The 112,833-nt window shown below is 63.2% G+C and carries 103 protein-coding genes, 10 tRNA genes and 1 riboswitch (2 of these 114 cut by a window edge); of the genes, 75 read left to right on the plus strand and 38 right to left on the minus strand.

The window, feature by feature from the left end; genetic code table 11:
- Together BI347_RS08705 and BI347_RS08710 are read right to left on the minus strand one after the other, a co-directional pair.
- A protein-coding gene (locus tag BI347_RS08705; RefSeq protein ID WP_071111993.1) for an ABC transporter permease crosses the window boundary here: on the minus strand, positions 1-463 show its 5' end (the start). The gene continues 1,277 nt to the left of window position 1, outside the view; 463 of the gene's 1,740 nt are visible here — the first part of the coding sequence; it begins with the start codon at positions 461-463; the stop codon falls past the left edge of the window.
- Positions 464-824: 361 nt separating this feature from the next.
- Positions 825-2,870: an alkaline phosphatase D family protein gene (locus tag BI347_RS08710; RefSeq protein WP_071115722.1), complete on the minus strand. Its 2,046-nt coding sequence runs from the start codon at positions 2,868-2,870 to the stop codon at positions 825-827.
- Positions 2,871-3,141: 271 nt separating this feature from the next.
- Here BI347_RS08710 and secA point away from each other — a divergent pair, with 271 nt between their 5' ends.
- Positions 3,142-5,853 carry a preprotein translocase subunit SecA gene (secA, locus tag BI347_RS08715; protein ID WP_071111995.1) on the plus strand — a complete coding sequence of 904 codons (2,712 nt, stop codon included), beginning with the start codon at positions 3,142-3,144 and terminating at the stop codon, positions 5,851-5,853.
- Between the two features lie 212 nt (positions 5,854-6,065).
- Here secA and BI347_RS08720 read toward each other — a convergent pair whose 3' ends face one another.
- Positions 6,066-7,217 carry an MraY family glycosyltransferase gene (locus BI347_RS08720; protein WP_071111996.1) on the minus strand — a complete coding sequence of 384 codons (1,152 nt, stop codon included), beginning with the start codon at positions 7,215-7,217 and terminating at the stop codon, positions 6,066-6,068.
- Positions 7,218-8,255: 1,038 nt separating this feature from the next.
- A complete protein-coding gene (locus BI347_RS08725) occupies positions 8,256-8,735 on the minus strand; it encodes a TlpA family protein disulfide reductase (RefSeq protein ID WP_239690850.1) in 480 nt (159 codons plus the stop codon).
- 119 nt (positions 8,736-8,854) lie between these two features.
- Here BI347_RS08725 and BI347_RS08730 point away from each other — a divergent pair, with 119 nt between their 5' ends.
- From BI347_RS08730 to BI347_RS08750, 5 genes are all read left to right on the plus strand, one after another.
- Positions 8,855-9,799, plus strand: a complete 945-nt coding sequence (locus tag BI347_RS08730) for a carbohydrate kinase family protein (RefSeq protein WP_071115723.1) — start codon at positions 8,855-8,857, stop codon at positions 9,797-9,799.
- A 561-nt stretch (positions 9,800-10,360) separates the two neighbouring features.
- Positions 10,361-11,644: a glutamate--cysteine ligase gene (gene gshA, locus BI347_RS08735; RefSeq protein ID WP_071114193.1), complete on the plus strand. Its 1,284-nt coding sequence runs from the start codon at positions 10,361-10,363 to the stop codon at positions 11,642-11,644.
- A 138-nt stretch (positions 11,645-11,782) separates the two neighbouring features.
- The gene (locus tag BI347_RS08740) at positions 11,783-12,265 is read left to right on the plus strand and encodes a hypothetical protein (protein ID WP_071114194.1); all 483 of its coding nucleotides are present in this window, start codon (positions 11,783-11,785) and stop codon (positions 12,263-12,265) included.
- 52 nt (positions 12,266-12,317) lie between these two features.
- Complete coding sequence (gene gshB, locus BI347_RS08745) at positions 12,318-13,262, plus strand: glutathione synthase (RefSeq protein WP_071115724.1); 945 nt, start codon at positions 12,318-12,320, stop codon at positions 13,260-13,262.
- Positions 13,263-13,362: 100 nt separating this feature from the next.
- Entirely contained in the window at positions 13,363-13,743 is a 381-nt protein-coding gene (locus BI347_RS08750; protein WP_071115725.1) for a diacylglycerol kinase, read from the plus strand.
- 106 nt (positions 13,744-13,849) lie between these two features.
- On the opposite strand, the gene BI347_RS08755 is transcribed toward BI347_RS08750, so the two are convergent.
- Positions 13,850-14,227 (minus strand): hypothetical protein, encoded by a 378-nt coding sequence (locus BI347_RS08755; RefSeq protein ID WP_071114197.1) that lies wholly within the window; start codon positions 14,225-14,227, stop codon positions 13,850-13,852.
- Between the two features lie 752 nt (positions 14,228-14,979).
- Here BI347_RS08755 and BI347_RS23515 point away from each other — a divergent pair.
- A complete protein-coding gene (locus tag BI347_RS23515; protein ID WP_139167072.1) occupies positions 14,980-16,263 on the plus strand; it encodes a hypothetical protein in 1,284 nt (427 codons plus the stop codon).
- Positions 16,264-16,384: 121 nt separating this feature from the next.
- Here BI347_RS23515 and topA read toward each other — a convergent pair whose 3' ends face one another.
- From topA to BI347_RS08780, 4 genes are all read right to left on the minus strand, one after another.
- A complete protein-coding gene (gene topA / locus BI347_RS08765) occupies positions 16,385-18,688 on the minus strand; it encodes a type I DNA topoisomerase (RefSeq protein ID WP_071115726.1) in 2,304 nt (767 codons plus the stop codon).
- Between the two features lie 148 nt (positions 18,689-18,836).
- Complete coding sequence (locus BI347_RS08770; RefSeq protein ID WP_071114200.1) at positions 18,837-19,295, minus strand: Smg family protein; 459 nt, start codon at positions 19,293-19,295, stop codon at positions 18,837-18,839.
- A 30-nt stretch (positions 19,296-19,325) separates the two neighbouring features.
- Entirely contained in the window at positions 19,326-20,405 is a 1,080-nt protein-coding gene (gene dprA / locus BI347_RS08775; RefSeq protein ID WP_071115727.1) for a DNA-processing protein DprA, read from the minus strand.
- Positions 20,402-21,439: a LysM peptidoglycan-binding domain-containing protein gene (locus BI347_RS08780; RefSeq protein ID WP_071115728.1), complete on the minus strand. Its 1,038-nt coding sequence runs from the start codon at positions 21,437-21,439 to the stop codon at positions 20,402-20,404. The genes dprA and BI347_RS08780 overlap by 4 nt, the downstream gene beginning before the upstream one ends.
- Before the next feature lie 125 nt (positions 21,440-21,564).
- Between BI347_RS08780 and def the strand changes: the two genes are divergently transcribed.
- The 8 genes from def to BI347_RS08820 all read left to right on the plus strand — a co-directional run bounded on the left by def (position 21,565) and on the right by BI347_RS08820 (position 30,062).
- Positions 21,565-22,068, plus strand: a complete 504-nt coding sequence (def, locus tag BI347_RS08785) for a peptide deformylase (RefSeq protein ID WP_071114203.1) — start codon at positions 21,565-21,567, stop codon at positions 22,066-22,068.
- A 72-nt stretch (positions 22,069-22,140) separates the two neighbouring features.
- The gene (gene fmt / locus BI347_RS08790; RefSeq protein WP_071115729.1) at positions 22,141-23,064 is read left to right on the plus strand and encodes a methionyl-tRNA formyltransferase; all 924 of its coding nucleotides are present in this window, start codon (positions 22,141-22,143) and stop codon (positions 23,062-23,064) included.
- Positions 23,065-23,106: 42 nt separating this feature from the next.
- On the plus strand, positions 23,107-23,964 hold the full coding sequence (gene htpX, locus BI347_RS08795) for a zinc metalloprotease HtpX (protein WP_071114205.1): 858 nt from the start codon (positions 23,107-23,109) through the stop codon (positions 23,962-23,964).
- Positions 23,965-24,035: 71 nt separating this feature from the next.
- Positions 24,036-25,286: a 16S rRNA (cytosine(967)-C(5))-methyltransferase RsmB gene (gene rsmB / locus BI347_RS08800; protein ID WP_071116381.1), complete on the plus strand. Its 1,251-nt coding sequence runs from the start codon at positions 24,036-24,038 to the stop codon at positions 25,284-25,286.
- A complete protein-coding gene (locus BI347_RS08805) occupies positions 25,273-25,845 on the plus strand; it encodes a DUF4390 domain-containing protein (protein ID WP_239690851.1) in 573 nt (190 codons plus the stop codon). Before rsmB ends, BI347_RS08805 begins: the two co-directional genes overlap by 14 nt.
- A complete protein-coding gene (locus BI347_RS08810) occupies positions 25,845-27,956 on the plus strand; it encodes a sensor histidine kinase (RefSeq protein WP_071114207.1) in 2,112 nt (703 codons plus the stop codon). The genes BI347_RS08805 and BI347_RS08810 overlap by 1 nt, the downstream gene beginning before the upstream one ends.
- Positions 27,956-29,224, plus strand: coding sequence for a sigma-54-dependent transcriptional regulator (locus BI347_RS08815; protein ID WP_043571914.1), 1,269 nt, complete (start codon positions 27,956-27,958; stop codon positions 29,222-29,224). The genes BI347_RS08810 and BI347_RS08815 overlap by 1 nt, the downstream gene beginning before the upstream one ends.
- A gap of 79 nt (positions 29,225-29,303) precedes the next feature.
- A complete protein-coding gene (locus BI347_RS08820; protein ID WP_071114208.1) occupies positions 29,304-30,062 on the plus strand; it encodes a HesA/MoeB/ThiF family protein in 759 nt (252 codons plus the stop codon).
- 104 nt (positions 30,063-30,166) lie between these two features.
- Here the strand turns inward: BI347_RS08820 and BI347_RS08825 are convergent, their stop codons facing one another.
- From BI347_RS08825 to BI347_RS08845, 5 genes are all read right to left on the minus strand, one after another.
- On the minus strand, positions 30,167-30,652 hold the full coding sequence (locus tag BI347_RS08825; protein ID WP_071114209.1) for a TlpA family protein disulfide reductase: 486 nt from the start codon (positions 30,650-30,652) through the stop codon (positions 30,167-30,169).
- 27 nt (positions 30,653-30,679) lie between these two features.
- Positions 30,680-31,093, minus strand: a complete 414-nt coding sequence (locus BI347_RS08830) for an acyl-CoA thioesterase (protein ID WP_071114210.1) — start codon at positions 31,091-31,093, stop codon at positions 30,680-30,682.
- A 28-nt stretch (positions 31,094-31,121) separates the two neighbouring features.
- Positions 31,122-31,499, minus strand: a complete 378-nt coding sequence (locus BI347_RS08835) for a VacJ (RefSeq protein WP_071114211.1) — start codon at positions 31,497-31,499, stop codon at positions 31,122-31,124.
- 13 nt (positions 31,500-31,512) lie between these two features.
- On the minus strand, positions 31,513-32,352 hold the full coding sequence (locus BI347_RS08840; protein WP_071115730.1) for an energy transducer TonB: 840 nt from the start codon (positions 32,350-32,352) through the stop codon (positions 31,513-31,515).
- Between the two features lie 96 nt (positions 32,353-32,448).
- Positions 32,449-32,913, minus strand: a complete 465-nt coding sequence (locus tag BI347_RS08845; protein ID WP_071114213.1) for a Dps family protein — start codon at positions 32,911-32,913, stop codon at positions 32,449-32,451.
- A 77-nt stretch (positions 32,914-32,990) separates the two neighbouring features.
- On the opposite strand from BI347_RS08845, the gene BI347_RS08850 reads away from it, so the two are divergent.
- Complete coding sequence (locus tag BI347_RS08850) at positions 32,991-33,287, plus strand: DUF167 domain-containing protein (protein ID WP_071114214.1); 297 nt, start codon at positions 32,991-32,993, stop codon at positions 33,285-33,287.
- On the opposite strand, the gene BI347_RS08855 is transcribed toward BI347_RS08850, so the two are convergent.
- Positions 33,281-33,730, minus strand: a complete 450-nt coding sequence (locus tag BI347_RS08855) for an FxsA family protein (protein ID WP_071114215.1) — start codon at positions 33,728-33,730, stop codon at positions 33,281-33,283. The genes BI347_RS08850 and BI347_RS08855 overlap by 7 nt on opposite strands.
- 1 nt (position 33,731) lies before the next feature.
- On the opposite strand from BI347_RS08855, the gene cutA reads away from it, so the two are divergent.
- The 11 genes from cutA (at position 33,732) to BI347_RS08910 (ending at position 41,183) form a co-directional block, all read left to right on the plus strand.
- Complete coding sequence (gene cutA, locus BI347_RS08860) at positions 33,732-34,079, plus strand: divalent-cation tolerance protein CutA (protein WP_338032376.1); 348 nt, start codon at positions 33,732-33,734, stop codon at positions 34,077-34,079.
- A gap of 125 nt (positions 34,080-34,204) precedes the next feature.
- Positions 34,205-34,280, plus strand: a tRNA-Lys gene (locus BI347_RS08865).
- 31 nt (positions 34,281-34,311) lie between these two features.
- Positions 34,312-34,387, plus strand: a tRNA-Lys gene (locus tag BI347_RS08870).
- 25 nt (positions 34,388-34,412) lie between these two features.
- Positions 34,413-34,488: transfer RNA gene (locus tag BI347_RS08875), tRNA-Lys, on the plus strand.
- A 36-nt stretch (positions 34,489-34,524) separates the two neighbouring features.
- Positions 34,525-34,600, plus strand: a tRNA-Lys gene (locus BI347_RS08880).
- Between the two features lie 36 nt (positions 34,601-34,636).
- A tRNA-Lys gene (locus tag BI347_RS08885) sits at positions 34,637-34,712 on the plus strand.
- A gap of 133 nt (positions 34,713-34,845) precedes the next feature.
- On the plus strand, positions 34,846-35,340 hold the full coding sequence (locus BI347_RS08890) for a sigma-70 family RNA polymerase sigma factor (protein WP_071116382.1): 495 nt from the start codon (positions 34,846-34,848) through the stop codon (positions 35,338-35,340).
- Positions 35,337-36,320 carry a FecR family protein gene (locus tag BI347_RS08895; RefSeq protein WP_071114216.1) on the plus strand — a complete coding sequence of 328 codons (984 nt, stop codon included), beginning with the start codon at positions 35,337-35,339 and terminating at the stop codon, positions 36,318-36,320. Before BI347_RS08890 ends, BI347_RS08895 begins: the two co-directional genes overlap by 4 nt.
- 109 nt (positions 36,321-36,429) lie before the next feature.
- Positions 36,430-39,360 carry a TonB-dependent receptor gene (locus BI347_RS08900; RefSeq protein ID WP_071115731.1) on the plus strand — a complete coding sequence of 977 codons (2,931 nt, stop codon included), beginning with the start codon at positions 36,430-36,432 and terminating at the stop codon, positions 39,358-39,360.
- A gap of 138 nt (positions 39,361-39,498) precedes the next feature.
- Positions 39,499-40,080 carry a biliverdin-producing heme oxygenase gene (locus BI347_RS08905; protein WP_071115732.1) on the plus strand — a complete coding sequence of 194 codons (582 nt, stop codon included), beginning with the start codon at positions 39,499-39,501 and terminating at the stop codon, positions 40,078-40,080.
- Positions 40,077-41,183 (plus strand): TonB family protein, encoded by a 1,107-nt coding sequence (locus BI347_RS08910; RefSeq protein ID WP_071115733.1) that lies wholly within the window; start codon positions 40,077-40,079, stop codon positions 41,181-41,183. Before BI347_RS08905 ends, BI347_RS08910 begins: the two co-directional genes overlap by 4 nt.
- A gap of 1 nt (position 41,184) precedes the next feature.
- Here BI347_RS08910 and kdpA read toward each other — a convergent pair whose 3' ends face one another.
- Positions 41,185-42,993 carry a potassium-transporting ATPase subunit KdpA gene (gene kdpA, locus BI347_RS08915; protein ID WP_071115734.1) on the minus strand — a complete coding sequence of 603 codons (1,809 nt, stop codon included), beginning with the start codon at positions 42,991-42,993 and terminating at the stop codon, positions 41,185-41,187.
- 187 nt (positions 42,994-43,180) lie between these two features.
- Here kdpA and BI347_RS08920 point away from each other — a divergent pair, with 187 nt between their 5' ends.
- The gene (locus BI347_RS08920; protein WP_071114229.1) at positions 43,181-43,510 is read left to right on the plus strand and encodes a hypothetical protein; all 330 of its coding nucleotides are present in this window, start codon (positions 43,181-43,183) and stop codon (positions 43,508-43,510) included.
- Positions 43,511-43,515: 5 nt separating this feature from the next.
- Here BI347_RS08920 and BI347_RS08925 read toward each other — a convergent pair whose 3' ends face one another.
- Positions 43,516-44,112 carry a DUF4124 domain-containing protein gene (locus tag BI347_RS08925; protein WP_071115735.1) on the minus strand — a complete coding sequence of 199 codons (597 nt, stop codon included), beginning with the start codon at positions 44,110-44,112 and terminating at the stop codon, positions 43,516-43,518.
- Positions 44,112-44,756, minus strand: coding sequence for an orotate phosphoribosyltransferase (gene pyrE / locus BI347_RS08930; protein WP_071115736.1), 645 nt, complete (start codon positions 44,754-44,756; stop codon positions 44,112-44,114). Before pyrE ends, BI347_RS08925 begins: the two co-directional genes overlap by 1 nt.
- A 76-nt stretch (positions 44,757-44,832) precedes the next feature.
- Here pyrE and BI347_RS08935 point away from each other — a divergent pair, with 76 nt between their 5' ends.
- Entirely contained in the window at positions 44,833-45,609 is a 777-nt protein-coding gene (locus BI347_RS08935) for an exodeoxyribonuclease III (RefSeq protein ID WP_071114232.1), read from the plus strand.
- Entirely contained in the window at positions 45,609-46,205 is a 597-nt protein-coding gene (locus tag BI347_RS08940; protein ID WP_071115737.1) for an alpha/beta hydrolase, read from the plus strand. The genes BI347_RS08935 and BI347_RS08940 overlap by 1 nt, the downstream gene beginning before the upstream one ends.
- Before the next feature lie 81 nt (positions 46,206-46,286).
- On the opposite strand, the gene BI347_RS08945 is transcribed toward BI347_RS08940, so the two are convergent.
- Entirely contained in the window at positions 46,287-47,126 is an 840-nt protein-coding gene (locus BI347_RS08945) for a sulfurtransferase (protein WP_071115738.1), read from the minus strand.
- Between the two features lie 179 nt (positions 47,127-47,305).
- Between BI347_RS08945 and BI347_RS08950 the strand changes: the two genes are divergently transcribed.
- Positions 47,306-48,955: a methyl-accepting chemotaxis protein gene (locus BI347_RS08950; RefSeq protein WP_071114235.1), complete on the plus strand. Its 1,650-nt coding sequence runs from the start codon at positions 47,306-47,308 to the stop codon at positions 48,953-48,955.
- A gap of 7 nt (positions 48,956-48,962) precedes the next feature.
- Here BI347_RS08950 and BI347_RS08955 read toward each other — a convergent pair whose 3' ends face one another.
- Positions 48,963-49,361: an HIT family protein gene (locus BI347_RS08955; RefSeq protein WP_071114236.1), complete on the minus strand. Its 399-nt coding sequence runs from the start codon at positions 49,359-49,361 to the stop codon at positions 48,963-48,965.
- A gap of 150 nt (positions 49,362-49,511) precedes the next feature.
- Here BI347_RS08955 and paeA point away from each other — a divergent pair, with 150 nt between their 5' ends.
- From paeA to BI347_RS08970, 3 genes are all read left to right on the plus strand, one after another.
- Positions 49,512-50,828 (plus strand): polyamine export protein PaeA, encoded by a 1,317-nt coding sequence (gene paeA, locus BI347_RS08960; RefSeq protein ID WP_204378024.1) that lies wholly within the window; start codon positions 49,512-49,514, stop codon positions 50,826-50,828.
- Positions 50,829-50,957: 129 nt separating this feature from the next.
- Positions 50,958-51,197, plus strand: a complete 240-nt coding sequence (locus BI347_RS24365; protein WP_071114406.1) for a hypothetical protein — start codon at positions 50,958-50,960, stop codon at positions 51,195-51,197.
- 277 nt (positions 51,198-51,474) lie between these two features.
- Positions 51,475-53,103 (plus strand): glycosyl hydrolase family 18 protein, encoded by a 1,629-nt coding sequence (locus BI347_RS08970; RefSeq protein ID WP_071114237.1) that lies wholly within the window; start codon positions 51,475-51,477, stop codon positions 53,101-53,103.
- 61 nt (positions 53,104-53,164) lie between these two features.
- Here the strand turns inward: BI347_RS08970 and BI347_RS08975 are convergent, their stop codons facing one another.
- The 5 genes from BI347_RS08975 to BI347_RS08995 form a co-directional block, all read right to left on the minus strand.
- Positions 53,165-53,689 carry a cysteine hydrolase family protein gene (locus BI347_RS08975; protein ID WP_071115739.1) on the minus strand — a complete coding sequence of 175 codons (525 nt, stop codon included), beginning with the start codon at positions 53,687-53,689 and terminating at the stop codon, positions 53,165-53,167.
- Between the two features lie 56 nt (positions 53,690-53,745).
- Positions 53,746-54,717 carry a D-2-hydroxyacid dehydrogenase family protein gene (locus BI347_RS08980; RefSeq protein WP_071115740.1) on the minus strand — a complete coding sequence of 324 codons (972 nt, stop codon included), beginning with the start codon at positions 54,715-54,717 and terminating at the stop codon, positions 53,746-53,748.
- Positions 54,718-54,757: 40 nt separating this feature from the next.
- Positions 54,758-56,245 (minus strand): sensor domain-containing diguanylate cyclase, encoded by a 1,488-nt coding sequence (locus BI347_RS08985; protein WP_071114240.1) that lies wholly within the window; start codon positions 56,243-56,245, stop codon positions 54,758-54,760.
- 85 nt (positions 56,246-56,330) lie between these two features.
- Positions 56,331-57,437, minus strand: a complete 1,107-nt coding sequence (gene dnaN, locus BI347_RS08990) for a DNA polymerase III subunit beta (protein ID WP_071114241.1) — start codon at positions 57,435-57,437, stop codon at positions 56,331-56,333.
- Between the two features lie 238 nt (positions 57,438-57,675).
- Positions 57,676-61,527 (minus strand): DUF3683 domain-containing protein, encoded by a 3,852-nt coding sequence (locus BI347_RS08995; RefSeq protein WP_071115741.1) that lies wholly within the window; start codon positions 61,525-61,527, stop codon positions 57,676-57,678.
- Positions 61,528-61,849: 322 nt separating this feature from the next.
- On the opposite strand from BI347_RS08995, the gene BI347_RS09000 reads away from it, so the two are divergent.
- The 3 genes from BI347_RS09000 to BI347_RS09010 are packed head-to-tail and all read left to right on the plus strand — an operon-like array spanning position 61,850 to position 63,798.
- Positions 61,850-62,446: a LemA family protein gene (locus BI347_RS09000; RefSeq protein ID WP_420837165.1), complete on the plus strand. Its 597-nt coding sequence runs from the start codon at positions 61,850-61,852 to the stop codon at positions 62,444-62,446.
- 1 nt (position 62,447) lies between these two features.
- Complete coding sequence (locus tag BI347_RS09005) at positions 62,448-63,293, plus strand: TPM domain-containing protein (protein WP_071114244.1); 846 nt, start codon at positions 62,448-62,450, stop codon at positions 63,291-63,293.
- A 1-nt stretch (position 63,294) separates the two neighbouring features.
- Positions 63,295-63,798: a TPM domain-containing protein gene (locus tag BI347_RS09010; protein WP_071114245.1), complete on the plus strand. Its 504-nt coding sequence runs from the start codon at positions 63,295-63,297 to the stop codon at positions 63,796-63,798.
- Between the two features lie 15 nt (positions 63,799-63,813).
- On the opposite strand, the gene pdxA is transcribed toward BI347_RS09010, so the two are convergent.
- From pdxA to BI347_RS09025, 3 genes are read right to left on the minus strand one after another with little or no spacing between them, the layout of a single operon-like run.
- A complete protein-coding gene (pdxA, locus tag BI347_RS09015) occupies positions 63,814-64,806 on the minus strand; it encodes a 4-hydroxythreonine-4-phosphate dehydrogenase PdxA (RefSeq protein ID WP_071115743.1) in 993 nt (330 codons plus the stop codon).
- Positions 64,803-66,092: a peptidylprolyl isomerase gene (locus BI347_RS09020; protein WP_193431045.1), complete on the minus strand. Its 1,290-nt coding sequence runs from the start codon at positions 66,090-66,092 to the stop codon at positions 64,803-64,805. The genes pdxA and BI347_RS09020 overlap by 4 nt, the downstream gene beginning before the upstream one ends.
- Before the next feature lie 9 nt (positions 66,093-66,101).
- A complete protein-coding gene (locus BI347_RS09025; RefSeq protein WP_071115745.1) occupies positions 66,102-68,366 on the minus strand; it encodes an LPS-assembly protein LptD in 2,265 nt (754 codons plus the stop codon).
- Between the two features lie 76 nt (positions 68,367-68,442).
- Here BI347_RS09025 and amgK point away from each other — a divergent pair, with 76 nt between their 5' ends.
- From amgK to BI347_RS09055, 6 genes are all read left to right on the plus strand, one after another.
- A complete protein-coding gene (amgK, locus tag BI347_RS09030) occupies positions 68,443-69,477 on the plus strand; it encodes an N-acetylmuramate/N-acetylglucosamine kinase AmgK (RefSeq protein ID WP_071115746.1) in 1,035 nt (344 codons plus the stop codon).
- Positions 69,477-69,680: a hypothetical protein gene (locus BI347_RS09035; protein WP_071114250.1), complete on the plus strand. Its 204-nt coding sequence runs from the start codon at positions 69,477-69,479 to the stop codon at positions 69,678-69,680. The genes amgK and BI347_RS09035 overlap by 1 nt, the downstream gene beginning before the upstream one ends.
- 11 nt (positions 69,681-69,691) lie before the next feature.
- Positions 69,692-70,390: an N-acetylmuramate alpha-1-phosphate uridylyltransferase MurU gene (murU, locus tag BI347_RS09040; RefSeq protein WP_071116383.1), complete on the plus strand. Its 699-nt coding sequence runs from the start codon at positions 69,692-69,694 to the stop codon at positions 70,388-70,390.
- Complete coding sequence (gene ruvC / locus BI347_RS09045) at positions 70,387-70,917, plus strand: crossover junction endodeoxyribonuclease RuvC (protein ID WP_071115747.1); 531 nt, start codon at positions 70,387-70,389, stop codon at positions 70,915-70,917. Before murU ends, ruvC begins: the two co-directional genes overlap by 4 nt.
- Before the next feature lie 38 nt (positions 70,918-70,955).
- Positions 70,956-71,549 carry a Holliday junction branch migration protein RuvA gene (gene ruvA / locus BI347_RS09050; protein WP_071115748.1) on the plus strand — a complete coding sequence of 198 codons (594 nt, stop codon included), beginning with the start codon at positions 70,956-70,958 and terminating at the stop codon, positions 71,547-71,549.
- A 108-nt stretch (positions 71,550-71,657) separates the two neighbouring features.
- Positions 71,658-72,434, plus strand: a complete 777-nt coding sequence (locus BI347_RS09055; protein ID WP_071114253.1) for a substrate-binding periplasmic protein — start codon at positions 71,658-71,660, stop codon at positions 72,432-72,434.
- A gap of 30 nt (positions 72,435-72,464) precedes the next feature.
- Here BI347_RS09055 and BI347_RS09060 read toward each other — a convergent pair whose 3' ends face one another.
- Both BI347_RS09060 and ribB read right to left on the minus strand, forming a co-directional pair.
- Complete coding sequence (locus BI347_RS09060; RefSeq protein ID WP_071114254.1) at positions 72,465-73,139, minus strand: riboflavin synthase subunit alpha; 675 nt, start codon at positions 73,137-73,139, stop codon at positions 72,465-72,467.
- An 11-nt stretch (positions 73,140-73,150) separates the two neighbouring features.
- Entirely contained in the window at positions 73,151-73,783 is a 633-nt protein-coding gene (gene ribB, locus BI347_RS09065) for a 3,4-dihydroxy-2-butanone-4-phosphate synthase (RefSeq protein ID WP_071114408.1), read from the minus strand.
- Between the two features lie 129 nt (positions 73,784-73,912).
- A riboswitch (FMN riboswitch) is annotated at positions 73,913-74,059 on the minus strand.
- A gap of 84 nt (positions 74,060-74,143) precedes the next feature.
- Between ribB and ruvB the strand changes: the two genes are divergently transcribed.
- The 3 genes from ruvB to BI347_RS09080 all read left to right on the plus strand — a co-directional run bounded on the left by ruvB (position 74,144) and on the right by BI347_RS09080 (position 76,267).
- The gene (gene ruvB, locus BI347_RS09070; protein ID WP_071114255.1) at positions 74,144-75,178 is read left to right on the plus strand and encodes a Holliday junction branch migration DNA helicase RuvB; all 1,035 of its coding nucleotides are present in this window, start codon (positions 74,144-74,146) and stop codon (positions 75,176-75,178) included.
- Positions 75,179-75,261: 83 nt separating this feature from the next.
- Positions 75,262-75,684, plus strand: a complete 423-nt coding sequence (locus BI347_RS09075; protein WP_071114256.1) for a hypothetical protein — start codon at positions 75,262-75,264, stop codon at positions 75,682-75,684.
- A 4-nt stretch (positions 75,685-75,688) separates the two neighbouring features.
- The gene (locus BI347_RS09080) at positions 75,689-76,267 is read left to right on the plus strand and encodes a nucleotidyltransferase family protein (RefSeq protein WP_239690852.1); all 579 of its coding nucleotides are present in this window, start codon (positions 75,689-75,691) and stop codon (positions 76,265-76,267) included.
- Between the two features lie 198 nt (positions 76,268-76,465).
- Here the strand turns inward: BI347_RS09080 and BI347_RS09085 are convergent, their stop codons facing one another.
- The 4 genes from BI347_RS09085 to BI347_RS09100 all read right to left on the minus strand — a co-directional run bounded on the left by BI347_RS09085 (position 76,466) and on the right by BI347_RS09100 (position 81,786).
- Positions 76,466-77,539: an ABC transporter substrate-binding protein gene (locus BI347_RS09085; protein ID WP_071114257.1), complete on the minus strand. Its 1,074-nt coding sequence runs from the start codon at positions 77,537-77,539 to the stop codon at positions 76,466-76,468.
- A gap of 107 nt (positions 77,540-77,646) precedes the next feature.
- On the minus strand, positions 77,647-78,765 hold the full coding sequence (gene proB, locus BI347_RS09090) for a glutamate 5-kinase (protein WP_071114258.1): 1,119 nt from the start codon (positions 78,763-78,765) through the stop codon (positions 77,647-77,649).
- 75 nt (positions 78,766-78,840) lie between these two features.
- Positions 78,841-80,373, minus strand: coding sequence for a hypothetical protein (locus BI347_RS09095; protein WP_083338778.1), 1,533 nt, complete (start codon positions 80,371-80,373; stop codon positions 78,841-78,843).
- A gap of 63 nt (positions 80,374-80,436) precedes the next feature.
- On the minus strand, positions 80,437-81,786 hold the full coding sequence (locus tag BI347_RS09100) for an adenosylmethionine--8-amino-7-oxononanoate transaminase (protein ID WP_071114259.1): 1,350 nt from the start codon (positions 81,784-81,786) through the stop codon (positions 80,437-80,439).
- A 270-nt stretch (positions 81,787-82,056) separates the two neighbouring features.
- Here BI347_RS09100 and BI347_RS09105 point away from each other — a divergent pair, with 270 nt between their 5' ends.
- The 4 genes from BI347_RS09105 to BI347_RS09120 all read left to right on the plus strand — a co-directional run bounded on the left by BI347_RS09105 (position 82,057) and on the right by BI347_RS09120 (position 86,947).
- Positions 82,057-82,533 carry a pilin gene (locus tag BI347_RS09105; RefSeq protein WP_071114260.1) on the plus strand — a complete coding sequence of 159 codons (477 nt, stop codon included), beginning with the start codon at positions 82,057-82,059 and terminating at the stop codon, positions 82,531-82,533.
- A gap of 93 nt (positions 82,534-82,626) precedes the next feature.
- Positions 82,627-83,097 carry a pilin gene (locus BI347_RS09110; RefSeq protein WP_071114261.1) on the plus strand — a complete coding sequence of 157 codons (471 nt, stop codon included), beginning with the start codon at positions 82,627-82,629 and terminating at the stop codon, positions 83,095-83,097.
- Between the two features lie 103 nt (positions 83,098-83,200).
- Complete coding sequence (locus tag BI347_RS09115) at positions 83,201-85,063, plus strand: PglL family O-oligosaccharyltransferase (RefSeq protein ID WP_071115749.1); 1,863 nt, start codon at positions 83,201-83,203, stop codon at positions 85,061-85,063.
- A gap of 93 nt (positions 85,064-85,156) precedes the next feature.
- Entirely contained in the window at positions 85,157-86,947 is a 1,791-nt protein-coding gene (locus BI347_RS09120) for a PglL family O-oligosaccharyltransferase (RefSeq protein ID WP_071115750.1), read from the plus strand.
- An 82-nt stretch (positions 86,948-87,029) separates the two neighbouring features.
- Here the strand turns inward: BI347_RS09120 and rpoH are convergent, their stop codons facing one another.
- The 4 genes from rpoH to ftsY form a co-directional block, all read right to left on the minus strand.
- Positions 87,030-87,893, minus strand: a complete 864-nt coding sequence (gene rpoH / locus BI347_RS09125; protein WP_071114264.1) for an RNA polymerase sigma factor RpoH — start codon at positions 87,891-87,893, stop codon at positions 87,030-87,032.
- Positions 87,894-88,020: 127 nt separating this feature from the next.
- Positions 88,021-88,929 (minus strand): permease-like cell division protein FtsX, encoded by a 909-nt coding sequence (ftsX, locus tag BI347_RS09130; protein WP_071115751.1) that lies wholly within the window; start codon positions 88,927-88,929, stop codon positions 88,021-88,023.
- Positions 88,926-89,579 carry a cell division ATP-binding protein FtsE gene (gene ftsE / locus BI347_RS09135; protein WP_071114266.1) on the minus strand — a complete coding sequence of 218 codons (654 nt, stop codon included), beginning with the start codon at positions 89,577-89,579 and terminating at the stop codon, positions 88,926-88,928. The genes ftsX and ftsE overlap by 4 nt, the downstream gene beginning before the upstream one ends.
- Positions 89,580-89,642: 63 nt before the next feature.
- Positions 89,643-90,788: a signal recognition particle-docking protein FtsY gene (gene ftsY, locus BI347_RS09140; protein WP_071115752.1), complete on the minus strand. Its 1,146-nt coding sequence runs from the start codon at positions 90,786-90,788 to the stop codon at positions 89,643-89,645.
- Between the two features lie 236 nt (positions 90,789-91,024).
- On the opposite strand from ftsY, the gene rsmD reads away from it, so the two are divergent.
- From rsmD to rplB, 25 genes are all read left to right on the plus strand, one after another.
- The gene (gene rsmD / locus BI347_RS09145; protein WP_071115753.1) at positions 91,025-91,588 is read left to right on the plus strand and encodes a 16S rRNA (guanine(966)-N(2))-methyltransferase RsmD; all 564 of its coding nucleotides are present in this window, start codon (positions 91,025-91,027) and stop codon (positions 91,586-91,588) included.
- A gap of 108 nt (positions 91,589-91,696) precedes the next feature.
- Complete coding sequence (locus BI347_RS09150) at positions 91,697-91,948, plus strand: YfhL family 4Fe-4S dicluster ferredoxin (protein WP_071114269.1); 252 nt, start codon at positions 91,697-91,699, stop codon at positions 91,946-91,948.
- Positions 91,949-92,085: 137 nt separating this feature from the next.
- Positions 92,086-92,171 (plus strand) — tRNA-Tyr (locus tag BI347_RS09155).
- Positions 92,172-92,220: 49 nt separating this feature from the next.
- A tRNA-Gly gene (locus BI347_RS09160) sits at positions 92,221-92,294 on the plus strand.
- Positions 92,295-92,318: 24 nt separating this feature from the next.
- Positions 92,319-92,393: transfer RNA gene (locus BI347_RS09165), tRNA-Thr, on the plus strand.
- 37 nt (positions 92,394-92,430) lie between these two features.
- Complete coding sequence (gene tuf, locus BI347_RS09170) at positions 92,431-93,621, plus strand: elongation factor Tu (RefSeq protein WP_071114270.1); 1,191 nt, start codon at positions 92,431-92,433, stop codon at positions 93,619-93,621.
- Between the two features lie 11 nt (positions 93,622-93,632).
- Positions 93,633-93,708 (plus strand) — tRNA-Trp (locus tag BI347_RS09175).
- A 64-nt stretch (positions 93,709-93,772) separates the two neighbouring features.
- Positions 93,773-94,129 (plus strand): preprotein translocase subunit SecE, encoded by a 357-nt coding sequence (gene secE / locus BI347_RS09180; protein WP_071114271.1) that lies wholly within the window; start codon positions 93,773-93,775, stop codon positions 94,127-94,129.
- The gene (nusG, locus tag BI347_RS09185; RefSeq protein WP_071114272.1) at positions 94,129-94,662 is read left to right on the plus strand and encodes a transcription termination/antitermination protein NusG; all 534 of its coding nucleotides are present in this window, start codon (positions 94,129-94,131) and stop codon (positions 94,660-94,662) included. The genes secE and nusG overlap by 1 nt, the downstream gene beginning before the upstream one ends.
- A 103-nt stretch (positions 94,663-94,765) precedes the next feature.
- The gene (rplK, locus tag BI347_RS09190) at positions 94,766-95,197 is read left to right on the plus strand and encodes a 50S ribosomal protein L11 (RefSeq protein ID WP_043575242.1); all 432 of its coding nucleotides are present in this window, start codon (positions 94,766-94,768) and stop codon (positions 95,195-95,197) included.
- On the plus strand, positions 95,198-95,893 hold the full coding sequence (gene rplA, locus BI347_RS09195) for a 50S ribosomal protein L1 (RefSeq protein ID WP_071115754.1): 696 nt from the start codon (positions 95,198-95,200) through the stop codon (positions 95,891-95,893).
- Positions 95,894-96,071: 178 nt separating this feature from the next.
- A tRNA-Thr gene (locus tag BI347_RS09200) sits at positions 96,072-96,146 on the plus strand.
- Between the two features lie 87 nt (positions 96,147-96,233).
- A complete protein-coding gene (gene rplJ, locus BI347_RS09205; RefSeq protein WP_071114274.1) occupies positions 96,234-96,731 on the plus strand; it encodes a 50S ribosomal protein L10 in 498 nt (165 codons plus the stop codon).
- Between the two features lie 36 nt (positions 96,732-96,767).
- On the plus strand, positions 96,768-97,136 hold the full coding sequence (gene rplL, locus BI347_RS09210) for a 50S ribosomal protein L7/L12 (protein ID WP_071114275.1): 369 nt from the start codon (positions 96,768-96,770) through the stop codon (positions 97,134-97,136).
- Positions 97,137-97,290: 154 nt separating this feature from the next.
- The gene (gene rpoB, locus BI347_RS09215; protein ID WP_071114276.1) at positions 97,291-101,466 is read left to right on the plus strand and encodes a DNA-directed RNA polymerase subunit beta; all 4,176 of its coding nucleotides are present in this window, start codon (positions 97,291-97,293) and stop codon (positions 101,464-101,466) included.
- A 56-nt stretch (positions 101,467-101,522) separates the two neighbouring features.
- The gene (gene rpoC / locus BI347_RS09220; protein ID WP_071114277.1) at positions 101,523-105,719 is read left to right on the plus strand and encodes a DNA-directed RNA polymerase subunit beta'; all 4,197 of its coding nucleotides are present in this window, start codon (positions 101,523-101,525) and stop codon (positions 105,717-105,719) included.
- 165 nt (positions 105,720-105,884) lie between these two features.
- A complete protein-coding gene (gene rpsL, locus BI347_RS09225) occupies positions 105,885-106,256 on the plus strand; it encodes a 30S ribosomal protein S12 (protein WP_011137738.1) in 372 nt (123 codons plus the stop codon).
- 110 nt (positions 106,257-106,366) lie between these two features.
- Entirely contained in the window at positions 106,367-106,837 is a 471-nt protein-coding gene (gene rpsG / locus BI347_RS09230) for a 30S ribosomal protein S7 (RefSeq protein WP_071114278.1), read from the plus strand.
- A 28-nt stretch (positions 106,838-106,865) separates the two neighbouring features.
- Entirely contained in the window at positions 106,866-108,965 is a 2,100-nt protein-coding gene (gene fusA, locus BI347_RS09235) for an elongation factor G (RefSeq protein ID WP_071114279.1), read from the plus strand.
- A gap of 81 nt (positions 108,966-109,046) precedes the next feature.
- Positions 109,047-110,237, plus strand: coding sequence for an elongation factor Tu (gene tuf / locus BI347_RS09240; RefSeq protein ID WP_071114270.1), 1,191 nt, complete (start codon positions 109,047-109,049; stop codon positions 110,235-110,237).
- A 17-nt stretch (positions 110,238-110,254) separates the two neighbouring features.
- Positions 110,255-110,566, plus strand: a complete 312-nt coding sequence (gene rpsJ / locus BI347_RS09245) for a 30S ribosomal protein S10 (RefSeq protein ID WP_011137734.1) — start codon at positions 110,255-110,257, stop codon at positions 110,564-110,566.
- Positions 110,567-110,724: 158 nt separating this feature from the next.
- Complete coding sequence (rplC, locus tag BI347_RS09250) at positions 110,725-111,369, plus strand: 50S ribosomal protein L3 (RefSeq protein WP_071114280.1); 645 nt, start codon at positions 110,725-110,727, stop codon at positions 111,367-111,369.
- Positions 111,369-111,989 carry a 50S ribosomal protein L4 gene (gene rplD, locus BI347_RS09255; RefSeq protein WP_071109263.1) on the plus strand — a complete coding sequence of 207 codons (621 nt, stop codon included), beginning with the start codon at positions 111,369-111,371 and terminating at the stop codon, positions 111,987-111,989. The genes rplC and rplD overlap by 1 nt, the downstream gene beginning before the upstream one ends.
- The gene (gene rplW, locus BI347_RS09260; RefSeq protein ID WP_043579379.1) at positions 111,986-112,294 is read left to right on the plus strand and encodes a 50S ribosomal protein L23; all 309 of its coding nucleotides are present in this window, start codon (positions 111,986-111,988) and stop codon (positions 112,292-112,294) included. The genes rplD and rplW overlap by 4 nt, the downstream gene beginning before the upstream one ends.
- Positions 112,295-112,305: 11 nt before the next feature.
- Positions 112,306-112,833, plus strand: the 5' portion of a protein-coding gene (gene rplB, locus BI347_RS22595; protein ID WP_083338779.1) for a 50S ribosomal protein L2. 306 nt of this gene lie beyond the right edge of the window; the window shows 528 of its 834 coding nt (coding positions 1-528); the start codon lies at positions 112,306-112,308; its stop codon lies beyond the right edge, outside the window.

A 112,833-nucleotide genomic window follows, 5' to 3' on the forward strand; every position in this document is an offset into this window, starting at 1 on the left:
AGCTGAAGGTCATGTTCCAGGCCTGGCTGGTGAAGATGGCGAAGATGGCGGCGAACTCGGCGCCCAGCACCCGGCCGGGGAACAGCGCCAGGAAGAAGGTGACGGTGAAGGAGATGTAGCCCAGCACCGGCACCGACTGCAGGATGTCCAGTATCGGCACCAGCAAGAGGCCGGCGCGGCGGCTCTTGGCCGCCAGCGTGCCGTAGATCAGCGTGAACACCAGCGCGGCGGCCATCGCCGCCAGCATGCGCAAGGTGGTGCGCAGCGCGTATTCGGGCAGATTGCCGGGGTCCAGCGTGATCGGGATGGTCTGCAGCGCGGTGATGGGCGCCCAGGTGGCGCGGATGCCGCTGGTGGCCATCAGCAAGAAGCCCAAGATCAGCGGAAACGCGATCAGATCCCAGCGATTGGGAATCAGCCGCCGGGCGGTGGCGGGCATGAAATGACGGACAGCGGTGGTCATCTGGCCTCTCCGGTTTTATATGATTGTGCCGGCGGGCCGCTGCCGGATGGCGCGGCGGCCCGCTTGTATTATGACAACTCTGGAACGGGAGTCGGCGCTGCTTGGCGGCGATGCGGAAAATCGCCGCGGCAGCGTTCGCGCAGCCGTTGCCATGTCCGGGCCGGACTAGAGAGCATTGTGTCGGTTTATTGCCGGGTATGCCCCGGCTCAGGGCATGGATGCTACCAGAGAAGGTATAAAACGATTGTGAAAAACCAGGATGGATCGCGGGTATTTTGTGACGAAATGTACTAGCGCAAATCTTTCCTGAAACCACCACCGGTCGGGTGGCCGGCGGCGGCGCGGGTTGGCGCGCGGCGTCTCAGAGCACGTTGACGGCGGGCGTGCCGGACATCACCTCCACGGTCTGTTTGCTGACGGTGGCTGGCGACGGCGCCGTGCCCTTGGCCAGCTTGCCCATCTTGTGGAAGGTGCAGCTGAGCTTGGCCGGCGTCAGCGTCACCACTGCGTAGCCTTGGGCGTCGCTGTCGGCGTATTTCAGCCAGGGATTGAAGGTTTGCAGCGTGGCGGTGAAGGTGTTGACCACTTGGCCGTTGACGGTGGTATAGACCAGCGGCTTGGCCTTGGCGAAGGTCGGCACGGTGTCCACCACGTTTTTGAAGTAGCTGAACAGCGAGTTGCTGGAGATGCCGGCGGTGACCAGGTCCACCATCACCGGCGTCGGGCTGGCCAAGTCGAAATCGTCATACACCTGTCCGGCGAAGAAGGCATGGATGTCGCCGGTGATGCCCACCACGTTGCCGATGTTGTTGTTTTTCAGGAAGGCCATCAACGCCTTGCGCTCGGCGTTGTAGCCGTCCCACTGGTCGGCGTTGAGGATGTATTTGTTCAGCAGCATCGTCGGCGGCAGGTTGGCGTCCAGCGCCGCCTTCAGCGCAGCGGCGAATACCGGCGCGCTGATTGCGGCGCTGAAGCTGGCCAGCTGCGGCTGGGTGTTGGCGTAGCTCAGCACCGGGGTGGCGCCGCTGACGTCGGCGGCCTTCAGGTCCAGATACAGCGCGCCGTTCAGCTGCTGCTGTTGGCTGGGGCTGAGGTTCAGGCCGAAGTTTTGCGCTAGCGCCGGAGCCAGTCCCTGCCCCAGCATGCCGGCCACCGCCTGGGTGCCATCCACGCCCATGCGCAGCAGGGACACCTCGTTGCCCCACAGCTTCCAGGCGCCGGCTGCGCCCTGCATCTGCTGCTGCCACCAGATGCGCTGGCTGTCGCCGAGGATGGATACCGGCTGCAGGTCGCCGCCGGCCGCGGCGATCTTGGCGGTTTCGGTAGCCGATAGCAGCTCCTGCGGCACGAAGTAGCGGCTGCCGATATTGGCCAGGCCGGTGTTGGGCACCGAGTCCTCGGAGATGATATGGTCGGCGCGGTACAGCCGCTGGTCGGTCATCACCAGCGTGGCTAGGTTGCCGAAGTTGAAGCTGCGGTAGATCTGGATGTTCTGGAACGAGGGATTGGACAAGTCGATGCTGACGTCCGCCGGGGTGTATTCGAACCAGGCCTGGTTGGCGTTGCGGCGGCGCGGCGTGTTGGGGGTGTCGTCCTCGCCCGGATAGTAGACCTGGCTGTCCTGCCAGCAGTCGTCGGAGAACTCGTGGTCGTCCCAGATCGAGATCACCGGGAAGGTGGCGTGCACCGCCTGGATGCGCGGATCGGCGCGGTAGCTCTTGTACAGGTAGCGGTAATCGGCCAGCGTGGTGGCATAGATCGCGCCGTCGGCGCGCACGGTGCCGTTGGGCAGGGTCAGCGGCGGGTGGCGGTTTTCGTTGCCGCCGGTCTGGAAGCCGGCGCCGACGGTTTCGTAGATGTAGTCGCCGACATGCATGACGAAATCCAGATCCAACTGGGCGATTTCGTCGAAGGCGCCCCAGTGGTTTACGCTCCAGTCCTGGCAGGTGATGTAGGCGAACTTCAGCTGCGATGGGGCGCTGCCGGCGGCGGGCGCGGTCTTGGTGCGGCCGGTGGCGCTGACCGCGTTGCCGGTGAGGAAGCGGTAATAGTAGAAGCTTGCGGCGGCCAGGCCGGTGACCTTGTGGCGCACGGTGTAGTCCCAGCCCGGATCGGCGCTTAGACTCTGATTGACCAGCAGGTTGGAGAAGTCGGCTCGGTCCGACAACTGAACGGTGACGGCGAGCGGCTTGCTGCCGTCGCCGCCGTCGACGCGGGTCCACAGCACGACGCTGTCCGGGCGCGGATCGCCGGAGGCCACGCCCAGGTCGAAGCGTTTGCCGGCGGCGCTCAGGTTTCTGCCATCAGCGCCGTCGTCGCTGTTGTCGCCCATGCATCCCGTCAGACCGGCGCTGGCTGCCGATACCGTCAGAAAACTGCTCCACTTCAGAAATTGCCGCCTATCCATCGTTTCTCCAGAGGTTTTATGCCGCTGTTGAGGCAAAATCGCGCATTATCGCCGATTGATATTTAATTGGCATTAATGGTTCGGTCAATTGAATCGAGTTTTTGCTCTATGAGTCGCGGCCGCGGCGTAGCCTAAAACCAACAGATGTTTGTTACCCTGCTCTTGATGTGGCGCATGGATGCCCCCATAACCTTAGTCTGCGAATGTGCTACACTTTTCAGCATTTTTTGCGGACACTCTTTCCGGCCCGCTGGTTTCTGGATTCGATTACATGATCTCCTCGCTACTCAAGAAAGTATTCGGCAGCCGCAATGATCGTCTGCTGAAGCAGTTCCGCCAGACGGTGGTACGCATCAACGCCCTGGAACAGGGTCTGCAGGCGCTGTCCGACGAGGCGCTGGCCGCCAAGACCGATGAATTCCGCGGCCGTCTGGCCAAGGGCGAAACGCTGGACGAGCTGCTGCCGGAGGCGTTCGCCGTCTGCCGCGAGGCCTCGAGCCGCGTGCTGGGCATGCGCCACTTCGACGTGCAGCTGATAGGCGGCATGTCGCTGCATTACGGCAAGATCGCCGAAATGCGCACCGGCGAGGGCAAGACTCTGGTGGCCACGCTGCCGGTTTACCTGAACGCGCTGACCGGCGACGGCGTCCACGTCGTCACCGTTAACGACTACCTGGTCAGCCACGGCGCCGGCGTGATGTCCAAGTTGTACAACTTCCTCGGCCTGTCGGTGGGCGTGAACCTGTCGCAGATGCCGCACGACGAGAAGCAGGCCGCCTACGCCTGCGACATCACCTACGGCACCAACAACGAATACGGTTTCGACTACCTGCGCGACAACATGGTGTTCAGCGTCGAGGAGAAGGTGCAGCGCAAGCTGGCTTTCGCGGTGGTGGACGAGGTGGACTCCATCCTGATCGACGAGGCGCGCACGCCGCTGATCATCTCCGGCCCGGCCGACGACAACATCGACATGTACCAGCGCATGAACGCGGTGCCGCCGCTGCTCAAGCGCCAGGAAACCGAAGAAGGCGAAGGCGACTACTGGGTCGACGAGAAGGCCAATTCGCTGATGCTGTCCGAGGCCGGCCACGAGCACAGCGAGGAAATCCTCACTCGGCTGGGCATGCTGAAGGAAGGCGACAGCCTGTACTCGGCCACCAACATCACGCTGATGCACCACCTGATGGCCGCGCTGCGCGCCCACGCGCTGTTCCACCTGGACCAGCATTACGTGGTACAGGACGGCGAAGTGGTGATCGTCGACGAATTCACCGGCCGGCTGATGGCCGGCCGCCGCTGGTCCGACGGCCTGCATCAGGCGGTCGAGGCCAAGGAAGGCGTGGAGATCAACCGCGAGAACCAGACGCTGGCCTCGATCACCTTCCAGAACTACTTCCGCCTGTATGGCAAACTGTCCGGCATGACCGGCACCGCCGACACCGAAGCTTACGAATTCCAGAGCATCTACAACCTGGAAACCGTGGTGATCCCCACCAACAAGCCTATGGTGCGCAAGGATGCGCAGGACAAGGTGTACCGCTCCGCCAAGGAGAAGTACGAAGCCATCCTGGCCGACATCAAGGACTGCCACGAGCGCGGCCAGCCGGTGCTGGTGGGCACCACCAGCATTGAAAACTCCGAGCTGGTCTCCGAACTGCTGCACAAGGCCAAGCTGCCGCATGTGGTGCTGAACGCCAAGGAGCACGCCCGCGAAGCCGACATCGTGGTGCAGGCCGGCCGTCCCGGCGTGATCACGGTGGCCACCAATATGGCCGGCCGCGGCACCGACATCGTGCTGGGCGGCAACCCCGACCCGGAAATCAAGCTGGTGGAGCAGGACGACAGCCTGAACGCCGAGCAGAAGCAGGCCAAGATCGAGGCGATCCGCGCCGAGTGGAAGCTGCGGCACGCCGCGGTGCTGGAGGCGGGCGGCCTGCACATCGTCGGCACCGAGCGCCACGAGTCGCGCCGCATCGACAACCAGCTGCGCGGCCGCGCCGGCCGCCAGGGCGATCCGGGCTCGTCCCGTTTCTACCTGTGCCTGGAAGACCCGCTGCTGCGCATCTTCGCCTCCGAGCGCGTCGCCGCCATCATGGATAGGCTGAAGATGCCGGAAGGCGAGGCGATCGAGCACCCGTGGGTGACCCGCTCCATCGAAAATGCCCAGCGCAAGGTGGAAGGCCGCAACTTCGACATCCGCAAGCAGTTGCTGGAATACGACGACGTCGCCAACGACCAGCGCAAGGTGATCTACCAGCAGCGCAGCGAGATCCTGGTGGAAGAGGACGTGTCCGACGTGGTGGTGAACATGCGCGAAGGCGTGATCTCCGACCTGGTGGACCTGCACCTGCCGCCGGAATCGCTTGAGGAGCAGTGGGATCTGGCCGGCCTGGAGAAGGTGCTGGCGTCCGACTTCCTGTTGGATGCGCCGGTGGCCGCCTGGATGGAGGCCGAAACCACGCTGGACATCGAGCAGATCCGCCAGCGCATCATCGATCTGGCCGCCGCAGCCTATCAGGCCAAGGTGGAACAAGCCGGCGACGGCGTGATGCGCCAGTTCGAGCGCAGCCTGGTGTTGCAGATGCTGGACAACCACTGGCGCGAGCACCTGGCGGCGATGGACCACCTGCGCCAGGGCATCCATCTGCGCGGCTACGCGCAGAAGAACCCGAAGCAGGAATACAAGCGCGAGGCGTTCGAGCTGTTTGCCGACATGCTGGAGCGCATCAAGCGTAGTGTGGTGCAGGTGCTGATGACGGTGCAGATCCGCGGTCAGGAAGACGTGGAGGCGGTAGAGCCGCACCAACTCGCCGAGATGGAAATGCAGCATGCCGAGCCGGGTTCGGCGATGGGTGACGACGAGGACAATCCGCTGTCTCCCGAGGCGCTGGCGTCGCAAGGCTTGCGCATCAACCGCAACGATGCCTGCCCGTGCGGCAGCGGCAAGAAGTACAAGCAGTGCCACGGCAGATTGGCTTGATGGCCTGATCGGATCGTGAGATTAAAAAGCCGACGCGGATGCGTCGGCTTTTTTATTGTCAGAAAAGACTGGGAATCGGTTGGCGGGGTAATCAGGCCGGCAGCAGAGAGTTACGCTATTGACTTGATTATATGAACCGCCAAGCGGTAATGTTCTTAACTTATAAATTCGGTGGTGCGCGCATTATTTAAATACTCAATTTTTCAAACTGCTCAGGTTTCACTGTCAGGTTTCGACTTAAAAGAAGCATTCAGCTTCTTATTACGCTTTTTCTGCTCGTCAATCATGATCCAGCGCGGAGTTCGAAATCGAACAATTGATTTGTACAGATAGATATAACTCAGTATGAACAGCACGGAGAATGCCATCAGCACATATGTGTGATCCCAAAAAAGCATTGCAGGAATGACAGAGCTGGATGAAAGCACCCACAGATAGGGCGAGGTCATGCTATTGCGCTGAGTTAGATGCTTGGCTTCTTTGGATGCTACCATCCACAAAACCACTCTTTTATAGATGATTTGATGGAGGTGAAGCGCATCGGGATGGCCGATCGAGCGTTTTTGCAGGAATTTGCGGCGATATATTGTGAATACGGTTTCGAAAGCCGGATAAATGACCACAAGCAAGGGGAACCAAGCAGATACGTGAGGGTGCCTAGCAATCAATAGAATTGATATTTCAGCAATGGTAAATCCCGCTAGGTATGCGCCGCCATCACCCGCAAAGATTAGACCATGGGGAAAGTTCAGAAACAGGAAACCAGAAATTGCGCCAATCATGGCAAAGCATAAGGACATCAATAGAATGTCATTTACCTTGAATGCGACATAGGCAAGTGCGAGCAGGGTTAAAATGGCAATTGTGCCAGAAAGCCCATTGTAGCCGTCAATAATATTGAATGCGTGGGCAACGCCACCTGCTGCAAAGATAGTAAAAAGAAAAGCAAGTAGGGTATAACTTTGCAACAAATGATCAGCCCAGCCAATGTCGATGCGGTTAATCGTGCCTTGTAATAAATAGAAGCCGAGAGCAGCAGAAACAAATGTGGCAAGCAACCTGGGTAACGGACCAATCCGTTTGGTCAGGTCTTCTAGCAGACCGAATGAAAAGGCAGGAATGCATGCGAGCATGAAGTAAAAAAACTCGATCGAGGCATTGAGTATGCCGGCAACGAGTAAGCCTATGCTGAGTCCTAGAAAGATCGGAATTCCTCCAATCCTCGGGACGGGATTTGCGTGGAACTTTTGGATGCCAGCGGTATCGCTATCTGCCGAATATTTACTATGTAGATTATTGTAGCGGACCAATAGTATCGCTAAGACAAACGAGGAAAATAGGGAGGAGAATAGAATCAGCAGCATAGAATTTTGTTTCAATATTCAATTCGTGGTGGATTTTCATACAGATACTGCTTGACTGTTTTATGTCAAGGCAATCTTGTATTTGAAAAATAAGCAATAACAGGCCTCGGATAATGCATGGTGGTTTTGAAGCGCTTGGTCACTACGCTATGGTATATGGTTGCTATATTGAAAATGCCTGCCATTAATTTTCGAAATGTATCGCTAAGCAAGAAAAGCAGGCAGTCAAGCGCTACCAAAGTCTTGCTCTTGAAAGAGGGTGGCTTATTTAAAAGAGACGAGCATTGGTTGAAGTCAGTATTGTTCAACAGATCTCTTTCTTAGGTCCCGACTGCAATGTTGGGAGGTAAGCTGTAAAAAGCGAATTGGCAGCGCCAGAGTGTAGACAAGTAGATTGAAGCGTGATGAGCATTTTTTCCGTCTTGGATAGTACATGCTTAATCGCGTTGTCTGCGGGCAATGGTATTTCTGCTAATTCTCACACGAGCCAAATCCTAAATTAATTCATCTGTGATGCTATTGAATTTTCTGATTTTGAGGCGAGCAGATATTGTTTTGGATTTGCGACGAAACGCATTTATGACTAGTATAGTCAAAGTAATTCCATATTTCAGGTCAGTTTTATTGCTTGGTATCCGTCTTGTTCGTCGCCTGTGAGCGATTGTAATGTTGCTGCATTTCATTTTATGACCGTACGCTTGACATGTTGCTTTCATTTCTGCTAGTAATGGGCAAGCGGCTAATGAGGTTAACGGTACGGCGTTGAGCCACGCTTAAGCCTCGGATAGCGGTTTCTCTATAATATTCTCTGCTTAAGAGCTTCAGGCTTGCATTGTGCTTTGATTATATCAAAAATCAAATTTTCGATGCGGATGGGTGCTGGGTAGGTGCGGCCATGACCCTACTATTGACTTATAGTATCGTAAAAAATCAGCTGTCGAGTGTATGATCTGTTCGCCATTGTGAAATGACGCATGGTGCCTGCTTAGATTTGGAATGCCGATGGTGGAAACCAGTCGGCGTGTTCCATAATAATACTTACAAGTACTTTTTTAACGCATTTTCCAGCCGCTTTTCGTCCAGCTTGCCGGTCAGCGTGGCGGCCACCTTGCCGTTGCGGTCCAGCACCAGCGTGTAAGGCAGGCCGCCGGTCTTGTTGCCCAGGCTGCGCATAAGATCCAGTGTCTCATCGTTGCCCAGAAGGATGGGATACGTGATCTTCAACTGCTGTACGAAAGGCGCCACCTGTTCCTTGTTGTCCAGCGCGACGCCCACCACCTCCACGCCCTTGTCCGCCAGCTTCTTGCGCAGACCATTCAGCATCGGCATCTCTTCGCGGCAGGGGCCGCACCAGGTGGCCCAGAAGTTCAGCACCGTCACCTTGCCTTTGTAGGCCGCTGTGGTGACGGGCTTGGCGTTTAGATCGGTGAAGCGGCTTTGCTCCAGCGAGGGGGTGGCCAGGGCCGCCAGCGGCAGCGCGGCAATCAGCAAAGTGGCAAACAGGCGTTTTGATTTCATTGGCAGATCCTGTGATGTCATTGGAATTGTCTTGCTTTTCCGCCACTTGCGGCGGACGAGAGTGCTGCAAAAATTAACTTTATGTTAAAATGATCGATTGATTCTTTTGCGGAGTGGCCATGTCTATCCTCGTCTGCGGGGCGCTCGCATACGATACCCTGTTCTCGTTCCATGGCCGTTTTGACAGTCAGATCCTGCCGGATCAGCTGCACAAGATTTCCACCACTTTTCTTGCCCCAACCATGCGCCGCGAATTCGGCGGCATGGCCGGCAACATCGCCTACAGCCTGTGTCTGCTGGGTGAAAAGCCCATTGTGATGGGCGTGGTGGGCGAGGACTTCGAACCGTATCGGCAACACCTCAAACGGGTGGGCGTGGATGACCGTTTCATCCGCCTGATCCGCAAGCAGTATACCCCGCAATGCTTTGGCATTGCCGACAAGGACGGCAATCAGTTGATGGCCTTCCATCCGGGGGCGATGGATTTCGCCACCGAAAACCACGTGTCGGACATTGCTGACCCGATCGAGCTGGCCATCCTGTCGCCGGGCGGCTATACCGCCTTCATCCAGCATTCGCGCGAGCTGGCGGCGGCCGGCATTCCGTTTATCTTCGATCCGGGCCAGGAATTGCCACTGCTGTCGCGCGACGAGATCCACGAGATCGTCGAGCTGGCCAGCTATGTCGCCATCAACGACTACGAGAGCGAACTGATGCGCGAACGCGCCGGCCTGACGGTGGACGAGCTGCGCAAGAAGGTGAAGGCGCTGATTGTCACCCGCGGCTCCAAGGGCGCGGAGATCTACGTGGGCGACACCGTGCATCTGATCCCGCGGGTGCAGATGCCCATCAAGCCGGTGGATCCGATGGGATGCGGCGACGCCTTCCGCGCCGGCCTGTTGTGGGGCATTAGCCGCGGCATAGACTGGAAGATCACCGGCCGGCTGGCCAATGTGATCGGCGCGATCAAGGTGACCACCCCGGGCTGCCAGAACCACTTTTTCGACTGGGATTCGCTGAAGGACATCTACCAGCAGGCTTACGGCGAAGAGTGGCCGCTGTAAGCCATGGGTTTTTCTGTTGAAAGGTGCTGCATCCGCAGCGCCTTTTTTGTTTGTTCCGCCCCTCCGTTCTCATTGAGAAGCGGAGATTGGCCGCGCGGCTTCTGAGCGGGCGCGGGCTTGGCGGCGGCGTCTGCAAACCTTTGAAGATTTGCTTCTGATCTATAAATACGTGATTTCTTCTACTGCCATGGATGCTGGCGAGGCTGGGGTGTCCGCATCAGACTTTGCGGCAGGAAATCAGCCTAGACTATTTTTAAGTTGATATTCTATTTGCAGCAAATTTTCGGCGATGCGTGCCATCGGCTTGGGATTTCAGTCTGGCGATGCGATGGCGCGAAGTGGCGAGATGAAAGGTTCGATTGGTGGCGGTGGCTCGGAGCGCTTAAGCCTGTCGTCCGGAAGGCCTTTCAACAATTCAACTTGCATTCGAGTTGGCGCCGCTGGTCTTGCTTTGCCGGTTGCTGTGCAGTCTAAGAGTGAAGGGGAAGGCTTGAATATGTCGCTCGCCATCCCCACCATTAATCAATTGATCCTGATGATCGTAGCTTGCAAGGGGAAGTCATGCCACCCGTTCCGCACTTGGCCACCGCACTCACTGGCCCACTTTACGAGTTGGAAAGCCGCATTCTGGCGGCCCAGCCGCAAATCGAACACTGGTTCCGCAGCCAATGGCATGCCCACGCCACGCCGTTCTATGGCTCGGTGGATCTGCGCAACAGCGGCTTCAAGCTGGCGCCGGTGGACATGAATTTGTTTCCGGGAGGCCACAATAATCTCAATCCGGAATTCCTGCCGCTGGCAGTGCAGGCGGCGCAGAGCGCGGTGGACAAGGTTTGCCCCGAGGCGCGCAGCATCCTGCTGATTCCGGAAAACCATACCCGCAATACCTTTTATCTGCAGAATGTCGCCACGCTGGTGCATATTTTCGAGCAGGCCGGCCTCAAGGTGCGGCTGGGTTCGTTGAACCCGGAAATCACCGAACCGACCGAGCTGGTTTCCGCCAACGGCGACAAGCTGACACTGGAGCCGCTGGAGCGGCGCGGCAACCGTCTGGTGTTGGCCGACGGCTTTAATCCCTGCGTGGTGCTGCTCAACAACGACCTGTCGGCCGGCATTCCCGACCTGTTGCAGAATTTGGAGCAGACCCTGCTGCCGCCGCTGCACGCCGGCTGGGCGGTGCGGCGCAAGACGCATCACTTCGAAGCCTACAACAAGGTGTGCGACGACTTCGCGCGGCTGATCTCCATCGATCCGTGGACCATCAATCCCTATTTCTCCAGTTGCGGCGGCCTGGACTTCCATGCCCGCACCGGCGAGGAGCAATTGGCGGAAACGGTGTCGCAGATGCTGGACAAGATCGGCCGCAAATACCGCGAATACGGCATAGACAACGATCCCTTCGTCATCGTCAAGGCCGATGCCGGCACCTATGGCATGGGGGTGATGAGCGTGAAAAGCCCGGACGAGGTGATCGGCCTCAACCGCAAGGCGCGCAACAAGATGTCGGTGGTGAAGGAAGGCCTGGAAGTGTCCGAGGTGATCGTGCAGGAGGGCGTATACACCTTCGAAACGGTCAACGAGGCGGTGGCCGAGCCGGTGGTGTACATGATGGACCGCTACGTGATCGGCGGCTTCTACCGCGTGCACACCGGCCGCGGCATAGATGAAAACCTCAATGCGCCGGGCATGCATTTCGTGCCGCTGTCGTTCGAGACGGCATGTCTGCCGGACCGCAAGGGCCTGCCGGACTGCGCGCCGAACCGTTTCTACGCCTACGGCGTGATTTCGCGACTGGCGCTGTTGGCGGCTTCGCTGGAATTGGAAGCCACCGATCCGGACGCCTGATGCCCTGGCCGCATGCCGCATGAGGGCCCCGCTATCCGTATTGGGTTAAAATGTCCGCAGAGAAAGCATCGCTGCGCTCTCGGATCATAATATCAATCATGGATAGCGGCCCGCCGCTGGCGGGCAAGCGGAGGCAATATGAAAAAACTGGTTTTTGCAGGACTGATGGCGGTGGCTAACGTTTGTCTGGCCGATGGCGCGGTAGTGAAGGTGTCGCCGGCCGCCCAGTACATCGATCCGGTGCGGATCAACGCCAATATCCGCAACGAATGCACGCTGCCGGAGGCGCAGTCCGCCGCCAGCCTGAAAGGCTTGGCTGAGGCCGGAGTCAGCGCCGAGGCGGCGCCGGAGGACCAGCTGAAGCAGTCCGGCTATTATCTGAAACTGCGTCTGGAGAACGTGGTGTCGATGGGCAATGCCTTCATCGGCCATCACAAGTCGGTCTCCATGGTCGCCAAACTGTACAAGAACGGCAAGCTGGTGGACACCTTCACCGGCTCGCGCGACTCCATGGGCGGCATCATGGGTGGTTTCAAGGGCTCCTGCTCGGTGCTGGAGCGTTGCTCGCAAACCCTGGGCAAGGATCTGGCCGTGTGGGTAAAGTCCAAGCTCGATTCGTAAGCGCCGATTGTCGATGCCGGCGCCGCCCGTCCTCTACTGGAAAGATTCTGTCATGAGAATACTGTTCATTGCCGACCCGCTGGAACACTTCAAGATCTACAAGGACACCACCTTCGCGATGATGGAGGAGGCGCACCGCCGCGGTCACGCCATCAGCTTCGCCGAGGTGCACCAGTTGTCGGTGGAGGGCGAGCGCATTCTGGTGGATGCCCACGACCTCGCGATCACCGACGAGCGCCCCAACTGGTACAAACTGGGGCAGGTGCAGCGCCAGCCGCTGTCCGGCTTCAGCGCGGTGGTGATGCGCAAGGACCCGCCGTTCGACATGGAGTACCTGTACGCCTCGCAGCTGTTCACGCTGGCCGAGGCGCACGGGGTCAAGGTGTTCACCAGCGGTCAGGCGCTGCGCGATTTCAACGAGAAGCTGGCCATTCTCAACTTCCCGGAGCTGATCTCGCCAACGCTGATCAGCAGCGAGGCGCACCGCCTGCGCGCCTTCGTCAAGCAGCACCAGGACGTGATCCTGAAGCCGCTGGACAGCATGGGCGGCGACAGCATCTTCCGGGTACGGCCCGACGACGTCAACCTCAGCGTAATCATTGAAAACATCACTCTGCGCGGCAAGCGCACCATCATGGCGCAGCGTTTCATCCCGGAAATCCGCGATGGCGACAAGCGCATCCTGGTGATAGACGGGGTGCCGGTGGAGCATTGCCTGGCGCGCATCCCCGCCGCCGGCGAAACCCGCGGCAACCTGGCGGCCGGCGGCCGCGGCGAGGCGCGGCCGCTTTCGGCGCGCGACCGCCAGATCGCCGAAACCGTGGGGCCGGAGCTGAAGAAGCGCGGCATCCTGCTGGCCGGCCTGGACGTGATCGGCAATTATCTGACCGAGGTCAATGTCACCAGCCCCACCTGCTTCCGCGAGATCATGGAGCAGACCGGCGTCAATGTCGCAGGACTCTACATCGACGCGCTGGAGCGCCACTGCCAGCATTGATCTCGGCGGCGGCGGTTTGCCAGAGCGATCTGGCCATCTTGCCGGCTACGCGTTATGCATGCCTGCGTCTGCCGTTGACGGCGCGAGGATGGGAGTGAAGATGGGAAAGATGCAGGAGAGCCCGTTCAAGGGCAAGACCGGCCTGGTCAGGCTGATCAATGCCTTTGGCTATTCGCTGGACGGGTTTCGGGCGGCTTTCCGTCACGAGGACGCTTTCCGCCAACTGGTATTGCTGGAGGCCATCCTGATTCCGATGGCCTTCATCGTCCACGCCGCGCCGCTGGCGCGCGCGCTATTGGTGGCCAGCAGCCTGGCGACGCTGATCATCGAGTTGCTCAACTCAGCCATCGAGGCGGCGGTGGACCACACTTCGCTGGAGCGCCATCCGCTGGCCAAGCGCGCCAAGGATATGGGCAGCGCCGCCCAACTGCTGGGCCTGATCAACTTGGCGGTGGTGTGGGGGCTGGTGCTGTTCGGTTGAGCCGGCTGGCGGTGGATAGGCTGCGCGCTTGGAATAAATAACAGCCCCGTTTGCGGGGCTGTTATTTATTCGACGGCCAAGTTTGGCGTCGCGATTCCGCTGGGCTTCAGCGCAGCCGGCGATAGAGGTAGCCGGGATAAACGCGGATGCAGCCGGGCTCCTCGGCCACCTCTCCTTGCTCGCCCAGCAGTTGCCATTGCGAATCACGCGCGATCAGCGTGCGGTAGACCGGGCTGCCGGCGCGGTAGAACAGCAGCTCCCGGCCGCGGAAGGCATCCAGCGGCAGCAAAGGCCGCTGCGAGGCCGGCAGCAGTGTGGCGGTGGCGAACAGCGCCATTTCGTTGATCTGTTCGCGGTCAGCGCAGCGGAGGCCGCAGAAGGCCAGCAGGAAGGCGATGGACAGCAGCAGGTACTGGTGGTCGGCCAGGCTGAACAGGGTGAGGACGCTGGCTCCGGTAAACAGGAAATGGCTGTTGAGTTTCATTTTGTTTCTATCCAGTGATACTGGCTTGGCGATGTCAAACGCCAACATGGGCGGCATGTCGTGGCACCGGTCCGCCGCGGTGGCTCTAATCCGGAGGAGAATACGCCGAAGGCTGGGATTATAGCGCCTGGATGGAAAGTATTTTAAATATAATCAATTGCTTGCACATGTTGTCGGCTTGGGGCCTGTAGCGACCGCACTTTGCCTGGGTGATGCATATGTGCAACAAGATCCGGCTGCGCAGCCGCTCTCCCGAAGCGGTGCGGGTTTCCTTCTGCTGCCGGCTGGGAGGGCCGGGATGCCGGCGTATCTGGCTGCGTATCGGCGGCGTCTTGTCTATTGATCTGCATTCGCAGCGTTTTACGTCTTTTCTTCCTATCTAAAAAATTGTCAATCCGTAGAATCCCACCATATGCCAGATTTGGTCATTATGTTGTGGCTAGGTATTTTCATGTTTCAACATCATGAGTCGTTGCGCTTGATTTTCTGGCAAAAGGTGCAGTTCTTATATTTATGACCCAGCTATTTCTGACAGGTAATTAGATTTAAATACCACTAAGCTTTACGGGTGTAGGTGCCGATAACCGGTATAATTACTATTTGTATATTTCATTTCGGTTTGATGATTTGGAAAACTAATAGTAAGAGTAATGGAGTTTGTTCCGTCCTGATGGCGGCACGCTTTGCGTGTCGTATGCAGTTGCCTGGATTATGTACAACTTTAATCATCTTTTAGTATGGGAGCTTATATCATGAATGATGTTGTCAATGAGGCGGTAACCTCGCTCAAGAAGATTGGAAGTCTCAAGGAGTTATGGCTTACTGTTGTTGGTGAAAGGAAGGACTCTGTCAATGATGTCATGGCAATGCATAGCGCATACTCGGACATGTCTTTCAGCTTGAAAATCCAGGACTTGGCAAATGTATTCAGTGGGGTATACCTTGATACCTATTGGACCGGTCTTGGTGAGAGCTCAAACATAATGGCTGAACATTTGAGTCAGGCATTAGGTACTGCGATGCCGGATGCTATTGGCATTGCTAGGAATTCCGTAGCGCAGTGGCGTGGCCTGTTGTGTCGGAAGAATCTTTCCGATTCGGGGTTGATTCCTGCGCGTGGAGCTTATACCGACTCTATGGATATCGTCTGCAATCGAGATGTTCCATTGGATCCCAAACAATTGATCATTCAGTGGGATGATGTATTTTATAAAACACCCCAAGTTGGGAAAAATTATATTTATGCTCGCTGTCAGAATAAAGATTTTGATGGCAAAATTCGTGATGCCCAAGTGCGAATGTATTATTCGCCTGGTGGTTTCAATACGCCGCCTTCTTCCTGGGTAAAGTGCCTTACCGATGTGAAAGGACAGTTTTTCGGAAGCGTCCTTGATATAAATAATCGTCCAGCTGTTTTGGACAGGGGTGATCGGGGGGTGTCGGAAGCTTTTGTCCTGGATGTGCAGTCCACGGCTCATATTTGCATTGCCGCCGCCATAAGTTATCCTTACTTTGAAAAAAACATTCCAGAGCAGATCAGTACGGGGAACTGGAATGCCGTGACTTGGATTATGAATAATGGCGCGGCGGCTTGGAGGAACGTGAACCCGGTACTCAACCAGGGCGATGAATCGCTGGTTTTTCACAATCAGGATGCCACACCGGAGCAGTTTAGCTTCGTCCTGCGGTGCCAACATGTGCCGTTCGGTTCCAAGTTGAGGATGTATTCGGAAGATCCTGCGGCGGCTTTCGATAGCGGCATGGTGAATATCGTCAACGATTGTCAGGAATTACAGGTTTCGGTGGTTGTGCCGCCGTATTATGCCGGCCGTATCAAGTTGCATCTGGAGGGGCCGGATGGCAAACCTCTGCCAAGAGGGGCGGCGGTGGAGATCCGCATGCTCTGGTGCGTGCCCCACTCGCATCATCATTACTTGCAGGCGGTCGCCTTGCTTGGCGCGATCAGCGCGTTGCCGACATTGCAAAGCGTGCATGTGCCCTTGGGTTATTACACCATGCTGGGGATTGAAGAGTAGGCCCCTTGGCCGGAGCGTACCGATGCTGATTCTGTCGATAAAACGATGAGCCTGGATGAAGAACAGCCCTGTCCGGCGATGCCGGCAGGGCTGTTTGTCTATCAGTCCGAGAGTGCTGGGCTTACGCCGGGCTGGCCTCTTCCTTGCCTTCCGGCGGCGCGATCTGCTCGGCGTAGCCGCATTCCTTCTGCGGACATACCTTCTCGGTGCCGCGGCGCTTGGTCACCTTGATGGTCAGGATAGGCCAGCCGCACTGCGGGCACTTCTCCGCCACCGGCGGGTTCCAGGTGGCGTACTTGCACTTGGGATAGGTGTTGCAGCTGTAGAACAGCTTGCCGTAGCGGCTCTTGCGCTCGATCAGGCTGCCGGTCTTGCATTCCGGGCATTCCACGCCGGTGTCGCGCGGTTTTTCCAGCGGTTCGATGTGCTTGCACTTCGGGTAGTTGGCGCAGCCGATGAACTTGCCGTAGCGGCCCTTCTTGATGTGCAGCTCGCCGCCGCAGTCCGGGCAGACCCGGCCTTCGATCACCGTCGGCGCCTCGGCTTCTTCGGCCGCCTGTTCGGCGGTTTCGCCCAGGTTGCGGGTGTAGTCGCACTCCGGGTAGCCGGTGCAGGCGATGAAGCGTCCGCGCTTGCCGAACTTGATGGACAAGGGCTTGCTGCATTTCGGGCAGGCTTCGTCCAGGCTTTCCGTGGTCACTTCGGCGCGGGAAATGCTTTCTTTCTCGGCGATCTGCTTGGAAAAGCCTTTCCAGAAGCTGTCCATCACCGGCACCCATTGGCGGTTGCCGCTGGCGATCTCGTCCAGCTGGTTTTCCAGCTTGGCGGTGAAGTTGTAGTCGACGTACTGGGAGAAGTGCTCGGTCAGGAACTTGTTGACGATGTCGCCGGTGTCGGTCGGCAGGAAGCGCTTCTTGTCCAGGATCACGTACTCGCGGTCCTTCAGCGTCGAGATGATGCTGGCGTAGGTGGACGGCCGGCCGATGCCGAATTCTTCCAGCGCCTTCACCAGCGACGCCTCGGAGAAGCGCGGCGGCGGCTGGGTGAAGTGCTGCTCGCCGTACAGCTTGTCGACCGGCAGTTCCTCGCCCTCGGCCAGCAACGGCAGTTTGGCGTTGTCCTCGTCCTCGGCGTCGTCGACGTCCTCCTCGTACACGGCGAGGAAGCCGGCGAAGGTCTGCACCTGGCCGCTGGCGCGGAACACGCCTTCGCCCACCAGGATGTCGACGCTGGTGGTGTCGAACTTGGCCGGCGCCATCTGGCAGGCCAGCGTCCGTTTCCAAATCATGTCGTACAGCTTGAACTGGTCGGTGGTGAGGAAGGGCTTCACCATCTCCGGCGTGCGCAGGATGGAGGTGGGGCGGATCGCCTCGTGCGCCTCCTGGGCGTTCTTGGCCTTGCTCTTGTAGGTTACCGGGCCCTTGGGCAGAAAGTCGGCGTCCCATTTCAGGCCGATGTAGCCGCGAATCTCCTCCACCGCCTCATTGGCCAGCGCCACCGAGTCGGTACGCATATAGGTGATCAGGCCGACTGTGCCCTGGCCGATGTCCATGCCCTCGTACAGCTGCTGCGCGGTGCGCATGGCGCGGTCGGTGGTCATGCCTAGCTTGCGCACCGCCTCCTGCTGCAGCGTGGAAGTGGTGAACGGCGCGGCCGGGCTGCGGGTCTTCTTTTTCTTCTCGATGCTGCCGACCTGGGCCGGTTTGCCTTCGAGGCGGGCCAGCACCGATGCCTGCTCCGCCTCGTTGGGGATGGCGAACTGGTCCAGCTTGACGCCGGCCATGGTGGTCAGCTTGGCGGAGAACTTGGTGCGGCTCTTGTGGCTGTCCAGATGCACCGACCAGTATTCCTGCTGGACGAAGGCCTTGATCTCGTTCTCGCGTTCGCAGATCAGGCGCAGCGCCGGGCTTTGTACGCGGCCGGCGGACAGGCCGCGGCGGATTTTCTTCCACAACAGCGGCGACAGGTTGAAACCCACCAGATAGTCGAGCGCGCGGCGGGTCTGCTGGGCATCGACCAGGTCCTGCGCGATCTCGCGCGGATTCTGGATCGCTTCCAGCACCGCGTTCTTGGTGATTTCGTGGAACACCACGCGTTGCGCGGTCTTGTCCTTCAACAGTTTCTTCTTGTTGAGGATTTCGACCAGATGCCAGGAAATGGCTTCGCCTTCGCGGTCCGGGTCAGTCGCCAGATAGACGTGGTCTACCTTGGCGACGGCTTCGACGATGGCATCGACGTGCTTGCTGTTGCGCGCGATCAGCTGGTACTTCATCGCGAAGTCTTTTTCCGGGTCTACCGCGCCGTTCTTGGGCACCAGATCGCGCACGTGGCCGTAGGAGGCCAGGACTTCGAAGTCCGGACCCAGATATTTCTTCAGCGTTTTCGCCTTCGAGGGCGACTCGACGATCAAGAGGCTGGTGGGCATGTTATCTTTTCAATTTCAAGCCGGGGTGACCGGCGGACACATCTTGTTATATCCGTCAAACAAAACAAGAGCGCAAGGGCGCTCTTGATCACGGAAAGCCGCTTGGCCGAACGGCGGCATGTTAAGCCTCGCCGCCGGGCCTGACAAGCTATTGCATGGTGGGCTCGCCGTGAACGGCTTCTAGCAGCGCCTCGCCGAGCAAAATCGGCAACTCGGCCTGTTGCGCCCACAACACCATCAGCACCAGCAGTTTGGCGCTGGCGACGTCGAGATCTTCGCTGTCCAGCTCCATCAGGCGGTCTATCACCATTTCCCTTTGCGACGGGCTCAGCGCGCCGTTGTCCTCCAGGAAGCGGATCAGGCCGCGCACATCGGCTGGCAGATGCTCCAGTTCGTCGTCGGCGTAGATGCGCAGGCCGCTGCCTTCGTCGGCGCCGGCATAGGCTTCGACGCTGGTTTCGCCGACGCTGTCCAGCCAGTCCAGAGCCTCGCCGATGTCGTCATCGTCGAAACCAACGGCGTTGAGCTGGCGGGTGAGGGCATTGCGGTCGCCGAAAGCGGCGGGGTCGCTGTATTGCTCGAATAAATAGGTGAGTACGTCAAACATCGGTATTTTTCGTGGAAGAACGCCATGCGTTCAGGTTCGAGCCAGCCTTTGGAAGCGGCCGCCGGCAAGGCTGGCCACCTGGCCGTCCAGCTCCAGTTCCAGCAGCATCGCGTAAACCTCCCCGGCAGTCAACCCGAGCGAGTCGGTTAGGTGCTCCGCCAGCACCGGCTCCCACCCCATCGCGGCCAGCAGGGGCGGGGCTTCCCCGGCGTTTGCTGGGGTTGCGGCGGCGAGGGGCGCGGTCAGCCGGCCGATCTCGTCGAGCACGTCGTCCACGTTTTCCACCAGCCGGGCGCCGTCTTTGATCAGCTGGTGGCAGCCGCGGGCCTGCGGGTTGTGGATGCTGCCGGGCAGCGCCATCACGTCGCGGTTGTTCTCCATCGCCAGCCGGGCGCTGATCAGCGAGCCGGAGGCGGTGCCGGCTTCCACCACCAGGCAGCCGCGGGCCAGGCCGGCGATGATGCGGTTGCGGCGCGGGAAGTGGCCGGCCAGCGGCCCCATGCCCAGTGGAAACTCGGACAGGATCAGGCCCTCTGTCGCGATGCGGTGGGCCAGCGCGCGGTTGCCGGCCGGATAGACCCGGTCTATGCCGGTGCCGATCACCGCGATGGTCGACGCCGGGTGCGCCAGCGCGCCCTGGTGGGCGGCGGCGTCGATGCCGCTGGCCAGGCCGCTGACAACGGTGTAGCCGTGGGCGGCCAGCGCGGCGGAGAAATCCTCGGCGTTGCGCTTGCCTTGCGGAGTGGCGGCGCGGCTGCCGACCACCGCCAGCATCGGCCGGGCCAGCAGCTCGCGCCGGCCGCGGGCGAACAGCAGCGGCGGCGGCGAGGCGGCCTCCGCCAGCTGCGGCGGATAGTCCCGGTCTTGCAGCGTCAGCAGGTGGCAGCCTTCGCCTTCGGCCCAGGTTAGCGCGGCGTCCACCATCGGAGCGGCCAAATCCTGCTGCAGCGCCTCGGCGGCTTCGCGGCCTATCAGTTTTTCGGTCTGGGCGGCGCGGGCGGCTGCGGCGTGTTCGGCTGAGCCGAAGGCGTCGATCAGCTTGAGAAAGCCGACCGGGCCGATGCCGGGCGTCAGCGCCAGCTTCAGCCAGGAGGTCGAGGCGGCGCTCATTCGGCCTCCGGCGCGGCGATGCTGTCGCCGACGTAGATGGCGCTGGTGCTGTCCAGCACCAGCGCGTAGGAGACCTTGTCGAACACCCGGTAGACGAACAGCTTGCCGGCCTGCTCGGTCGGCAGCTGTCCTTGGCGCGGCTTGCCGTCGGCGCCGGTGATAAGGATATTGCCGCCCTTCTTGTAGATGCCGAATACCAGGCCCGGCTCCATCCCGCTCTGGCTGCCCAGATTGACGGCGACGGTGGAGTACTGCGCCGCGCCGTCTATGCCCTGGTAGGTGCTGATGATCTTGCCGCGCAGGTTTTCCGGCGGCGGGTGCGGCACATAGCTGACGAACTGCTCCTTGGGCGCGCGCACCAGGCGGTCGCCGATCAGGATCTCCTCGGCCACGCGCCTGACGCGCAGCGTCTGCACGTCGCGGCCCAGCTTCTCCACCACCAGGTCGCCGCTGTAGGAGGCCTCGATGCCCAGCGCGTTGTTGCTGTCGGGGTCCACCAGCGGCTTGCCCAGCCGGTACGATTGCCAGGTGCCGCTTTCGCCCACGCCGCTGGCGTAGACCTTGTCGCCCTGGCTGATGCTGATGCGTTCGTCCGGGCCGGCCACCAGCTGCGGCCCGGTGGCGAATTGCGCGGCATCCACCACCAGCGGTCGGGCGAGGAAGGGTTCTATCACGTCGGCGGGAATGCTGGAGATGGCGCGGTCCAGCTCTTCCGGCCTGGCCTGCGGCGACAGCTTGACCTCGCGGGTGGCGTCGCTGGCCAGCGACAGTCGCGGCCTGCCGTCGACGTAGTCCAGCACCAGCACGTCGCCGGGATAGATCCAGTGCGGGTTCTTGACGTCGGCGCGGTTCATCCGCCACAGCTCCGGCCATTGCCACGGGCTTTGCAGATAGCGGCCGGAAATGCCCCACAGCGTGTCGCCCTTGACCACGGTGTAGCGGCCGGGCGCGTCGGGTTTGACCGTCAGTTCGTCGGAAAAGGCAGGAAGAGCCAGCCCTAGAACCAGAGCAAGCGATATAATGCGGTTACGCATGAATGAATCCCAATCTTGGTGCCGGCAGGCCTGGGCCCTGGGCGGGGACGGAACGAAGCTGCGTCGGACTGCTCTATTATCGACGCGAGCGCGGCAATACGACAACTTGGAGTGAATAAATACCAATGGCGCTGTTGAACATTTTGCATTACCCGGACGAGAGACTGCACACCGTGGCCAAGCCGGTGGAGGTTTTCGACGCGGCGTTGCAGCAGCAGATCGACGACATGTTCGAAACCATGTACGAGGCGAAGGGCATAGGCCTGGCGGCGACCCAGGTGGATCATCATTACCGTCTGGTGGTGATGGACATCTCGGAGGAGCGCGACGAGCGCCGGGTGTTCATCAACCCGGAAATCATCGCCAAGGACGGCGAAACCGTCTACGAGGAAGGCTGCCTGTCGGTGCCCGGCATCTACGACAAGGTGACCCGTGCCGAGCATGTCAAGGTGAAGGCGCTGGACCGCGACGGCAAGCCGTTTGAACTGGACGCCGACGGCCTGCTGGCGATCTGCATCCAGCACGAGATCGACCACCTGAACGGCGTGGTATTCGTCGAGCGCTTGTCGCAGCTGAAGCAGACCCGCATCAAGAGCAAGCTGAAAAAGCGCGAAAAGCAGAATATGTAAGCACAGGCCGGCCTCGAAGCCGGCCGCGACGGCGCTGCCTGGCGGCGCCGTTGTCGTTGCCAGGGATGAACGATGAAACTGATTTTTGCCGGTACGCCGGAATTCGCCGCCGCCGCGCTGCGGGCGCTGATCGCCGCCGGCCATGAGATCGCGCTGGTGCTGACCCAGCCCGACCGCCCGGCCGGCCGCGGCATGAAGCTTAAGCCCAGCCCGGTGAAGGAGGTGGCGCTCTCTCACGGCTTGAGGGTGGAGCAGCCGGAAAAGCTGCGCGGCAACCTGGAGGCGCAGCAGATGCTGCGCGAGGTCGGCGCGGATTTGATGGTGGTGGCCGCCTACGGTCTGATCCTGCCGCAGGACGTGTTGGAGATCCCGGCGCGCGGCTGTCTCAACATCCACGCGTCGCTGCTGCCGCGCTGGCGCGGCGCCGCGCCGATCCAGCGCGCGATCCTGGCCGGCGACGGCGAAACCGGCATTACCATCATGCAGATGGATGTGGGTTTGGACACCGGCGACATGCTCAGCATCCATCCGCTGGCCATCGCCGCCGACGAAACCGCGGCCACCCTGCACGACAAGCTGGCGGCTTGCGGCGCGGAGGCGATCGTTTCCACGCTGGAGCGGCTGGACCAGATCCAGCCACTCCAGCAGCCGGAAGACGGCGTCACCTACGCGCAGAAGCTGTCCAAGGCCGAGGCTGAAGTGGACTGGACGCTGCCGGCCGCCGATATCGCCCGCGCCATCCGCGCCTACAATCCGGCGCCTGGCGCCTTCACCCAGCTTAACGGCGAGCCGCTGAAGCTGTGGCTGGCCAGCGCTGAGGAGGGCCGCGCCGAACCGGGCGTGGTGGTGTCCGCCGACGCAGACGGCGTGCTGGTGGGCGCGGGCGACGGCCTGGTGCGGCTGACCCTGCTGCAGGCCGCCGGCGGCAAGCGGCTGGCGGCGCGCGATTTTGTCGCCGGCCGCGGCGCGCTGGCGGGAACCCGGCTGGGCGTTTGAGCTTCCAAGCAGTTGGACCACTAAAGCAAATAAGGGTAGAGCATGAACGACAACTGGCTGAAGACCACGGTGCTGATGGCCGCGATCATGGCCTTGTTCGCGCTGATAGGCGGCATGATGGGAGGCAAGGCCGGCATGCTGCTGGCGCTGCTGTTCGGCGGCGGCATGAATCTGTTCGCCTGGTGGAATTCCGACCGCATGGTGCTGTCGATGTACAACGCGCAGGAGGTCGATGCCAACAGCGCGCCCGAGTTCTACGGCATGGTGGCGGAGCTGGCTCAGCGCGCCGGCCTGCCGATGCCGCGCGTCTACGTCATCCATGAGGAGCAGCCCAACGCCTTCGCCACCGGCCGCAATCCGGAAAACGCCGCGGTGGCCGCCACCAGCGGCATCATGCGCCTGCTGGACTACCGCGAGCTGCGCGGCGTGATGGCGCACGAGCTGGCGCACGTCAAGCATCGCGACACGCTGATCTCCACCATTTCCGCCACCATGGCCGGCGCTATCTCCGCGCTGGCCAACTTCGCGATGTTCTTCGGCGGCCGCGACGAGAACGGCCAGCCGGTCGGCCTGTTGCCGCGGCTGGCGGTGGCGTTGCTGGCGCCGGTGGCGGCGTCGTTGATCCAGATGGCGATCTCGCGCGCGCGCGAGTTCGAAGCCGACCGCGGCGGCGCGGAAATCTGCGGCGACCCGCTGGCGCTGGCCTCCGCGCTGCAGAAGATAGAGTATTACGCGCAAGGCATCGCGATGCCCACCGCCGAGGCCCACCCGGAGACCGCGCAGATGATGATCATCAACCCCTTGTCCGGCGGCGGCGGCCTGGGCGAGCTGTTCCGCACTCATCCGCACACCGCCGAGCGCATCGAGCGCTTGAACGCGCTGGCGCGCGGCGTGTATTGAACGCTTATATTGAATCAGCCATAGAGGCCAGTTCCATGCGGGACTGGCCTTGTTTTATCGAAAGAACCACCATGCATCACATCCAGCAACTGGCCGCGGACATCCTGGGCCGCGTCGAGGCCGGCACCACCCTCACCGAGGCCTTGGCCGCGGCCCACCGCCAGGCGCCCAATCTGTCGGCTTCCGAGCGCGGCGCGCTGCAGGACTTGAGCTATGGCAGCCTGCGCCATCTGGGCACGCTGAGCCATCACCTGCGCCAGTTGGTGCCAAAGCCTCTGCCCGAGCCGCAGCTGGAGCGGGTGCTGATCGTCGCCTTCTACCAGCTGCTGCACACCCGCGCCGCCGATTACGCGGTGGTCAACGAGGCGGTGACGCTGGCCGGCACCTTGGCCAAGGGCAATTTCAAGGGGCTGGTCAACGGTGTGCTGCGCAACTTCCTGCGCCGGCGCGAGCAGCTGACCGCGCTTGCCGCGCGCGATCTGGTGGCGAGCAGCAACCACCCCAGCTGGTGGCTGCAGCGGGTGCAGGCCGCCTATCCGGAGCAGTGGCGGCAGGTGATGGCCGCCGCCAACGCCCATCCGCCGCTGACGCTGCGGGTCAATCGCCGCGATGGTTCGGTCGAGGATTACCTCAAGCGGCTGGAGGAGGCCGGCATGGCGGCGGCGACGCTGGGCGGCGAGGCGGTGCAACTGGCCAAGCCGGTCGCGGTGCGCGAGCTGCCGGGCTTCGCCGACGGCGAGGTGTCGGTGCAGGACGAAGGCGCGCAGCGCGCCGCGCACTGGTTGGACCTGCAGCCGGGCCTGCGGGTGCTGGACGCCTGCGCCGCGCCCGGCGGCAAGACCGGCCACATGCTGGAACTGGCCGACATCGAGGTGACGGCGCTGGATATCGACGCCGCGCGGCTGACCCGGGTGGCCGACAATCTGGAGCGGCTGGGCCTCACCGCCCAGCTGCGCGAGGCCGATGCCGCCAGGCCGGAGGCATGGTGGGACGGCCGGCCCTTCGACCGCATCCTGGCCGACGTGCCGTGCTCGGCTTCCGGCGTGGTGCGCCGCCATCCGGACATCAAGTGGCTGCGCCGTCCGGGCGATTTCGCCATGCTGGGCCGCCAGCAGGCCGAGATGGCGGACGCGCTGTGGCCGCTGCTCGCCAGCGGCGGAAAAATGCTATACGCTACCTGCTCGATTTTTCCCGAAGAAAACCAACAGCAATTGGAAAGCTTCCTGCGGCGCCACCCTGATGCGGCGTGCCTGAGGCAGGAGCAACTGCTGCCCTGTGAGCGTCATGACGGTTTCTATTACGCGCTGCTTGAGAAGCATTAGCCTGGTGTTGGGCCTGCTGTGCTGCCTGGTTCAGGCGGCACAGGCGGACGCCATCGTTTCGCGCCGCGCCGAGGCCGAAGTGCTGAGCGACGGCACGCTGTCGGTCAGCACCCGTTTCCTGACCAAGCTCACCCCCAGCCTCAGCGAAGCGCTGCAGCAGGGGGTGGCGCTGGGGTTCCGGCTGGAATTCCAGCTGATCAAGCCGCGCACCACCGCCTACTACCTTTCGCTGCGCGAGTGGTTCGATCCGCACGCCCAGCTGAGTTTCAAGCTGTCCTACCAGTCGCTGACCGGCCGCTACCGCGTCAGCATCGGCAGCCTGTCCAACTATTACCCCAGCCTGCGCGAGGCGCTGGCGGCCATCGGCGCCATCCAGGGCTGGCGCGTGCTCAATCCCGGCACGCTCGACCCCAGAAAGCCCGGCCAGGTGGCCGGCCAGGTCCGGCTGCTGCTCGACATCGGCGAGCTGCCCAAGCCGTTCCAGATGAACGCGCTGGGTTCGGACGACTGGTCGCTTGATTCCGACTGGATCAAGCTCGACGTCAAGGACGGCGGCTGATGCGCTACGCCACCATCGCGATGGCGACGCTGGGGGCGATCCTGCTCTATCTGCTGGCCGTCGCCACCGGCAACGCATCCAAGCTCAACGACTACTACTGGTGGGTGTTCGGTCTCAACAGCCTGCTGTTGCTGGCGCTGCTCAGCGTGGTGGGCCGCCAGCTGTGGCGCTTGCGCCAGCGGGTGAGGAACCGGGTGTTCGGCGCCAAGCTGACGCAGAAGTTGGCGCTGATGTTCGCCGGCGTGGCGCTGGTGCCGGGCCTGCTGGTGTTCACCGTGTCGGCGCAATTCCTCACCCGCAGCATAGAAAGCTGGTTCGATGTGCGGGTGGAGGCGGCGCTGGACCGCGGCCTGGTGCTGGGCCGCAGCGCGCTCAACTACGTGCTGGACGATGTCGGCCGCAAGAGCAAGCTGGTGCTGGAGGAGGTGGAGCCGCTGCCCGACAATCTGTTGCCGGCGCGGCTGGAGCGCCTGCGCGAGCAATTGGGCTTGCGCGAGATCGCCATCTTCGACCGCGGCAACGGCCAAATGCTGGCCTTCGCCTCCGCGTCCTCCCGGCCGCCGCCGCAAGGGCCGGCGCGCGAGACGCTGCGCGCGGTCAAGCTGCGGTCGCCGCAGCAGAGCATAGAAAACGACGGCAACAGCGGTCTGGTGCTGCGGGTGTTGCTGGCTTACCGAATGCCGGACGAGCAGGTGAGGGTGCTGCAGCTGCAGCAGATGGCGCCGGCCGACATCAGCCGCGACGCCGAGCAGATCGAGAGCGCCCGCTCCGAATACCGCCAGCTGCTGCTGTCGCGCCAGGGCCTGCGCACTTTCTACATGCTGACGCTGGCGCTGGCGGTGTTGCTGGCGCTGACAGCGGCGCTGGCCTTCGCGTTGTTCCTGTCCGAACGATTATCCGCGCCGCTGTCGGAGCTGGCCGCGGGCACGCGCGCGGTGGCGCAGGGCGACTTTTCCAAGCGCCACCCGGTCTACCGCCGCGATGAACTGGGCATGCTGACCACCCTGTTCAACCGCATGACCCAGCAGTTGGACGAGGCGCGCCAGGTGGCGGACAAGAGCCGCGGCGAGTTGGAGGGCGGCAAGCTGTACCTGGAGAGCATACTGGCCAACCTGTCGGCGGGGGTGATCGCCTTTGGCCGCGACTGGCAGATCCGCGCCGCCAATACCAGCGCCTCGCGCATCCTGGGGGTGGAATTCACCCATTTGGCCGAACACCGCTTCCCGGAATGGGGCGAGGTGATGCCGGCGGTGGCGCCGCTGGTGGCGACCGTGATGGAGCACGCCGACAGCGATGTGGAGAGCGACTGGCAGACCCAGCTGAACTACGAGACCAGCCAGGGCGAACGCACCTTGCTGGTGCGCGGCGCGCGGTTGCCGGAACACTCCAGCGACGGCTACGTGCTGGTGTTCGACGACATCACCGAGCTGGCGCGCGCCCAGCGCGACGCCGCCTGGGGCGAGGTGGCCAAGCGGCTGGCGCACGAGATCCGCAATCCGCTGACGCCGATCCAGCTGTCGGCGGAGCGGCTGGCGATGAAGCTGGCCGACAAGCTGGACGGCAACGACGCCGACATGCTCAAACGCTCCACCGACACCATCATCAAGCAGGTGGGCGCGTTGAAAAGCATGGTGGACGCTTTCCGCGATTATGCCCGCGCGCCGCGGATCAAACTGGTCAAACTTGACCTTAATCAGGTGATCCGCGAGGTGATGACCCTTTACGAATCCAATCCTGCTGTTAAGATTGCGCTGGACGAGGTTCCGCTGATGATCATGGGCGACGCCGCCCTGCTTCGGCAGGTGTTGCACAACCTGATGCAGAACGCCCAGGATGCAGTCCTTGACGTTGGCATCCCGATGATTCAAATTAGCAGCCGACAAGAAGAAGGAAACGTGCTCGTTTGCGTCGAGGACAATGGCGCGGGCTTCAACCCCGACATCCTTAGACGCGCGTTCGAGCCTTATGTGACCAGTAAAGCCAAGGGAACCGGTCTTGGACTGGCCGTGGTCAAGAAGATTATGGAAGAACACCATGGACAGGTCATTTTGGGGAATGCCGAACAGCAAGGTGCGCGCGTCCTTCTTTCCCTGCCATTGCTGGAGGCCTAATGCGTAGCAGCGATATTTTGATTGTGGACGACGAGATCGGTATCCGAGAACTGCTCTCCGAGATCCTGCAGGACGAAGGTTATACCGTGGCCTTGGCGGAAAACGCCGAGGTGGCGCGGCAGTTGCGCAACCAGACGCGCCCCGCGCTGGTGCTGCTCGATATCTGGATGCCTGACTGCGACGGCGTCACCCTGCTGAAGGAATGGGCCAAGTCCGGTCTGCTCAACATGCCGGTGGTGATGATGTCGGGCCACGCCAGCATAGACACCGCGGTGGAGGCCACCCGCATCGGCGCCTTCGACTTCCTGGAGAAGCCGATCGCCCTGCAAAAGCTGCTGACCACGGTGCAGCGCGCGCTGAAGTACGGCGACATGCAGGCCAACACCTCGCTGAATCTGGACAAGCTGGGCCGCAGCGAGCCTATCCAGGAGCTTAAGCGCCAGCTGGAGCGCGTCGCCAAGGTCAAGTCGCCGGTGCTGCTGACCGGCGAGTCCGGCTCCGGCTTCGAGCTGGTGGCGCGCTTCTTTCACCAGGGCAATACGCCCTGGGTGACGCCGGCCAAGCTGGAGCAGCTGGCTGACGCGCCGCTGGAGCTCTTGCAGAAGGCCAACAACGGCGTGCTGTATCTGCCGGAAATCGGCCAGTACAGCCGCCGCGTGCAGCAGGGCCTGTTGTTCCTGCTGTCCAAGCTCGACCGCTTCAATGTGCGTCTGCTCTGTTCTTGCAGCCGTCCGCTGCAGGAGCTGCTGGTGGACCCGGAGTGCGACAACCGCCTGCTGACCGCGCTGTCCAGCGTGATCGTGCCGATTCCGCCGCTGCGCGAGCACTCGGAAGACATCACCTTCATCGCCGAGCAGATCCTGGTGGAGCTGGTGGAGTCCAAGCAGGTGCCGGCGCGCAAACTGACCACCGCGGCGCTCAACGCGATGCGCCAGTACGACTGGCCGGGCAATCTGGAGCAGCTGCGCAGCATTATCAAGAGCCTGGCGCTGACCGCCGAATCGGACGAAGTGGACGCCGGCGAAGTCAACAAGGTGCTGGCGCAGTTCCGCCACGAAAAGCCGGTGGAGGAGTCGGGCTTCGACTTCAACATCCCGCTGCGCGAATTGCGCGAACAGCTGGAGCGCCGCTATTTCGAGTATCACATCTCGCTGGAGAACGGCAATATGAGCCGGGTGGCGCAGAAAGTGGGCCTGGAGCGCACCCACCTCTACCGCAAGCTGAAGCAGCTGGGCATCAAGTTCGCCCGCAAGGTGGCGGAGGAGTAAGCGCCGCAAGTCGCTTATCGACGCCAGCCCTTCGCGGCTGGCGTTTTGCTTTTGCGGGATTCAAGGATTGAGGTTGGCGATGGAAGAACTCGACGATCGGGCGCTGCTGCGCTACAGCCGGCACATCCTGCTGCCGGAAATCGACATAGCAGGCCAGCGCCGGCTGCTGGCGGCGCGCGCGCTGATCATAGGCGCCGGCGGCCTGGGGTCGCCGGTGGCGCTGTATCTGGCCAGCGCCGGCGTCGGCAGCCTCACCATCGTAGACGACGATACGGTGGAGTTGTCCAATCTGCAGCGCCAGATCGCCCACGACAGCGCCAGCCTGGGGCAGGGCAAGGCCGAATCGGCGGCGCGGCGCATGCTGGCGCTCAATCCCGCCATCGCCGTGCGGCCGCTGGCGGAACGGCTGGCCGGCGAGCGGCTGCTGGCGGAAGTGGCGGCGCACGACCTGGTGCTGGACTGCTCCGACAACTTCGCCACCCGCCACGCCGTCAACCGCGCCTGCGTGGCCGCGCGGGTGCCGCTGGTGTCGGGCGCGGCGGTGCGTTTCTCCGGCCAGCTGGCGGTGTTCGACAGCCACGATGCCGCCTCTCCGTGCTACCACTGCCTGTTTCCCGAAGAGGGCGATGCCGGCGATGGCCCGTGCGCCACCTTCGGCGTGCTGTCGCCCCTGGTGGGCGTGATCGGCAGCCTGCAGGCGGTGGAGGCGGTCAAGCTGTTGGCCGGCGTCGCGCCGCGTTTGGGGCGGCTGACGCTGTACGACGGCCTGAACGGCGATTTCCGCCAGATCCGCGTGCCGCGCGATCCGGGGTGTCCGGTGTGCGGGAGCGCGGCATAGGCTGAAGTGCGGAACGTCCGGCCAGCCGGAGCGTCCCGCCGAACATCTGTCAATCGGGCCGGAGGGGATGGCGGAACGCTGCGAGGCGTTTCCGCCCTACAGGTTTACAGATGGGACTCGATCAGTTGCCGCACTTCGGCGAAGTTCATCACTCCGACGTAGCGCTTGATGATGTTGCCCTGCTTGTCGATCAGGAAGGTGGTGGGCGCCAGCTGGATGTCGCCGAAGGCCTTGGCCACCTCGCCCTGGGTATCCAGCGCGACGAAGAAGGGCAGCTGGTTGTGGGCGACGTAGCTTTGCACGTAGTTGGGCGGATCGTAGCTCATCGCCACCGCCACCACGTTCAGCCCCTTGCCGGCGTATTGCTGGTGCAGCTTCTTGATTTCCGGCATTTCCTCTACGCAGCCGGGGCAGCTGGTGGCCCAGAAGTTCACCAGCACCACCTTGCCCTTCAGCGCCGCCGTGCTGGTGGTGGCGCCGGCGAGCGAGGTCAGCTGCACCTGCGGCGCCGGATTGCGGCCGAACAGCAGCGAATAGGCGATGCCGGCCACCGCCAGCAATGCCACCGCGATCAGCAAACCTTTCTTCATCTCGTTTTCCCGAATGTGATGCGGCGATTAGGCCGACTGGGCCTGTATCAGTTCCAGCGCTTCCTTCAGCTTGCCTTCCAGCACCACGGCCTTGCCCGCGCGGGAGTCGAACACCACGAAGGTGACGTCGGCTTGCGCCACCAGGGTGTCGGTGCCGTCCAGCAGCACGCGCTGGTGGATCACCGCGCTGCGGTTGCCTATCGACTTGACGGCGGTTTCGATGACCAGCATCTCGCCCATGGTGGCCGGACGCGTGTAGTCGATGTTGATGTTGACCACGGCCAGTCCTAGCCCGCTCTGCAGGAATTGCGCCAGCGTGCCGCTGTCCTCGAAGCTGTTCCAGCGCGCCTCCTCCAGAAATTCCAGATAGCGGGCGTTGTTGACGTGGCCGAACAGGTCCAGGTGGTAGCCGCGGACCTTGATCCGGGTTTGATGCGCCATGTGTTTCCCCTTTGCTTGTTGCGCTGCGTTATTCGGTGTGGCCGTCCAGGTCCAGCGGGACGAAGGCTTCGCGTTCCAGCGGTTCGGCCACCAGGTCGGTCAGCACGCCGTGGATTTCCAGCTTGAACCATTGCTGGAACAGGTTGGGGCTGAGGTTCTGCGGCCACAGGCTGTCGTCCTCGCACCAGTCGGCCAGCTCGGCTTCGAACAGCTGGCGGTATTGCTGCAGCACGAAGCCGCGCGCGCTGTCGTAGTCATCGGCCGGCGGGATCAGCAGCGCGTTGCAGTTGGCGGACAACTGCTGCAGGTCGATGTCATGGTCCAGGCTGCCTGGCAGGCTTTTCAGCCAGGCGAGGAAAGGCGCTTGCGGGCGGAGCAGCGCGATGCTGCGGTTGACTTCAAACATAATGCGTCCTTGTTCAGTGGCTGGACAACAGGTTGTCGCGGGTGAAAACGAATTTCTGGCTGATGCGCAGCGTCGGGAAGCGGCCGGCCAGCGAAGACGGGAAGGGCGGGAACGGCGCCGCCAGCTCGACGATGCGCTGGGCCGCCTCGTCCAGGACGGTGCTGCCGGAGCGCCGCAGCACCCGCTGCGACTGCAGGCTGCCGTCGGCGTTGATGGTCACTTCCAGCGTGACCGCGCCGTGCAGCCCCTGGCGGCGGGCTTCGGCAGGGTAGTTGAAATTGCCGATGCGCTCCACTTTCAGCCGCCAGTCGGACTGGTAGCGCGCCCACGGGTAGCTGCGGGCGGCCTCGCCCATGTCGGCGCCGGCCTGGCCGCTTTCCAGATCGTTGTCGGCGGCGGCGTTGTCGCCGCTGCGGGCCAGCTCTCCCACCTGTGCCAGCAGCGAGCCGGTGTTCAGTTGAGTGGCGGGCGGGCTGGGCGGGAGCTTGGCCGGGCTGGGTTTCGGGCTGAGAATCGGGGTCGGCGACGCGGCCGGCTGTTGCGGCGGTGGAGTGGGTGCGGCGGCATGCACCGGCGGAGCGCTCCGGCTGATCAGTTGCCGCGGCGCGGCGGTATTGCCGGCGCCCTGATGGTTGTCTTCGGCCAGCCGGGCGGTGTCGGGCGCCGCCGGGGCGGGCTGCTGCAGGCGTATGCTGATCTGCGGCGCGCTTTCTTGCGCAATGAACGGCGGGCCGGGCGGCAGGCCCGCCAGGCTGAGCAGCAGCAGATGGGCCAGCAGCGACACGCCGACCATCAGCCATAGCCGATGGCTGAGGGCTGCGGATGGGCGGGAGCGGTAAAGGTGATCGGCCATGGCGTATTCCAGACTTTGCCGGATTTTAGCACGTCGGCAACGACAAACGCCGCGCGCGGCGCGGCGTTGTCGATTTGGTACAGGCGCGGGGCGGGATTACTTTTCCAGCAAGCTGCGCAGCATCCATGCGGTTTTCTCGTGCACCTGCAGGCGCTGGGTCAGCAGGTCGGCGGTGGGCTCGTCGCCGGCTTTTTCCACCACGGCGAAGATGCTGCGCGCGGTGCGACAGAGGGTTTCGTGGCCGTCCACCAGCTGGCGGATCATGTCGTCGGCCTTGGGCACGCCGCTGGCTTCGGGAATCGAGGTCAGGCGCGCGTAGTCGGCGTAGCTGCCCGGCGCGTAGTGGCCCAGCGCGCGGATGCGCTCGGCCACCAGGTCCACCGCCAGCGCCATTTCGTTGTATTGCGCCTCGAACATCAGGTGCAGGGTGTTGAACATCGGGCCGGTGACGTTCCAGTGGAAGTTGTGGGTTTTCAGATACAGGGTGTAGCTGTCGGCCAAGAGGCGGGATAAACCGTGGGCGATGTCTTGCCGGTCCTGTTCGTTGATGCCGATATCCATGACTATGCTCCTGTGAGGCGGCGCTGCTGCCGGGCCGCATTTTGGACTACACTTTCCGCTTTTGATGGAAAGTGGCGATGAAACCCTGGTTGCGATGCCATGATGGCCGGGTGCGCCTGACGCTGCATGTGCAGCCCGGCGCCAAAAAGACCGAGCCGGCCGGCGAGCATGGCGATTGCCTGAAGATCAGATTGGCCGCGCCGCCGGTGGATGGCAAGGCCAATGCCGCGCTGCTGGCCTGGCTGGCCGGGCGCTTCGGCGTGGCCAAGCGCGATGTGGCGCTGCTGTCGGGCGACAAGAACCGGCACAAGGTGGTGGAGGTCCGGAGCGCTCTGGACGCCGCCGCCGTGCTGGGCCTGTTCGGCATTCATTGAAGATGGCGGCCTTGCGGCGGCTTGTCATCCACCCGGCTGTATTCGCCCTCGATCACGTCGCCGGCGCCTGGAGGCGGGTTGGCTGCGGAGGGGCCAGGGCGCGGGCCGGTCTGCATCTTGATGCCGGGTCCCTTGATGGGCAGCAGCAGCAATACGGCCAGCGCGTCGCTGAGCAGGCCGGGCAGCAGGAACAGCACGCCGGCCAGCGCGTAGCGCAGCGGCCACAGCAGCGAGTACAGCGAAACGTTTTCGTCCTGGCGCATCACGCTGCCCAGCGTCAGCAGCGCGCCCAGTTTCTGGTTGCGCAGCATCCACAGGCCCAGCATGGACGACAGCAGCACCAGCAGGAACACCGCCAGGCCGCCGATATGGTCGGCCAGCGCCACCAGGACGGCGATTTCGGCGAACGGGTAGATCAGCAATAACAGCAGGAGCGCGCGCATCTTGAATACTATTCCATCTATCGATTGTTTACTGGTTGTCTGCAATGTACCCGATCAGCAGCTGGCCGGACAGATCGCGGCGACGCTGGTGGCGGAGCAACTGGCCGCCTGCGTCAATATTCTGCCGCCTTGCCGCTCGGTATACCGCTGGCAGGGCGCGGTGGAGCAGGCCGAGGAGACGCCGCTGCTGATCAAGACCCGCCGCGATGCCTATCCGCGGCTGGAAAGCCGGCTGGCGCAGCTGCATCCGTACGAGGTGCCGGAAATCATCGCTTTGCCGCTGGAGCGCGGATTGCCCTCCTACCTGACATGGGTATCCTCCTGCGTGCTTTCAAGTGGCGGCGGCTGACGCGCAAGTTATTGCGACTGTCCGGGGGCGGATTTCGTTCCTGGCGGACCGTCATGCGCGGGAAATATTTTTCACGGAATGACTTGACGCTACTGAAGGGTTTCATTATAGTTGCGGACTCTCGTGGGTCGTTAGCTCAGCTGGTAGAGCAGCGGACTTTTAATCCGTTGGTCGCAGGTTCGAATCCCGCACGACCCACCACGAGAAGCTTGTAGTGTTGCATGTCCCGGACGGGTCGTTAGCTCAGTTGGTAGAGCAGCGGACTCTTAATCCGTAGGTCGAGTGTTCGAGCCACTCACGACCCACCATCCAGACATGTGCCGTACGTTGTGCGGGTCGTTAGCTCAGCTGGTAGAGCAGCGGACTTTTAATCCGTTGGTCGCAGGTTCGAATCCCGCACGACCCACCAATCAAGCTCATTTCTGTTGTCAATGCAGTTCAGGATGGGTCGTTAGCTCAGTTGGTAGAGCAGCGGACTCTTAATCCGTAGGTCGAGTGTTCGAGCCACTCACGACCCACCACCATCCCTGCATCTCCCCGACACCGCATTCCCCCATGGGTCGTTAGCTCAGCTGGTAGAGCAGCGGACTTTTAATCCGTTGGTCGCAGGTTCGAATCCCGCACGACCCACCAAGAATTCAGGCTCCAGGCCCGGTCATGCGACCGGGCCTTTTGCTTTTCCCGCCGCCATTAATTAATGATAACGATAATTGTTATCATTTTGATAAGCCTGTATCCTGCCGCCTTTTGTCAACAGGCGGCCCAGGTGTTCGACGGTTATTATCGCGAATTGCTCAACTTCCTCGTCCGCGCCACCGGCTCGAAAAGCCGCGCCGAGGATGTGGCGCAGGACGTCTACCTCAAGGTGCTGCGCCATCGCGCTTCCCCCTCCGCCGCCACGCGCGCGGTGGAGTCTCCGCGTGCGCTGCTGTACGCCGCCGCGCGCAATCTGCTGATAGACCAGCACCGCCGCGACAGCCTGCGCCGGCATCAGGACATTGCCGATCTGGAGCTGGCCGCGCCCAGCCAGTGGGAGCCGGAGCGGCGGCTGGCCGACCGCCAGCAGGCGGCGCTGCTGCTGCAGGCGATCGAGACGCTGCCGCCGCGCTGCCGCCAGGCTTTCGTGTTGTTCAAGCTGGAGGGCTTGAGCCAGGCCGACATCGCCGTGCAGATGGGGATTTCACGGAATATGGTGGAAAAACACATTATCAACGGCATGCTGGCGTGCCGGCGCGCGCTGGACGAGGAGGAAGGGCGATGATGGAACGCGGGCAGGCGGCCAACCAGGAGCTGCCGGAGGCGCAGGCGGCGCGCTGGCGCTTGCGCGAGCAACAGGGCTTGAGCCAGAAGGAAAAGCGGCAGCTGGCGGACTGGCTGGATGCGTCCGCCGAGCATCGCCGCGCCTACGCAGCGTTGCACCGGGTGGATACGCTGTTGGATGGCTTGAGCGCCGCCGAGCGGCTGCGGCTGTCGGCGATGGCGCGTCCGCCGCGCCGGCAGCCTTGGCTGGCCGCCTGCGCGGTGTTGCTGCTGACCTGTGGCCTGCTGTGGCAGTGGCGCGCCGCCCAGCCGCAATGGCGGATGACGCTGGCCACCGCGCCCGGCCAGCAATTGAGCCGGACTCTGGACGACGGCAGCCGCTTGCAGCTGGATGCCGACAGCCGGATCGAGCTGAGCTATTTCGCCGGCCGGCGCGAAGCGCGGCTGCTGCAGGGGCAGGCGATGTTCGACGTGAGGCCGGATGCCGCCCGGCCATTCCGGGTGGCGGCCGACAAGGTGCGGGTGACGGTACTGGGCACCCGCTTCGCCGTGCGCAATCTGTACGGCGAAGTGGCGGTGGCGGTGGCGCATGGCAAGGTGAGGGTGGCGCGCTACGAGGATGCCGACGCGGCGGCGGGTTCTGCGGACGATTCCCGGCAGCGCTTGCTGCTGGTGGACGGACAGCAGGCGCGCTTGCGCCAGGGCCTGCTGCAACCGCCGCAGGCTGTGGCGCCGCAGGCGGTGGCGTCCTGGCGAGCAGGCCGGCTGGATTTTGTCGACCAGCCATTGGCGGATGTGCTGCGCGAGTTCGAACGTTATGGCCCCGCCGGCCTGGCATTGGCCGATGCCCGTCTGGGCGGCCTGCGCCTGAGCGGCAGCTTCGCCAGCCGCGATCCGGCGGCATTCGCCCGCATTCTGCCGCAGGTGTTGCCGGTGCGGGTGCGGCCGGGGCCGGGCGGGAGGCTGATCGACGCGCGCTGATGGTTTGATTGCAGATTATTTTTGCTGGCGGATGTCAGGATGCGGAAGGCTGCCGCGTCTTCATGAATGCAAATAATTATTAATTACATTCGTGATGAGGTACCGCCACATGTTGTTTTCCCGTCCGGGAGCCGCCGCCGGCTCGCTGATGCTGGGCCTGGCCTGCGTTCCGCCGGCCCTGGCGCAAAGCCAGATCTTCGCTTTCCAGATCGCCCCGCAGCCGCTTGCCGGCGCGCTGAATGAGCTGGCGCGGCAGTCCGGCATGAATCTGCTGTTCGACGCCGGTTTGGCGCAGGGCCGCGACAGTCCGGCGCTGCAGGGGCGCTATACCGTGCGCGACGCGCTGCGCCGGCTGCTGGCAGGCAGTGATCTGGCGGCCAGAGTGGAGAATGGCGGCATCGTGGTGGCGCTGGCGCCCGCGGCCGGCTCCGCGGCGGTGAAGATAGGCACGCTTCAGGTGCAGGGCGCCGGCAGCGCGCCGGGCACGCTGTCCGACGACGAGATGGAACTGGCCGACCGGCCCTATCTCAAGCCCGGCTCGTCGGCGGTGATCGCCAGGGAGCAGATAGAGCGCTTTCGCGGCACCTCCCCGGCCGACATGTTCAAGGGCGTGGCCGGCGTGCAGGTAGGGGAGAGCCGCAACAGCGGTTCGGTGGATGTCAACGTCCGCGGCCTGCAGGGGCAGGGGCGGGTGCCGGTGGTGGTGGACGGCGGCCAGCAGTCCGTCACGGTCTATCGCGGCTACGGCGGCGTCGCCGACCGCAACTACATCGATCCGGACTTGATCGGTCGCGTCACCATCGACAAGGGCCCCAGCCTGTCGGTGCAAGGCGCCGGCGCCATCGGCGGCCTGGTGCAGATGGAAACGCTGGGTCCGGAGGATGTGCTGAAGCCGGTCGAGAGGCTGGGGTTGAGGCTGCGCGGCGGTCTGCAGAGCAATACCGCCCAGCCGCCGGGCGACGCGCATGCCAGGCCGCGCCAGCACAGTCCGGCGCTGGACGCGCGCGCCGGCTCCGGCAGCATCGCCGCGGCGCTGCGCGAGGATACGTACGAGCTGGTGGGCGCCTATGCCTACCGCGACCTGGGCAATTTCTTCGCCGGCAAGCGCGGCTTCAACGGCTATGCGGTGAAGAACGACTGGATGTCGTCCGGCAGCCAGCAGGATGTCGGCGTTACCCGCATCTTCAAGGCCGGGGAGGAGGTGTTCAACACCGCCAACCGCAGCGAGTCCATCCTGCTAAAAGGCACGCTGCGGCCGGACGCCGAGCGCGCGCTGGAGCTGGGCTTCCGCCGCTATGACAGCCGCTACGGCGAAATCATGACTTCGCAGATCATCCGCAACGAAGGCGACTCGGTGCCGCAATGGCCGCGCAGCCAGGTGCGGGTGGACGCCTACAGCGCCCGCTTCAAATGGCAGCCGGCCGACAATCCGCTGATCAATCTGAAGGCCAATCTGTGGCATACCGATATGGACAGCCGCAGCTACAGCGGCGATGTGTTCCGCAATCCCACCCAGGGCAAGCCGCGCCCGGGCTGGGGCGACTGCGACGCCTGCATCGATTTTTCCTACCTCGCGCCGGTGCAGGCGCAGCGCAGCGGCGCCGATCTCAGCAACACTTCGCGTTTCGGCACCGGCATCGGCGCCTTCAGGCTGGATTACGGCCTGACCCTGCAGCATGAGCGCCTGGCGCCGGGCAAGGGCTTCATCCGCAGCGAAGACGACATCAATAACAACCTCAACCTGCGCGACGGCAGCCGCGACGAGCAGAGCGCCTTCCTGGCGCTGAACTGGGCGCCGACCAGCCGGCTGAGCTTCGATGTCGGCGGCCGCTATATCCGCTTCGCCACCCAGGACAACAATGTCGAAGTCAAGCGGCGGGAAACCTACCGCGCCACGATGAAAACCGCGCAGGTGTACCGCGACGAGTCGCCGTACGACTACCTGGGCGAGGTGGAGTGGCGGCCGGACGCCGCCGGCAATTACACCGACGCCACCAATCCGTTCAAGCAGCCCGGCGGCGTGTATCTGGACGCCAGCGGCCAGCCGCAGCCGCTGAGCGCGGTCAAGGCGAACGCGGACGAGGCGAATTGGTACGAACAGCAGGAACTGGCATCGCGCCAGTATCTGCGCGGCGAGGCCTACCGGCGCAAGGACCACGGCTTCGCGCCGATGCTGGGCGTCAATTTCAAGCTGAGCGACAGCGCCACCGCCTACCTGCGCTACGTCGAAGGCCTGCGCATGCCCAGCCTGATGGAGTCGACGCTGGGCTCGTCCACTCCCTTCCTGGGAGAGCTGAAGCCGGAACGCAGCCAGAACTGGGAGCTGGGCGTCAGCGTGCTCAAGGATGGCCTGCTGAGCAGCGACGACCAGTTCCGCTTCAAGATCGCCTACTTTGACAACACCACCCGCGACTACATCACCCGCCGGCCGATTCCCGGCAAGGAAGCGTGGCAGCAGAACTTCAGCATGGTGAACATGGACCGCTACCAGCTGTCCGGCATCGAGCTGCAAACCGCTTATGACGGCGGCGCGGCGTTCGGCGACCTGTCCGCCACCTACAACCGCAAGACGCAGATCTGCGACCGCGCCTCGGCGGAGTATTTCCGCGGCATCACCTGGTTCGGCGACGCGCATCCGATGGCCAGCACGCCGGAGTGCACGCCCAGCGGCTTTTCCACCAGCTATGTGCGCAACCACATCCCGCCGCGTCTCAACCTCAACCTTACCTTGGGCGGCCGCGCCTTCAACCGCAAGCTGAGCTTCGGCACCCGCCTGGTCTACAACAGCGAGCCGGTGGCCAAGCAGGGCGCCAGCGTCGGCGACACGCCGTGGGAGAGCTGGAACGGCACCGCCAACCAGGTGCTGACCCGCGCCTACACGTTGGTGGACCTGTTTGCCAGCTATCAGCTGTCTAAAGACGCCAGCGTCGATTTCGCCATCGACAACCTGACCAACCGCTATTACCTGGACCCGCTGGCGCTGAGCCTGATGCCGGGGCCGGGACGAACCATGCGGCTGAGTCTGGGCATGAAGTTCTGAATCCGGCGTGGATTCCCGCTTTTAACAACAAATAAAAATGGTTATCATTACTATTTATGCGCGCGGCGCTTAGCACGCCGCCACGCATCTCTTCCCGCTCCGCCGCAGGCGGGACGGGATTCAACAGGAAGCACCGCAATGACCATTGTAATCGACGCCACCCGCACCCAGGATCTGAAAGCCCGCACTCACGCCACCCACGACCAGCTGGACCAGCGCATCATGGCCAACCAGCCTTTCGCCAACCGCGACAACTACAGCCGCTTCCTCGACGCGCAGTACCGCTTCCTGCGCGACGCCGACGCGCTGTACGACAATCCCGAACTGGCCGCGCTGTTCCCCGATCTGGCCGAGCGCCGCCGCTACCACAGCATCGCCGCCGACCTGGCCGATCTGGGCCGGCCGCTGCCGCAACTGCAGGCCGCGCCGATCAGCGAGACCCTGGACGTCGCTACCGCGATGGGCTGGCTGTACGTGGTGGAAGGCTCCAAGCTGGGCGCGGCCATCCTGTACAAGCTGGCCGGCAGGCTGGGGCTGGACGAAAGCTGCGGCGCCCGCCACCTGGCAGGCCACCCGGACGGCCGCGCCCGCCACTGGCGCGCCTTCACCGCCGCGCTGGACGGCCTGCAGCTGGACGCTGAGGCGGAAGCGCGCGTCACCGCCGGCGCGGTGGCGGCCTTCGCCTGCATGAACGCCCATCTGGACCAGGTGTACGCTTGAGCCCGCGGCCGCATCCGGCGGTGCGCTGGCTTTACCTGCTGGGCGGTTGCGCGATGGTGGGCCTGGGCGTGATCGGCGCGCTGCTGCCGGTGATGCCTACCACCATCTTCCTGATCCTGGCGCTGGCCTGTTTCAGCAAGTCTTCGCCCAGGCTGGAGCAGCGGCTGCTGGACCACCCGCGCTTCGGCCCCGGCTTGCGCCGCTGGCGCGAGCAACGCATCGTGCCGGTGCGCGCCAAATGCTTCGCCGCGCTGGGCATGGCCGTGGGCTTCATCGCGCTGCTGCTGGCGCGGCCACCGCATTGGGTGCCGTGGCTGGTGGCGGTGATCGAGCTGTCGGTGTTGCTGTACCTGCTGGGCCGGCCGTCGCGGCTGCCGGGAGAGCCGGCGCTCCGTTTGCCCTGTCCCGCCTGCTGGAAATCGCTGGCGCTGTTGCTGGTCGCGGCGGCGCATCTATGGCTGCTGTTCGGCGGCTGGCCTCTGGCCGCGGCGCGGCCGCCGCTTCAGGAGTCGGCCAGGCCCGCCATGCAATGGCTGGCCTCCACCGGCAAGGCGCTGCCGCAGCAGAAGAAACTGGCGCCGCGGGAAACCGCAGCCGCGGCGGCCCGCCATGCGGCCGCGGCTGCCGACGCGCCCAGGCTGTTGAGCCGCCCCCGGGCGGAGACGGCGATGGCCAGCGTCGACCACCGTTTGGCGGCGCCGGCTCCGCAGCCGCAGCAGCAGGCAGCCAAACCGCAAACCCAGCCGCAGCAGGCATCGCTTGCCGCCGCGCCGTCGGCCGCCACCCAGGTGGCGCCGCAGCAGCAAGCCAGCCAGGGGCGCAGCAGCTGGGAAGGCAAGGTGCTGGCCCGGCTGGAGCGTTTCCGCCGCTATCCCGCGGCTGCCCGGCTGAGGGGCGACGAGGGCGTGGCCTACCTGTCGCTCCGCGTCAGCCGCGGCGGCCAGCTGCTGGCGGCGCGCATCGGCCAGGGCAGCGGACACGCGGCGCTGGACCAGGCGGCGCTGGACACCGTCTACCGCGCGGCGCCCTTGCCGCGCATTCCCGACGATCTGCCGGACGAAGTGGAGCTGAGCGTGCCGGTGGAGTACTTCATCAGCGGCTGATTCAGCGCCGGGCGGCGATGCTCGCCTGTTCCGCCACCGGCCCCAGCGCCAGCGCCGGCAAATAGGTCAGCGCGGTGGCCAGGAGGATGGTGGCGATCAGCAGCAGCGCGAACGTCGGCCCATGGCTGGGCAGGGTACCCGCTCCGGGCGCGCGCCGCGGCTTGCCCGCCAGCGAGCCGGCCAGCGCCAGCACCGGCACGATCACGCCGTAGCGGCCAAACCACATCGCGATGGCCAGCATGATGTTGTAGAACGGGGTGTTGGCCGACAGGCCGGCGAAGGCGCTGCCGTTGTTGTTGGCGGCCGAAGTATAGGCATACAGCACTTCGCTCAGGCCGTGGGCGCCGGGGTTGCCCAGGCCGGCCAGGCCGGCGGCGGTGCTGACGCTGAGCGCCGACGGCAGCAGGATCAAGAGCGGCACCAGGAGCAGCACGATGGCCATCATCTTGGTCTCGAACGCCTCTATCTTCTTGCCCAGGTACTCGGGCGCCCGCCCTATCATCAGTCCGACGATGAACACCGCCAGGATCGCGTGGATGACGATGCTGTACAGGCCGGCGCCGGGGCCGCCGAACACCACTTCGCCGGTCTGTATCAGCACCATCGGCACCATGCCGCCTATCGGCATGAAGGAGTCATGCATGGAGTTGACCGCGCCGTCGCCGGAACTGGTGGTGACCACGGCGTACAGCGCCGAGCCGGCGGCGCCGAAGCGCACTTCCTTGCCCTCCATATTGCCGCCGGTCTGGTGTCGATTGTATTGCTGGCTAACCTGGGAGGGCGGCAGCAGCGGATTGCCGGCCTGCTCGCTTTGCATGCACACCGCGGCGCCCAGCGCCAGCATCAGGCTCATCGCCGCGACGATGGTCCAGCCCTGGCGGGTGTCCCCCACCATCAGGCCGAAGGCGTAGCACAGGCCGGCCGGCAGGATCAGCAAAGTCAGCAATTGCAGGAAGTTGGTCAGCGGGGTGGGATTTTCATAGGGGTGGGCGGAGTTGGCGTTGAAGAAGCCGCCGCCGTCGCCGCTCATGATCTTGATCGGCTCCTGCGAAGCCACCGGTCCCAGCGCCAGGTACTGCTGGCGGGTGCTCAACTGCTGCGTCAGCGGCTGGCCGCGGGCATCTTTCAGCGCATTGCCGTTCTTGTCCTGCAGCGGCACGCTGTAATGGGTGATGTCCAGCATCCGCGCCGATTGTCCCGCGCTCAGCGTTTGCGGCACGCCCTGCTGGACGAAAACCAGCGCCAGGATAAAGGACAAGGGCAGCAGGATGTACAGCGTGCAGCGGGTGAGGTCCACCCAGACATTGCCCAGGGTTTCGCCTGACTGGCGCGCAAAGCCGCGCGCCAGGGCCAGCATCACCGCCATGCCGCTGGCGGCGGACAGAAAGCTCTGCACATTGATGCCCATCATTTGGCTGAGGTGGCTCATGGTGGTTTCGCCGGCGTAGCCTTGCCAGCTGGTGTTGCTGACAAAGCTGATGGCGGTGTTGAAAGCGGAGTCGGGAGCGACGTTGCCGAAGGCTTGCGGATTGAGCGGCAGCCAGGCTTGCCAGCGCTGAAGCAGGTAGAGGAACACGGTGCCGACCAGTTGGAACAGCAGCAGGTTGATCGCATAGCTTTTCCAGGCCATTTCCTGCTCCGGGTCCACTGCCGCCAGCCGATACAGCCGGCGCTCCAGCCAGCGGCCGGGGCGGCCCAGCAGCGGAGGCCGGCCCTCCATCGCCAGCCGCATGTAATGGCCGGCCGGCTTGATCAGCGCCAGCAGAGCCAGCAGGAACAGGCCCAATTGCAGTGATGCGTGTGTCAGCATGATGTTTCTCGCAGAAAAATATCCGGGCAGCCCGCTGCATGCGATGACAGTCGTGCCGTTACGCCGTGTACTGTAAGAAAGGCATTGTTAAAGCCTGCTAAGAATTTGCCGCCAAGATGTAAGAATGTCATCAATGCCCGGCTTGCCGCATAATACGGCCATTGGATATTAGCCTTGGGGGAATGCCATGAAGGAACTGATTAAGGGCGGGCTGCTGCTGGCGGCCCTGTGGTCGGGCGCGGCGCTGGCGCAGAACGCCGACGAGCAGCTGCTGGCGGCGCAGATGGCTTTCCAGCAGGCGCAAAGCCAGCAATCGCAGGCGGACGCCAAGCTGAAAATGGCGCAGGACGCCAAGACGCTGGCCGAGCAGCGGCTGGCCGGCGCGCAGGCGACGCTGGACAAGGCCAATGCCGATCTGGCGGCCGCGACCGCGGCGCAAGGCAGCGCGCAGCAGGCATTGCAAAACGCCACCCGGACGCTGAACCAGGCCTGGCAGCGCAAGGACGGCGGACAGTAAGGGCTCTAGCGGGAGTTCAACTGCTGGTAGCGTTGAATGTCCTGCCGCATCTTCTGGCGGAAGGCATCCACTTCGCCGCGTTTGGCGGCCATCAGCGTATTGAGGTCCAGCTGCTCGTGTTGCAGCGCCTGCAGATTGTGCAAGGTCGCGGAGTGCGGCTGCTGCTGCAGCTTGCGGCTGAGGTCCAGGTCTTTCTGCAGGTCGCGCTGCTGGATCTGCAGCCCCTGCGCCCGCAGTTCCAGCGCATGGTAGGCCGATTGCAGCACCGACAGCTGCCTTTCCCGGTCGGTCTTCAGGTCGGCCAGCGTGGAATAGCTTTGTATCAGCGCCTGGTCGTGGCGGGTGGCATCCTGTTGCCGCTGCAGCTGCATCCTGGCGGCGGCGGAGGACGCTTCGCGGGCCTTGCGCTGGGCGTCGCTCTCCGCCGGCTTTCTGACTGCGCCCTGCTTGTTCAGCTCCGCCACGCCGCCGCTCTGGTTTTGCAGCGGCGGCGTGTCGCTGTAATGCACCCTGCCGGCTTCGTCCACCCACTTGTATAGCGAGCTGCCGGCATGGGTCGCCGCGCACAACAGCAGGATGGCAAAGCCGGCAAGTCGCATCATCAGTTGTTGACTCCGTATTGGGCGCGGTAGGCGCGCACCGCATCGAGGTGGGCGGCCAGTTCCGTGCTGTGTTCCAGGAAGCCCAGCAGGTCCTTCAGCGTGGCGATGGCCACCACCGGCAGGCCGTGTTGCTGGGCCACTTCCTGCACGGCGGACAGTTCGCCCTGGCCGCGCTCCATCCGGTCCAGCGCGATGGCCACGCCGGCCGGTTCGGCGCCGGCGGCGCGGATCAGCTCCACCGATTCGCGCACCGAGGTGCCGGCGGAGATCACATCGTCTATGATCAGCACCTTGCCCTGGAGCGGCGCGCCGACCAGGGTGCCGCCTTCGCCGTGATCCTTGGCTTCCTTGCGGTTGTAGGCGAAGGGCACGTTGCGGCCCTGTTCGGCCAGGGCCATGCCGGCGGCGGCGGCCAGGATGATGCCTTTATAGGCAGGCCCGAACAGCATGTCGAATGCTATGCCGCTTTCCACGATGGATCTGGCGTAGAAGCGCGACAGGCTCAGCGTGGATGCGCCGTCGTTGAACAGGCCGGCGTTGAAGAAGTAGGGCGACTTGCGGCCCGCCTTGGTGATGAACTCGCCAAACTTCAAAACCTGCTTGTCGAGCGCAAAACGAATAAAATCCTGACGGAAATCGCTCATCCTTACTCCTTTATTGAATCGTTAACTGTTTGAACGGCTGTAAAAAATCGCCGCAAGCATAGCACAGGAGAGACTCTTGCTTCGAATCGTTTCCGCCAACCTCAATGGCATCCGCTCGGCCGACAAGAAAGGCTTTTTCGACTGGCTGGCCACCATCCAGGCCGATTTTGTCTGCGTGCAGGAATTGAAAGCCCAGGCCGCCGACCTGTCCGAGCGCATGCGCGCGCCGGACGGTTTGACCGGCTATTTCCACTATGCGGAGAAGAAGGGCTACAGCGGCGTCGGCGTCTATACCCGGCACCAGCCGGACGCGGTGGTGGAGGGGCTGGGCGTCGATTGGATCGACGCCGAGGGCCGTTTCCTGCAACTGGACTTCGGCAATCTGTCGGTGGTGTCGCTGTATTTGCCGTCCGGCTCCAGCAGCGACGAGCGCCAGCAGGTTAAGTTCGACTTTCTCGACGTGTTCATGCCGCATCTTGAGAGCCTGAAGGCCGCCGGCCGCGACATCGTGATCTGCGGCGACTGGAACATCGCCCACAACGAGATTGATCTGAAAAACTGGAAGGGCAATCTGAAGAATTCCGGCTTCCTGCCGGAAGAGCGCGCCTGGATGACCGACCTGCTGGGCCGGGTGGGTTGGTGCGACGCGTGGCGCAAGCTGTATCCGGAGGCGCCGGGCTACACCTGGTGGAGCAACCGCGGCCAGGCCTACGCCAAGGATGTGGGCTGGCGCATCGACTACCACATCGTCACGCCGGCGCTGATGGCCGACGCGCAAAGCGCCAGCATCTACAAGGACGAGAAGTTCTCCGATCATGCGCCCTTGATCGTCGACTACCAGCGGAGCCTGTGATGTGGGACGACGATGACGTGACGCTGTTGAACGTCCCAGGCTGGGGCAATTCCGGCGCGCAGCATTGGCATGGCCGCTGGGAGGTGACCTACCCGCTGGCGCGCCGGGTCGCGCAGCGCGATTGGCTGTACCCTGCCCGCGACGAATGGGTGGCCGGCGTGGCGGCGGCGGTGGCGGAGATTCCCGGCAAGCTGGTGATCGCTGCCCACAGCCTGGGTTGCCACACGGCCGTGGCCTGGTTGCTGCAGGCATCCTTGCCGGAACAGCGCAAGGTGAGAGGCATGCTGCTGGTGGCGCCGCCGGCGATTCCTCTGACGGATGAGCGGGCGCGCGCCAGCGGCGAACTGCCGGAGGGCGCGCCGCTGCCGGATTTCGCCGGTTTCGATGCGCTGCCGCTGCAGCGTCTGCCGGTGCCGGCCATTCTGGTGGCCAGCCGCGACGATCCTTTTTGCGAGTTTGCCGAAGCCGAGCGGATGGCGGGCATCTGGGGCGCGCAGTTCGTCGACGCCGGCCGCGCCGGCCATATGGGTAGCCATGCGGGCCTGGGCAGCTGGCCGGCAGGCCAGAGTCTGTTGCAGCGTTTGATCCTCGGCTAGCGCGGAAGCCCGCCGCGAGGGCGATCCGCCTAAGCATCTAGACCGCTTGGCGGCGCGCCCGGCCGCGCTGCGCGGCCATGCTCAGCGTTCGACGGGCCGCGCCGGGTCGCTGCACCATTCGCTCCAAGAGCCCGGGTACAGCCGGCTGCCGGAAAAGCCGGCGATTTCCATCGCCAGCAGATTGTGGCAGGCGGTGACGCCGGAGCCGCACTGGTGGACGATGGACGCCGGGTCGAAGCCGGCACCCAGCAGCGCTTCCCATTCCGCCCGTAGCTGCGCCGCCGGCTTGTAGCGCTGTCCGGCATCCAGATTGCTCATGAAGAAGCGGTTGGCCGCACCGGGAATGTGGCCGGCGACCGGATCTATCGTCTCGCCTATGCCGCGGAAGCGCTCGCCGCTGCGCGCGTCCACCACGGTGAAGTCCCGGCTTGCCAGATTGGCCTGCACCGCGCCGGCGTCCACCGCCTGCTGCAGCGGCGGGCGGATGGCGAAGCGGCACGAGCGGCGCTGCGGCGTTTTGGCGTCCACCGCGCCGCCGCCGGCCCGCCAGGCGGCGAAGCCGCCGTCCAATACCGCCACCTGCTCATGCCCCAGCCAGCGCAGCAGCCACCAGGCGCGCGCCGCGTACTGGCCGGCGCCGTCGTCGTAGGCCACCACCTGGCTGTCTTCGTCCACGCCGATCGCGCCCAGATCCACCGCCAGCCGCTGGCCGTCGGGCAAGGGATGGCGGCCGTTGTGGCCGTTCTTGCTGCCGGACAGGTGGTAGTCCAGGTGCAGGTAATGGGCGCCGGGGATGTGGCTGGCGGCATGGGCGGCGTGGCCGTAGTCGGGTTGGTCCAGTTGGAAGCGGCAATCCAGCACCACCAGCCGCTCGGACGACAGGCCGGCCAGCTGGGCGGGAGAAATCAGCGTGGTGTACATGGGGTGTCCGTATCGATGCGAGAAGGTCCAGCCTAGCGGCAGGAGCCGGGCGCTGGCAAGTGTGCTAGAACGTTAACATTGATCATTCATATGCGGACATTCAACGGGTATGCTCTGCAGCGGGCCGCCGACCGAGGCGGCCGACAATAATTCCAGACAATGCGTAACGGGGAAAGAACATGTTCAGTGCTTTGACGATAGGCCAGCGCATCCTGCTGCTGGCGTGCAGTTTATTGCTGGCGCTATGCCTGGTGGGCGGCGGCGGCTGGTGGTCGCTTAACGGCATCGGCAGCGAGTTGACGGTATTGTTCGGCGAGAAGCTGGCTTTCCGCCATCACCTGGACAGCATGCAGCGCAGCATGCTGCGGGTGCGGCAGGACGAGAAGAACATCTTCATCAGCATCGGCAACCCGGCGAATACCGACCAGAGCATACAGACCAACAAGCAGCTGCTGGACAAGGAGATTGTCCAGTTCAAGGAGCTGGCGACCCAGGCCAAGACCATGCCGATGGCGGCGGAGCACCTGGCGGAATTCGACAGCATGCTGCAGGGCATAGACGGTTATCAACAGGGCATGGATGCCTTGTACCAGCGCATCGCCAAGGGCGAGATCGCGGCGGCCAACGCCGGCGACGCCGCCATCGTCCCGTTCAAGCCCAAGTTGTATGCGGCGCGCGATGCGCTGAACAAGCTGACCGACCTGGCCGATCAAACTTCCAAGGCGTCGGAAGAGCAGATGTCGGCGACGATGGCGCGCACGATACAGGCGATGCTGGCGCTGGTGGTCCTGGCGTTGCTGCTGGGCGGCGCGCTGGCCTGGTTGATCTCGCGCTCCATCACCCGGCCATTGGCGGCGATGCAGGAAAAGATGCGCCACGCCGCCGAGCATAACGACCTGACGGTGGAAATAGACCAGACCGGGCGCGACGAGGTCAGCGAGACCGGCCGCGCGTTGGCGCGGCTGCTGGGCAATCTGCGCGCCTTCATCGAACGCACGCGCCAGGACTCGGCCCAGGTCACCAGCACCGCGCAATCGCTGTCGCAGGTGTCGCAGCGCATCGCCGACGCCTCGCGGATGCAGACTGACGCCTCGTCGTCGACGGCCGCCTCGGTGGAGCAGATGACGGTCAGCATCAATCTGGTGGCCGACCATTCGCATGAGATGGCCAGCGAGGCGCAAAGCAGCATGCGCGAGGCGGTGAGCGGCACCCAGGTGGCGGGCGAGGCCGCCAGGGAGATGCAGGAGATCGCGCGGGTGATAGGCGAATCGGAGGCGGTGATCGATACGCTCAACCAGCGCTCGGACGAGATAGGCAATATCGTCGAGGTGATCCACGACATCGCCGAGCAGACCAATCTGTTGGCGCTCAACGCCGCGATCGAGGCGGCGCGGGCCGGCGAGATGGGCCGCGGCTTCGCGGTGGTGGCGGACGAGGTGAGGAAGCTGGCCGAGCGCACCGCCCAGGCCACCGGCGAGATCTCGTCCAAGATCCAGGCGGTGCAGGGCGACACCACCACCGCGGTGGCCAGCATGCGCGAGGCGGCCGAGCGGGTGGGCAGCGGCGTGGCCCTCAGCTCCCAGGTCAGCGAACGGCTGGCGCAGATCCGCGAGCTGTCGTCGCGGCTGCTGGAGAAAACCAGCGAGATCGCCGGCGCGATGCGCGAGCAGAGCACCGCCAGCAACGACGCGGCCAAGAGCGTGGAGCGCATTGCCAGCATGGGCGCGGAAAACGGCCAGTCGGTGGAGGCCTCGTCCGACATGGCGCAACAACTGTCGCAGCTGGCGCATGGCCTGGATCAGGCGATCAGCCGCTTCCGCACCGCCTGAGGAGAGGCTACAGCGCCAACGCGGCGCGCAACTGTTCGGCCAGGTGCGGCTGGCTGTGGTCGGCGCCGTCGCGGCGGGGCGAGGCCCAGACCGGGCTGGGGAAGTGGGCGTCGTCGGTGAAGCGCGGAATCACGTGCCAGTGCAGATGCGGCACCATATTGCCCAGGCTGGCCAGGTTGATCTTGGCCGGCTGCATCACCTGGCGCAGCGCCGTCTCGGTGCGATAGACCCAGTCCATCAGGTGCTGGCGTTCGGCCGGCGCCAGGTCGGTCATTTCGGCGACATGGCCGCGCCAGATGACGCGGCAGAAGCCGGGGTAGCCGGCCTCCTCCACCAGCAGCACCCGCAGGCTGTCGTCCTGGTGCAGCAGTTCGCCGCTGGCTTGTTCACATAATTCGCAATGCATGGTCCGGCCCTGTCTTGATTGAATAGACCTTTGATTTTACGCCAGCCGCGCCGCCGGGGCAGCGGCGCAGCTCTGTTATACTTAAAGGGTCGGCGCGGCCTTCTGGCCATGCCGACAGGCAATTGCAACCATTACAGTCCGGGAATCAATGTGAGTTTCGTCAACAGTCTTTTTGTCATCGCCCTCCTGATCGCCGCCAGCGCCTTCTTCTCGGTTTCGGAAATCTCCCTGGCCGCCGCGCGCAAGATCAAGCTCAGGCAACTGGCCGACGAAGGCGTGACCAATGCCGAACGGGTGCTGGAGTTGCAGCAGCAGCCCGGGCACTTCTTCACCGTGGTGCAGATCGGCCTCAACGCGGTGGCCATCTTGGCCGGTATCCTGGGCGAGGCTGCCTTTACTCCATATTTTTCCTCCATGCTGCATCTGGTCAGCCCGGAGGGTTGGGTTGAGCACCTCAGCTTCATCCTGTCCTTCGTCACGGTGACTTCGCTGTTCGTGTTGTTCGCCGACCTGATGCCGAAGCGGCTGGGCATGGTGGCGCCGGAGCGCATCGCGCTGCTGGTGGTGCGGCCGATGCTGTTCTGCGTGCGGGCGTGCAGCCCGCTGGTGTGGCTGTTCAACGGCCTGGCCAATGTGTTCTTCCGCCTGTTCGGTGTGCCTACCGGCCGCCCGGACGACCTCACCTCCGCCGACATTGTGGCGATGATGGATGCCGGCGCCGAAGCCGGTGTGCTGCAAAAGCGCGAACACCACCTGATAGAAAACGTGTTCGAGCTGGAAAGCCGCACCGTGCCGTCGTCGATGACCGCGCGCGAGAGCATCATCTATTTCACGCTGCACGAGGACGAAGCCAGCATCAAGCAGAAGATCGCCGAGCATCCGCACACCAAATTCCTGGTGTGCGACGGCGTGATCGATTCGGTGATCGGCTATGTCGACTCCAAAGACATCCTGATGCGGCTGATCAATCAGCAGAGCCTGTCGATGAAGCGCGAGCTGACGATACGCAGCGTGCTGATCATTCCCGATTCGCTGACGCTGTCCGAGCTTCTGGAGCGCTTCAAGGCCTCGCGCGAGGATTTCGCGGTGGTGATGAATGAGTACGCGCTGGTGGTGGGAGTGATCACCCTCAACGACGTGATGAGCACGGTGATGGGGGATCTGGTCAGCCAGTTCCAGGAAGAGCAGATCGTCCAGCGCGACGAGCGCTCGTGGCTGGTGGATGGCGCCACCCCAGTGGAGGACGTGCTGCGCGCGCTGGACATAGAAGCCTTCCCCGACGATGAAAACTACGAGACCATCGCCGGCTTCATGATGTACATGCTGCGCAAGATCCCCAAGCGCACCGACAGCGTGGAGTTCGAGGGCTACAAGTTCGAAGTGGTGGACATCGACAACTACCGCATCGACCAGCTGCTGGTGACGCTGATCCCGCCGCTGCCGGCGGAAGACGAATCGGCCCGCTGATATTACGATTGGTTACACCCCATTACACATGCCTCACAGACGGCGCGGCGGCAGCCTGCCTAAGATGGATTCAAGGATGCACCGAGCGGTGCTCCGGCAGAAAAACATCTCAGATTCGGGAGCATGACCATGAAAAAACTGACCGCCCTCCTGTTGGCCGCCGCCCTGGGCCTGACCTCCGCAGCCGGCTACGCCGCCGACGCCTCCGCTCCGGCCGCCAAGGCCGCCGCGCCGGCGCATAAACACCACAAGCATCACAAGAAGCATCACGCCAAGAAGGCAAGCTCGGCTCCGGCCGCGCAAAAGGCGCAAGCTGCCAAGAAGCATGGCCGCCACCATCATCACAAAAAGCACCACCACGTGAAGTAAGGCGGTTTGACGACCGGGTCAGTCCGGATGTGGGAAAAGGAGGCGCAGGCCTCCTTTTTTTATTGCCTTTCGCCGGCGGCGGCGCGAATGGCGGCCTGCCATTGTGGATGGTTATACCCTGTACTAAATGATGGATGATTAAATCTCTTCTTGTGTTTTCCTGCGTGGATATTCGATGCTGATACCAATGTAATACCACATGAGGCGCTCATGTCGGTGATTGCAGTGGCAAGAGCGATCCCTCTGCCGTCCATCCATCAAGAAGAGGAGAAATACCATGCTGCATTTCCCCCTGTCGCGCGTGCTGTTGGCAGTCGGCGCGGCCTTCGTGCTGACCCAGGCGGTCTATGCCGCGCCGTCCTGCTCGCCGTGGGCCGGCAGCCAGGTTTACAACGCCGGCGATTACGCCACCTACGGCGGCAAGACCTGGCGCGCCAGCTGGTGGACCCAGGGCGAGCAGCCCGGCAGCTCGCAGTGGGGCGCCTGGCAGGAGCGCCCGGCCAGCGAGTGCACGCCCGGCGATCCTAGCCAGCCCGGTCAGCCCGGCAACGGCGTGCCGCCCGAGCCCAAGCCGACAGTCGGACGCAATGTCGGCTCCTATTTCACCCAGTGGGGCATCTACGACCGCAATTACAAAGTCTATAACCTGGTGCAGGCCGGCGGCGACAAGCAGCTTACCTTCCTCAACTACGCTTTCGGCAATGTCTACGCCAACGGCCAGTGCGGCATGGTCACCAAGGCCGAGAGCGGCAACGGCGACGGCGGCGACGCCTGGGCCGACTACCAGCGCTCCTTTGCCGCCAACGAGTCGGTGGACGGCAAGGCCGACAGCTGGAACGATCCGCTGCGCGGCAACTTCAACCAGCTGCGCAAGCTGAAGCTGGCCAATCCGTCGCTGAAGGTGCTGATCTCGCTGGGCGGCTGGACCTGGTCGAAGAACTTCGGCACCTTCGCCGCTACCGACGCCGGCCGCAAGGCGATGGTCAGCTCGTGCATAGACCTCTACATCAAGGGCAACCTGCCGGTGGGCGAGAGCGCCGGCGGGGCGGGCGCGGCGCTGGGCGTGTTCGATGGCTTCGACATCGACTGGGAATACCCGGGCGGCGGCGGTCTGCCGACCAATAGCGTCGACCCCAATGACAAGCAGAACTATACCTTGCTGATGGCCGAGTTCCGCAATCAGCTGAACGCGCTGTCCACCCAGAACAAGCGCCGTTACTATCTTACCGCCGCCATCGGCTCCGGCGTCGACAAGATCCGCAACACCGAACCAGCCAACTACAGCAGTTATCTGGACTGGATCAACGTGATGACCTACGACTTCCACGGCGGCTGGGAAGCCAAGGGCCCGACCAACTTCCAGTCCAATCTGTACCGAGATCCGGCGGCTCCGGTGACCGGCGACCAAGTCTATTACACCGTCAACGACGCGGTGCAGACCTTGGTCAACGCCGGCGTGCCGCGTGCCAAGATCAACGTCGGCCTGCCGTTCTACGGCCGTGGCTGGACCGGCGTGGCGGCCGGTCCGCAGAGCAACGGCCTGTACCAGGTGGCCACCGGTCCGGCCAAGGGCACTTATGAGCAAGGCATCGAGGACTACCGCGTGCTGGTGAACCGCAGCGCCAAGCAGTTCGTCAGCCCGGTGGCCAAGCAGCTGTGGACCTATGACGGCAACGAGTTCTGGAGCTACGACGATCCGGCCACCATCCGCGGCAAGCTGGACTTCGTGCGCCAGCAGCAGCTGGGCGGGGTGTTCAGCTGGTCGCTGGACGGCGACGACGCGCAGGCTACGCTGTTGAAGACCAGCGCCGAAGTGCGGCTGGACGCGGCTGCGGCCGCCAAGCGCAAGGCGGCAGCGGCAGCCGCCGCGGCGAAAGCGAAGGCCAAGGCGGCCCAGAAGCAGTAAAGCGGCAGGCTAGGCAAAACGGCGGGGAGACCCGCCGTTTTTGTCGTCTATCCGCACAGGATTACAGCTCGGCCGCGGGCTTGACCCGCAGCGGCTGCGGGGTGGCGCTGGTGGCGCCCCAGGCGGCGTTGAAGTGGTCTATCACTTGCTCGCCGCTCAGCGCGAAGGCGCTGACCGTGGTATGGCCGTCGCCGATGACGGTGACCTGGTAGCCGCGCGACACCGCGTTGCGCAGCGTGCTGTCGACGCAGAAATCGGTGGCGGCCCCGCCTATCCACAGCTTGCTCGCGCCGTGCGCCGACAGCAGCTGCGCCAGATTGGTCTCGCAGAAGCTGTCGCCGTAGCGCTTGTAGACGATCTGGTCGCCGTCCTGCCGAGCCAGCCTGGGATGCAGTTGCCAGGCTGCGGAGCCATGCGGCAGCTCGTCTTCCTCGTGCTGGACGAAGATCACCGGCATGCCGCGCTGGCGGGCCTTGACGATGGCCAGGTTGAGATTGTCGAACACCAAGTCGAGGCGGGCGGCGCGCATTTCGCCTTCCACGACGCCGACTTGGATGTCGATGATCAGCAGGGCGGTATCAGACATTGGTTTTCTCCTGGGTGGGGGCGGCCGGCAGGCGGCGGCGCCTGCGGCATGGAGTTTCAGATCAAGACTTCCGGGTTCAGCACATGAGAGGTGTCGCCGTCGAAGAAGCGGATGGCGTTGCGGTAGGCGATCTCCAGATACTGGCGATAGCTGCCCGCTTCGGCATAGCCCAGGTGCGGCGTGCACAGCACGTTCGGGCGCAGCAGCAGGGGATGGTCGGTGTCGTATATCGGCTCCAGTTCGAACACATCGAGCGCGGCGAAGCCAGGGCGGCCGGCGTCGAGTGCTGCTTCCAGCGCGCCGGGCGCGATCAGTTCGGCGCGGCTGGTGTTGACCAGCAGCGCATTCGGCTTCATCGCAGCGAGGTCGGCGCGGGTCACGTTGCCGGCGGTGGCGGGAACCAGCCGCTGGTGCAGGGTGACGACGTCGGCGTCGGCGAAGAAGGCCTCGCGGTTGGCAGCGGCCAGGCAGCCTTTCGCCAGCGCCTCATTGCGGGCGCGCTCGCTGCCCCATACTAATACCTTCATGTCGAAGGCGCGGGCGTAGCTGGCCACCAGCTTGCCTATCTTGCCGAAGCCCAATATGCCCAGCGTCTGGCCGCGCACCACGCTGCCGACCGGCCCCTGCCAGCGGCCCTGGCGCAGGCTGTCCAGGTTTTCCGCCAGCCGCCGCCGTGCCGCCATGATCAGCAGCCAGGCCAGCTCCGCCGGCGCATGGGGCGAGCCGCTGCCCTCCACCACCGCGACGCCGGCGGCGCTGCAGGCGGCGATGTCGATATTGCGCGCCAGCTTGCCGGTCTGGCTGATCAGCTTCAGCTTGGGCATGCGCGCCAGCAACGCCGCGTCCACCACGGTGCGCTCGCGTATCAGCAGCAGCGCCTGGGCTTCGGCTAGCCGCGCTTCCGCTTCCGGATCGAGCGACAGGTCGCCCAGCGCATAGCAGGGAAAGGCGGGATTCTGATGCAGGGCGGCGATCTGGCGGCTAGCCGACTGGTAGTCGTCCGGCACCAGCAAGTGGATGGTGGTCATGGCTGTCGCTGGCGGTGAAAATCGATACTTTAACTTATTGTCATTTTTCGCTAAAGCTCCCCGGGCTGTCGGAGGAGTGGGGACGCGCCAGGCAGACGCGATTGCGGCCGGCTTGTTTGGCGGCGTATAGCGCCTGATCGGCGCGGTCGATGGCGGACTCCAGCGTTTCCGGCTCCCGCCACAGGCACATTCCTATGCTGATGGTGATGGTCAGCTTGTCCGGCGCCCCTTGCATGATGTGGCGGGAGACGATGCTGCGCAGTCGTTCGGCCAGCGAGTCGTCGTGGCCGTAGCTGGCGGCCAGCACGATGAACTCCTCGCCGCCCCAGCGTATCAGCAGGTCGTTGCCGCGCAGCTGCGAGCGCAGCAGTTCCGCGGTTTCGCGCAACAGCAGGTCGCCCACCTGATGGCCGTAGCGGTCGTTCACTTGCTTGAAGTGATCGATATCCAGCATCAGCAGTTGCGGAATGGCGTCGCTGCGCCGGCAATGGCGCAGCCAGCCCGGCAGCAGGTCGAGAAAGGCGAGGCGGTTCAGGCAGCCTGTCAACTGGTCGGTGGTGGCCAGTTGGCGCAGCTTCTGCTGATGGCGCTGCAAGGTGATCAGCACCGCCATCACCACCAGCAACAGGATGGCGCTGTTGATCGCCAGATTGGTCAGCACGGCCGTCCGCAGCTGCCGCAGCGCGCTGGTTTCGTTCTGCTCCACCAGCAGGTGCCAGCCCAGTTCCGGCAGAAAGCGGCTGCTCAGCAGATAGCGGTTGCCATGCAGCTTGTATTCCAGTTTTTTCGGCGTTTCCGGACCGGAAAGTATGGCGCCGCTCAGCGTGGACAGCCCGGGCAGTTCCTGCAGCCGCGGCCGGGGCAGGGTGGTGGGCATGCTGCTGAGCATCACGCGGCCGTTGCCGTCGATGAAATAGATGCGGCGCTGGAAGCGCTGCTCGTACGCGGCCAACTGCTTGCTGAGCTGTGGCAGCGGCAGTCCGACACCGATCACGCCCAGCAGGCGGCCCTGTTCGTCCAGCATGCGGTGGTTGATGAACATGGTGGCCTGGCCGCCGTTGGTCATGTCCCAGTCCAGATTGATTTCGTAGTCGCGGCGCATGTCGCGGCAGCGGAAGTACCAGGTGTCCTGCGGATCACCGGCGGAAACGGTTTTGTGGACGCCGCCGGCGTAGTAGTAGCGGCGGCTGCGTTCGGATACCAGAAAACTGCCGCTGATACCGTTGCGGCCATTGATCGCCCGCAGGTAGCGGCTGGCGAGTGCGGGATTGGTCTCGCCATCCTGTAGCCAGGCCGCCATGAAGGTGTCGTGCGCAATCAGGGTCGCCGCCGACAGCGGCCGCAGAATGCCCTGGTCGATTTCGGAAAAGATGGTGTCGCCGGTCAGCGGCAGGCCTTGCTCGGCGATGCTGCGGCGGATGTCGTCGCTGGCTTGCCGGTAGTACAGGCAGGCGTTGATGACGATGCCGCCCAGCAGCAGCAGGGTGATGATGATGACCAGTCGGTAGCGCGCGAATGTGCCGGACACGCTGCACCCTTCCGTGAAGAGATGGCGGATTGTAATATGAAAATAGAATGTTATGCGCCAAGCACCAGTGCGGCGAGTGGATTTCTCAGCCGCGCAGCGGCATGGCCAGGTACTGGAAGTGCGGTTCGAGCGGGTTGGTGATCAGCAGGCCGCGCAGGCCGTTGCCGAAGCCGAATGTCAAATGCTCCGCCTGCTGGCTGGCCAGCACGTCCAGCAGATACTGCAGGTTGAAGCTGGCGTCCAGCTCCGCGCCTTGCCAGTCTATCGGCAGATGTTCCTCGGCCTCTTCCCGTTCGGCGTTGCGGCAACGCACCGTCAGTTGCCCCGGACGTATCGCCAGCTCCAGCTGGCGGAACTTGGCATGAGCCAACACCGCCACCCGCTGCACCGCTTCCAGCAGCGGCTGCCGTGGCAGCGAGAGCACGCAGTCGTGGCTGTCCGGCAGCAGGCGCAGGTAGTCTGGCGCGCGCGCGTCCAGCAGCTTGCTGATCATCCGCTGGCTTCCCAGCTCGAAACCGACCTGCCCGTCTTGCAGCGTAACCGTTAGCCGCGCATCGTCGTCGTCGCGCAACAGTTTGGCAAGCTCCAGCGCCGCCTTGCGCGGCAGGATGGCCTGCGCGGCCGGCGCGTTTTTTCCCAGCGGACAGCGCTGGAGGGCCAGCCGGATGCCGTCGGCGGCGACCAGCAGCAGTTCGCTGCCGTCCAGTTGCAGCAGCAGGCCGTTCAGGTAGGGCCGGATGTCGTTGCCGGCCATTGCGTACAGGATCTGCTCCAGCTTGCGCTTGAGCGGTCCTTGCGCCAATTCCAGCTCAGTCGTCTGGCGGCGGCCCTCGGCCAGCAGCGGAAAATCGTCGGCGGGAAGCGTCTGCAACTGGAAACGGCTGCCGCCGGCCTGCAGCAGCAACTGTTCGCCCTTGCGCCGCAATTGCACCGGACTGCCGGCCGGCAGCGCGCGCAGGATGTCCTGCAGCTTGCGGGCCGGGGCGCACAGGCGGAAAGGCTGGGCGCAGGCGATGGCGCTGTGGCTGCGCAGTTGGATTTCCAGATCGCTGGCCAGCAGCGACAGGCCGCCGCCATCGGCCTCAATCAGCGCGTGGGACAGGATAGGCAGGGTGTGGCGGCGCTCCACCACTCCGCAGATCGCGGCCAGAGGTTTGAGCAGAGCATCGCGTTCGGTTTGCAGAAGCAGCATGGCCGGGTTCTCCTGATCGGGCAGAATCCGGCAATTTATCACATTGTCCTATGTCGATGTGATGCCGTTCGCTTGGGCGGATGGCGGTGAGCAGCCCGGTCATCGGACCTTGGTGTGCAATGCGGGCAAAGCGCTGCGCCGGCATCTTCTGCGCGGTCTCCTTTGCCCGCCCGGCGGGCGGAACCGCCATGAAACTATCTGCCGCGATGCGGACGCAAAAACATCAGCGTGCCGTGGCTTACAGCAACACCCGCTCGATGCCGCCGTCGCGCGCCCTGGCCACGTAGTCCGGCAGCCAGTTCTTGCCCAGCAGGTGCTTGGCGATCTCCACCACGATGTAGTCGGCTTCGGTGCCGGTGTCGTCGTTGTAGCGCGACAGGCCTTGCAGGCAGGACGGGCAGGAGGTGAGGATCTTCACCGGCGCCGAATTGTCCTGCGGCGGCAGCGCCGCCAGGTTGGCGCGGATCTCCTCTTCCTTGCGTGAGCGCACCTGGGTGGCGATGTCGGGGCGGCTGGCGGCGAAGGTGCCGGCCTCGCCGCAGCAGCGGTCGGACAGCGGCACGCCGCCGCCCATCAGCTCGTTCACCACCTTGATCGGCTGGTAGCTTTTCATCGGCGTGTGGCAGGGGTCGTGGTACAGGTATTGCTGGCCGGCGATGCCTTCCAGCTTGACGCCTTTCTCCATCAGGAACTCGTGGATGTCTATCACCCGGCAGCCGGGGAAGATGTCCTCGAAGCGGTAATGCGCCAGCTGGTCGAAACAGGTGCCGCAACTGACCACCACGGTCTTGATGTCCAGGTAGTTCAGCGTGTTGGCGACGCGGTGGAACAGCACCCGGTTTTCGGTGGTGATGGCGTCGCCCTTGTCCTGATAGCCGGCGCTGGTCTGCGGGTAGCCGCAGCACAGATAGCCCGGCGGCAGCACCGTCTGCACGCCCACGTGCCACAGCATGGCCTGGGTGGCGAGGCCGACCTGGCTGAACAGCCGCTCCGAGCCGCAGCCGGGGAAGTAGAACACCGCCTCGGCGTCTTCGGCCAGCTTGGGATTGCGGATCACCGGCACGATGTTGGCGTCTTCCACGTCCAGCAGCGCGCGCGCGGTCTTCTTGGGCAGGCCGCCCGGCATCGGCCGGTTGATGAAGTGGATCACCTGCTGCTTGACCGGCGCCGGACCGACGGTGGCCGGCGGCTGGCGCTTCTGGCCGCCCAGCAGCCCCAGCCGCTTGCCGACCGCGTTGCCCAGCCTTTGCGCCTTGTAGCCGACGCCGACCAGACCGGCGCGGATGGTCTTGATGGTGGCCGGGTCCTTGGCGGTGAGGAAGGCCATGCCCAGCGCGGTGCCGGGGTTGAACTTCTTGTTGCCGGACTTGCGCAGGAAGTTGCGCATCGCCACCGAAACGTCGCCGAAGTCTATCTTCACCGGGCAGGGCTTGACGCAGCGGTGGCACACCGTGCAGTGGTCGGCCACGTCGGACAGTTCTTCGAAGTGCTTGAGGCTGACGCCGCGCCGGGTCTGCTCCTCGTACAGGAAGGCCTCGGTCAGCAGGCCGACGCCAAGAATCTTGTTGCGCGGGCTGTACAAGAGGTTGGCGCGCGGCACGTGGGTGGAGCACACCGGCTTGCATTTGCCGCAGCGCAGGCAGTCCTTGATCGAATCGTTGATTGCGCCGATGTCGGATTGTTCCAGGATCAGCGATTCGGCCCCAAGCAGCGAGAACGACGGGGTGTAGGCCAGCGCCAGGTCGGCGCCCGGCAGCAGCTTGCCGCGGTTGAAGTGGCCATTGGGGTCCACCCTGGCCTTGTAGTCGCGGAAGGGCTGGATTTCGGCCTCGGTGAGGAATTCCAGCTTGGTGATGCCGATGCCGTGCTCGCCGGAGATCACCCCGCCCAGTTCGCGCGCCAGCGCCATGATGCGCACCACCGCGCGGTGCGCGGTCTGCAGCATCTGGTAGTTGTCGGAGTTGACCGGGATGTTGGTGTGGACGTTGCCGTCGCCGGCGTGCATGTGCAGCGCGACGAACACCCGGCCGCGCAGCACGTGCTGCTGCAGCTCGCGGATGGCGGCGCGGATGCTGCTATGGGTGCTGCCGGAGAACAGCTGCTCCAGCTCCGTCCGCACTTCGCGCTTCCAGCTGACGCGCAGCGTGAAGTCGCGCAGCGCGTGGAACACGGTGTCCGGCTGGGCGGCGCTGTCTTCCAGCGGCGCCTGCGGCCAGAGCGCGCGGTATTCGTGGAAGGGGCTGTCCATATGCGCCAGCAGCCACTGCCAACGGTCGCGGCAGACGGCCAGCAGCGACAGCGCGGCGGCGCGGCGGTCGCCGATCAGCTCTTCCGACGGCAGATTGGTGTCCAGCTTGTCCACCGGCAGCCGGCCGTGGAAGTACTCGGTCAGGGTGTCCAGCAGCTCTAGCTTGTTGGCGATCGACAATTCGATGTTGATGCGTTCGATGCCGTCGCTGTAGTCGCCCAGGCGCGGCAGCGGGATCACCACGTCCTCGTTCACCTTGAAGGCGTTGGTGTGCTTGGCGATGGCGGCGGTGCGGCTGCGGTCCAGCCAGAAGGTCTTGCGCGCTTCCGGGGTGACGGCGATGAAGCCTTCGCCGTGGCGGGCGTTGGCGATGCGCACCACCTGGCTGGCGGCCTCGGCCGCCGCGTTCTCGTCGTCGGAGACGATGTCGGCGATCAGCACCATCTTGGGCCGGCCCTTGGACTTGGCCTTGGTGGTGTAGCCGACCGCGCGCACGTAGCGCCAGTCCAGGTGCTCCAGGCCGGCCAGCCGCACGCCGGCCATCAGACAGGCGCCGCCGGGCTTGAACAGGTCGGTGATTTCGACGATGGCCGGCGTGGCTTCGGCCACGCTGCCGAAGAACTCCAGGCAGACGGTGCGGGTGTGCCTGGGCATGCGGTGCAGCACGAAGCGGGCGCTGGTGATGATGCCGTCGCAGCCTTCCTTCTGCACGCCGGGCAGGCCGGCCAGGAATTTGTCGGTGACGTCCTTGCCCAGGCCCACCTTGCGGAAGGCCGAGCCGGGGATCGCCAGCTCGCGGCTGGACTCTATGGTCTTGCCGTCGTCGGCCAGCCGCGACAGCCTGAAGCGCGCCTCGGCCACGTCGTGGATCTTGCCGTAATTGTGGCCGATGCGCTCCACCAGCAGCCAGCGGCCGTCCGGGTCGACCATCTTCCAGCTGGCCAGGTTGTCCAGCGTGGTGCCCCACAGCACCGCCTTCTTGCCGCCGGCGTTCATCGCGATGTTGCCGCCGATGCAGGACGCCTCGGCCGAGGTGGGGTCCACAGCGAACACCAGGCCGGCTGCGGCTGCGGCTTCCGACACCCGGGCGGTCACCACGCCGGCGCCGCACTGTATCGTCGCCTGCTTGCCGGTGAGGCCCGGCAGCTCGACATGCTCGATGCCCAGGTGGCGGTCGAGTTTTTCGGTATTGATCACCGCGCTCATCCGCTCCAGCGGCACCGCGCCGCCGGTGTAGCCGGTGCCGCCGCCGCGCGGGATGATGGTGAGGCCCAGTTCGATGCAGGCGCGCACCAGCGGCGCCATCTCTTCTTCGTCGTCCGGGCTCAGCACCACGAACGGATATTCCACGCGCCAGTCGGTGGCGTCGGTGACGTGGGCGACGCGAGACAGGCCGTCGAACAGGATATTGTCGCGGCGGGTCAAGCGGGACAGCTTCTTCAGCACCCTGGCGCGCAGCTCGCGGGTTTCCTCGAACTGGCGGGCGAACAGCTCCACCGCCTGGCGGGCGGCGGCGATCATCTCGCCCACCCGGCCGTTGCCGTCGCGGCGTTTCTCCACTTCGTTCAGGCGGTGGCGCATCGCCTCCACCAGAGCGGAGAGCCGCTTGGGGTTGTCCAGCAGATCGTCCACCAGGTAGGGATTGCGGTCCACCACCCAGATGTCGCCCAGCACCTCGAACAGCATCCGCGCCGAGCGGCCGGTCTTGCGCTGGCCGCGCAACTCATCCAGCAGTTGCCACATCGGCTCGCCCAGCAGGCGGATGACGATTTCGCGGTCGGAATAGGAGGTGTAGTTGTACGGGATCTCCCGCAGGCGCTGTTCGCTGGTGATGGCTGTCATTTGTCCGCAAGCTTGCTTTTAATTAGAGGAGTGTCTGCCAGTTTATCCTAATTGCTGCGCTGCGAAAAACATGAGTTGAATAGGGATTTTTCCTCTTTATATCAAGATATTGCCTCTGCTCATGCCTTGCGCTCATGCGGCTGATGATGGATATTTTATTCAATTGAAATGGCCTGGCCCTGATCTGCCCTCTGTCATTTTGTGCCAAAAATATCCATGTCCATGAGTTTTTGTATTTCCGGCATACCGCTGTTTTTGGTTAAGCTATGGCTGTGTGAGTGTTTCCCGGCAGGGATTGCGCAATATGGAAAGGATGGCGACGATGTGGAAAAAACTGTTGTTGATGTTGGCGCTGGCGGCTTCGCTCAGCGGTTGCGGTTATAACGCGATGCAGTCCAAGGACGAGGCGGCCAACGCTGCCTGGTCCGAAGTGCTGAACCAGTATCAGCGCCGGGCCGACCTGATCCCCAATCTGGTGAAGACGGTGCAGGGCTACGCCACGCACGAGAAGGATGTGCTGACCCAGGTGACCGAGGCGCGCGCCCGCGTCGGCAGCATCCAGATGGACGCGGCGGCGGCCGGCGACGAGAACAAGCTGAAGCAGTTCTCCGCCGCGCAGAATCAGCTGGGCTCGGCGCTGTCGCGCTTGCTGGTGGTGTCGGAAAACTACCCGCAGCTGAAGGCTGACCAGTCGTTCCGCGATCTGCAGGCGCAGCTGGAGGGCACCGAAAACCGCATCGCGCTGGCGCGCAAGCGCTACATTGACGCGGTGCAGTCCTATAACGTCACCGTGCGCAGCTTCCCCAACAATCTGACGGCGATGATATTCAGCCTGAAGACCCGCCCCAATTTCACCGTGGACAACGAGAAGGCGATCTCCGCCCCGCCGCAGGTGAACTTCGACCAGCAAGGCAAGTGAGATGAGCCGCGCATGGGTCTGGCTGGGCTTGGCGCTGTGGCTGCTGATGGGCACGGCCCGCGCCGAGGAGGCGGTGCCGCCGCCTACCTCGCCGGTGATAGACCAGGTGGCTTTCCTGAGCGATGCCGAGCGCGGCCAGCTGGAAAAGCAGCTGCTGGACTTTCATCAGCGCAAAGGCAGCCAGCTGGCGGTGTTGATCGTGCCGTCGGTCGGTCCGGAAACGCCTTTCGATTACGGCGCCCGGGTGATGGCCAGCTGGAAGCTGGGGCGCCAGGGCGTGGACGACGGCGTGCTGCTGCTGATCGTCGCCGACTCGCACCAGACCCAGCTCTTGGTCGGGCGCGGCTTGGAAGGCGCGATCCCGGACATCTACGCCAAGCGCATCCTGCAGGACACCTTGCGGCCCTTGCTCAAGCAGGGCTTGCGCCTGCAGGGGATACAGGCCGCGGCGACGCAGGTCGAGGGTCTGATAGACGGCGAGAAGCTGCCTGAGCCTAAGCCGCCGGCCGCGCACGCATCTGGCTGGAGCGACAGCTGGCCGGTGCTGGCCTTCTTCCTGCTGTTCGGCTCCGGCCTGGCCGGCCGCTTGTTCGGCCGCCTGATCGGCAGCTTCATCATCGGCAGTCTCAGCATCGCGCTGTCGCTGCTGCTGGGCGCCGGAACGCTGTTCGCGCTGTTGACCGGCGCGGTGGCCGCCGGCTTGTGCCTGGTGCTGGGCGAGCACGGTTTGTCGCTGGCCAGCTGGGGCGATTGGAGCGGAGGCGGCAGATCGGGCGGGCGCGATGGCGGCGGCTGGTCCGGCGGCGGCGGAGATTTCGGCGGCGGCGGCGCTTCGGGAGACTGGTGAAATGAATCGATGGCAACGAGCATGGCGCCACCTGTGCAGCACCGGCTGGCAGGCGCGGCGCCGGTTTCCGGCCGGCCAACTGGCCCGGCTGGAGCGGCAGATCGCCGAGTCCGAGCTGGCCCACCGCGGCCAGCTGCGCTTCGTGGTTGAGTCGGCGCTGGACTGGCGCGCCGTCTGGCGGGGCATGAGCGCGCGCCAGCGGGCGCTGCAGTGGTTCGGTGAGCTGCGGGTGTGGGATACCGAGGAGAACACCGGCGTGCTGGTGTATTTGCTGCTGGCGGAGCGGAGAATAGAAATTGTCGCCGACCGCGGCATCAACCGCCGGGTAGCGGCCGGAGAGTGGGCTGGCATCTGCGCCGAGATGCAGCGGGCCTTCGCCGCCCGCGATCACGTGGCGGGGCTGGAGCTGGGGCTGAGCCGCATACACGAGGCGTTGCTGAAGCACGCGCCGCGGGGAGAGGAGCCCTTCGTCAACGAGCTGCCGAACCAGGTGGTGGTGCGTTGAGCGGCGTGGCGGACTTCAGCGGCGGGACGAGCGCTGCGCCAGCTGCGCCGCCAGCCGCACAGCCTCGACCAGGCTACCTGGATCGGCGCGGCCGCTGCCGGCCAGATCCAGCGCGGTGCCGTGGTCGACCGAGGTGCGGATGATGGGCAGGCCCAGCGTGATGTTGATGCCGGCGCCGAAGCTGGCGTGTTTCAACACCGGCAGGCCCTGGTCGTGGTACATCGCCAACACCGCGTCGGCCTGCGAGAGCTTGTCCGGATTGAACAGGGTGTCGGCCGGCAACGGGCCGACCAGATGCATGCCTTCGCCGCGCAGCTTGTCCAGCGCCGGCTCGATGACATCGATTTCCTCGCGCCCCATGTGGCCGCTCTCGCCGGCGTGCGGGTTGAGGCCGGCCACCAGGATGCGCGGAGCGGCGATGCCGAACTTATGCACCAGGTCGGCGTGCAGGATGCGGATCACTTCGTCGAGCAGTTCCGGCGTGATGGCGTCCGCCACCGCGCGCAGCGGCAGGTGGGTGGTGGCCAGCGCCACCCGCATGCCGCCGCCGGTCAGCATCATCACCACCTTGCCGGTGGCTGTGCGCTCGGCCAGGTATTCGGTGTGGCCGGTGAACGGCACGCCTGCGTCGTTGATCACGCCCTTATGCACCGGGGCGGTGACCATGGCGGCGAATTCGCCGGCCAGGCAGCCGTCTATCGCCGCGTCCAGCGTGTCCAGCACATAGCGGCCGTTGGCCGGGTTCAGCCTGCCGGCAACGGTCGGCTCGGCCAGCGGCACATGCAGCACTTCCAGCGCGCCGGCCGGCGCCGGCTGATGCCGGCGATAATCCACCAGCGCGATATCCAGGCCGAGCAGCGCGACGCGCTGCGCCAGCATGTCCTTGTCGGCGACGACCACGCAGCGCAGGCCGGAGACCAGCCGCGGCAACTGCAGCGCGAGATCGGGGCCGATGCCGGCGGGTTCGCCGGCCGTCACCGCCAGGATGGGCTGGGTCGCAGTGGTCACTTGTCGTCCAGGTGCTCTTCGACGAAGGCGGAGTCACGCAATTGGCGTACCCAGTCGGTGTAGGCCTGTTCCATCTTGCGGGCGCGGATCTGCTGCTTGATCGCCATTTTTTCATGGTCGCTGGAGACGTCCTGGTTACGTTTGCTTTCCACCAGGATCAGGTGCCAGCCAAACGGCGAACGCACCGGTTGCGACACCTGGCCGATGGGCAGCGCCACCATCGCCTTCTCGAATTCCGGCACCAGGTCGCCCAGATTGACCCAGCCCAGGTCGCCGCCCTTGGCGTTGCTGCCGTCCTCCGAGTACAGCTTGGCCATGTCGGCGAACTTGGCGCCGCGCATGATGCGGTCGCGCACCTGTTCGATGCGGGCCTTGGCGTCGGCTTCCGACACCGCCTCGTTGGTGCGGATCAGGATATGGCGGGTGTGGTACTGCTCCACCAGCATCGGCGCGCCGCCGGCGCGTTTTTCCTGCAACTGGAAGATGAAGAAGCCCTGTTGGGTGCGGATCACGTCGGTATGGGCGCCGGTTTTCAGCTGTTCCAGCAACTGCACGAACTCCACCGGCAGCGAGGTGGCGCTGCGCCAGCCCATGTCGCCGCCTTTGAGCGCGTTGGGAGAGTCGGAATAGGTGGCCGATACCTTGGCGAACGGCTGGCCAGCCTCCAGATCGGCCAGCGCCTTGTGCACTTTCTGCGACAGCGCGTCGATCTGCTTGGCGTCGGCGCGTTCCGGCACGCCCACCAGGATGCTCGCCAGGTGGTATTCGGTGTGGTTGGCGCTTTGCGCGCTCTTCAGTACCTGGTCCACCTCGCTGTCGCTGACCATTACCCGCGAGCCGACTTCGCTGTCGCGCAGGCGGGAGAGGGTCAGTTCGCGGCGGATGTCGCCGCGCAGCCGGTCCAGCGTGATGCCGTCCTTGGCCAGTTGGGCCTTCAGGCCGGCCTCGCTCAGCTTGTTCTGTTTGGCGAGGTTGGCCACCGCCTGGTCCACCGCGGCGTCGTCGATGCGCAGGCCGCCGCTGGCGGCGTACTGCAGCTGCACCTCTTCGGTGATCATTTGCTCCAGCACCTGGTGTTCCAGCACGTCGCGCGAAGGCGGCGCCACTTTTTGCGCTTCCAACTGCTTGATCGCCTCGTCGACGCGCGACTGCAGCTCCTGCCAGGTGATCACGTTCTTGTTGACCACGGCGACGATGCGATCCACTTCGCGTACCGGGGTGGCGGGAGCGGCCAGCGCGGCTTGCATGGCGCTGGCGAACAACAGGGCAAGCAGGGTCTTTTTCATGGTCAGGCTTTATTGCTCGTTAGTCTTGGTGTAACCGGGGATGGCCAGGCGCAGCGTGTCTTGCAGATTGCCGTTGCCCAGAGCTCCCAGTCCCTTCAGTTCCAGCTGGAAGAATATCGCGTTCTTGGTGGTGGTCAGGTCGGTGACGTAGCGTTGGCTGTAAAAACGGGCCGACCAGCAGCCATCGTTGTACTCGAAGCCGGCCAGTTGCTCAATAGGCCGTTGCTGGATCAGCGAGTAATTGTAGCGGCCGATGGCATACCAGCGCTTGGCGATCGGCCACTGCGCGGCCACGTCCACCTGGCGAAGCGGACCATAGTTGCCGTTGTCGTCCTGCAGCTCGTAGATGCCGTAGCGGTAACGGATGCTGGCGACTTTGCCCGGCTCCGGGTTGTAGCGCAATTGGACATTGTAGCGCTGGGTCGCGTTCAGGGTCGGGTTGTATTCGTAGCTGCTGTCCAGGCGGACCGACTTGCTCATGTCGCCGCCCACGCCCACCAGCCAGTCGTTGCCGGTATCGGTCACCTGGCTGGGGGTGCCCGCCAGGCTGATGTCCTGCTGGCTGAAGTAGTAGCGCTTGCCGATTGCGATGCGCAGCCGCTCCAGGCCATTGCTCTGATCGATGAAGCGGCTGGTCAGCGCGGTGGTGATCTCGTTGGCGCCGTTGATGCGGTCGTAGCCGGAGAAGCGGTTCTCGGTGAACAGCTGCGCGAAGTTGAAGTCGTTGACCGAAGTGTCGAAATTGGGAAGCTTGCTCTGGTCCTTGTTGGGGATATTGACGTAGAACAGGCGCGGCTCCAGCGTCATCAGGTGGTCGCGGCCGAGGAACTGGGCATCGCGGTCGAAATACAGGCCGGCGTCGGTGCTGAAGATCGGCAGGGTGCGGCTAAGCGTGCCTTGCGGATTGCCTTGGAAGGCATTCAGATTGTATTCGGTGTAGTTGACGCCGATCTTGGGTCGGATGAAGCCCCAGCTGCGGTCGAAGTTCCAGCTCACGCTGGGATAGGCGACGAAGCGGTCGCCGGTCTGCAGCGTCGGATGGTCGAAGCGGGTCAGGTCGGTGACCAGATTGGCGGAGAAGCCGCTGGGCAGCGCCTGATTGGCGTTGAAGGTCAGCTGCGGCATCCGCGCATAGGGGATGTCGGTGGGGGCCGGGTTGATGGTCAGATTCTGGTAGTGCTGGGTGCGCAGCGTGAGGTTGCCGCTGCCGCCCTGCCAGTTCAGTGCGTAGTTCAACCAGGCTTCGCGGTTGAGGTTGACGTTGGAAGCGATGGCCACCTGATCGCCGAAGTCGGTGAAATAGTTGTTGTCCGACACCTGGTTGTAGTCGAGGCCGAACGTCAGGCCGTGGCCGAAGTTCTGCTGGTGGCGTACGCTCCAGGCGTAACGCGAGGTGTCGGTAACCTTGTCGTTGGGCAACTGCTCTGTGTAGATGCTGCCGCTGTAGCTGGGCTCCAGATAACGGAATTCGCCGGCCAGCATATTGCCGTGCTTGTCATTGAAGTGCGGCGTGATGGTGGCGTCGTAGTTGGGGGCGATATTCCAGTAGTAGGGCAGCGACAGTTCAGTGCCGGAGGTGCCGGTCTTGAAGGTGGGAGTCAGCAGGCCCGACTTGCGATTGCCGTTGAGCGGGAAGTCCAGCCACGGCGTATACAGGATGGGTACGCCGTAGAATTGCATCCAGGCGTTGTGCGCCACGCCTACGCCGCTGTTGTAGTCCAGGTCGGTGCTGGCGGACTTTAGATACCAGGCGTCGTCGCCGGGATCGCAGGTGGTCATCCGGCTGCCGTAGATCTTGTACTGATTCTGACCCTGGAAGTCCAACTGGCTGCCGTCGCCGCGCATGGTGACCGGTTTGACTGGCGCTGGTTTGGCGGCGGGTGGGTTTTGCTTCGACATGGAGAACACCGGATTCATGCCGGTGCCGCTGTAGTCGTCCACGTTGTAGTCCAGCGTGGTGCCGGTGATGACGTCGCTGCCGCGCGTCATGCGGAATTGGTCGCCGGCTTTCACCCGGTTCTTCGCCTGGTAGTAGTCCAGCCAGTCCGACTCGACTTTCTGGTCGTCGCGGGTAAGCACTACATTGCCCTTGGCGTGCAGGATCACATTCATTTCGCCGTCCAGATTGTCGGCGGTGACTACGGTCTGTCCTTGTTGTTTCGGTGGGGTGGGCAGCGCAACCGGTGCTTCCTCGCCGGCGCGGGCAGTATGGGCGTTCAGGGCAAAGGCGGTGGCAACAGCCAGGGCCAGCGGAGTCAGTTTTTGTTTGGGCATGCACAAAGCCATATCGTGGGGGCTAGTGGGCGGTATAGAATCGCCCAATTCTATATCAGTACCAAGATAAAGCGACATGCAAAGACTGGAACAGCTCAAGAAATGGTTGGCGCAGCAATATCCTGGAGTGGAAATCCAGGTTGAATTCGCCGCCGCCGATGCGGATTTCCGCCGCTATTTCCGCGCCATCTGGCCTGATGGCGCCAGCCGCATCGTGATGGACGCGCCGCCGGAGCACATGAATACCGACGCCTACGTCAAGGTGCGCGACGTCTTCGCCATGGTGCGGGTGCCGCAGATCCTGCTGCGCGACCGCGAGCAGGGCTTCATGTTGCTGGAGGATCTGGGCAAGATCACCTATCTGGCGGCCTTGCAGCACGACGAGCGGCCGCAGGTGCACCAGCATCTGCTGCTGGAGGCGCTGGACACGCTGGTGGAAATCCAGCGCGGCAGCCAGCCCGGCGTGTTGCCGGAATACGACGAAGCGCTGCTGCTGCGCGAATTGAGTCTGTTCCCCGACTGGTATTGCGCCAAAGAGCTGCAAAAGCCGCTCAACTTCGCGCAGAAGCAGTTGTGGGACGCTGGGGTCAAGGCGCTGCTGCCGATGCTGCTGTCGCAGCCCAAGGTATTCGTCCACCGCGACTTCATCGTGCGCAACCTGATGCTCAGCGCCGGCGCGCCCGGCGTGCTGGACTTCCAGGACGCGGTGTACGGCCCGGTCAGCTACGATCTGGTATCGCTGCTGCGCGACGCCTTCATCGAGTGGGACGAGCCCTTCGTGTTGGACATCGCCATCCGCTACTGGGAAAAGGCGCGCGCCGCCGGCCTGCCGGTGCCGGAAGCGTTCGACGACTTCTACCGCGCTTTCGAATGGATGGGCGTGCAGCGCCACCTGAAAGTGGCCGGCATCTTCTCCCGGCTGCACCACCGCGACGGCAAGGACAAGTACCGCGCCGAGATTCCGCGCTTCATCAAGTACCTGAAGCGCGCCACCCGCCGTTATCACGAGCTGGCGCCGTTCTACCAGTTGCTGGTGCAACTGGTGGGCAAGGATGAAACCGACGCCGAGCTGCAGTCCAGCTACCCGGTGCTGGGCGTGAAGGGCAGTTGATGCGGATGCTTGGCGCCGGATTGCTGCTGGTGCCCTGCGCGCCGGACTTCGCGGCCAAGGGCGATTGGGATGGCCAGAGCTTCCGCGTCAGCTACCGCCGCTTGACGTTGCGGCACGGCCAGTGGCTGCTGTCCGAACGCAACGAGCGCGGCTTCTGGGAAAACGAAGGCGATTTTCCGGCGGAGCGGCTATTCCCGAAATGACCGAGAAAACCATGAAGGCAATGATACTGGCAGCCGGCCGCGGCGAACGGATGCGGCCGCTGACCGACCACACGCCCAAACCCTTGTTGCGGGCCGGCGGCAAGCCGCTGATCCAGTGGCATATCGAACGGCTGGCGCGCGCTGGCGTGCGGGAGCTGGTGGTCAACCACGCCTGGCTGGGCGCGCGGATAGAACAGGCGCTGGGCGACGGCGGCCGCTTCGGCGCGTCCATCCGCTATTCGCCGGAGGCGAGCGCGCTGGAGACCGCCGGCGGCATCGCCACCGCCTTGCCGCTGCTGGGCGAAGCGCCGTTCATCGTGATCAACGGTGATGTGCTGACCGACTTCCCGGTGGCGCGGCTGATCGAAGCCGCCGCGGCGCTGGATGGCGAAACGCGGCTGGCCCACCTGGTGCTGACGGCCAAGGCGGGCTATCCGACCGGCCGCGATCTGACCTTGCGCACCGACGGCAGGGTAGAGCCCTGCGGCGACGGCGATGCGCCTTATACCTTCTGCGGTTTGGCCGCCTACCATCCGGCCTTTTTCCGCGATGTGGCTGCCGGCGCGGCCAGCCCTTTGCTGCCGTGGCTGCTGCAGGCGATGGCGCGCGGCCAGGTGAGCGGCGAAGTGCAGGCGGGCGTGTGGTTGGATGTCGGCACGCCGGAGCGGCTGGCCGAGGCCGACGCCATCGCCGCCGGCTGGACGGCATGAGCCGGCGCATCCTGGGCATCGACCCAGGCAGCCTGATCACCGGTTTCGGCGTGATAGACGTGGTGGGCAACCAGCGCCACTACGTCGCTTCCGGCGCCATCCGCAACAAGAGCGGCTCCACGCTGGCGGAGCGGGTCAAGGTGCTGGTGGACGGCATCCACGAAGTGATCGCCACCTACCAGCCCACCGAGGCGGCGCTGGAGCGGGTGTTCGTCAACGTCAACCCGGCGGCCACGCTGATGCTGGGCCAGGCGCGCGGCGCCTGCATGACGGCGCTGGTGCTGAAGGACCTGCCGGTGGCCGAATACACCGCGCTGCAGGTCAAGCAGTCGGTGGTCGGCCAGGGCAAGGCGCCGAAGGAGCAGGTGCAGTACATGGTGGTGCGCATGCTGAATCTGTCCGGCACGCCGCAGGCCGACGCCGCCGACGCGCTGGCGGTGGCGCTGACCCACGCCAACCACAGCGGCGGCGCGATAGGAAAACTGGCGCTGAAGGGCCTGAAAGTAAAGGGCGGGAGGCTGGTGTGACCGCCCCCGACAATATTCATCCATAGCGAGAATGCAAGATGATCGGACGCCTGACTGGCAAACTGATTGAAAAACTGCCGCCGCAGGTGGTGGTGGACGTGAACGGCGTCGGTTACGAAGTGGATGTGCCGATGACCACCTTTTACCATTTGCCGGCGCTGGGCCAGAGCACCACGCTGTTCACCCACCTGGTGATACGCGAGGACGCCCATCTGCTGTTCGGCTTCGCCAGCAAGGAAGAGCGGCAGACTTTCCGCCAGCTGATCAAGGTGACCGGCATCGGCGCCAAGATCGCGCTGGCGCTGCTGTCGGGCATGACGGCCGACGAGTTGGCGATCGCGGTGGCCAGCGAGGATATCAAGCGGCTGTCGTCGGTGCCGGGCATAGGCAAGAAGACCGCCGAGCGGCTGGTGCTGGAGCTGCGCGGCAAGCTGGCCACCGGCGGCAACCTGATGGTGCCGGGCGGCCTGCCCTTCGCCGCCACGCCGGACGAGAAGAGCGACATCGTCGGCGCCTTGCTGGCGCTGGGCTACAACGAGAAAGAAGCCGCCGCGGCGACCAAGGGCCTGCCGGCCGAGGTGACGGTGGGCGAGGGCGTGCGGCTGGCCTTGAAGAACCTGATGAAGGGGTGACGGCTATACTGCCGTGGCGGGTGGACTCATCGGATGGAGCGCCGGATCCGGCGCGCTCGGGGAGGCGGAGCGGGGGGATGCATGCCGGGATGGCGGGAGAGGGTCTGGATGGTGTCTCTGGCGGCATGGCTGCAGTGGCAGCCGGCCTGGTCGGCCATGCATTGTCCGGATCAGCCCGTTCGGCTGGCTTTTTACCGCATCGGCCAGTTCTACAGCGATCATAGCGGGCTGGACTGGGATGTGGCGGAGGAGTTGCGCCGCCGCAGCGGCTGCCGTTTCGAGTATGTGCTGATGCCGCGGGCCCGGATCTGGAAGGAGCTGGAGGCGGGGCGCCTGGATGTCACGCTGTCCGCCATCGCCACGCCGGAGCGCGAGCAGATCTACTGGTTTCTCAACTACATCCAGCTCAAGCAGTATGTGTTGCTCTCGCCGCGCCTGCCGCGGCAAATCGACTCGATGCAAGGTTTTCTCGACGCCGAGCCGCAATGGCGCTGGGCGATTGTGCGCAGCTACAGCACCAGCCGCTATTACGATCCCTGGATTGCGCGCCTGTCCGAGCGGGGGCGGGTGGTGGAGGTGGCGGAGGACGATTTCCTGTTCCGTATGCTGGCGCAGAACCGCGCGGCCGGCATTTTCTCCACACCGATGGTATACCGGCAGAAGCTGAAGGAGTTCGGCCTGGAGGGGCGGGTGCGGGTGGCGGATTGGGACCGGTTGTCCGAGCCGAGTCCGCGCGGCATCGTTTTCGCCAAGCGAACCTTCCCGCCGCAGGACATTGGCCAGTGGCGCAAGCTGGTGGATAAAATGAACCACGACGGCACCATGCGTCGGCTGATCGGCCGTTACATGACGCCAGAGGAAACCGCCGTGGCCTTGTGGCGCTGAAGGACATGGCGGGCCATGCCGCCATGTCCTTCAGCCGGCGGGCAGCGCGGCGGGCTTGCCTGGACGGGCCAGCAGCGGCAGTAGCGCCGACAGCTTCTCCTCCAGAGCCTCGCGCATGGTGTCCACCAGCACTTGGGTTTGCCTTTCTATTTCCAGGTTCAGGCGGCTGCCTGGGCCTTTGTCCGCCAGCACCGTGGCGCGGCGGGTTTCCGGGATCAGCCACACTTCGATCCAGCCGGCTGGCTTGTCGATGCCGGCGATGGTCAGGCTGACGCCGTTGACCGCCACATAGCCCTTGGCAAACAGGTAGCGCAGCGCGCCGGCCGGCACCGCCAGCCTGAGGCACAGATTGTCACCGTATTCCCGCAGCTGTTCGACCGTGGCCTGGTAGTCGACATGGCCGGACAAGGCGTGGCCGCCGATCTCGGCGCCGTCGCGCAAGGCGCGCTCGGCGTTGATCCTGTCGCCGACCTGGCAGCCGGCCAGCGTGCTGGTGACCAGCGTTGGCAGGATCAGGTCGAACTGGGCGAGGTCGCCTTCGGGAGGCGCGGCCACCGTCAGGCAGGCGCCGTCTATCGCCACGCTGGCGCCCTGCTGGAGGCCGGCGCAGAAACCATCCGGAAAGGCGATGGTCAGGCGGCGGCTGCCGTCGCCCTCGGCGATGGCGACGATGCGGGCGACGCCCTGGGTGATTCCGCTGAACATGGCAGCCTCCCTCAGCCTTGCTGGCATTGCAGCCAGTCGGCCAGTTCCGCCACCGTCAGCTGCGGCAGGCCGTGGCGTTCGGCGTAGGCATCCAACTGGGCGCCGCGCATCATGCTGCCGTCCGGATTCATCAGTTCGCACAGCACCCCGGCCGGGCTGAAGCCGGCCAGCCGCGCCAGCTCCACCGAGGCCTCGGTATGGCCGCGCCGCTCGCGCACGCCGCCGGGGCGGGCGACGATGGGGTAGACGTGGCCGGGTCGCACCAGGTCGGCCGGTTTGGCGTCCAGCGCGATGGCGGCGCGGATGGTGGTGACGCGGTCGGCGGCGGACACACCGGTGGTGACGCCTTCGGCCGCTTCGATGGCGACGGTGAAGGCGGTGCCGTAGCGGCTGCCGTTGCTTGCGGCCATCGGCGGCAGTTGCAGGCGAGCGGCGTGTTGCGGCGTGATGCACAGGCAGACGATGCCGCTGCCGTCGCGGATCATCCGCGCCATTTCCGGCACGGTGAGCGCGTCGGCGGCCAGGATCAGGTCGGCCTCGTTCTCGCGGTCGTGGTCGTCGGATACGATCACCGGCAGGCCTTGCTGCAAGGCGGCGATGGCGGCTTCGATGCGCAGGGTCAGGATATTGGTGTGGGCATTCATGATCAACGGTCCTCAAAACTACACTGAGAAACACGTCACGGGGCGTGAAGCGGACAGCGCGCGGCCATCCGGCGCCAAACGGCGCGGATACGACACGAGGCCCCGCCGCAGGCGCGGGCGGGGTTTTGGCGTCGTCTTCTTTCATCCGGACTATTACCGTCGGCTCTGGCATCGCACCAGATCTGCTGACCTTCCGCCTGATGGCGAAAGCGCTCGCGGGCTCGGTCTTGCGACCATACCGCCGGTGGGGAATCGCACCCCGCCCTGAAGACGTAGCTTGACGGCCGCCTGTTCGGGCGGCCAGCGCCGAGTATAACGCGATGTTAGAATATTGCCACCCGATAGAGACACGAGCATCCGATGATAGAAACCGACAAGCTGTTCGGCGCCGCGCCTGAGCGCCGTATCGTCACCCCGCAGCGGGGCGAGCAGGAAGAGGCGCTGGAGCGGGCGTTGCGGCCCAAGCAGCTGGACGATTATGTCGGCCAGAGGAAGGCGCGCGAGCAGCTGGAAATCTTCATCGAGGCCGCCAAGCGCCGCGGCGAGGCGCTGGACCACGTGCTGCTGTTCGGCCCGCCGGGCCTGGGCAAGACCACGCTGGCCCACATCGTGGCGCGCGAGATGGGCGTCAACCTGCGCCAGACCTCCGGCCCGGTGCTGGAGCGCGCCGGCGACCTGGCCGCGCTGCTGACCAATCTGGAGCCGCACGACGTGCTGTTCATCGACGAAATCCATCGGCTGTCTCCGGTGGTGGAGGAAATTCTCTACCCGGCGCTGGAGGATTACCAGATCGACATCATGATAGGCGAGGGGCCGGCGGCCCGTTCCGTCAAGCTGGACCTGCCGCCGTTCACGCTGGTGGGCGCCACCACCCGCGCCGGCATGCTGACCAACCCGCTGCGCGACCGTTTCGGCATCGTCGCCCGGCTGGAGTTCTACACCGCCGAGGAACTGACCCGCATCGTCAGCCGCTCGGCCGGCCTGCTCAACGTGGAGTTGTCGGGCGACGGCGCGCTGGAAGTGGCCAAGCGTTCGCGCGGCACGCCGCGCATCGCCAACCGCCTGCTGCGCCGGGTGCGCGACTACGCCGAAGTGAAGTCCAACGGCGTGGTGACGGCGGAGGTGGCCGACGCCGCGCTAGCGATGCTGGATGTCGATCCGGCCGGACTGGACGTGATGGACCGCAAGCTGTTGTCGGCCATCCTGGAGAAGTTCGGCGGCGGCCCGGTGGGCCTGGACAACGTGGCGGCGGCGATAGGCGAATCCACCGACACCATCGAGGACGTGATCGAGCCCTATTTGATTCAGCAGGGCTATCTGCAGCGCACGCCGCGCGGCCGGATGGCCACCAGCCAGGCTTATCTGCATTTCGGTCTGCCTGCGCGCGACAGCTGATTTGCCGTAGCGCAAGCGCTGGGCGGCGCCGCCGCCATGCAATGCGCGTACAATGGAACCATTTGGCTTGCGAGCGAGTAATCATGTTCTACGTGTTGTTTGGCACCATCCTGATCGTGGTGGCGGCTACCGCCGCCGCCGCCGCCCGTTTCTTCGACCCGGCGGTGGCCAAGATTCTGGGCCGCACCATAGGCGAGGAACTGGCCTTCGCCTGGCGCAAGTATGTGTTCTTCGCCATCGTGGTGACCGGCATTTCCGGCGGAGTGCGGCCGTGGTCGCTGGAGCGCTACCTGGCGCCGGCGCCGGGCAAGGGCAGCACCCAGCTGGCTTTGGGCGGCGAACGTTGGATGCTGGAGCTGTTCCAGGCCTTCATCAGCACGCTGCAGTCCATCGCCTGGGTGGTATTGCTGTTTTTCCTGTGCGCGATGCTGGCCTATGTGGTGATGCGCGCGGTGGAGTTTCGCCGCCAGGAAGCGGAAAGCCGCCGCAACAGCGGCCAGCAATAAACCGGTGCCCGGATCGCCGCTGAACGTTCGCCTGGAACGGCTGGTACGCGCCAGCCCCTGGCTGATGCCGGTCTTGCGCGCGGCGCGCGCGCTGGACCTGGCCGACTGGTGCATAGGCGCCGGCGCGCTGCGCAACCTGGTGTGGGACGCGCTGCACGATCATACCATTCCCTCGTGCCTTCCCGGCCTGGACTTGGTCTATTTCGATGCCGCCGACCTCTCGACCGCGCGCGACGCTGCCCTGCAGGCCAGCCTTGCGGCCAGCCATCCCGACATCCCGTGGGAGGTGACCAACCAGGCCGCCGTCCACCTGTGGTTCGCCGATCATTTCGGTTACCAAGTCCCACCTCTGCTGTCGCTGGAGGAGGCGGTGGCCAGCTGGCCGGAATACGCGACGGCGGTCGGCGTGGCGCTGAACGCCGACGACAGCCTGCGCGTCATCGCGCCCCATGGCCTGGGAGATTTGTTCGAGATGGTGGTGAGGCGCAACCCGGCGCGGGTCAGCGTGGAGACTTACCGCCAGCGGTTGGCGCAGAAGCGCTACGCCGAGCGCTGGCCGCGGGTGACGGTGGTGGGGGAGTGAGGGAGAGGAGTAAGTCATGAATGGCTTGGCGCCTGAGTCGGCCGCTGCCATTCTCCCTTCGGCCCATGCCGGGGTTTCTCCGGCCGTGGGGGCCGCCTAGGGTTGCAAGGGAACTGGCGGGACAGTTCCCTTGCCCGTCCGGCGGGCGGAACCGCCGTGAAAATCATCGTCCGCATAGCGGACGCTATTGCGCGGGGCTCACCGCCCAATCTTCACCTGCGTCCACAAGCGGTTCAGCTCGCGCCGCGATTTGGCGTCCAGGTCCTTCAGCGCCACGTAGCGGCCTTTGGCCGGGTCCAGCATGATCACCGGATTGGCCTTGATCTGCGGCTGGAAGAAGGCTTCCGCCGCCTTCACCGGATTGGTGGCGCCGATCTGGTTGGAGATCGCCGCCGCGTTCCTGCCGTCCAGCATGAAGTTGATGAACCGGTAGGCCAGGTCAGGGCGCGGCGCGTCCTTCAGGATCACCATATTGTCTATCGCCAGCACATTGCCTTCCTTCTGCGGCTGGTAGGCCAGCTCGAACGGCCGCTTGGCGGCCCTGGCGTCCTGCTGCGCCTGGTAGAGGTCGTTGGAGTAGCCCAGCGCCACCCAGATGTTGCCGACGGTCAATTCCTTGATGTAGCTCTGGTTGTTGAACGCCGCCCAGTACGGCTTGGCCTGGCGGATCACTTCCGCCGCGGCCTTCCAGTCGGCCGGGTTGACGGAGTTGGCATCCTTGCCCAGATACATCAGCGCGGCGGCCATCAGCTCGCGCTGGCTGTCCAGCACCGTCACCTTGCCCTTGATCTTGGCCAGCACGGCCGGATCGAAGACCAGCGCCCAGCTGTTAGCCTTGTCGGCCACGCCGGCTTTCTTCAGCTGGGTGGCGTTATAGCCCAGCAGTGTCAGCGACACCACCGTGGGCGCGGCATAGCGGTTGCGCGGGTCAAACGGCTGGTTCAGGGCCAGATAGCCGCTGTTCAGGTTTTTCCAGTTGGGCAGTTTGCTCTTGTCCAGGGGCTGCAATTTGCCCTGCTTGAGCAGCGTGTTCACGGCGAAGGCGGTGGGGAACACCATATCGTAGCCTTTGGCGCCGGCGGCCAGCTTGGCCAGCATTTCCTCGTTGTCGCCGTAGTAGTCCTGCACCAGCTTGCAGTTGCAGGATTGCTCGAAACGCTTGGCGGTGTCCGCGGACAGCGCGTTGTTCCAGTTGTAGATGTGCAGCACATCCGCGGCGAATGCCGAACCGCAGGCTAGTGTCATCAGCGCCGCAAGAGCCAGCTTGTTCATACCTTGTCATCCTTGTGTCAGCTAAAAATGAAACCCCGGCCAGACACTGGCAGGGGTCGGGGTAAACCTTGCGCTTTTCCCCGGCGAAGCGGGGAGCTGCGGTGCGGCTACAGCGCCACCATATTGTCGCGGTGGATCAGTTCCGGCTCCACGATATAGCCCAGCGCGCCCTCGATCTCGCGGGTGCTCTTGCGCATGATCTGGCGCGCCTCGTCCGAGCTGTAGTTGATCAGGCCGCGCGCCACCTCGCGGCCGGCGGCGTCGACGCAGGCCACCGCCTCGCCGCGCAGGAACTCGCCCTCCACCGCGCTGACGCCCACCGGCAGCAGGCTGGTGCCGCGCTCGCGTATCGCCAGCGCCGCGCCGTCGTCCAGCCGCAGCGTGCCCGACAGTTTCAGGTGATCGGCCAGCCATTGCTTGCGCGCCGCCATGCGGTTGGTGGCGGCCACCAGCTGGGTGCCGATGGCTTCGCCGTCGGCCAGCCGCGACAGCACCTGGGTCTCGCGGCCGCAGGCGATCACAGTGGCGGCGCCGCTGCGCGCCGCGCGCTTGGCCGCCAGTATCTTGGTGATCATGCCGCCGGTGCCGACGCTGGAGCCGGCGCCGCCGGCCATTTCCTCCAGCCGGGCGTCGCCGGCCTCGGCCAGATGGATGAATTCGGCGTCCGGATGCTTGCGCGGATCTGAGCTGTAGAGGCCCTTCTGGTCGGTGAGGATCACCAGCGCGTCGGCTTCGATCAGATTGGTCACCAGCGCGCCCAGCGTGTCGTTGTCGCCGAAGCGGATTTCGCTGGTGACCACGGTGTCGTTCTCGTTGATGATGGGCACCACGTTGAGGTTGAGCAGGCTGGTCAGCGTCGAGCGGGCGTTCAGGTAGCGGGTGCGGTCGGCCAGGTCTTCATGGGTCAGCAGGATCTGGGCGGTCTGCAGGCCGAAGGAGCGGAAGGCGCTTTCATAGGCCTGGCACAGTCCCATCTGGCCGACGGCGGCGGCGGCCTGCAGCTCGTGCACGCCCTTGGGACGCACGGTCCAGCCCAGGCGCTGGCAGCCTTCGGCGATGGCGCCGCTGGAAACCAGCACCACCTGCTTGCCGCGGCGCTTGAGTTCGGCGATTTCCGCGGCCCAGCGCGCCAGGGCATTGAGATCCAGACCCTTGCCATCGTTGGTTACCAGGCTGGAGCCGACTTTGACCACGATACGGTCGGAAGCGTGAATCACCGAGTGCATCAACAGACCTCGCTATGAAAGCAGATAATTATAGAGAGGTCAGTGTAACCGAAAAAGCGGCGGGCTTGAGCCAGGTCAAAAGTACTCGCTGGGGCGGTATTCCATCAGCTGGAAATGCGGGGATTGCTGCAGCAGCTTGCCTGCGCGTATCAATCGCTCGCCCTCGCCGTCGCGCAGGCGAAACTCGCGCAACTGGCTGAATTGACGGCCAGTCAGCAGCAGCAATTCAGGGCGGCCGGCTGCGGCGGGCAGTAGCAGGCCGCGTTGGAAATTGTCGCCGCTATGGGTGATGCTGGGCATCGCCAGCACTGGCTGCGGCTGGCGGCCGAGGATTTCCACGCCGCATTCCACTTCCTTGCCGGTAGGCTGCATCAGCACCCAGCGCACCGAGCACAGCTGGATCTCGCCCGGCTGATCCGGCGGCTGCAGCAACAGCACCTCGCCAGCGCGCAGCGTCTGGTCGCGCGGCAGGCCGCGCAGCAGGTAGCCGGATTCGCTCTGGTTGACCATGACCAGCAGGCAGGAAGGGGGAGGCGGCCGCAGGCGGGCGTTTTCTTCTTCGCCGCCAGCCCCGGCAAGCTGCCAGCCGTTGCCGTTGACCCGGTGCCAGATCGACGGGACGGTGGTGGTGACCTCCACCACCGTCCGGGTGTTTTCGCGGCCGTGCTTGCGGCGGCGCGGGTGCTGCCATTCCTCCACCAGGCTGCCCAGGAGCTGGGTTTCGTCATTGGTGGGCGCGGCGCCGGCGCCGGCGGCGGATTTTTGCAGCTGCTCCAGGCTGCGGCGCATGGTGCTGAGCGCGCCGGTCAGCTCCAGCAGGCTGCAGCGGCTCTGCAGCGAGCCGGGGGTGACCAGCAGGTAGCGCGGCGGATTGTCTTCCTGCGGATCCAGCAGGTAGCCGTGGCGGTTGTCGGGCAGCTCGGCCACCGGCAGCAGCGACACCTGGCGGGCCAGGTCGTAGATCAGCTGACGCGCCAGCTGCATGTCTGCGAGCGACAGGCGGTTGGTGGAGGTGAGGCCCAGCAACAGGATCTGGCGGTAGATGGTGGCCAGCGAGTCGTCGTTGGCCAGCGCCTTGTCCTGCCAGCCGCGCTCTAGCGCCAGCGCGTACAGTTGGTGACAGTCCAGCCAGAAGCCGTCAGGCAGCGGGCAGTAGTTCTGCTGGCTGCTGTTCAGGTACTGCCGCGCCGCCATCATGGTGTACAGCAGCAGTTCGATCTTGGGCTGGTCGCGATCGATCAGCCCCTGCCTGCTCAGCTTCTCGTTGAGGGTCTGCTTGAAGGCGATGAACAGGTTGGCGAACAGCTTGACGCTGAGCACGGCCAGCAGCCGGGTCTTGGGCGAGGCCAGAATGTCGTTGTGCTGGATTTCGGCTTCCAGCAGCGGATAGTAGCGGTCCAGCGCCTTCAGATAGAGCTGGAGCAGCTTGTAGCGTTGCATCGGGTCCAGCGGAGTGCGGCCCAGGTGGTACAGCGCCTGGCCAAGCAGCCGCCCGCACTCCGTCAGATCGGTGTAGGGAAGGCGCTCCAGCCAGGCTGCCACGCTGGCCGGCTGGGTGTCGACGAGTTGCGGGTCCATATCCTTCTTCGGCAAGACGAATGACGGCATCCGGGCAGGGCTCCGAGCTGGGTCGCTGCATATTGTCGGGAATGGTCGGACGGGGCTGGCGGCTCAGGGCAATCGCGTTTCCACGCCCGCCGCGCCGGCGCCGCCGGCCAGGACCTCGTCCAGCGCCGCGCAGCTTGCCTCGATCAGCCAATCCATCTCTTCGTTGCTCAGGGTGTAAGGCGGCATGAAGTAGACCGTCCGGCCTATCGGCCGCAACAGACATCCGCGTTTCAGCATGGCCGAAAAAAAGGCCAATGCAAAGTCGGAGCGCCCGGTTTCGACGTCGAAGGCCCAGATCATGCCGCAATGGCGGAAATGGCGGATTTCCGGCCGCGCGGCCAGCGGCTGCATCCGCCGGGTGAATTCCGCCGCTTTTTGCCGATTGGCGGCCAGCACATCGTCGGTTTCGAAGATGTCCAGCACCGCCAGCGCGGCTCGGCACGCCAGCGCGTTGCCGGTATAGCTGTGCGAATGCAGGAAGCCGCGCGCGACGTCGTCATGATAGAAGGCTTGATAGACGTCGTCGCGGGTCAGCACGCAGGACAAGGGCAGGAAGCCGCCGGTGATGCCTTTGGACAGGCACAGGAAGTCCGGCACGATGCCGGCTTGCTGGTAGGCGAAGAAGGTGCCGGTGCGGCCGAAGCCGACCGCGATCTCGTCGGCGATCAGGTGCACCTGGTAGCGGTCGCACAGCCGGCGCAGTTCCGCCAGGTAGGTCGGATCGTACATCGCCATGCCGGCTGCGCCCTGCACCAGCGGCTCGACGATGACGGCGGCGATTTCGCCGGTGTGCTTGGCCAGCAAGTTCTCCATCGCCCGCGCGGCGCGCAGCGCCGTATCCGCGGCGCTTTCTCCCGGCGCCGCCTGGCGGGCGTCCGGCGAAGGCGCGCGCAGGCCCGGTTTGAGCAGGTCGGCGTAGGTGGATGAAAACAGCGGCACGTCGGTGACGGCCAGCGCGCCGATGGTTTCGCCGTGGTAGCTGTTTTCCAGGCTGATGAAACGGGTCTTGCCGCTGTGGCCGCGGTTCTTCCAGTAGTGGAAACTCATTTTCAACGCGATTTCGGTGGCGCTGGCGCCGTCCGAGCCGTAGAAGGCGTGACCCAGGCCACTCAGCGCCGCCAGCCGTTCGGACAGCTCCACCACCGGCTGGTGGGTGAAGCCGGCCAGCATCACGTGTTCCAGGCTGTCCAGCTGATCCTTGATCGCCTGCTTGATGCGCGGCTCGCCGTGGCCGAACAGGTTGACCCACCAGGAACTGACGCCATCCAGATAGCGCTTGCCGTCAAAGTCGGTGAGCCAGACGCCGTCGGCGCCGGCGATGGGAACGATGGGAAGGCTTTCGTGGCGTTTCATCTGAGTGCAGGGGTGCCAGACGGCGGCGAAGCTGCGTTGCAGCCAGGCTTGATTGCTCATGCGACGGGTTCCGATAAGGAGAAAGGCGATGCTAGCACAGTCCGCGCGGCGGCTACGAGGTGACGAAAAACGTCAGTTTATGCCCTATGGCGACAGCTTGAAGCAATCGCCGCCGCATCTGCGCAGGCTGCGGCCGGCCTGGCATGCTTCCTGCTGAATGCAGTGGACATGCATAGGGCGGTCTCCGTCCGGAATCCGCAGACGAGACTGGCGGCTGGCGAGGCCGCGGTCATTTCATTCGGCGAAGCTTGGCAATCCGGGAGTTCAGACATGAAGAGAAAGCAGATCCAGCAGGGTTTCACCCTGATCGAATTGATGATCGTAGTGGCTATCGTCGGCATCTTGGCGGCCATCGCGATTCCGGCTTATCAGGACTACACCAAGCGGGCGCGGGTGACGGAAGGCCTGGCGCTGGCCGATGCGGCCAAGACCGCTGTCACCGAGTACTACTCGTCCAACAATGCTTTCGCTGCATCCGGCTCTGCGCCTTTCAACTCCACCTACGGCCTGGCCGGCGCGGCGTCCATCACCGGCAACTCGGTCAGCCAGGTGTCGGTGCTGGCCAGCGGCGTGATCCAGATCACCTATAACAGCACGGTGTCCAGCGGCGCCCAGCTGGACCTGGTGCCGGCGATTACCTCCGGCTCGGTGCAATGGACCTGCACTTACACCGGTACCGGCGGCGGCGCGACTGCGATCTCGACGCAGTTGCTGTCTAATTGGGTGCCGACCAGCTGCCGTCAATAAGCGCGGCAGCGAAATAGATGGAACGAGAGGCACTGCGGTGCCTCTTGCCTTTCCGGCGAAGGCGGGCAGCCTTGTCGTCAGGAGACGCGTAACATGCAGAACAGACCAACCCAGCAGGGTTTCACCTTGATTGAACTGATGATTGTGGTGGCGATCATCGGCATTCTGGCGGCCATCGCGATCCCGGCTTATCAGGACTATGTCAAGCGGACGAGGGTGGCCGAAGGTTTGGCGCTGGCCGACGCCGCCAAGACCGCCGTTACCGAGTACTACGCCAACAAGAACGCATTCGCCAGCACCACGCCTTACAACAGCGCCTACGGCTTGGCCACGGCGGCGTCGATTACCGGTAACGCGGTGAGCAGCGTGTCGGTGCTGGCCAGCGGCGTGATTCAGATCACCTACAACAGCACGGTGTCCAGCGGCGCCCAACTGGACCTGGTGCCGGCCTTGTCTTCCGGTTCGATCCAGTGGACCTGCACCTATACCGGCACCGGCGGCGGCACCAATGCCATTTCGACCCAGCTGCAGGCCAACTGGGTGCCGGCCACCTGCCGTTTGTAAGGCTGGGCGCGGCTGGCGCCGCTTTCCAGCGGCGTCGCGCATGACGTGTCAATGAACCGCTTGGCTGCGTATAATCACTGCATTCGATCGCGGATAAAGCCCGATGCAGAGTCAAGCCCAGTCGACCGGCAAAGCCGGATGGAACGATGTTTTGTTGCATGTCTTCTTCTGCTTTTGTTTTGTGTTTCCCTTTCTCAATTGCGCCCGCTATACGCCGCTGCAGGACTGGTGGACCAACGCCAGCGTGGTGTTCGCCATCGGCATCGCCGGGCTGTTCGTCTTCCGCCGCCGGCAAAGCGGCGTGAGAGTGCCGCTGGCGGCGCTGGCGCTGACCGCGCTGCTATTGTGGCTGTCATTCAGCAACGGCCTGTTGTTGGATAACTACCAGCCGGCGATTCTGGGTATCGGCAGCTTGGCGGTGATGTTGCTGCTGGCTGTGTTCCTGGCCAACCGGCTGCGGCCCGACCTGGCGCAGGTTTGCGTCATCCTGGCGTCCTGCCTGCTGCTGGGCAGTTGTCTGCAAATCGTGTTGGGCGGCATCCAGGTGCTGGACTTGGCTCGCTATACCCGCGGCTTGGTGATGTTGAATTACCTGACGCCGACCGAGGTGATGGGTAATGTCGGCCAGCGCAACCAGTATGCGCAGTACCTGAACTGGGGCGTGGTGGCGGCCTGCTATCTGTATGGCCGGCGGCGGCTGCGCGGCGGTTTTTGCGGTTTGCTGGTCTTGTTCCAGTTGTTGTTCATTACCTGGTCCGGCGCGCGGCTGCCCTTGGCATACTGCCTGGGAGTCTGCCTGCTGGCCTGGTTTTGGCAGCGGCGCGCGTCCGGTGACGAGACGCTGGCGCGGATGCTGCAGGCCTTGATGGCGGCGATGATCGTGCTGTCGCTGCTGCAGCTGTTCAATGAGCAGATCATCTGGCTTCTCAATTGGCTGGGCCTGCCGATTCATGCGCAAAGCGGTTCCGAGCGGTTGTTGGACGCCGGCTTCGGCGCCCGGCGCCGCATCGAATGGACCAAGGCCTGGATGGTGTTTCAGCAGCATCCCTGGCTGGGAGTGGGGCTGGAGCGTTATCCGGAGCAGTCCGTTTGGCTGGAAGCTTTCGGCGGCCTGCCCAAGTATCCGGAAGCCGTGTTGTTCACCCAGAGCCATAATCTGTTTTTCCAGTTGTTGGCTGAAACCGGGTTGCCGGGGACTCTGATCGTGGCATTGGGCCTGGGTGGGTGCCTGTTGCCGTTTTTCGGACGCGGCCGGCAGAGTCCGGAAAACCTGTTGCTGATCAGTATCGCGATGATGCTGTTGATCCACAGCATGTTCGAGTTCCCTTTGTGGTACCTGCCCTTTCTGGCGATGCTGGTGACGGTGTGCACGCTGTCGCCGGCGCGGTCGTGGCAGGCGCCGACCCGCACCGCGGTGCTGAGGCTGGCTTGCATCGGCGGCGGCGCGTTGATGGCGGCGCATATCGTCAGCGGCGTAGCCATCTTCTGGCGGTTGGTGGAGTACAGCGCGCCCAGCCAGTCGGCGGCGGAGAACATCCGGCGGGTAAACTACCTCGGCAAGGTGGAGCTCAACCCGTTGTGGGTGGATCCCGCCGCGATGGTGATGGGCAACTATTTGTTGCCCAGCAAGCGGCATGTCGACATCGTGCTGCCGTTCTACCAGCGATTGGCGCTCAATCAGCCCTATATCGCCGTGCTGCAGCGGCTGAGCGTGTGCCAGGCGCTGGCCGGGCAGCCGGAGGCCGCCAGGCGGACGCTGGTGCAGGCCATCGCCAGCTACCCGGACGAGGTGTTGAAACTGGATGCCAGCCTGCAGTCCTGGCAGGAGCCGGAAGTGCGGCGGCTGGCCGAGCTGACCGGCAGGGTGAAAAAGATCTATCTGCAGCGCGGGGCCTACACCGATGCCGCCCGGATGGCGGCGGTGATGGCGGTGGCGTCTCCCGTCACGCGCAAACCCTTGTTTTAAGGCGTTTGTAACGCGCGGACACATTTGACTGGTTTTGCCGGCTGTGCGCATGCGGTATGCTGCCGGCTTTGTTGTTTCGACATCTGGCCCGCCATGACTTTTCAGAAAATTTCCGAGCGCCTGGCCCTGTTGGCATTGTGCCTGGTCGCCATCGTGCCGTTTGCCTCCCGCGTCCACTTTGTGCCGCTGCCGCAGTGGTTTGGCGAAATCAATGTGATCTGGCTGCTGCTGGCGGCCGGTATGCTGCTGCTGCCCGGTGGCAGGCTGTTCGACACCGTGCCGCGCGCCGGCTGGTGGTGTCTGCTGCTGGCGGGCATCTGGGCGCTGCAGCCGCAACTGGTCAGCCTGATGTTCCCGGGCATGAGCTACGCCACTGCGCTGGGCTGGCTGTCGCTGGCCTTGCTGGCGTCGGTTGCGGCCTCGCTGCGCGGCGCCTTCGGCGAGCGCGAGTTCGCGGTATGGCTGGCGCGCGCTATCATCGTCGGCGGCCTGGTGCAGTCGTTGATCGGTACTGCCCAGCTCACCGGCCTGGCGGCGCCGCTGGGCTTGTTTTACGACGGCTCCCACCCCACCACCAATATCTTCGGCCACATCGGCCAACGCAACCAGTACGCGCACTACCTGACGTGGTCGGTGGTGGCCGGGGTCTACCTGTTCGCCGTCGAGCGGCTGGGGCGCAGCTGGCTGATCGCGTTGGTGTTGTGGATGGCGCTGATGCTGGCCACCGCGGGCTCCCGCACCACCTTGCTGTACCTGGTGGCGATTTCCGCTCTGGCCGCGCTGTGGCACTGGCGCAGCCGCAACGATACCTCGCGCCGGCTGATGCTGGCGATGTGGGCCAGCTGCGGCGCGATTCTGGCTGGGCAGTTCGCTTTGCCGCTGTTCAACCATCTGATCTCGCTGCTGACCCATTCCGATGTGGAGAACGCCTCCGGCGTGGCCCGGCTGGCGGCCAATGGCGATGACATGGGCGCGCGCCGCTTCGCCGAGATGCACAAAGCCTGGCTCACGTTCAAGGCGCACCCGCTGTGGGGCGTGGGCTGGTCGCAATACGCTGCGGAGAGCGTGCGCTTGCAGCCGCTGCCGCAGTTCGCCGCCGCCGGCTACAACAGCGGCTTGTTCACCAACGCGCACAATCTGGTGCTGCAACTGTTGGCCGAGATGGGCGGCGTGGCCACCGCGCTGGTGTTGGGCGGCTTCGTCTGGGTGCTGACGCCCTTCTTCTGCCGCCGGGCCGCGCCGGAGGGCGTGCTGGCGCTGGGTTGCCTGGCGGTGACGCTGACCCACAGCATGCTCGAATATCCGTTGTGGTACTTCTATTTCCTGGCGATGCTGGTGCTGTTCATGGCGATGGCGCCGCGCGGAGACGGCTCCCGCGCCGCTCCTATATTCCTGCGCCTGCCGCTGTTGGCCGCGCTGGCGTGGGTGGGCTGGCTGTCTATCAGCACCACGCCGATGTTCTGGGAGTTGGTCAATCTGTACACCCCCACCGGCAATGCGCAGAAGGACGCCAAGCGCACCGAGCGGCTGATCGAAATCGTCAAGACCAAGCCGTTGTTTGCCTATCATGCGCTGTACACACTGGACGACTATCTGCCGATCAGCCGCGACAACCTGGCGCAGAAGCTGGCGCTGGAGGACAGGCTGACCGAATTCCGCCCGTATCCGGACGTGATGCTCAAGCGCGCGCAGATGGAAATCCTGGCGGGGCAGCAGGCCCAAGCGGAACAGACGCTGCGCACCACGCTGGCGTCCTTCCCCACTTATGCAGGCCAGTTCCTGGAAACGCTGGGCGACCAGAATCCGGCCTGGGAGCCGCTGAGGCGCATCAGTCGCGAGGCCTACGACAAGCTGCCGGCCAAGTTCCGTACCTTGCAGGAGTGATAGGCGAGCGCCCGCCAGACGGCGGGCAAGTAAAAAGCCGCTCGATGGTTCGAGCGGCTTTTTTTACGGTGCAGTTGGTGGATTAGTTGTCCAGCACCACGCCTTCGCTGAGCGCGGTCTTCATCTTGCCCAGCGCCTTGGTTTCGATCTGGCGGATGCGCTCGGCGGATACGCCGAACTCCGCCGCCAGTTCATGCAGGGTGGAGCCGCTGTCGTCGGTCAGCCAGCGCGCTTCTACGATGCGGCGGCTGCGCGCGTCCAGTGTCGATAGCGCGTACTCCAGGCCTTCCGACTGCAGATGGTCGAAAGCGCGGCGTTCCAGCGCGCGGGTCGGCTCGCTGTGCGAGTCGGCCAGCCAGTCTATCGGCGCGTAGCTTTCGTCGTCGTCGGCGTCGCCGATCAGCGACACGTCCTGGCCGTTCATGCGGATTTCCATCTCGCGCACTTCCTCGGGCTTGACGCCCAGGTCTTCGGCGATGGACTTGGCTTCCTGTTCCGACAGCGCGGAGAAGCTGCTTTTCATGCTGCGCAGGTTGAAGAACAGCTTGCGCTGCGGCTTGGTGGTGGCGATGCGCACCAGGCGCCAGTTGCGCAGGATGAATTCGTGGATCTCGGCCTTGATCCAGTGGATGGCGAACGAGAACAACCGTACGCCGCGGCCCGGTTCGAAGCGCTTCACCGCCTTCATCAGGCCGATATTGCCTTCCTGGATCAAGTCGGCCTGCTGCAGGCCATAGCCGGCATAGCCGCGCGATACCGATACCACAACGCGCAGGTGCGACAGCACCATCTGCCGGGCAGCTTCCAGATCGTTGTCTTGCTGGAAGCGGACTGCGAGCTCGTTTTCCTGTTCCGGCGACAGCATGGGGACGCTGTTTACCGCCTGGATATACTGCTCCAGGCTGCCGCTGGTCGACGGAACGGGCAGGGCAAATGTTGTGTTCATTGCGATGGCTACCTCCTTGGGTAGTGCTATGTTAGCACTCGTGTATGGAGAGTGCTAGCAACGAAAGGTTCCCGCGTCAATGATTTTAACAATCGATGCGATAGCCGAAACCTTTCATTTGGCATGTTTACTTCGGCTCGACCTTGCGCAGGTGATGATCGGCGGCGAGGCGCGCGCCCAGCATCGCCAGCAGCGCCGCCACGCCTATCAGCGCGGCCAGCTCGGCTGGATTCAGCCCGCGTAGCTCCACCCGCTCGCCGTAGAGCATGGCGAACTCGCGGATGGCGGGGTTGGCCACCGCCGCCAGCCAGCTGCTCAAGCCCCAGGCCAGCAGCGCGGCAAACACGCCCTGCCACAGCGCATGGTACATGAAGGGGCGGCGGATGAAGCTGTCGGTGGCGCCGATCAGCTTGGACACCTCGATCTCGTCCTGGCGCGCCAGGATCTGCATGCGGATCGCGTTATGGGTCACCAGCACCAGCGCCAGGCCCAGCGCGGCGGCCAGGAACCAGGTCAGCTTCTTGCCCATCTCCACCATGCCGAACAGGCGCTTGGCCCAGTGGGCGTCGAATTGCGCCATCTCCACCATCGGCAGGCCGGAAAGCTCCTTCTGCAGCATTTCCAGCTCGCGAGGCTCCAGCGAGGCGGGCGTCACCACGAAGGCGTCCGGCAGCGGATTGCCGTCCAGGCCGTCGGACAGGCCCGCCAGGCCGTTGCGCCGCTCCAGGTCCTGCAGCGCCTTGCCCTTGCTGATGAAGGTGAAGCTCTTGACCTTGGGGTGGTGGGCCAGCGTGCTGTTGACCGCGGCGATGTCGGCCTCCTCGGCCGACAGCTCCATGAACAGCGTGATCTGCGGCGTGGCGGTGAGGCGGCCCACCCAGTCCTGCACGCTGCTGACCGACAGGTAGAGGCAGAGCGGCAGCGTCAGCGCCAGCGCCAGCATCAGCAGGGTAAGCAGGCTGCCGAACGGTTGGCGCAGGATTTTGACCAGCGCCTGCCTGGCGCTTTGCCAGTTCAGATAGAGAAAGTGTTTCATGCGGCGAACTGTCCTTCCCTCAGGCGGATGATGCGGCGGCCGTAGTCTTCCATCAGGGTTTCGTCGTGGGCGGATATCAGCACGGTGACGCCCACCTGGTGGAAGGATTTGAACAATTCCATGATGTCCAGCGCGTAGGCGCGGTCCAGGTTGGCCGACGGCTCGTCGGCCAGCAGGATGCTGGGGCGGTGCACCACGGCGCGGGCGATGCACAGCCGCTGCTGCTCGCCGCCGGACAGGCGGATCGGCATGCTCTTTTCCTTGGACAGCAGGCCCACCTTGTCCAGCGCGGCGCGCACCCGCTTGGCAGCGTCGCGGCGGTCGAAGCCTATGATGTCGAGCGGCAGCATCACATTGTCGAACACGCTGCGGTCGAACAGGATCTTGTGGTCCTGGAACACCATGCCCAGATGCTGGCGGACATAGGGAATCTGGCTGGCGCGCAGCTTGGACAGGTTCTGGCCGTTGACCAGCACGCCGCCGCTGGTGGCGCGCTCGATGCCGGCGATCAGCTTCAGCAGCGTCGACTTGCCGGCGCCGGAGTGGCCGGCGAGGAACACCATCTCGCCGGTTTCTATGGTGAAGGACAGGTTCTTCAGGGCTTCGTTGCCGCCGGGGTAGCGCTTGGTAACCTGGTCGAACTGGATCATGTAGTGGTTTCCCGCTTGACTTGGCTGAGAAAGGCGGCCGCCGAGCGCGGCCGCGGGCGTTGCTTATTCGAACAGCGCGTCGATGTAGTCGCGGCTGTCGAACGGCCGCAGGTCGTCTATGCTCTCGCCGACGCCGATGAAGCGCAGCGGCACCGGGCGCTGCTTGGCGATGGCGGCGATCACGCCGCCCTTGGCGGTGCCGTCCAGCTTGGTCAGGATCAGGCCGGTCAGGCCCAGCGCGTCGTCGAACGCTTTCACCTGGTTGACGGTGTTCTGGCCGATATTGGCGTCCAGCACCAGCACCACTTCGTGCGGCGCCTCCGGCAGCGCCTTCTGGATCACCCGCTTCACCTTTTTGATTTCCTCCATCAGATGCAGCTGGGTGGGCAGGCGGCCGGCGGTGTCGGCCAGCACGATGTCGATGCCGCGGGCGATGGCGGCCTGGATGGCGTCATAGCATACCGCGGCGGAATCGCCGCCCTGCTGGGCGATCACGGTGACGTTGTTGCGTTCGCCCCAGGCGATCAGCTGTTCGCGCGCGGCGGCGCGGAAGGTGTCGCCGGCGGCCAATAGCACGCTCTTGCCCTGGCTCTGGTAGTACTTGGCCAGCTTGCCTATGGACGTGGTCTTGCCGGCGCCGTTGACGCCGGTCATCATGATCACGAACGGTTTCTTGCCTTCCACGTTCAGCGGCACTTCCAGCGGCCCGATCAGGTCCTGCAGCGAATCCTTCAGCGCGCCCTTCAGTTCGGACGAATCCTTCAGGCCTTTGAGCGACACCCGCTCGCGCACGTCCTTCAGCAGGTGCACGGTAGCGTCCATGCCCATGTCGGCGGTCAGCAGCACCGTTTCAAGCTCTTCGTACAGGTCTTCGTCTATCTTGCCGCCGCCGAACAGGCCGGCCAGTTGCTTGCCCAGCCGGTCGCGGGTTTTGGCGAGGCCGGCTTTCAGCCGTTCGGTCCAGCCGATCTTTTTAGGCGTTGGCGGGGCCTCCTGCGCCGGGGCGGCTTGGGACTCGGCTTCGGGCTGAGGGCCGGAGGGCTGGGCTGGCGCCTCGATTTCCACGGCAGCCGCCGTGGCTTCGAGCGCCGGTTCGGGGGCGCTGACGAGGGCGGCTGGCGCGGCGAGCGGCTCAGCGGCTTCCGCTGGCGGGTTTGCGGTTTGCGGCGTTTCCACCGGCTTGGGCTTTTTCTTGAAGAAGCTGAACATGCGTAATCAGGCCAGAGATTTCGGTAAACGGCTAAATTGTATCCTCAAATGCCCTCGCGCACCGAATCGGCTCGCGACGGGCGTTTGCGCCATGCCGGAGAGACTGGCACTAATATAAGGAATATTGCGCAGTTTGTGGGCGGGCGCGCGACACAATCGGTCGATCCCGAGCATGATTGAGGCGGTAAAGTCCTGATCAGGTTAAACTCTGGCGCTTGTTTCAAGAGTCAAGAGCCATGAGTCAGTCACGTAACAAGGTCAGAATCATAGGCGGCGATTATCGCCGCCGCCTGTTGCCCTTCCCCGACGCGGAGGGGTTGCGTCCCACGCCGGACCGCGTCCGCGAAACCCTGTTCAACTGGTTGGGCCAGGATTTGTATGGCAAAAGCTGCCTGGACCTGTTCGCCGGCAGCGGCGCGCTGGGTTTTGAAGCGGCATCGCGTTCGGCCCGCCGCGTGGTGATGGTGGAGAAGTCGCGCAAGGCTTATCAGTCGCTGCAGGACAACCGCCAGCTGTTGCAGGCGGCCGCGCTGGAAGTGCAGAGCGGCGATGCGCTGCTGTATCTGAAGAGCAGTCGCGAGCGGTTCGACGTGATTTTCCTGGACCCGCCCTACGATTCCGACCTGCTGGAGCAGGCCCTGCCTTTGCTGCCGCCGCGGTTGACGGAGGAGGGAATGGTTTATCTGGAGGCCAGGCTATGGCCGGAAACGCTGCCCGAGGGCTTGGAGCTTGTCAGGCGAGACAAGGCCGGCACCGTACAGTATGGCCTGCTGCGGCGTGTGGCGGCGGACCCCGTTTGATTGCGCCGCGTGGCCGGAGTCGCCGCATAAGGTTATAACCAGTGCGAACTTGCGACCCGCCGCCACGGGTGACAGAATTCATGTAATGGAATACCTGAGGAATTTACTATGTCTTTGATGATTACCGACGAATGCATCAATTGCGACGTCTGCGAGCCGGAATGCCCGAATAACGCGATCTCGCAGGGCGAGGAGATCTATCAGATCGATCCCGAACTGTGCACCCAGTGCGTCGGCCACTACGACGAGCCGCAATGCCAGCAGGTCTGTCCCGTGGATTGCATCCCGCTGGACCCGTCCAATCAGGAGACGGAAGAGCAACTGCACGCCAAGTACCTGAAGATTTCCGCCAAGCCCTGAAGCGGCAAGTGACTGAAAAGAAAAGAAACGCCTTGCGCGCCGCGGGGCGTTTCTTATTTTTGCGCAAAACAATGCAGATTTTTTTGCGAAAGGTGTTGACGGAATCGGGGGGCATCTATAATATTCGGGTCTCTCACGGGGGGGTTACCCCAGCGGTCAACGGGTCCGGACTGTAAATCCGGCGGCTTAGCCTTCGAAGGTTCGAATCCTTCTCCCCCCACCAGAATTTAGTTGGACGTTTGGCAGTGGAAGTGTTGTGGTGTAGTGACCAGGCGGGTGTAGCTCAATGGTAGAGCAGAAGCCTTCCAAGCTTACGACGAGGGTTCGATTCCCTTCACCCGCTCCAAGCGTTTAGAAGCCTGTTTTAAGGGCCCATGTAGCTCAGGGGTAGAGCACTCCCTTGGTAAGGGAGAGGTCGGCAGTTCAATTCTGCCCATGGGCACCACCGTTTACTACTATGTTTCGTATTTGGGAATTTTGCCATGGCTAAGGAAAAGTTTGCGCGGACTAAGCCGCACGTAAACGTCGGCACCATCGGTCACGTTGACCATGGTAAAACCACTCTGACCGCTGCTATCACCACCATTCTGTCGAAGAAGTTCGGTGGCGAAGCTAAAGACTACTCCCAGATCGATAGCGCGCCGGAAGAAAAGGCACGTGGTATTACCATCAATACCGCGCACGTTGAGTACGAAACCGAAGCCCGCCACTACGCACACGTAGATTGCCCGGGTCACGCCGACTACGTTAAGAACATGATCACCGGTGCCGCCCAGATGGACGGCGCGATCCTGGTCTGCTCGGCCGCTGACGGTCCGATGCCGCAAACCCGCGAACACATCCTGCTGTCCCGCCAGGTTGGCGTGCCGTACATCATCGTCTACCTGAACAAGGCTGACCTGGTTGACGACGCCGAGCTGCTGGAGCTGGTTGAAATGGAAGTGCGCGATCTGCTGTCTTCCTACGACTTCCCGGGCGACGACACCCCGATTGTAACCGGCTCCGCTCGTCTGGCGCTGGAAGGCGACCAGTCCGAAATGGGCGAACCGTCGATCTTCCGTCTGGCCGCTGCTCTGGATTCCTACATCCCGACTCCGGAACGCGCTATCGACAAGCCGTTCCTGCTGCCGATCGAAGACGTGTTCTCGATCTCCGGCCGCGGCACCGTGGTGACCGGTCGTGTAGAGCGCGGCATCGTGAAAGTCGGCGAAGAGCTGGAAATCGTTGGCCTGAAAGAAACCGCCAAGACCACCTGCACCGGCGTGGAAATGTTCCGCAAGTTGCTGGACCAAGGTCAGGCTGGCGACAATGTGGGCGTGCTGCTGCGCGGCACCAAGCGTGAAGACGTTGAGCGTGGCCAAGTTCTGGTGAAGCCGGGCTCCATCAAGCCGCACACCGAGTTCAGCGGTTCCGTGTACGTGTTGAGCAAGGAAGAGGGCGGTCGTCACACTCCGTTCTTCGCCAACTACCGTCCGCAGTTCTACTTCCGCACCACTGACGTGACCGGCGCGGTTACGCTGGCTGAGGGCGTGGAAATGGTAATGCCGGGCGATAACGTGGAAATCACCGTTAAGCTGATCGCACCGATCGCGATGGAAGAGGGTCTGCGTTTCGCGATCCGCGAAGGTGGCCGTACCGTCGGTGCCGGCGTTGTTTCCAAGATCATTGCTTAATTAAAGTTTAAAGGCCAGTAGCTCAATTGGTAGAGTATCGGTCTCCAAAACCGAGGGTTGGGGGTTCGAGACCCTCCTGGCCTGCCAATTAAGACCAGCCGGCGCTTTGCGCCGGTTGGTCTTTTGTCGCATATGCGAGAGAAGATTCGACATGGAAATGCAAGATAAGATCAAGTTGGTTCTGGCTGGTCTTGTGGTGGTGGCCGGCATCGTCGGCTTTTACCTGATACCGGAAAGTCAGGGCCTGCTGCGCGCGCTGGCATTCATCGTCTCCATTGTGCTGGCTGCCGGCGTGGTGTGGACGTCTGCGACTGGCAAGGGTCTGGTGATCTATGCCAATGAGTCCATCGTCGAGGCTCGCAAGGTGGTATGGCCGACACGCAAGGAGGCGACCCAGGTGACGCTGATGGTGTTTGTATTCGTCACCGTGCTGGCGCTCTTCATGTGGCTGGTGGACTCCAGCCTGTCATGGCTGTTTTACGATGTGATTCTCGGTCGAGGTAGATAATGGCAAAGCGCTGGTATGTGGTACACGCGTACTCCGGTTTTGAGAAAAGCGTGCAGAAGGCGCTGCGTGAACGTATCGAACGTTCCGACATCGCAGATCAATTCGGTCAGATCCTGGTGCCGGTAGAGGAAGTGGTCGATATCAAGAACGGCCGCAAATCCATCACCGAGCGCAAGTTCTTCCCCGGCTACGTGCTGGTGGAAATGGAAATGACCGACGATACCTGGCACTTGGTGAAGAGTACGCCCAAGGTGACCGGTTTTGTCGGCGGCACCGCCAACCGCCCGGCGCCGATTTCCAAGAAGGAAGTCGAGGCCATCATGCAGCAGATGCAAGAGGGCGTGGAAAAGCCGAAGCCGAAGGTGTTGTTTGAGGTGGGCGAGCGCGTGCGCGTGATCGATGGTCCGTTCAACGACTTCAACGGCTCGGTGGACGAAGTCAATTACGAGCGCAACAAACTGCGCGTGTCGGTGCAGATCTTCGGCCGCGACACCCCGGTTGAGCTGGAATTCGGCCAGGTAGAGAAGCTGTAAAATTCTGCTTGGCAAGTTTGGCGAAGGCGTGTAAAATTCTGCGCTTTCGTCCTGGGAAGCGAACGCTGCCGTTCGCGTTACACCCGTTTTAGGAGTTTTAATCGTGGCAAAGAAAATTGTCGGCTATATCAAGCTGCAAGTGCCCGCTGGCAAGGCTAACCCGTCTCCTCCGATCGGTCCGGCACTGGGTCAGCGTGGTCTGAACATCATGGAATTCTGCAAGGCGTTCAACGCTCAGACTCAAGGCGTTGAGCCGGGTCTGCCGATTCCGGTTGTGATCACTGCCTACGCAGACAAGTCGTTCACCTTCATCATGAAGACCCCGCCGGCCACCATCCTTCTGAAGAAGGCTGCTGGCATCAAGTCCGGTTCCGCCAAGGCGCACGTGGACAAGGTGGGCAAAGTGACCCGCGCTCAGCTGGAAGAAATCGCCAAGACCAAGCAGCCGGATCTGACGGCTGGTGATCTGGACGCCGCTGTTCGCACCATCGCCGGCTCCGCCCGTTCGATGGGTCTGGAAGTGGAGGGCGTGTAAATGGCTAAGATCTCCAAGCGCTTGCAAGCCCTGAAGGCTACCGTTGATCGCAACAAGCTGTACGCTGTTGAAGAGGCGATCGCCCTGGTCAAGACCGCAGCCACCGCCAAGTTCGACGAGTCGATCGACGTCGCCGTGAACCTGGGCGTGGATCCGCGTAAGTCCGACCAGGTGGTTCGTGGCTCGGTGGTTCTGCCGCGTGGCACCGGCAAGTCCGTGCGCGTCGCTGTGTTTGCTCAAGGCGCCAACGCCGAAGCCGCCAAGGCTGCCGGCGCTGAAGTCGTAGGTTTCGAAGACCTGGCCGAGCAAGTCAAGGCCGGCAATCTGGACTTTGACGTCGTGATTGCTTCGCCGGATGCGATGCGCGTTGTCGGTCAGCTGGGTCAGATTCTGGGCCCGCGCGGCCTGATGCCGAACCCGAAGGTTGGCACGGTTACCCCGAACGTCGCCGAGGCCGTGAAGAACGCCAAGGCCGGCCAGGTTCAGTACCGTACCGACAAGGCTGGTATCATCCACGCCACCATTGGCCGTGCTTCGTTCGAAGTTGAAGCGCTGCGCGAAAATTTGTCCGCTCTGGTTGATGCCCTGGTGAAAGCCAAGCCGGCAGCTTCCAAGGGCGTGTATCTGAAAAAGATCGCCGTATCCAGCACCATGGGTGTCGGCGCTCGCGTAGATACCGGCTCCGTAAACGCCTAAGCGTTGCGGAGTCGCGATGGGGCGGTTCGCCGCCCCGTCAAGGCTTTGGGCTGGCAGGTTCGCCTGCCGGATTGTCAAAGACCGTAGGTGCCGCAAGGCTTAATAGCAGGCTTGCTTGTTACTGAGGCCAGCATCCTACGCAGATGGTGTACCCGAACAGGCTTCTGAAAAGTTCAAAGCTCATGTAGCTCAGGGGTAGAGCACTCCCTTGGTAAGGGAGAGGTCGGCGGTTCAATTCCGCCCATGAGCACCAGTTCTTTATGATGTCTCCTGATACAGGTCGCCGCTGCAAAGCGAGATGGAAATTTTTTCCATTTCATTTCAGTCTAGGAGGTAGACCTTGAGTCTCAATATCGAAGATAAAAAGGCGGTCGTCGAAGCAGTTTCTGCCGAACTGGCAGGCGCTCAGACCCTCGTTATCGCTGAATATCGGGGCATCGAGGTAAGCAGCATGACCAAGCTCCGCGCTCAGGCGCGAGCTAACGGCGTGTTCCTGCGCGTTCTGAAGAACACGCTGGTGCGTCGTGCCGTGTCCGGTACCGCGTTCGAAGGCTTGGCTGACCAGATGGTTGGTCCGCTGGTCTACGCGATTTCCGCTGACCCGGTTGCTGCTGCCAAGGTGCTGCATCAATTTGCCAAGGCTGACGACAAGATCGTCGTGAAGGCAGGTTCCTACGAAGGCAAGGTGCTGTCCGCTGCTCAGGTTGCTGAGCTGGCGTCCATCCCGAGCCGCGAAGAACTGCTGTCCAAGCTTCTCTACGTTATGCAGGCTCCGGTCGCTGGCTTCGCCCGCGCGCTGGCCGCCCTGTCCGACAAGAAGCAAGCCGAAGCCGCTTAACTTATTTGATTCTTATAGAATTCAGGAGATTTTCACATGGCAATCACCAAAGAAGACATCCTCGAGGCCGTTGCTGGTCTGACCGTGATGGAACTGAACGACCTGGTTAAGGCGTTCGAAGAGAAGTTCGGCGTTTCCGCCGCTGCTGTAGCTGTTGCTGGCCCGGCCGGCGCTGCTGCTGCTGTTGAAGAAAAGACCGAGTTCGACGTCGTTCTGACCGCCGCTGGCGACAACAAGGTTGGCGTGATCAAGGTTGTTCGCGCAATCACCGGTCTGGGCCTGAAAGAAGCCAAAGACCTGGTAGACGGCGCTCCGAAGAACGTGAAGGAAGGCGTGTCCAAGGCTGAAGCCGACGACGTTGCCAAGCAACTGATCGAAGCTGGTGCTAAGGCTGAAGTCAAATAATCTTCTTTGAAAAAAGAAGGTGAGGCTGGCGGAGAAATCCGCCAGCCTTATTGCGCTTGTAGTTGGCGGAAACGAAGAAGGTAAAAGCCAGCAATATACTTGGCGTGGCTGCTGACTTTTAGTTTCTTGCGCCACCCACCTCGATGGAGACTCTATGAGTTATTCGTTTACTGAGAAGAAGCGTATTCGTAAGAGCTTTGCGAAACGTGCCAGTGTTCTCGACGTCCCATTCCTGTTGGCGACCCAGATTGATTCCTACACCGAATTTCTCCAGCTGGGTGTGCCGCTGGATGAGCGCAAGGATGTGGGTCTTCAGGCTGCGTTCAAGTCGATCTTCCCGATCATCAGCCATAATGGTTACGCACGACTGGACTTCGCCCACTATATCCTGGGCGAACCGCCGTTCGACGTGCAGGAGTGCCAGCTGCGTGGCATCACTTTCGCCGCCCCGCTGCGCGCCCGCATCCGTCTGACGATTTTCGACAAGGAATCGTCCAAGCCGGTAGTGAAGGAAGTGCGCGAGAATGAGGTGTACATGGGCGAGATTCCGCTCATGACCACCAACGGGTCTTTCATCATCAATGGCACCGAGCGTGTCATCGTCTCCCAGCTGCACCGTTCGCCGGGCGTGTTCTTCGAGCACGACCGCGGCAAGACCCATTCCTCGGGCAAGCTGCTGTTCTCCGCCCGCGTGATTCCTTACCGCGGCTCCTGGCTGGACTTCGAATTCGATCCGAAGGACCTGCTGTACTTCCGTATCGACCGTCGCCGCAAGATGCCGGTGACCATTCTGCTGAAGGCGCTGGGCTACAGCAACGAAGAGATCCTGTCCGAGTTCTACAGCTTCGACACCTTCTACCTGACCCGCAACGGCGTGTTCATGCGCGTGGTGCCGGACCGTCTGAAGGGCGAAGTGGCCAAGTTCGACATCGTTGCCGCAGACGGCAAGCTGATCGTGGCCAAGGACAAGCGGATCACCGCGAAGCACATCCGCGACATCCAGACCGCCGAGCTCGACCGCATCGAAGTGCCGGCCGACGCGCTGTTGGGCAAGATGCTGGCGCACAACGTGGTCAACACCAACACCGGTGAAGTGATCTCGCGCGCCAACGAGGAAGTGACCGAGGAAGTGCTGGCCAAGCTGGCGCTGGCCGACATCGACCAGGTGGACGTGCTGTTCACCAACGATCTGGACCAGGGCGCCTACATTTCGCAGACCCTGCGTTCCGACGACATCCAGGACCAGCTGCAGGCGCGCGTGGCGATCTACCGCATGATGCGTCCTGGCGAGCCGCCGACCGAAGATGCGGTGGAAGCGCTGTTCCAGCGCCTGTTCTTCAGCGAGGAAACCTACGATCTGTCGCGCGTGGGCCGCATGAAGTTCAGCTCGCGCACCTATCAGTACAAGTTCGACGACAAGACCCCGGAGTGGTTCAAGTCGCTGATCGGCGACAAGTTCGCCGGCCGCCGCGACGTGATGGAAGGCACGCTGTCGACTGAAGACATCGTTTCCGTCATCGCCATCCTGACCGAGCTGCGCAACGGCCGCGGCGAAGTGGACGACATCGATCACCTGGGCAACCGCCGGGTGCGCTCGGTGGGCGAACTGGCCGAAAACCAGTTCCGCGCCGGCCTGGTGCGCGTCGAGCGCGCAGTGAAGGAACGCCTGAATCAGGCCGAGTCCGACAACCTGATGCCGCACGATCTGATCAACGCCAAGCCGGTTTCCGCCGCGATCAAGGAATTCTTCGGTTCCTCGCAGCTGTCGCAGTTCATGGACCAGACCAACCCGCTGTCGGAAATCACTCACAAGCGCCGCGTATCGGCGCTGGGTCCGGGCGGTCTGACCCGCGAGCGCGCAGGCTTTGAAGTGCGCGACGTGCACCCGACCCATTACGGCCGCGTGTGCCCGATCGAAACGCCGGAAGGCCCGAACATCGGCCTGATCAACTCGCTGTCCGTTTACGCGCGCACCAACGAGTTCGGTTTCCTGGAAACCCCGTACCGCAAGGTGGTGGACAGCAAGGTAACCAACGAGATCGACTACCTGTCGGCGATCGAAGAAGGCCGCTACGTGATCGCTCAGGCCAACGCCGAGCTGAGCGAAGACGGCGCGCTGATCGACGAGCTGGTGACCTGCCGCGAAAAGGGCGAAACCATTCTGGCGACTCCGGACCGCGTGCAGTACATGGACGTGGCCACCGGTCAGGTGGTGTCGGTGGCGGCTTCGCTGATTCCGTTCCTGGAGCACGATGACGCCAACCGCGCATTGATGGGCGCCAACATGCAACGCCAGGCAGTGCCTTGCCTGCGTCCGGAAAAAGCGTTCGTCGGCACCGGCATCGAGCGTTCCGTAGCCGTTGACTCCGGCACCACCGTGGTGGCCCGACGCGGCGGCGTGGTGGATTACGTCGACGCCGGCCGCGTGGTGGTCCGCGTCAACGACGAGGAAGCGACTGCGGGCGAGGTGGGTGTGGATATCTACAACCTGACCAAGTTCACCCGTTCCAACCAGAACACCAACATCAACCAGCGTCCGATCGTGAAAGTGGGCGACCACATCGCGCGCGGCGACGTGGTGGCTGATGGCGCGTCTACCGACCTGGGCGAACTGGCGCTGGGCCAGAACATGACCATCGCTTTCATGCCGTGGAACGGCTACAACTACGAGGACTCGATCCTGATCTCGGAGAAGCTGGTCGCCGAAGACCGCTACACCTCGATCCATATCGAAGAACTGTCCGTGGTTGCCCGCGACACCAAGCTGGGACCGGAAGAAATCACCCGCGATATCCCGAACCTGTCCGAACGCATGGCAGGCCGTCTGGATGAAGCCGGTATCGTCTACATCGGCGCCGAAGTCGAGGCTGGCGACGTGCTGGTGGGCAAGGTGACGCCTAAGGGCGAAACCCAGCTGACGCCGGAAGAGAAGCTGCTGCGCGCGATCTTCGGCGAAAAGGCCTCCGACGTGAAGGACACCTCGCTGCGCGTGCCGACCGGCACCGTCGGCACCGTCATCGATGTGCAGGTGTTCACCCGCGAAGGCATCGAGCGCGACAAGCGCGCCCAGTCCATCATCGATTCGGAACTGAAGCGCTATCGCCTAGACCTGAACGACCAGCTGCGGATTTTCGACAACGACGCCTTCAGCCGTATCGAGCGCCTGATTGTCGGCAAGATCGCCAACGGCGGTCCGAAGCGCCTGGTCAAGGGCACCGTGATCGATCAGGAATACCTGGCCGGCCTGCCGACCAAGCACGATTGGTTCGACATCCGCATGAGCGATGAAGACATCGCCAAGCAGCTGGAGTTGATCAAGGAAAGCCTGGCGCAGAAGCGCGAAGAATTCGACCTCAAGTTCGAAGACAAGAAGCGCAAGCTGACCCAGGGCGACGAGCTGCCGCCGGGCGTGCAGAAGATGGTCAAGGTCTACCTGGCGGTGAAGCGCCGCCTGCAGGCCGGCGACAAGATGGCCGGTCGTCACGGCAACAAGGGCGTGGTTTCGCGCATCCTGCCGATCGAAGACATGCCGTACATGGGCGATGGCCGTCCGGTCGACATCGTGCTGAACCCGCTGGGCGTACCGTCGCGTATGAACATCGGCCAGATCCTGGAAGTGCATCTGGGTTGGGCCGCCAAGGGCATAGGCGAGCGCGTCGACCGCATGATCAAGGAACAGCAGACCGCTGCCGAGATCCGTGGCTACCTGGAGCGCCTGTACAACGAAACCGGCCGTAGCGAGGACCTGGCGTCGCTGTCCGACGGCGAAGTGCTGGAACTGGCGCAAAACCTGCGCAAGGGCATGACTTTTGCTACACCGGTATTCGACGGCGCGAAAGAAGCCGAGATCAAGCACATGCTGGATCTGGCCTACCCGAGCGGCGACGAGCTGACCGAGAAGATGGGCTTCAACGAGTCCAAGACCCAGATGACCCTGCACGACGGCCGCTCCGGCGAAGCCTTCGACCGCAAGGTGACCGTGGGCGTGATGCACTACCTGAAGCTGCATCACCTGGTCGACGACAAGATGCACGCCCGTTCCACCGGCCCGTACTCGCTGGTGACCCAGCAGCCGCTGGGCGGTAAGGCGCAGTTCGGCGGCCAGCGTTTCGGTGAGATGGAGGTGTGGGCGCTGGAAGCCTATGGCGCCGCCTACACGCTGCAGGAAATGCTGACCGTGAAGTCGGACGATGTGACCGGCCGTACCAAGGTCTACGAAAACATCGTCAAGGGCGAGCACAAGATCGATGCCGGCATGCCGGAATCCTTCAACGTGCTGGTGAAGGAAATCCGTTCGCTCGGCCTGGATATCGACCTGGAACGTTATTGATTGGGTGCATGGGCGCGGCAGTTTGAGGCCGCGCCTGTCCCCTGACTGGAGACGCAATGAAAGCTCTGCTCGACCTCTTTAAGCAAGTTACGCAAGAAGAAGAGTTTGATGCGATTAAGATCGGCATCGCCTCGCCTGACAAGATCCGTTCCTGGTCTTATGGTGAAGTAAAGAAACCTGAAACCATCAACTACCGCACCTTCAAACCGGAGCGCGACGGCCTGTTCTGCGCGCGCATCTTCGGACCGGTGAAGGACTACGAGTGCCTGTGCGGCAAGTACAAGCGCCTCAAGCACCGCGGCGTGATCTGCGAGAAGTGCGGCGTCGAAGTGACGCTGTCCAAGGTGCGCCGCGAGCGCATGGGCCACATCGAACTGGCCAGCCCGACCGCGCACATCTGGTTCCTGAAGTCGCTCCCGTCGCGTCTGGGCATGGTGCTGGACATGACGCTGCGCGACATCGAACGCGTGCTGTACTTCGAAGCGTTCGTCGTGACCGATCCGGGCATGACCCCGATGCAGTACCGCCAGCTGCTGACCGAAGAGGACTTCCTGGACAAGGAAGATCAGTACGGTGAAGAGTTCGTCGCCATGATGGGCGCCGAAGCGGTGAAGGAACTGCTGAAGAAGCTGGATCTGGACAGCGAGATCGAAACGCTGCGCGCTGAACTGAAGGCCACCAGCTCCGACACCAAGATCAAGAAGATCTCCAAGCGCCTGAAAGTGCTGGAGGCCTTCCAGCGCTCCGGCATGAAGCCGGAATGGATGATCCTGGACGTGCTGCCGGTGCTGCCGCCGGAGCTGCGCCCGCTGGTGCCGCTGGACGGCGGCCGCTTCGCGACCTCCGACCTGAACGACCTGTACCGTCGCGTTATCAACCGTAACAACCGTCTGAAGCGCCTGCTGGAACTGCGCGCGCCGGACATCATCGTGCGCAACGAGAAGCGCATGCTGCAGGAATCGGTTGACTCGCTGCTGGACAACGGCCGTCGCGGCAAGGCGATGACTGGCGCCAACAAGCGTCCGCTGAAGTCGCTGGCCGACATGATCAAGGGCAAGGGCGGCCGTTTCCGTCAGAACTTGCTGGGTAAGCGCGTCGACTACTCCGGTCGTTCGGTGATTACCGTCGGCCCGACCCTGCGTCTGCATCAGTGCGGCCTGCCGAAGAAAATGGCGCTGGAGCTGTTCAAGCCTTTCATCTTCCACAAGCTGGAAGTGATGGGCCTGGCCTCCACCATCAAGGCGGCCAAGAAGCTGGTCGAACAGGAAGTGCCGGAAGTCTGGGACATCCTGGAAGACGTGATCCGCGAGCATCCGGTGCTGCTGAACCGCGCGCCGACCCTGCACCGTCTGGGCATCCAGGCGTTCGAACCGGTACTGATCGAAGGCAAGGCCATTCAGCTGCATCCGCTGGTCTGCGCGGCGTTCAACGCCGACTTCGACGGCGACCAGATGGCCGTACACGTTCCGCTGAGCCTGGAGGCGCAGATGGAAGCCCGCACCCTGATGCTGGCCACCAACAACGTGCTGTCCCCGGCCAACGGCGAGCCTATCATCGTGCCGTCGCAGGATATCGTGCTGGGTCTGTATTACATGACCCGCGACAAGGTGAACGGCAAGGGCGAGGGCATGGTGTTTGCGGACACCAAGGAAGTGCATCGCGCTTACGAAACCCGCCAGGTTGAACTGGCCACCCGCATCACCGTCCGCCTGAAGGAATGGGAAAAGGACGAGCAGGGCGAGTTCCAGCCGGTGATCAAGCGCTACGACACCACCGTCGGCCGCGCGATCCTGTCCGACATCCTGCCGAAGGGCCTGCCGTTCGAGCACATCAACAAGGCGCTGAAGAAGAAGGAAATCTCGAAACTGATCAACGTTTCGTTCCGTCGTTGCGGCATCCGCGACACGGTCATCTTCGCCGACCAGCTGATGTACACCGGTTTCGCCTACTCGACCCGCGGCGGTATTTCCATCTGCGTGGACGACATGCAGATCCCGAAGAAAAAGACCGAACTGCTTGGCGAAGCCAACAAGGAAGTCAAAGAGATCGAAGAGCAGTATCGCCAGGGTCTGGTGACTCAGGGCGAGCGTTACAACAAGGTTGTGGATATCTGGGGCCGCACGGGCGACAAGATCGCCAAGGCGATGATGGACGAATTGTCCAAGCAGCGCGTGCTGGATCGCGACGGCAAGGAAGTCGACCAGGAATCCTTCAACTCGATTTACATGATGGCCGACTCCGGCGCGCGGGGTTCCGCGGCGCAGATCAAGCAGCTGGCCGGCATGCGGGGCCTGATGGCGAAACCGGACGGTTCGATTATCGAAACGCCGATTACCGCCAACTTCCGCGAAGGCCTGACGGTACTGCAGTACTTCATCTCCACCCACGGCGCCCGTAAGGGTCTGGCGGATACGGCGTTGAAGACCGCGAACTCCGGTTACCTGACGCGTCGTCTGGTCGACGTGACCCAGGATCTGGTGGTGATCGAGGACGATTGCGGCACCACCAACGGCTTCACCATGAAGGCGGTGCTGCAGGGCGGTGACGTGATCGAAGCGCTGCGCGACCGCATTCTGGGCCGCGTGACCGCGGTAGACGTGGTGGATCCGTCCACCGGCGAAACCGTGATCGAAGCCGCTACGCTGCTGGACGAGCAGATGGTCGACTCGATCGACAGCCTGGGCATCGACGAAGTGAAGGTGCGTACCGCCATCACTTGCGACACCCGCTACGGTCTGTGCGCCAAGTGCTATGGTCGCGATCTGGCGCGCGGCAAGCGCGTCAACGCCGGCGAGGCTGTCGGCGTGATCGCCGCCCAGTCGATCGGCGAGCCGGGCACCCAGCTGACCATGCGTACCTTCCACATCGGTGGCGCCGCGTCGCGAAACGCAGCCGCCAGCCAGGTGGAAGGCAAGTCGAACGGTACCGTGCGCTTCTCCAGCCAGATGCGTTATGTCGCCAACACCAAGGGCGAGCTGATCGTGATCACCCGCTCCGGCGAAGTGGTGATCCATGACGACATGGGCCGCGAGCGCGAGCGTCACAAGGTGCCGTACGGCGCGACCCTGATGGTCACCGACGGTCTGCTGATCAAGGCGGGCACGGTGCTGGCCACCTGGGATCCGCACACCCGTCCGATCATCACCGAGTACGCGGGCCGCGTGAAGTTCGAGAACGTGGAAGAGGGCAACACCGTAGCCAAGCAGACCGACGAAGTGACCGGCCTGTCGACGCTGGTGGTGATCGACCCGAAACGCCGCGCCGGTTCGCAGTCGAAGATGCTGCGTCCGTTGGTGAAGCTGCTCGACGACAACGGCAACGAAGTGAAGCTGGCCGGTTCCGACGCGTCGGTATCGATCACATTCCAGGTTGGCGCCATCATCACGGTGCGCGACGGTCAGGACGTGGGCAAGGGCGAAGTGCTGGCCCGCATCCCGCAAGAATCGTCCAAGACCCGCGATATTACCGGTGGTCTGCCGCGCGTGGCCGAGCTGTTCGAAGCCCGTTCGCCGAAGGATGCCGGCATGCTGGCCGAGGTGACTGGTACCGTTTCGTTCGGCAAGGACACCAAGGGCAAGCAGCGCCTGATCATCACCGATCTGGAAGGCAGCGGCTACGAAAACCTGATCCCGAAGGACAAGCACGTGCTGGTCCATGACGGCCAGGTGGTGAACCGCGGCGAATCCATCGTCGACGGTCCGGTCGATCCGCACGACATCCTGCGTCTGCAGGGCATCGAGGCGCTGGCCCGCTACATCGTCCAGGAAGTTCAGGAAGTTTATCGTCTGCAGGGCGTGAAGATTAACGACAAGCACATCGAGGTGATCATTCGCCAGATGCTGCGTCGCGTCGTGATCTCCGACAGCGGCGACACCGAGTTCATCCAGGGCGAGCAGGTGGAACGTGCCGAAGTGCTGGAAATGAACGACAAGATGATGGCGGAAGGCAAGGAGCCGGCGCAGTACGAAAACGTGCTGCTGGGCATCACCAAGGCGTCCTTGTCCACCGACTCGTTCATCTCGGCGGCTTCCTTCCAGGAAACCACCCGCGTGCTGACCGAAGCGGCGATCATGGGCAAGAAAGACGATCTGCGCGGTCTGAAGGAAAACGTGATCGTCGGCCGTCTGATCCCGGCCGGCACCGGTCTCGCCTACCATCGCACCCGCCGTCGCCAACACCTGGGTCTGGACGCTGCCGAATCGCAGCTGTTCGAAGCAGGCATGCTGAACACCGCATTGGAAAACGACGACTGACACCGGTCCTAGACCTTAAGTGTTGAAAAAACGCTGCCCTATCAACGGTTAACGTGATAGGGCAGCGTTGTTTTCATTGACTCTGGGCCATTGACTAAAATATAATCCTCCGTCCTTTCTGGAGGCATGTTGTCTTCAGGAAGAATCAACTAGGAACTGATAGTAATGCCAACCATTAACCAACTCGTTCGCAAGGGCCGCGTCGCCATCACGGCGAAGAGCAAGGTGCCTGCGCTGGAAGCCTGCCCGCAGAAGCGTGGCGTGTGCACCCGTGTCTACACCACCACTCCGAAGAAGCCGAACTCGGCTCTGCGTAAAGTGTGCAAGGTACGTCTGACCAACGGTTTCGAAGTGATCTCCTACATCGGTGGTGAAGGCCACAACCTGCAGGAACACTCCGTAGTGCTGATCCGTGGCGGTCGTGTAAAAGACTTGCCGGGTGTGCGTTACCACACCGTGCGCGGTTCCCTGGATACCGCCGGTGTTAAAGACCGTAAGCAAGCCCGTTCCAAGTACGGCGCCAAGCGTCCCAAGTAATTGGGAAGGTCTCATGGCGGCCTGAGCGTTTCGTAATGGTCGTCTAGTAAGTGACTGCTCCATTGGGTAGTCATGAGCCAAAGCTCAACTGAATAATTTAAGGAAGTAACATGCCAAGACGCAGAGAAGTCCCCAAGCGTGAAATTCTGCCGGATCCGAAGTTCGGTTCGCAGGATCTCTCCAAATTCATGAACGTCGTAATGATCGACGGCAAGAAGTCTGTTGCTGAACGCATCATCTACGGCGCTCTGGAACAGATCGAAAAGAAATCCGGCAAAAACGCCCTGGAAGTGTTCAACGCAGCACTGACCAACGCTAAGCCGGTAGTAGAAGTGAAAAGCCGCCGCGTAGGTGGTGCAAACTATCAAGTTCCTGTTGAAGTACGTCCGTCGCGTCGTATGGCCCTGGCCATGCGTTGGCTGCGCGACGCCGCGCGCAAGCGCGGTGAAAAGTCCATGGACCTGCGCCTGGCTGGTGAACTGCTCGACGCGGCCGAAGGCCGTGGCGGCGCGATGAAGAAGCGTGACGAAGTGCACCGCATGGCAGAAGCCAACAAGGCCTTCTCGCACTTCCGCTTCTAAGCTCACCCACTCATTCAAGGTGTAGATCGTGGCACGGAAAACCCCCCTAGAGCGCTACCGTAACATTGGTATCTCCGCTCACATTGACGCCGGTAAGACTACTACTACCGAGCGTATTCTGTTTTACACCGGTGTGAACCACAAGATCGGTGAAGTGCATGATGGCGCCGCCACCATGGACTGGATGGAGCAGGAGCAGGAACGTGGCATCACCATCACTTCCGCTGCTACCACCACCTATTGGAAAGGCATGGCCATGCAGTATCCGGCCCACCATTTCAATATCATCGATACCCCGGGACACGTGGACTTTACCATCGAGGTAGAGCGTTCCATGCGTGTGCTGGACGGTGCGGTAATGGTTTACTGCGCTGTGGGTGGTGTTCAGCCCCAGTCGGAAACCGTATGGCGCCAGGCCAACAAGTACAAGGTTCCGCGCATCGCGTTCGTGAACAAGATGGACCGTCAAGGCGCCAACTTCTTCCGCGCGGTTGAGCAGGTGAAGACTCGCCTGCGTGGCAACCCGGTGCCCATCGTTGTGCCTATCGGCGCTGAAGATACCTTCACCGGCGTGGTTGACCTGCTGAAGATGAAGGCCATCATCTGGGATGAGGCGTCTCAGGGCATGAAGTTCGAATACGGCGAAATCCCGGCCGACCTGGTTTCCGTTGCCGAAGAATGGCGCGAGAAGATGGTTGAAGCCGCCGCCGAAGTCAGCGAAGAAATGATGGACAAGTACTTGGGCGGCGAGACGCTGACCGAGGAAGAAATCGTTGCCGGTCTGCGCGAACGTACCCTGAAGTGCGAAATCCAGCCGATGCTGTGCGGTTCCGCGTTCAAGAACAAGGGTGTTCAGCGCATGCTGGACGCCGTGATCGAACTGTTGCCGAGCCCGCTCGACGTTCCCCCGGTTCCGGGCGAGAACGAAGATGGCACGCCGACCACTCGCGAAGCTTCCGACAGCGCATCGTTCTCCGCGCTGGCGTTCAAGCTGATGAACGACCCGTACGTGGGCCAGCTGACCTTCTTCCGCGTCTACTCCGGCGTGGTGAAGTCCGGCGACACCGTGCTGAACTCGGTCAAGGGCAAGAAGGAACGTATCGGCCGTATCGTGCAGATGCACGCCAACGACCGTAAAGAGATCGAAGAAGTGCACGCCGGCGACATCGCGGCTGCCATCGGTCTGAAAGAAGTCACCACCGGTGAAACCCTGTGCGCGATCGACGCTCCGTTGATCCTGGAGCGCATGGAATTCCCGGAGCCGGTGATTCACGTTGCCGTTGAGCCGAAGACCAAGGCCGACCAGGAGAAAATGGGCGTTGCCCTGAATCGCCTGGCTAAGGAAGACCCGTCGTTCCGCGTGCGTACCGACGAAGAATCCGGCCAGACCATCATTTCCGGTATGGGCGAACTGCACCTGGAAATTCTGGTTGACCGCATGCGTCGTGAATTCGGCGTTGAGGCCAACGTTGGCGCGCCGCAGGTTGCTTATCGCGAAACCATCACCAAGACGGTTACCGACGTTGACGGCAAGCACGTCAAGCAGTCCGGCGGTAAGGGTCAGTACGGTCACGCGGTCATCACCCTGGAGCCGTCCGGCGAAGGCAATGGCTACAAGTTTGTCGACGAGATCAAGGGTGGCGTGATTCCGCGCGAATTCATACCGTCCGTGGACAAGGGTATTCAAAACACCCTGTCCAACGGTATTCTCGCCGGCTTCCCGGTGGTTGACGTTACCGTGCGTCTGACCTTCGGTTCCTACCATGACGTCGACTCCTCGCAGATCGCGTTCGAACTGGCTGGCTCCATGGCATTCAAGGAAGCCATGCGCCGCGCCGGTCCGTGCATTCTCGAGCCGATGATGGCCGTGGAAGTGGAGACTCCGGAAGAGTACATGGGTGACGTCATGGGTGACTTGAACCGCCGTCGCGGCATGGTTCAAGGCATGGACGACGACGGTCTGGGCGGCAAGATCATCAAGGCCGAAGTACCGCTGGCCGAGATGTTCGGCTACTCCACTGATCTGCGTTCGGCCACCCAAGGCCGTGCTACCTACTCGATGGAGTTCAAGCACTACTCCCAGGCTCCGAAGCACGTCGCTGACGCTGTAATGGCCGCCAAGAAGTAATGCGCGCTGAGGCTGGTCGGCTTTTTCAATCAAGACCGATCAGTCCCGATCTAATGTTCTTTAATTAAGGATTTTTGCAAAATGGCAAAAGAAAAGTTTGCGCGGACCAAGCCGCACGTAAACGTAGGCACCATCGGTCACGTTGACCATGGTAAAACCACTCTGACCGCTGCTATCACCACCATTCTGTCGAAGAAGTTCGGTGGCGAAGCTAAAGACTACTCCCAGATCGATAGCGCGCCGGAAGAAAAGGCACGTGGTATTACCATCAATACCGCGCACGTTGAGTACGAAACCGAAGCCCGCCACTACGCACACGTAGATTGCCCGGGTCACGCCGACTACGTTAAGAACATGATCACCGGTGCCGCCCAGATGGACGGCGCGATCCTGGTCTGCTCGGCCGCTGATGGTCCGATGCCGCAAACCCGCGAACACATCCTGCTGTCCCGCCAGGTTGGCGTGCCGTACATCATCGTCTACCTGAACAAGGCTGACCTGGTTGACGACGCCGAGCTGCTGGAACTGGTTGAAATGGAAGTGCGCGATCTGCTGTCTTCCTACGACTTCCCGGGCGACGACACCCCGATCGTAACCGGCTCCGCTCGTCTGGCGCTGGAAGGCGACCAGTCCGAAATGGGCGAACCGTCGATCTTCCGTCTGGCCGCTGCTCTGGATTCCTACATCCCGACTCCGGAACGCGCTATCGACAAGCCGTTCCTGCTGCCGATCGAAGACGTGTTCTCGATCTCCGGCCGCGGCACCGTGGTGACCGGTCGTGTAGAGCGCGGCATCGTGAAAGTCGGCGAAGAGCTGGAAATCGTTGGCCTGAAAGAAACCGCCAAGACCACCTGCACCGGCGTGGAAATGTTCCGCAAGTTGCTGGACCAAGGTCAGGCTGGCGACAATGTGGGCGTGCTGCTGCGCGGCACCAAGCGTGAAGACGTTGAGCGTGGCCAAGTTCTGGTGAAGCCGGGCTCCATCAAGCCGCACACCGAGTTCAGCGGTTCCGTGTACGTGTTGAGCAAGGAAGAGGGCGGTCGTCACACTCCGTTCTTCGCCAACTACCGTCCGCAGTTCTACTTCCGCACCACTGACGTGACCGGCGCGGTTACGCTGGCTGAGGGCGTGGAAATGGTAATGCCGGGCGATAACGTGGAAATCACCGTTAAGCTGATCGCACCGATCGCGATGGAAGAGGGTCTGCGTTTCGCGATCCGCGAAGGTGGCCGTACCGTCGGCGCCGGCGTTGTTTCCAAGATCATCGCTTAATCGGACCGGAGATTTTCATGTCTAGCCAAAAAATCCGCATCCGTCTGAAGGCGTTCGATTACAACCTGATCGACCGTTCCGCTCAGGAAATCGTTGAAACCGCCAAGCGCACCGGCGCCGTAGTCAAGGGCCCGGTTCCGCTGCCGACCAAAATCGAGCGTTTCAACGTCCTGCGTTCGCCGCACGTGAACAAGACTTCCCGCGACCAGCTGGAAATCCGCACGCACCTGCGTCTGATGGACATCGTTGATCCGACCGACAAGACCGTCGATGCTCTGATGAAGCTCGACCTGCCGGCCGGTGTGGATGTGGAAATCAAGCTGCAGTAATCGCTTAAGTTCAAGGGTTTGCGAGCTAAGTGCTTGCGATTCTTGAATTTTCTGTGATACATTAGCGGACTCGCCATATTGGCGAGTCCGTTTTTGTTTTTTATGTCGTGTTTTTTATGCCGGTCAATCGCAATCGGCGCCTGAAAAAGGAAATAAACATGAGTTTAGGTCTTGTCGGTCGCAAAGTCGGCATGACCCGCATTTTTGCCGAAGATGGCGCAACCATCCCGGTAACTGTGCTGGACATGTCCGCTAACCGCGTCACGCAAATCAAAACTGCAGAAACCGACGGCTACAATGCCGTGCAGGTTACTTTTGGCTCGAAAAAAGCCAATCGTGTAAACAAGGCTGCAGCTGGCCACTTCGCCAAGGCTGGCGTTGAAGCAGGTGAAGTCCTGGTAGAGTTCGCTCTGTCGGCTGAAACCGTTGCCAACTTCAAGCTGGGCGATGCTGTCGCTGTTGAAACCTTCGCTGTTGGTCAACTGGTTGATATTACCGGTACCTCCAAGGGTAAGGGCTTCTCCGGTGTGATCAAGCGTCACAACTTCTCTTCCAACCGTGCTTCCCACGGTAACTCGCGTTCGCACAATACGCCGGGTTCCATCGGTCAGGCGCAGGATCCGGGTCGCGTTTTCCCGGGTAAGCGCATGGCTGGTCAGTACGGTAACGTCAAGAGCACTGTACAGTGCCTCGAGATCGTTCGTATCGACGCAGAGCGTCAGCTGATCCTGGTCAAGGGCGCAGTCCCGGGCGCCAAGAACGGCGACGTGGTCGTGCGTCCTAGCGTGAAAGCGGGTGCGTGATGGAATTGAATGTAATCAATACCCAAGGCAAGGCTGTTGGTAGCCTGCAAGTGTCCGACTCCCTGTTCGGCCGCGACTACAACGAAGCTCTGGTACACCAAGTCGTTACCGCGTTCCTGGCGAACGCCCGTAGCGGCAACCGTGCCCAGCTGACTCGTGCAGAAGTGAAGCACTCGACCAAGAAGCCGTTCCGTCAGAAGGGCACTGGTAACGCTCGTGCAGGTATGACTTCCACCCCGAACCGTCGTGGTGGTGGCCGTGCTTTCCCGAACAAGCCGGACGAGAACTTCACCCAGAAGATCAACCGCAAGATGTTCCGTGCTGGTATGGCGGCTATCCTGTCGCAACTGGTGCGTGACGAGCGTCTGATCATCGTGGACGAGCTCAATGTAGCCAGCCCGAAGACCAAGGAGTTCGTGGGTACTGTTCAGCCGATGGGTCTGGAGCAGGCTCTGTTCATCACTGGTGAACTGAACGAAAACCTCTATCTCTCTTCGCGTAACCTGCCGAACGTGCTGGTTATCGAGGCTCAACAAGCTGACCCGTACAGCCTGCTGCGCTTCAAGAAGACCGTGATCACCCGCGACGCCGTGAAGCAACTGGAGGAGCAGTGGGCATGAACCAAGAACGTCTGTTGCAAGTAATCCTTGCTCCCATCGTTTCCGAAAAGAGCACCATGATCGCTGAGAAGCATCAGCAAATGGCGTTCCGTGTTGCTACCAACGCAACCAAGCCGGAAATCAAGGCGGCTGTTGAGATGCTGTTCAACGTAAAAGTTGAAGGCGTTTCCACTGTGAACGTCAAGGGCAAGGTTAAGCGTTTCGGCCGTTCCACCGGTCGTCGCAGTGACTGGAAAAAGGCCTACGTAAGCTTGGTCGAAGGTCAAGAAATTGATCTGACCGCTACCCCGGCCGCGGCGGAGTAAGGAGATAGAGCATGCCTATCGTTAAGGTAAAACCGACTTCCGCGGGTCGCCGTGCCGTTGTCAAGGTAGTACACCCTGACCTGCACAAAGGTGCTCCGCACGCTGCCCTGGTTGAGAAGAAAAACTCGACCGGTGGCCGTAACAACAATGGTCACATCACTACGCGTCATCGTGGTGGCGGCCATAAGAAGCACTACCGTCTGATCGACTTCCGTCGCAACAAGGATGGCATCCCGGCTAAGGTGGAACGCGTCGAATACGACCCGAACCGCACTGCCCACATCGCCCTCCTGTGCTACGCCGACGGCGAGCGCCGCTACATCATCGCCCCGCGCGGTGTGAAGGTTGGTGCCGTATTGCTGTCCGGTTCGGAAGCGCCGATCAAGGCCGGTAACACCCTGCCGATCCGCAACATCCCGGTGGGTACCACTATCCACTGCGTGGAACTGCAACCTGGCAAGGGCGCCCAGATGGTTCGCTCCGCTGGTGCTTCTGCGATGCTGCTGGCTCGCGAAGGCGCTTACGCTCAACTGCGTCTG

The sequence above is a fragment of the Chromobacterium sphagni genome (genome assembly GCF_001855575.1).
Classification (GTDB): Bacteria; Pseudomonadota; Gammaproteobacteria; order Burkholderiales; family Chromobacteriaceae; genus Chromobacterium; species Chromobacterium sphagni.

Excerpts from the sequence above, each read along its gene's own strand:
- secA (WP_071111995.1), top strand. The coding sequence starts at position 3,142 with ATGATCTCCTCGCTACTCAAGAAAGTATTCGGCAGCCGCAATGATCGT.
- BI347_RS08900 (WP_071115731.1), top strand. The coding sequence starts at position 36,430 with ATGTTGTTTTCCCGTCCGGGAGCCGCCGCCGGCTCGCTGATGCTGGGC.
- BI347_RS08850 (WP_071114214.1), top strand. The coding sequence starts at position 32,991 with ATGAAACCCTGGTTGCGATGCCATGATGGCCGGGTGCGCCTGACGCTG.
- BI347_RS09020 (WP_193431045.1), bottom strand. The coding sequence starts at position 66,092 with ATGAAAAAGACCCTGCTTGCCCTGTTGTTCGCCAGCGCCATGCAAGCC.
- BI347_RS08975 (WP_071115739.1), bottom strand. The coding sequence starts at position 53,689 with ATGTCTGATACCGCCCTGCTGATCATCGACATCCAAGTCGGCGTCGTG.
- BI347_RS08835 (WP_071114211.1), bottom strand. The coding sequence starts at position 31,499 with ATGTTTGAAGTCAACCGCAGCATCGCGCTGCTCCGCCCGCAAGCGCCT.
- BI347_RS09100 (WP_071114259.1), bottom strand. The coding sequence starts at position 81,786 with ATGAGCAATCAAGCCTGGCTGCAACGCAGCTTCGCCGCCGTCTGGCAC.
- BI347_RS08825 (WP_071114209.1), bottom strand. The coding sequence starts at position 30,652 with ATGAAGAAAGGTTTGCTGATCGCGGTGGCATTGCTGGCGGTGGCCGGC.
- BI347_RS08740 (WP_071114194.1), top strand. The coding sequence starts at position 11,783 with ATGAAAAAACTGGTTTTTGCAGGACTGATGGCGGTGGCTAACGTTTGT.
- rplD (WP_071109263.1), top strand. The coding sequence starts at position 111,369 with ATGGAATTGAATGTAATCAATACCCAAGGCAAGGCTGTTGGTAGCCTG.
- BI347_RS09055 (WP_071114253.1), top strand. The coding sequence starts at position 71,658 with ATGGTGTCTCTGGCGGCATGGCTGCAGTGGCAGCCGGCCTGGTCGGCC.
- dnaN (WP_071114241.1), bottom strand. The coding sequence starts at position 57,437 with ATGCTGCTTCTGCAAACCGAACGCGATGCTCTGCTCAAACCTCTGGCC.
- BI347_RS08780 (WP_071115728.1), bottom strand. The coding sequence starts at position 21,439 with ATGCGTAACCGCATTATATCGCTTGCTCTGGTTCTAGGGCTGGCTCTT.
- tuf (WP_071114270.1), top strand. The coding sequence starts at position 109,047 with ATGGCAAAAGAAAAGTTTGCGCGGACCAAGCCGCACGTAAACGTAGGC.
- BI347_RS08845 (WP_071114213.1), bottom strand. The coding sequence starts at position 32,913 with ATGGATATCGGCATCAACGAACAGGACCGGCAAGACATCGCCCACGGT.
- ruvA (WP_071115748.1), top strand. The coding sequence starts at position 70,956 with ATGATCGGACGCCTGACTGGCAAACTGATTGAAAAACTGCCGCCGCAG.
- topA (WP_071115726.1), bottom strand. The coding sequence starts at position 18,688 with ATGCCCACCAGCCTCTTGATCGTCGAGTCGCCCTCGAAGGCGAAAACG.
- ftsX (WP_071115751.1), bottom strand. The coding sequence starts at position 88,929 with ATGAAACACTTTCTCTATCTGAACTGGCAAAGCGCCAGGCAGGCGCTG.
- BI347_RS23515 (WP_139167072.1), top strand. The coding sequence starts at position 14,980 with ATGAATGATGTTGTCAATGAGGCGGTAACCTCGCTCAAGAAGATTGGA.
- BI347_RS24365 (WP_071114406.1), top strand. The coding sequence starts at position 50,958 with ATGAAAAAACTGACCGCCCTCCTGTTGGCCGCCGCCCTGGGCCTGACC.
- BI347_RS09095 (WP_083338778.1), bottom strand. The coding sequence starts at position 80,373 with ATGCCGTCATTCGTCTTGCCGAAGAAGGATATGGACCCGCAACTCGTC.
- gshA (WP_071114193.1), top strand. The coding sequence starts at position 10,361 with ATGCCACCCGTTCCGCACTTGGCCACCGCACTCACTGGCCCACTTTAC.
- BI347_RS09060 (WP_071114254.1), bottom strand. The coding sequence starts at position 73,139 with ATGTTCAGCGGAATCACCCAGGGCGTCGCCCGCATCGTCGCCATCGCC.
- BI347_RS08820 (WP_071114208.1), top strand. The coding sequence starts at position 29,304 with ATGGAAGAACTCGACGATCGGGCGCTGCTGCGCTACAGCCGGCACATC.
- rplL (WP_071114275.1), top strand. The coding sequence starts at position 96,768 with ATGGCAATCACCAAAGAAGACATCCTCGAGGCCGTTGCTGGTCTGACC.
- BI347_RS08810 (WP_071114207.1), top strand. The coding sequence starts at position 25,845 with ATGCGCTACGCCACCATCGCGATGGCGACGCTGGGGGCGATCCTGCTC.
- rsmD (WP_071115753.1), top strand. The coding sequence starts at position 91,025 with ATGAGTCAGTCACGTAACAAGGTCAGAATCATAGGCGGCGATTATCGC.
- BI347_RS08895 (WP_071114216.1), top strand. The coding sequence starts at position 35,337 with ATGATGGAACGCGGGCAGGCGGCCAACCAGGAGCTGCCGGAGGCGCAG.
- BI347_RS08855 (WP_071114215.1), bottom strand. The coding sequence starts at position 33,730 with ATGCGCGCGCTCCTGCTGTTATTGCTGATCTACCCGTTCGCCGAAATC.
- BI347_RS09150 (WP_071114269.1), top strand. The coding sequence starts at position 91,697 with ATGTCTTTGATGATTACCGACGAATGCATCAATTGCGACGTCTGCGAG.
- BI347_RS09085 (WP_071114257.1), bottom strand. The coding sequence starts at position 77,539 with ATGAACAAGCTGGCTCTTGCGGCGCTGATGACACTAGCCTGCGGTTCG.
- dprA (WP_071115727.1), bottom strand. The coding sequence starts at position 20,405 with ATGAGCGCCGCCTCGACCTCCTGGCTGAAGCTGGCGCTGACGCCCGGC.
- BI347_RS08830 (WP_071114210.1), bottom strand. The coding sequence starts at position 31,093 with ATGGCGCATCAAACCCGGATCAAGGTCCGCGGCTACCACCTGGACCTG.
- BI347_RS08770 (WP_071114200.1), bottom strand. The coding sequence starts at position 19,295 with ATGTTTGACGTACTCACCTATTTATTCGAGCAATACAGCGACCCCGCC.
- BI347_RS08815 (WP_043571914.1), top strand. The coding sequence starts at position 27,956 with ATGCGTAGCAGCGATATTTTGATTGTGGACGACGAGATCGGTATCCGA.
- BI347_RS08840 (WP_071115730.1), bottom strand. The coding sequence starts at position 32,352 with ATGGCCGATCACCTTTACCGCTCCCGCCCATCCGCAGCCCTCAGCCAT.
- BI347_RS09010 (WP_071114245.1), top strand. The coding sequence starts at position 63,295 with ATGAATCGATGGCAACGAGCATGGCGCCACCTGTGCAGCACCGGCTGG.
- BI347_RS08755 (WP_071114197.1), bottom strand. The coding sequence starts at position 14,227 with ATGAAACTCAACAGCCATTTCCTGTTTACCGGAGCCAGCGTCCTCACC.
- rpsL (WP_011137738.1), top strand. The coding sequence starts at position 105,885 with ATGCCAACCATTAACCAACTCGTTCGCAAGGGCCGCGTCGCCATCACG.
- kdpA (WP_071115734.1), bottom strand. The coding sequence starts at position 42,993 with ATGCTGACACACGCATCACTGCAATTGGGCCTGTTCCTGCTGGCTCTG.
- BI347_RS09075 (WP_071114256.1), top strand. The coding sequence starts at position 75,262 with ATGTTCTACGTGTTGTTTGGCACCATCCTGATCGTGGTGGCGGCTACC.
- BI347_RS09120 (WP_071115750.1), top strand. The coding sequence starts at position 85,157 with ATGACTTTTCAGAAAATTTCCGAGCGCCTGGCCCTGTTGGCATTGTGC.
- ribB (WP_071114408.1), bottom strand. The coding sequence starts at position 73,783 with ATGAATGCCCACACCAATATCCTGACCCTGCGCATCGAAGCCGCCATC.
- rpsG (WP_071114278.1), top strand. The coding sequence starts at position 106,367 with ATGCCAAGACGCAGAGAAGTCCCCAAGCGTGAAATTCTGCCGGATCCG.
- ruvB (WP_071114255.1), top strand. The coding sequence starts at position 74,144 with ATGATAGAAACCGACAAGCTGTTCGGCGCCGCGCCTGAGCGCCGTATC.
- BI347_RS08945 (WP_071115738.1), bottom strand. The coding sequence starts at position 47,126 with ATGTACACCACGCTGATTTCTCCCGCCCAGCTGGCCGGCCTGTCGTCC.
- BI347_RS08925 (WP_071115735.1), bottom strand. The coding sequence starts at position 44,112 with ATGATGCGACTTGCCGGCTTTGCCATCCTGCTGTTGTGCGCGGCGACC.
- secE (WP_071114271.1), top strand. The coding sequence starts at position 93,773 with ATGGAAATGCAAGATAAGATCAAGTTGGTTCTGGCTGGTCTTGTGGTG.
- BI347_RS09035 (WP_071114250.1), top strand. The coding sequence starts at position 69,477 with ATGCGGATGCTTGGCGCCGGATTGCTGCTGGTGCCCTGCGCGCCGGAC.
- BI347_RS09025 (WP_071115745.1), bottom strand. The coding sequence starts at position 68,366 with ATGCCCAAACAAAAACTGACTCCGCTGGCCCTGGCTGTTGCCACCGCC.
- tuf (WP_071114270.1), top strand. The coding sequence starts at position 92,431 with ATGGCTAAGGAAAAGTTTGCGCGGACTAAGCCGCACGTAAACGTCGGC.
- BI347_RS09000 (WP_420837165.1), top strand. The coding sequence starts at position 61,850 with ATGTGGAAAAAACTGTTGTTGATGTTGGCGCTGGCGGCTTCGCTCAGC.
- rpsJ (WP_011137734.1), top strand. The coding sequence starts at position 110,255 with ATGTCTAGCCAAAAAATCCGCATCCGTCTGAAGGCGTTCGATTACAAC.
- ftsE (WP_071114266.1), bottom strand. The coding sequence starts at position 89,579 with ATGATCCAGTTCGACCAGGTTACCAAGCGCTACCCCGGCGGCAACGAA.
- def (WP_071114203.1), top strand. The coding sequence starts at position 21,565 with ATGGCGCTGTTGAACATTTTGCATTACCCGGACGAGAGACTGCACACC.
- BI347_RS08750 (WP_071115725.1), top strand. The coding sequence starts at position 13,363 with ATGGGAAAGATGCAGGAGAGCCCGTTCAAGGGCAAGACCGGCCTGGTC.
- rpoB (WP_071114276.1), top strand. The coding sequence starts at position 97,291 with ATGAGTTATTCGTTTACTGAGAAGAAGCGTATTCGTAAGAGCTTTGCG.
- BI347_RS08940 (WP_071115737.1), top strand. The coding sequence starts at position 45,609 with ATGTGGGACGACGATGACGTGACGCTGTTGAACGTCCCAGGCTGGGGC.
- BI347_RS09105 (WP_071114260.1), top strand. The coding sequence starts at position 82,057 with ATGAAGAGAAAGCAGATCCAGCAGGGTTTCACCCTGATCGAATTGATG.
- rpoH (WP_071114264.1), bottom strand. The coding sequence starts at position 87,893 with ATGAACACAACATTTGCCCTGCCCGTTCCGTCGACCAGCGGCAGCCTG.
- BI347_RS08725 (WP_239690850.1), bottom strand. The coding sequence starts at position 8,735 with ATGAAATCAAAACGCCTGTTTGCCACTTTGCTGATTGCCGCGCTGCCG.
- rplW (WP_043579379.1), top strand. The coding sequence starts at position 111,986 with ATGAACCAAGAACGTCTGTTGCAAGTAATCCTTGCTCCCATCGTTTCC.
- BI347_RS08950 (WP_071114235.1), top strand. The coding sequence starts at position 47,306 with ATGTTCAGTGCTTTGACGATAGGCCAGCGCATCCTGCTGCTGGCGTGC.
- proB (WP_071114258.1), bottom strand. The coding sequence starts at position 78,765 with ATGCACTCGGTGATTCACGCTTCCGACCGTATCGTGGTCAAAGTCGGC.
- BI347_RS08730 (WP_071115723.1), top strand. The coding sequence starts at position 8,855 with ATGTCTATCCTCGTCTGCGGGGCGCTCGCATACGATACCCTGTTCTCG.
- nusG (WP_071114272.1), top strand. The coding sequence starts at position 94,129 with ATGGCAAAGCGCTGGTATGTGGTACACGCGTACTCCGGTTTTGAGAAA.
- gshB (WP_071115724.1), top strand. The coding sequence starts at position 12,318 with ATGAGAATACTGTTCATTGCCGACCCGCTGGAACACTTCAAGATCTAC.
- BI347_RS08970 (WP_071114237.1), top strand. The coding sequence starts at position 51,475 with ATGCTGCATTTCCCCCTGTCGCGCGTGCTGTTGGCAGTCGGCGCGGCC.
- htpX (WP_071114205.1), top strand. The coding sequence starts at position 23,107 with ATGAACGACAACTGGCTGAAGACCACGGTGCTGATGGCCGCGATCATG.
- BI347_RS08720 (WP_071111996.1), bottom strand. The coding sequence starts at position 7,217 with ATGCTGCTGATTCTATTCTCCTCCCTATTTTCCTCGTTTGTCTTAGCG.
- BI347_RS09110 (WP_071114261.1), top strand. The coding sequence starts at position 82,627 with ATGCAGAACAGACCAACCCAGCAGGGTTTCACCTTGATTGAACTGATG.
- BI347_RS08955 (WP_071114236.1), bottom strand. The coding sequence starts at position 49,361 with ATGCATTGCGAATTATGTGAACAAGCCAGCGGCGAACTGCTGCACCAG.
- rpoC (WP_071114277.1), top strand. The coding sequence starts at position 101,523 with ATGAAAGCTCTGCTCGACCTCTTTAAGCAAGTTACGCAAGAAGAAGAG.
- ftsY (WP_071115752.1), bottom strand. The coding sequence starts at position 90,788 with ATGTTCAGCTTCTTCAAGAAAAAGCCCAAGCCGGTGGAAACGCCGCAA.
- rplA (WP_071115754.1), top strand. The coding sequence starts at position 95,198 with ATGGCTAAGATCTCCAAGCGCTTGCAAGCCCTGAAGGCTACCGTTGAT.
- amgK (WP_071115746.1), top strand. The coding sequence starts at position 68,443 with ATGCAAAGACTGGAACAGCTCAAGAAATGGTTGGCGCAGCAATATCCT.
- ruvC (WP_071115747.1), top strand. The coding sequence starts at position 70,387 with ATGAGCCGGCGCATCCTGGGCATCGACCCAGGCAGCCTGATCACCGGT.
- pyrE (WP_071115736.1), bottom strand. The coding sequence starts at position 44,756 with ATGAGCGATTTCCGTCAGGATTTTATTCGTTTTGCGCTCGACAAGCAG.
- fmt (WP_071115729.1), top strand. The coding sequence starts at position 22,141 with ATGAAACTGATTTTTGCCGGTACGCCGGAATTCGCCGCCGCCGCGCTG.
- BI347_RS08980 (WP_071115740.1), bottom strand. The coding sequence starts at position 54,717 with ATGACCACCATCCACTTGCTGGTGCCGGACGACTACCAGTCGGCTAGC.
- rsmB (WP_071116381.1), top strand. The coding sequence starts at position 24,036 with ATGCATCACATCCAGCAACTGGCCGCGGACATCCTGGGCCGCGTCGAG.
- rplC (WP_071114280.1), top strand. The coding sequence starts at position 110,725 with ATGAGTTTAGGTCTTGTCGGTCGCAAAGTCGGCATGACCCGCATTTTT.
- BI347_RS09115 (WP_071115749.1), top strand. The coding sequence starts at position 83,201 with ATGCAGAGTCAAGCCCAGTCGACCGGCAAAGCCGGATGGAACGATGTT.
- BI347_RS08905 (WP_071115732.1), top strand. The coding sequence starts at position 39,499 with ATGACCATTGTAATCGACGCCACCCGCACCCAGGATCTGAAAGCCCGC.
- BI347_RS08710 (WP_071115722.1), bottom strand. The coding sequence starts at position 2,870 with ATGGATAGGCGGCAATTTCTGAAGTGGAGCAGTTTTCTGACGGTATCG.
- murU (WP_071116383.1), top strand. The coding sequence starts at position 69,692 with ATGAAGGCAATGATACTGGCAGCCGGCCGCGGCGAACGGATGCGGCCG.
- BI347_RS08920 (WP_071114229.1), top strand. The coding sequence starts at position 43,181 with ATGAAGGAACTGATTAAGGGCGGGCTGCTGCTGGCGGCCCTGTGGTCG.
- BI347_RS09005 (WP_071114244.1), top strand. The coding sequence starts at position 62,448 with ATGAGCCGCGCATGGGTCTGGCTGGGCTTGGCGCTGTGGCTGCTGATG.
- BI347_RS08995 (WP_071115741.1), bottom strand. The coding sequence starts at position 61,527 with ATGACAGCCATCACCAGCGAACAGCGCCTGCGGGAGATCCCGTACAAC.